The 113,129-nt window shown below is 60.8% G+C and carries 111 protein-coding genes and 4 pseudogenes (1 of these 115 running past the window's edge); 58 read left to right on the top strand and 57 right to left on the bottom strand.

Going from position 1 to position 113,129, the window contains the following annotated elements; translation table 11 throughout:
* From C3Y91_RS33105 to C3Y91_RS33060, 10 genes are all read left to right on the top strand, one after another.
* Nucleotides 1–413 carry the end of a sugar ABC transporter ATP-binding protein gene (locus C3Y91_RS33105; RefSeq protein ID WP_024320282.1) on the top strand. Its footprint begins 1,084 nt before the window's first position, so only the last 413 of its 1,497 coding nucleotides appear in the window; its start codon lies beyond the left edge, outside the window; the stop codon is at nt 411–413.
* A gap of 18 nt (nt 414–431) precedes the next feature.
* On the top strand, nt 432–1,472 hold the full coding sequence (locus C3Y91_RS33100) for an ABC transporter permease (RefSeq protein WP_017968678.1): 1,041 nt from the start codon (nt 432–434) through the stop codon (nt 1,470–1,472).
* Nucleotides 1,473–1,523: 51 nt separating this feature from the next.
* On the top strand, nt 1,524–2,621 hold the full coding sequence (locus C3Y91_RS33095) for an ABC transporter substrate-binding protein (protein ID WP_027688675.1): 1,098 nt from the start codon (nt 1,524–1,526) through the stop codon (nt 2,619–2,621).
* A 95-nt stretch (nt 2,622–2,716) separates the two neighbouring features.
* Nucleotides 2,717–3,055: a hypothetical protein gene (locus tag C3Y91_RS33090; RefSeq protein WP_130773249.1), complete on the top strand. Its 339-nt coding sequence runs from the start codon at nt 2,717–2,719 to the stop codon at nt 3,053–3,055.
* Between the two features lie 305 nt (nt 3,056–3,360).
* Entirely contained in the window at nt 3,361–4,386 is a 1,026-nt protein-coding gene (locus C3Y91_RS33085; RefSeq protein WP_130693645.1) for an ABC transporter substrate-binding protein, read from the top strand.
* A 34-nt stretch (nt 4,387–4,420) separates the two neighbouring features.
* On the top strand, nt 4,421–5,335 hold the full coding sequence (locus C3Y91_RS33080; protein ID WP_027688672.1) for an ABC transporter permease: 915 nt from the start codon (nt 4,421–4,423) through the stop codon (nt 5,333–5,335).
* Nucleotides 5,311–6,060 (top strand): ABC transporter ATP-binding protein, encoded by a 750-nt coding sequence (locus C3Y91_RS33075; RefSeq protein ID WP_168576297.1) that lies wholly within the window; start codon nt 5,311–5,313, stop codon nt 6,058–6,060. Before C3Y91_RS33080 ends, C3Y91_RS33075 begins: the two co-directional genes overlap by 25 nt.
* 37 nt (nt 6,061–6,097) lie before the next feature.
* Nucleotides 6,098–7,471 carry an LLM class flavin-dependent oxidoreductase gene (locus tag C3Y91_RS33070; protein ID WP_131589047.1) on the top strand — a complete coding sequence of 458 codons (1,374 nt, stop codon included), beginning with the start codon at nt 6,098–6,100 and terminating at the stop codon, nt 7,469–7,471.
* Nucleotides 7,472–7,529: 58 nt separating this feature from the next.
* Nucleotides 7,530–8,600, top strand: a complete 1,071-nt coding sequence (locus C3Y91_RS33065) for an LLM class flavin-dependent oxidoreductase (protein ID WP_130827282.1) — start codon at nt 7,530–7,532, stop codon at nt 8,598–8,600.
* A gap of 531 nt (nt 8,601–9,131) precedes the next feature.
* Nucleotides 9,132–11,093 (top strand): HAMP domain-containing methyl-accepting chemotaxis protein, encoded by a 1,962-nt coding sequence (locus tag C3Y91_RS33060; RefSeq protein ID WP_168576296.1) that lies wholly within the window; start codon nt 9,132–9,134, stop codon nt 11,091–11,093.
* A 147-nt stretch (nt 11,094–11,240) separates the two neighbouring features.
* On the opposite strand, the gene mctP is transcribed toward C3Y91_RS33060, so the two are convergent.
* From mctP to C3Y91_RS33035, 5 genes are all read right to left on the bottom strand, one after another.
* Nucleotides 11,241–12,716, bottom strand: a complete 1,476-nt coding sequence (gene mctP, locus C3Y91_RS33055) for a monocarboxylate uptake permease MctP (RefSeq protein ID WP_168576295.1) — start codon at nt 12,714–12,716, stop codon at nt 11,241–11,243.
* Nucleotides 12,706–12,903, bottom strand: a complete 198-nt coding sequence (locus C3Y91_RS33050; RefSeq protein WP_018070686.1) for a DUF3311 domain-containing protein — start codon at nt 12,901–12,903, stop codon at nt 12,706–12,708. The genes mctP and C3Y91_RS33050 overlap by 11 nt, the downstream gene beginning before the upstream one ends.
* Before the next feature lie 272 nt (nt 12,904–13,175).
* On the bottom strand, nt 13,176–13,820 hold the full coding sequence (gene mctR / locus C3Y91_RS33045; protein WP_018070685.1) for a two-component system response regulator MctR: 645 nt from the start codon (nt 13,818–13,820) through the stop codon (nt 13,176–13,178).
* Nucleotides 13,817–15,202: a two-component system sensor histidine kinase MctS gene (mctS, locus tag C3Y91_RS33040; RefSeq protein ID WP_168576294.1), complete on the bottom strand. Its 1,386-nt coding sequence runs from the start codon at nt 15,200–15,202 to the stop codon at nt 13,817–13,819. Before mctS ends, mctR begins: the two co-directional genes overlap by 4 nt.
* 123 nt (nt 15,203–15,325) lie before the next feature.
* Nucleotides 15,326–15,790 carry an Lrp/AsnC family transcriptional regulator gene (locus tag C3Y91_RS33035; RefSeq protein WP_003555489.1) on the bottom strand — a complete coding sequence of 155 codons (465 nt, stop codon included), beginning with the start codon at nt 15,788–15,790 and terminating at the stop codon, nt 15,326–15,328.
* Nucleotides 15,791–15,953: 163 nt separating this feature from the next.
* Here C3Y91_RS33035 and C3Y91_RS33030 point away from each other — a divergent pair, with 163 nt between their 5' ends.
* From C3Y91_RS33030 to C3Y91_RS33010, 5 genes are all read left to right on the top strand, one after another.
* Nucleotides 15,954–16,733 (top strand): ABC transporter ATP-binding protein, encoded by a 780-nt coding sequence (locus tag C3Y91_RS33030; protein WP_130665979.1) that lies wholly within the window; start codon nt 15,954–15,956, stop codon nt 16,731–16,733.
* A gap of 52 nt (nt 16,734–16,785) precedes the next feature.
* The gene (locus C3Y91_RS33025; protein ID WP_018070682.1) at nt 16,786–17,559 is read left to right on the top strand and encodes a transporter substrate-binding domain-containing protein; all 774 of its coding nucleotides are present in this window, start codon (nt 16,786–16,788) and stop codon (nt 17,557–17,559) included.
* Between the two features lie 12 nt (nt 17,560–17,571).
* Nucleotides 17,572–18,297, top strand: coding sequence for an ABC transporter permease (locus tag C3Y91_RS33020; protein ID WP_018070681.1), 726 nt, complete (start codon nt 17,572–17,574; stop codon nt 18,295–18,297).
* A 12-nt stretch (nt 18,298–18,309) separates the two neighbouring features.
* Complete coding sequence (locus C3Y91_RS33015) at nt 18,310–18,999, top strand: ABC transporter permease (protein WP_018070680.1); 690 nt, start codon at nt 18,310–18,312, stop codon at nt 18,997–18,999.
* Between the two features lie 120 nt (nt 19,000–19,119).
* Nucleotides 19,120–20,028: a homocysteine S-methyltransferase family protein gene (locus tag C3Y91_RS33010; protein WP_130769960.1), complete on the top strand. Its 909-nt coding sequence runs from the start codon at nt 19,120–19,122 to the stop codon at nt 20,026–20,028.
* A 35-nt stretch (nt 20,029–20,063) separates the two neighbouring features.
* Here the strand turns inward: C3Y91_RS33010 and C3Y91_RS33005 are convergent, their stop codons facing one another.
* A complete protein-coding gene (locus C3Y91_RS33005) occupies nt 20,064–20,495 on the bottom strand; it encodes a MarR family winged helix-turn-helix transcriptional regulator (RefSeq protein ID WP_130769959.1) in 432 nt (143 codons plus the stop codon).
* Between the two features lie 199 nt (nt 20,496–20,694).
* On the opposite strand from C3Y91_RS33005, the gene C3Y91_RS33000 reads away from it, so the two are divergent.
* Nucleotides 20,695–22,509, top strand: a complete 1,815-nt coding sequence (locus C3Y91_RS33000) for a chloride channel protein (RefSeq protein WP_018070677.1) — start codon at nt 20,695–20,697, stop codon at nt 22,507–22,509.
* Between the two features lie 92 nt (nt 22,510–22,601).
* Here C3Y91_RS33000 and C3Y91_RS32995 read toward each other — a convergent pair whose 3' ends face one another.
* The 5 genes from C3Y91_RS32995 to C3Y91_RS32975 all read right to left on the bottom strand — a co-directional run bounded on the left by C3Y91_RS32995 (nt 22,602) and on the right by C3Y91_RS32975 (nt 27,810).
* Nucleotides 22,602–23,372, bottom strand: a complete 771-nt coding sequence (locus C3Y91_RS32995; RefSeq protein WP_018070676.1) for an ABC transporter ATP-binding protein — start codon at nt 23,370–23,372, stop codon at nt 22,602–22,604.
* Nucleotides 23,373–23,381: 9 nt separating this feature from the next.
* The gene (locus C3Y91_RS32990; RefSeq protein ID WP_130662901.1) at nt 23,382–24,365 is read right to left on the bottom strand and encodes an ABC transporter substrate-binding protein; all 984 of its coding nucleotides are present in this window, start codon (nt 24,363–24,365) and stop codon (nt 23,382–23,384) included.
* A 40-nt stretch (nt 24,366–24,405) separates the two neighbouring features.
* Complete coding sequence (locus C3Y91_RS32985) at nt 24,406–25,257, bottom strand: ABC transporter permease (protein ID WP_130662900.1); 852 nt, start codon at nt 25,255–25,257, stop codon at nt 24,406–24,408.
* A 10-nt stretch (nt 25,258–25,267) separates the two neighbouring features.
* Complete coding sequence (locus C3Y91_RS32980) at nt 25,268–26,620, bottom strand: LLM class flavin-dependent oxidoreductase (RefSeq protein WP_130769958.1); 1,353 nt, start codon at nt 26,618–26,620, stop codon at nt 25,268–25,270.
* A gap of 410 nt (nt 26,621–27,030) precedes the next feature.
* On the bottom strand, nt 27,031–27,810 hold the full coding sequence (locus C3Y91_RS32975; protein ID WP_018496327.1) for an IclR family transcriptional regulator: 780 nt from the start codon (nt 27,808–27,810) through the stop codon (nt 27,031–27,033).
* Between the two features lie 217 nt (nt 27,811–28,027).
* On the opposite strand from C3Y91_RS32975, the gene C3Y91_RS32970 reads away from it, so the two are divergent.
* From C3Y91_RS32970 to C3Y91_RS32935, 8 genes are read left to right on the top strand one after another with little or no spacing between them, the layout of a single operon-like run.
* Nucleotides 28,028–29,101 (top strand): ABC transporter substrate-binding protein, encoded by a 1,074-nt coding sequence (locus C3Y91_RS32970; protein WP_130769957.1) that lies wholly within the window; start codon nt 28,028–28,030, stop codon nt 29,099–29,101.
* Between the two features lie 34 nt (nt 29,102–29,135).
* Nucleotides 29,136–30,650, top strand: coding sequence for a sugar ABC transporter ATP-binding protein (locus C3Y91_RS32965; RefSeq protein WP_168576293.1), 1,515 nt, complete (start codon nt 29,136–29,138; stop codon nt 30,648–30,650).
* On the top strand, nt 30,647–31,609 hold the full coding sequence (locus C3Y91_RS32960; protein WP_130769955.1) for an ABC transporter permease: 963 nt from the start codon (nt 30,647–30,649) through the stop codon (nt 31,607–31,609). Before C3Y91_RS32965 ends, C3Y91_RS32960 begins: the two co-directional genes overlap by 4 nt.
* Entirely contained in the window at nt 31,606–32,547 is a 942-nt protein-coding gene (locus tag C3Y91_RS32955) for an ABC transporter permease (protein ID WP_130687207.1), read from the top strand. Before C3Y91_RS32960 ends, C3Y91_RS32955 begins: the two co-directional genes overlap by 4 nt.
* Nucleotides 32,544–33,500 (top strand): amidohydrolase family protein, encoded by a 957-nt coding sequence (locus C3Y91_RS32950; RefSeq protein ID WP_130680678.1) that lies wholly within the window; start codon nt 32,544–32,546, stop codon nt 33,498–33,500. Before C3Y91_RS32955 ends, C3Y91_RS32950 begins: the two co-directional genes overlap by 4 nt.
* Nucleotides 33,493–34,803 carry an alanine racemase gene (locus tag C3Y91_RS32945; RefSeq protein ID WP_168576292.1) on the top strand — a complete coding sequence of 437 codons (1,311 nt, stop codon included), beginning with the start codon at nt 33,493–33,495 and terminating at the stop codon, nt 34,801–34,803. The genes C3Y91_RS32950 and C3Y91_RS32945 overlap by 8 nt, the downstream gene beginning before the upstream one ends.
* Before the next feature lie 36 nt (nt 34,804–34,839).
* Nucleotides 34,840–35,184 carry a RidA family protein gene (locus C3Y91_RS32940; RefSeq protein ID WP_024320306.1) on the top strand — a complete coding sequence of 115 codons (345 nt, stop codon included), beginning with the start codon at nt 34,840–34,842 and terminating at the stop codon, nt 35,182–35,184.
* 31 nt (nt 35,185–35,215) lie between these two features.
* Nucleotides 35,216–36,229: a succinylglutamate desuccinylase/aspartoacylase family protein gene (locus C3Y91_RS32935; RefSeq protein WP_168576291.1), complete on the top strand. Its 1,014-nt coding sequence runs from the start codon at nt 35,216–35,218 to the stop codon at nt 36,227–36,229.
* A gap of 15 nt (nt 36,230–36,244) precedes the next feature.
* On the opposite strand, the gene C3Y91_RS32930 is transcribed toward C3Y91_RS32935, so the two are convergent.
* The 9 genes from C3Y91_RS32930 to C3Y91_RS32890 all read right to left on the bottom strand — a co-directional run bounded on the left by C3Y91_RS32930 (nt 36,245) and on the right by C3Y91_RS32890 (nt 47,659).
* Nucleotides 36,245–37,429: a hypothetical protein gene (locus tag C3Y91_RS32930; RefSeq protein WP_168576290.1), complete on the bottom strand. Its 1,185-nt coding sequence runs from the start codon at nt 37,427–37,429 to the stop codon at nt 36,245–36,247.
* Between the two features lie 127 nt (nt 37,430–37,556).
* Nucleotides 37,557–39,392 carry a 3D-(3,5/4)-trihydroxycyclohexane-1,2-dione acylhydrolase (decyclizing) gene (iolD, locus tag C3Y91_RS32925; RefSeq protein ID WP_168576289.1) on the bottom strand — a complete coding sequence of 612 codons (1,836 nt, stop codon included), beginning with the start codon at nt 39,390–39,392 and terminating at the stop codon, nt 37,557–37,559.
* A complete protein-coding gene (locus C3Y91_RS32920; protein WP_168576288.1) occupies nt 39,389–41,302 on the bottom strand; it encodes a bifunctional 5-dehydro-2-deoxygluconokinase/5-dehydro-2-deoxyphosphogluconate aldolase in 1,914 nt (637 codons plus the stop codon). Before C3Y91_RS32920 ends, iolD begins: the two co-directional genes overlap by 4 nt.
* A 121-nt stretch (nt 41,303–41,423) precedes the next feature.
* Nucleotides 41,424–42,365 carry a sugar phosphate isomerase/epimerase family protein gene (locus C3Y91_RS32915; RefSeq protein WP_168576287.1) on the bottom strand — a complete coding sequence of 314 codons (942 nt, stop codon included), beginning with the start codon at nt 42,363–42,365 and terminating at the stop codon, nt 41,424–41,426.
* A gap of 97 nt (nt 42,366–42,462) precedes the next feature.
* Nucleotides 42,463–43,635 (bottom strand): Gfo/Idh/MocA family protein, encoded by a 1,173-nt coding sequence (locus C3Y91_RS32910; RefSeq protein ID WP_168576286.1) that lies wholly within the window; start codon nt 43,633–43,635, stop codon nt 42,463–42,465.
* A gap of 118 nt (nt 43,636–43,753) precedes the next feature.
* Nucleotides 43,754–44,659, bottom strand: a complete 906-nt coding sequence (locus C3Y91_RS32905) for a sugar phosphate isomerase/epimerase family protein (RefSeq protein ID WP_047612241.1) — start codon at nt 44,657–44,659, stop codon at nt 43,754–43,756.
* A gap of 92 nt (nt 44,660–44,751) precedes the next feature.
* Nucleotides 44,752–45,564: an ATP-binding cassette domain-containing protein gene (locus C3Y91_RS32900; RefSeq protein ID WP_018449063.1), complete on the bottom strand. Its 813-nt coding sequence runs from the start codon at nt 45,562–45,564 to the stop codon at nt 44,752–44,754.
* Nucleotides 45,565–45,574: 10 nt separating this feature from the next.
* Nucleotides 45,575–46,573 (bottom strand): ABC transporter permease, encoded by a 999-nt coding sequence (locus tag C3Y91_RS32895; protein ID WP_130721209.1) that lies wholly within the window; start codon nt 46,571–46,573, stop codon nt 45,575–45,577.
* A 111-nt stretch (nt 46,574–46,684) separates the two neighbouring features.
* Nucleotides 46,685–47,659 (bottom strand): substrate-binding domain-containing protein, encoded by a 975-nt coding sequence (locus tag C3Y91_RS32890; protein WP_130722791.1) that lies wholly within the window; start codon nt 47,657–47,659, stop codon nt 46,685–46,687.
* A 166-nt stretch (nt 47,660–47,825) separates the two neighbouring features.
* Between C3Y91_RS32890 and C3Y91_RS32885 the strand changes: the two genes are divergently transcribed.
* Nucleotides 47,826–48,860, top strand: coding sequence for a LacI family DNA-binding transcriptional regulator (locus C3Y91_RS32885; RefSeq protein WP_024320317.1), 1,035 nt, complete (start codon nt 47,826–47,828; stop codon nt 48,858–48,860).
* An 84-nt stretch (nt 48,861–48,944) separates the two neighbouring features.
* Here C3Y91_RS32885 and C3Y91_RS32880 read toward each other — a convergent pair whose 3' ends face one another.
* The 6 genes from C3Y91_RS32880 to C3Y91_RS32855 all read right to left on the bottom strand — a co-directional run bounded on the left by C3Y91_RS32880 (nt 48,945) and on the right by C3Y91_RS32855 (nt 53,595).
* Nucleotides 48,945–49,619, bottom strand: a complete 675-nt coding sequence (locus C3Y91_RS32880) for a 4-carboxy-4-hydroxy-2-oxoadipate aldolase/oxaloacetate decarboxylase (RefSeq protein WP_011654448.1) — start codon at nt 49,617–49,619, stop codon at nt 48,945–48,947.
* A gap of 84 nt (nt 49,620–49,703) precedes the next feature.
* Nucleotides 49,704–50,540, bottom strand: coding sequence for an ABC transporter substrate-binding protein (locus C3Y91_RS32875; RefSeq protein ID WP_168576285.1), 837 nt, complete (start codon nt 50,538–50,540; stop codon nt 49,704–49,706).
* Between the two features lie 31 nt (nt 50,541–50,571).
* Complete coding sequence (locus C3Y91_RS32870; RefSeq protein ID WP_027688639.1) at nt 50,572–51,336, bottom strand: amino acid ABC transporter ATP-binding protein; 765 nt, start codon at nt 51,334–51,336, stop codon at nt 50,572–50,574.
* Nucleotides 51,333–52,091: an amino acid ABC transporter permease gene (locus tag C3Y91_RS32865; protein ID WP_003538412.1), complete on the bottom strand. Its 759-nt coding sequence runs from the start codon at nt 52,089–52,091 to the stop codon at nt 51,333–51,335. Before C3Y91_RS32865 ends, C3Y91_RS32870 begins: the two co-directional genes overlap by 4 nt.
* Complete coding sequence (locus tag C3Y91_RS32860; protein WP_027688637.1) at nt 52,088–52,795, bottom strand: amino acid ABC transporter permease; 708 nt, start codon at nt 52,793–52,795, stop codon at nt 52,088–52,090. The genes C3Y91_RS32865 and C3Y91_RS32860 overlap by 4 nt, the downstream gene beginning before the upstream one ends.
* Nucleotides 52,792–53,595 (bottom strand): SDR family oxidoreductase, encoded by an 804-nt coding sequence (locus C3Y91_RS32855; protein ID WP_027688636.1) that lies wholly within the window; start codon nt 53,593–53,595, stop codon nt 52,792–52,794. Before C3Y91_RS32855 ends, C3Y91_RS32860 begins: the two co-directional genes overlap by 4 nt.
* A 203-nt stretch (nt 53,596–53,798) precedes the next feature.
* On the opposite strand from C3Y91_RS32855, the gene nac reads away from it, so the two are divergent.
* Nucleotides 53,799–54,758, top strand: coding sequence for a nitrogen assimilation transcriptional regulator NAC (gene nac, locus C3Y91_RS32850; protein ID WP_027688635.1), 960 nt, complete (start codon nt 53,799–53,801; stop codon nt 54,756–54,758).
* Between the two features lie 94 nt (nt 54,759–54,852).
* On the opposite strand, the gene C3Y91_RS32845 is transcribed toward nac, so the two are convergent.
* The 7 genes from C3Y91_RS32845 to C3Y91_RS32815 all read right to left on the bottom strand — a co-directional run bounded on the left by C3Y91_RS32845 (nt 54,853) and on the right by C3Y91_RS32815 (nt 60,862).
* Nucleotides 54,853–56,055 carry a pyridoxal phosphate-dependent aminotransferase gene (locus tag C3Y91_RS32845; protein ID WP_168576284.1) on the bottom strand — a complete coding sequence of 401 codons (1,203 nt, stop codon included), beginning with the start codon at nt 56,053–56,055 and terminating at the stop codon, nt 54,853–54,855.
* A 61-nt stretch (nt 56,056–56,116) separates the two neighbouring features.
* The gene (locus tag C3Y91_RS32840) at nt 56,117–56,884 is read right to left on the bottom strand and encodes a 5-oxoprolinase subunit PxpA (protein WP_168576283.1); all 768 of its coding nucleotides are present in this window, start codon (nt 56,882–56,884) and stop codon (nt 56,117–56,119) included.
* Nucleotides 56,885–56,921: 37 nt separating this feature from the next.
* Complete coding sequence (locus C3Y91_RS32835) at nt 56,922–57,917, bottom strand: 5-oxoprolinase subunit C family protein (protein ID WP_027688633.1); 996 nt, start codon at nt 57,915–57,917, stop codon at nt 56,922–56,924.
* Nucleotides 57,914–58,621, bottom strand: a complete 708-nt coding sequence (gene pxpB / locus C3Y91_RS32830; protein ID WP_018070661.1) for a 5-oxoprolinase subunit PxpB — start codon at nt 58,619–58,621, stop codon at nt 57,914–57,916. The genes C3Y91_RS32835 and pxpB overlap by 4 nt, the downstream gene beginning before the upstream one ends.
* A complete protein-coding gene (locus C3Y91_RS32825; RefSeq protein ID WP_027688632.1) occupies nt 58,618–59,040 on the bottom strand; it encodes an acetyl-CoA carboxylase biotin carboxyl carrier protein in 423 nt (140 codons plus the stop codon). Before C3Y91_RS32825 ends, pxpB begins: the two co-directional genes overlap by 4 nt.
* On the bottom strand, nt 59,037–60,422 hold the full coding sequence (gene accC, locus C3Y91_RS32820) for an acetyl-CoA carboxylase biotin carboxylase subunit (protein ID WP_130665966.1): 1,386 nt from the start codon (nt 60,420–60,422) through the stop codon (nt 59,037–59,039). The genes C3Y91_RS32825 and accC overlap by 4 nt, the downstream gene beginning before the upstream one ends.
* Nucleotides 60,422–60,862, bottom strand: a complete 441-nt coding sequence (locus tag C3Y91_RS32815; protein ID WP_027688630.1) for an acetyl-CoA carboxylase biotin carboxyl carrier protein — start codon at nt 60,860–60,862, stop codon at nt 60,422–60,424. Before C3Y91_RS32815 ends, accC begins: the two co-directional genes overlap by 1 nt.
* A gap of 510 nt (nt 60,863–61,372) precedes the next feature.
* Between C3Y91_RS32815 and C3Y91_RS32810 the strand changes: the two genes are divergently transcribed.
* The 6 genes from C3Y91_RS32810 (at nt 61,373) to C3Y91_RS32785 (ending at nt 65,356) form a co-directional block, all read left to right on the top strand.
* Nucleotides 61,373–61,834 (top strand): mobile mystery protein A, encoded by a 462-nt coding sequence (locus tag C3Y91_RS32810; protein WP_018070657.1) that lies wholly within the window; start codon nt 61,373–61,375, stop codon nt 61,832–61,834.
* A complete protein-coding gene (locus C3Y91_RS32805; RefSeq protein ID WP_027688629.1) occupies nt 61,831–62,427 on the top strand; it encodes a mobile mystery protein B in 597 nt (198 codons plus the stop codon). Before C3Y91_RS32810 ends, C3Y91_RS32805 begins: the two co-directional genes overlap by 4 nt.
* Before the next feature lie 318 nt (nt 62,428–62,745).
* Nucleotides 62,746–63,627, top strand: a complete 882-nt coding sequence (locus C3Y91_RS32800) for an NmrA family NAD(P)-binding protein (protein WP_018070655.1) — start codon at nt 62,746–62,748, stop codon at nt 63,625–63,627.
* 24 nt (nt 63,628–63,651) lie between these two features.
* On the top strand, nt 63,652–64,026 hold the full coding sequence (locus C3Y91_RS32795; protein WP_131589028.1) for a hypothetical protein: 375 nt from the start codon (nt 63,652–63,654) through the stop codon (nt 64,024–64,026).
* Nucleotides 64,027–64,093: 67 nt separating this feature from the next.
* Nucleotides 64,094–64,810, top strand: coding sequence for an SDR family oxidoreductase (locus C3Y91_RS32790; RefSeq protein ID WP_130662885.1), 717 nt, complete (start codon nt 64,094–64,096; stop codon nt 64,808–64,810).
* Nucleotides 64,811–64,873: 63 nt separating this feature from the next.
* Entirely contained in the window at nt 64,874–65,356 is a 483-nt protein-coding gene (locus C3Y91_RS32785) for a MarR family winged helix-turn-helix transcriptional regulator (protein WP_246780253.1), read from the top strand.
* A 363-nt stretch (nt 65,357–65,719) separates the two neighbouring features.
* Here C3Y91_RS32785 and C3Y91_RS32780 read toward each other — a convergent pair whose 3' ends face one another.
* The 5 genes from C3Y91_RS32780 to C3Y91_RS32760 form a co-directional block, all read right to left on the bottom strand.
* On the bottom strand, nt 65,720–66,052 hold the full coding sequence (locus C3Y91_RS32780) for a hypothetical protein (RefSeq protein ID WP_027688624.1): 333 nt from the start codon (nt 66,050–66,052) through the stop codon (nt 65,720–65,722).
* A 32-nt stretch (nt 66,053–66,084) separates the two neighbouring features.
* Entirely contained in the window at nt 66,085–66,675 is a 591-nt protein-coding gene (locus C3Y91_RS32775) for a hypothetical protein (protein WP_018070650.1), read from the bottom strand.
* Between the two features lie 8 nt (nt 66,676–66,683).
* Nucleotides 66,684–68,015: a gluzincin family metallopeptidase gene (locus C3Y91_RS32770; protein WP_130764500.1), complete on the bottom strand. Its 1,332-nt coding sequence runs from the start codon at nt 68,013–68,015 to the stop codon at nt 66,684–66,686.
* Nucleotides 68,016–68,128: 113 nt separating this feature from the next.
* Complete coding sequence (locus C3Y91_RS32765) at nt 68,129–70,003, bottom strand: adenylate/guanylate cyclase domain-containing protein (RefSeq protein ID WP_130764501.1); 1,875 nt, start codon at nt 70,001–70,003, stop codon at nt 68,129–68,131.
* A gap of 201 nt (nt 70,004–70,204) precedes the next feature.
* Entirely contained in the window at nt 70,205–71,275 is a 1,071-nt protein-coding gene (locus C3Y91_RS32760) for a LacI family DNA-binding transcriptional regulator (protein ID WP_024320331.1), read from the bottom strand.
* Between the two features lie 222 nt (nt 71,276–71,497).
* On the opposite strand from C3Y91_RS32760, the gene C3Y91_RS32755 reads away from it, so the two are divergent.
* From C3Y91_RS32755 to ppk2, 9 genes are all read left to right on the top strand, one after another.
* Complete coding sequence (locus tag C3Y91_RS32755; protein WP_168576282.1) at nt 71,498–72,448, top strand: sugar phosphate isomerase/epimerase family protein; 951 nt, start codon at nt 71,498–71,500, stop codon at nt 72,446–72,448.
* A 59-nt stretch (nt 72,449–72,507) separates the two neighbouring features.
* Complete coding sequence (locus C3Y91_RS32750; protein WP_168576281.1) at nt 72,508–73,740, top strand: ABC transporter substrate-binding protein; 1,233 nt, start codon at nt 72,508–72,510, stop codon at nt 73,738–73,740.
* 102 nt (nt 73,741–73,842) lie between these two features.
* Nucleotides 73,843–74,730 carry a carbohydrate ABC transporter permease gene (locus tag C3Y91_RS32745; RefSeq protein ID WP_024320334.1) on the top strand — a complete coding sequence of 296 codons (888 nt, stop codon included), beginning with the start codon at nt 73,843–73,845 and terminating at the stop codon, nt 74,728–74,730.
* Nucleotides 74,730–75,614: a carbohydrate ABC transporter permease gene (locus tag C3Y91_RS32740; RefSeq protein ID WP_025398247.1), complete on the top strand. Its 885-nt coding sequence runs from the start codon at nt 74,730–74,732 to the stop codon at nt 75,612–75,614. Before C3Y91_RS32745 ends, C3Y91_RS32740 begins: the two co-directional genes overlap by 1 nt.
* 7 nt (nt 75,615–75,621) lie before the next feature.
* Nucleotides 75,622–76,704: an ABC transporter ATP-binding protein gene (locus C3Y91_RS32735; protein WP_130662882.1), complete on the top strand. Its 1,083-nt coding sequence runs from the start codon at nt 75,622–75,624 to the stop codon at nt 76,702–76,704.
* 83 nt (nt 76,705–76,787) lie between these two features.
* Nucleotides 76,788–78,440 (top strand): GMC oxidoreductase, encoded by a 1,653-nt coding sequence (locus C3Y91_RS32730; protein ID WP_168576280.1) that lies wholly within the window; start codon nt 76,788–76,790, stop codon nt 78,438–78,440.
* A 281-nt stretch (nt 78,441–78,721) separates the two neighbouring features.
* Complete coding sequence (locus C3Y91_RS32725; protein ID WP_131590440.1) at nt 78,722–79,111, top strand: nuclear transport factor 2 family protein; 390 nt, start codon at nt 78,722–78,724, stop codon at nt 79,109–79,111.
* Between the two features lie 72 nt (nt 79,112–79,183).
* Nucleotides 79,184–80,017, top strand: coding sequence for a helix-turn-helix domain-containing protein (locus C3Y91_RS32720; RefSeq protein ID WP_130676302.1), 834 nt, complete (start codon nt 79,184–79,186; stop codon nt 80,015–80,017).
* A 102-nt stretch (nt 80,018–80,119) separates the two neighbouring features.
* A complete protein-coding gene (gene ppk2, locus C3Y91_RS32715; RefSeq protein ID WP_018070638.1) occupies nt 80,120–81,034 on the top strand; it encodes a polyphosphate kinase 2 in 915 nt (304 codons plus the stop codon).
* A gap of 99 nt (nt 81,035–81,133) precedes the next feature.
* Here the strand turns inward: ppk2 and C3Y91_RS32710 are convergent, their stop codons facing one another.
* Complete coding sequence (locus C3Y91_RS32710) at nt 81,134–82,009, bottom strand: aldo/keto reductase family oxidoreductase (protein WP_130692139.1); 876 nt, start codon at nt 82,007–82,009, stop codon at nt 81,134–81,136.
* Between the two features lie 133 nt (nt 82,010–82,142).
* On the opposite strand from C3Y91_RS32710, the gene C3Y91_RS32705 reads away from it, so the two are divergent.
* Nucleotides 82,143–83,054, top strand: a complete 912-nt coding sequence (locus C3Y91_RS32705; RefSeq protein WP_130689134.1) for a LysR family transcriptional regulator — start codon at nt 82,143–82,145, stop codon at nt 83,052–83,054.
* A gap of 42 nt (nt 83,055–83,096) precedes the next feature.
* Here the strand turns inward: C3Y91_RS32705 and C3Y91_RS32700 are convergent, their stop codons facing one another.
* The 5 genes from C3Y91_RS32700 to C3Y91_RS32680 all read right to left on the bottom strand — a co-directional run bounded on the left by C3Y91_RS32700 (nt 83,097) and on the right by C3Y91_RS32680 (nt 84,915).
* On the bottom strand, nt 83,097–83,576 hold the full coding sequence (locus tag C3Y91_RS32700) for a pyridoxamine 5'-phosphate oxidase family protein (protein WP_018070635.1): 480 nt from the start codon (nt 83,574–83,576) through the stop codon (nt 83,097–83,099).
* A gap of 66 nt (nt 83,577–83,642) precedes the next feature.
* Nucleotides 83,643–84,209, bottom strand: a complete 567-nt coding sequence (locus C3Y91_RS32695; protein ID WP_425523626.1) for an alpha-ketoglutarate-dependent dioxygenase AlkB — start codon at nt 84,207–84,209, stop codon at nt 83,643–83,645.
* Between the two features lie 24 nt (nt 84,210–84,233).
* Nucleotides 84,234–84,428: a hypothetical protein gene (locus C3Y91_RS32690; RefSeq protein WP_018070633.1), complete on the bottom strand. Its 195-nt coding sequence runs from the start codon at nt 84,426–84,428 to the stop codon at nt 84,234–84,236.
* A gap of 60 nt (nt 84,429–84,488) precedes the next feature.
* Entirely contained in the window at nt 84,489–84,725 is a 237-nt protein-coding gene (rpsU, locus tag C3Y91_RS32685; protein ID WP_018070632.1) for a 30S ribosomal protein S21, read from the bottom strand.
* 37 nt (nt 84,726–84,762) lie between these two features.
* Nucleotides 84,763–84,915, bottom strand: a complete 153-nt coding sequence (locus C3Y91_RS32680) for a hypothetical protein (protein ID WP_165410353.1) — start codon at nt 84,913–84,915, stop codon at nt 84,763–84,765.
* 451 nt (nt 84,916–85,366) lie between these two features.
* Between C3Y91_RS32680 and rapA2 the strand changes: the two genes are divergently transcribed.
* Nucleotides 85,367–86,080, top strand: a complete 714-nt coding sequence (gene rapA2, locus C3Y91_RS32675; protein ID WP_131590437.1) for a calcium-binding lectin RapA2 — start codon at nt 85,367–85,369, stop codon at nt 86,078–86,080.
* 164 nt (nt 86,081–86,244) lie between these two features.
* On the top strand, nt 86,245–86,433 hold the full coding sequence (locus C3Y91_RS32670; protein ID WP_075223808.1) for a hypothetical protein: 189 nt from the start codon (nt 86,245–86,247) through the stop codon (nt 86,431–86,433).
* A gap of 57 nt (nt 86,434–86,490) precedes the next feature.
* Here C3Y91_RS32670 and tkt read toward each other — a convergent pair whose 3' ends face one another.
* Nucleotides 86,491–88,527: a transketolase gene (gene tkt / locus C3Y91_RS32665; protein ID WP_075223809.1), complete on the bottom strand. Its 2,037-nt coding sequence runs from the start codon at nt 88,525–88,527 to the stop codon at nt 86,491–86,493.
* A 279-nt stretch (nt 88,528–88,806) separates the two neighbouring features.
* Here tkt and C3Y91_RS32660 point away from each other — a divergent pair, with 279 nt between their 5' ends.
* On the top strand, nt 88,807–90,099 hold the full coding sequence (locus tag C3Y91_RS32660) for a LuxR C-terminal-related transcriptional regulator (RefSeq protein ID WP_168576278.1): 1,293 nt from the start codon (nt 88,807–88,809) through the stop codon (nt 90,097–90,099).
* 459 nt (nt 90,100–90,558) lie between these two features.
* Here C3Y91_RS32660 and C3Y91_RS32655 read toward each other — a convergent pair whose 3' ends face one another.
* Nucleotides 90,559–91,965, bottom strand: coding sequence for an ATP-binding protein (locus C3Y91_RS32655; protein ID WP_130704042.1), 1,407 nt, complete (start codon nt 91,963–91,965; stop codon nt 90,559–90,561).
* A gap of 107 nt (nt 91,966–92,072) precedes the next feature.
* Between C3Y91_RS32655 and C3Y91_RS32650 the strand changes: the two are divergent.
* Nucleotides 92,073–92,753, top strand: a pseudogene (locus C3Y91_RS32650) (sensor histidine kinase); the annotation flags it as partial.
* A 74-nt stretch (nt 92,754–92,827) separates the two neighbouring features.
* Here the strand turns inward: C3Y91_RS32650 and C3Y91_RS32645 are convergent.
* The gene (locus tag C3Y91_RS32645) at nt 92,828–93,427 is read right to left on the bottom strand and encodes a TetR/AcrR family transcriptional regulator (RefSeq protein ID WP_130746268.1); all 600 of its coding nucleotides are present in this window, start codon (nt 93,425–93,427) and stop codon (nt 92,828–92,830) included.
* A gap of 120 nt (nt 93,428–93,547) precedes the next feature.
* Here C3Y91_RS32645 and C3Y91_RS32640 point away from each other — a divergent pair, with 120 nt between their 5' ends.
* Nucleotides 93,548–93,976 (top strand): hypothetical protein, encoded by a 429-nt coding sequence (locus C3Y91_RS32640; protein WP_018070623.1) that lies wholly within the window; start codon nt 93,548–93,550, stop codon nt 93,974–93,976.
* Nucleotides 93,977–94,071: 95 nt separating this feature from the next.
* Nucleotides 94,072–94,512, top strand: coding sequence for a VOC family protein (locus C3Y91_RS32635; protein WP_018070622.1), 441 nt, complete (start codon nt 94,072–94,074; stop codon nt 94,510–94,512).
* 182 nt (nt 94,513–94,694) lie between these two features.
* On the opposite strand, the gene C3Y91_RS32630 is transcribed toward C3Y91_RS32635, so the two are convergent.
* From C3Y91_RS32630 to otsB, 7 genes are all read right to left on the bottom strand, one after another.
* Nucleotides 94,695–95,459 carry an SDR family NAD(P)-dependent oxidoreductase gene (locus C3Y91_RS32630; protein WP_130698809.1) on the bottom strand — a complete coding sequence of 255 codons (765 nt, stop codon included), beginning with the start codon at nt 95,457–95,459 and terminating at the stop codon, nt 94,695–94,697.
* 55 nt (nt 95,460–95,514) lie between these two features.
* Nucleotides 95,515–96,243 (bottom strand): SDR family oxidoreductase, encoded by a 729-nt coding sequence (locus C3Y91_RS32625; protein ID WP_018070620.1) that lies wholly within the window; start codon nt 96,241–96,243, stop codon nt 95,515–95,517.
* A 26-nt stretch (nt 96,244–96,269) separates the two neighbouring features.
* Nucleotides 96,270–97,529: a sugar ABC transporter permease gene (locus C3Y91_RS32620; protein WP_168576277.1), complete on the bottom strand. Its 1,260-nt coding sequence runs from the start codon at nt 97,527–97,529 to the stop codon at nt 96,270–96,272.
* Entirely contained in the window at nt 97,526–98,347 is an 822-nt protein-coding gene (locus C3Y91_RS32615) for an ATP-binding cassette domain-containing protein (protein ID WP_018070618.1), read from the bottom strand. The genes C3Y91_RS32620 and C3Y91_RS32615 overlap by 4 nt, the downstream gene beginning before the upstream one ends.
* 72 nt (nt 98,348–98,419) lie before the next feature.
* Entirely contained in the window at nt 98,420–99,493 is a 1,074-nt protein-coding gene (locus tag C3Y91_RS32610) for an ABC transporter substrate-binding protein (RefSeq protein WP_018070617.1), read from the bottom strand.
* A 221-nt stretch (nt 99,494–99,714) separates the two neighbouring features.
* Nucleotides 99,715–100,599: a helix-turn-helix domain-containing protein gene (locus tag C3Y91_RS32605; protein ID WP_018070616.1), complete on the bottom strand. Its 885-nt coding sequence runs from the start codon at nt 100,597–100,599 to the stop codon at nt 99,715–99,717.
* Nucleotides 100,600–100,799: 200 nt separating this feature from the next.
* Complete coding sequence (gene otsB, locus C3Y91_RS32600) at nt 100,800–101,579, bottom strand: trehalose-phosphatase (RefSeq protein ID WP_018070615.1); 780 nt, start codon at nt 101,577–101,579, stop codon at nt 100,800–100,802.
* 124 nt (nt 101,580–101,703) lie between these two features.
* Here otsB and C3Y91_RS32595 point away from each other — a divergent pair, with 124 nt between their 5' ends.
* From C3Y91_RS32595 to repC, 7 genes and pseudogenes are all read left to right on the top strand, one after another.
* Entirely contained in the window at nt 101,704–102,789 is a 1,086-nt protein-coding gene (locus C3Y91_RS32595) for an ROK family protein (protein WP_027688603.1), read from the top strand.
* Between the two features lie 294 nt (nt 102,790–103,083).
* Nucleotides 103,084–103,241, top strand: a pseudogene (locus tag C3Y91_RS38280) (IS66 family transposase); the annotation flags it as partial.
* A 391-nt stretch (nt 103,242–103,632) separates the two neighbouring features.
* On the top strand, nt 103,633–104,004 hold the full coding sequence (locus C3Y91_RS32585; protein WP_130662871.1) for a nuclear transport factor 2 family protein: 372 nt from the start codon (nt 103,633–103,635) through the stop codon (nt 104,002–104,004).
* A gap of 589 nt (nt 104,005–104,593) precedes the next feature.
* Entirely contained in the window at nt 104,594–104,770 is a 177-nt protein-coding gene (locus C3Y91_RS32580) for a hypothetical protein (RefSeq protein WP_165406694.1), read from the top strand.
* A gap of 240 nt (nt 104,771–105,010) precedes the next feature.
* Nucleotides 105,011–106,228, top strand: coding sequence for a plasmid partitioning protein RepA (gene repA, locus C3Y91_RS32575; RefSeq protein ID WP_018071682.1), 1,218 nt, complete (start codon nt 105,011–105,013; stop codon nt 106,226–106,228).
* Entirely contained in the window at nt 106,225–107,214 is a 990-nt protein-coding gene (gene repB / locus C3Y91_RS32570; RefSeq protein ID WP_168576276.1) for a plasmid partitioning protein RepB, read from the top strand. The genes repA and repB overlap by 4 nt, the downstream gene beginning before the upstream one ends.
* A 199-nt stretch (nt 107,215–107,413) precedes the next feature.
* Nucleotides 107,414–108,721: a plasmid replication protein RepC gene (gene repC / locus C3Y91_RS32565; protein ID WP_168576275.1), complete on the top strand. Its 1,308-nt coding sequence runs from the start codon at nt 107,414–107,416 to the stop codon at nt 108,719–108,721.
* A 171-nt stretch (nt 108,722–108,892) separates the two neighbouring features.
* Here the strand turns inward: repC and C3Y91_RS32560 are convergent.
* The 3 genes and pseudogenes from C3Y91_RS32560 to C3Y91_RS32550 form a co-directional block, all read right to left on the bottom strand.
* Nucleotides 108,893–109,570 (bottom strand): annotated as a pseudogene (locus C3Y91_RS32560) (tyrosine-type recombinase/integrase); the annotation flags it as partial.
* Nucleotides 109,554–109,667 (bottom strand): annotated as a pseudogene (locus C3Y91_RS32555) (type II toxin-antitoxin system VapC family toxin); the annotation flags it as partial. The pseudogenes C3Y91_RS32555 and C3Y91_RS32560, both read right to left, overlap by 17 nt.
* Nucleotides 109,664–109,954, bottom strand: a complete 291-nt coding sequence (locus C3Y91_RS32550; RefSeq protein ID WP_168576274.1) for a prevent-host-death protein — start codon at nt 109,952–109,954, stop codon at nt 109,664–109,666. The pseudogene C3Y91_RS32555 and the gene C3Y91_RS32550, both read right to left, overlap by 4 nt.
* Nucleotides 109,955–110,135: 181 nt before the next feature.
* Between C3Y91_RS32550 and C3Y91_RS32545 the strand changes: the two genes are divergently transcribed.
* From C3Y91_RS32545 to C3Y91_RS32535, 3 genes are all read left to right on the top strand, one after another.
* Nucleotides 110,136–111,266: an RHE_PE00001 family protein gene (locus tag C3Y91_RS32545; RefSeq protein WP_168576318.1), complete on the top strand. Its 1,131-nt coding sequence runs from the start codon at nt 110,136–110,138 to the stop codon at nt 111,264–111,266.
* Between the two features lie 98 nt (nt 111,267–111,364).
* A complete protein-coding gene (locus tag C3Y91_RS32540; RefSeq protein ID WP_130815751.1) occupies nt 111,365–111,784 on the top strand; it encodes a hypothetical protein in 420 nt (139 codons plus the stop codon).
* A 621-nt stretch (nt 111,785–112,405) separates the two neighbouring features.
* On the top strand, nt 112,406–113,129 hold a 724-nt coding region (locus C3Y91_RS32535), incomplete at its 3' end, for a DNA adenine methylase (protein WP_168576273.1).

Raw genomic sequence — 113,129 nt, 5'->3', positions numbered from 1 at the left:
GGCTTTTGTCCTTCCTGTCGCCGCGCGGCGAAGCCGATCTTGCTCATAAGATCGGTCATTCCGTCGGCCTGCGGCCAAACGACCCGGATCTGCCGGTAGAGGCCTTGTCGGGTGGCAATCAGCAGAAAGTGGTCGTCGGCCGCTGGCTGGCGACCGGCCGCAAGCTGCTGGTCGCAGAAGATCCGACCGCCGGCGTCGATATCGGAGCGCGTGCGGAGATCTACCGTCTGATCACCCAGGCGCTCGAGGCCGGCCTCGCGGTTGTCGTGGTGTCGACGGACTTCGAGGAAATCGCCCATATCTGCCACCGCGCGCTGGTTTTCTCGCGCGGCAAAATCGTCAGCGAACTGACTGGAAGCGCTCTGACAACGGAGGCGGTCATCACGGCCGCATCCGCATCGGAAGCCGCTTGAGCCACCGGGAGAACAGCCATGCAATCCATTGAATCCACGGCGCTGGAGCCGACCAAGAGCGAAATGGCAGGTCTGTCCACAGGACAGAAGATCGGACGCCTGATCCCGGTCTACGGGCTGGTGATCCTGACCGTCGGCCTGATCGTCATCTTCTCGATCCTTCTGCCCGATACCTTCCCGACCCTGTTGAACGTCCGCTCGATCGTGTCCGACAAGGCAATCATTGCGCTTCTGTCGTTGGCTGCGATGATCCCGATGGCATCGGGCCGCATCGATCTGACCGTCGGCTATGGCATCGTGCTCTGGCACATTCTTGCCATCAGCCTGCAGACGGCCTACGGCCTGCCCTGGCCTGTCGCGGTCGTCATCGTTCTGGCGCTTGGCGTTCTCACCGGCTTCATTAACGGCCTGCTGGTCGAGGTTGCGAAGATCGACAGCTTCATCGCGACGCTCGGCACCGGAACGGTTCTATACGCGCTTGCGCTTTGGCACACCGGCGGGCGGCAGGTGGTCGGCGTCCTGCCGGAGGGATTCTATGCGCTGAACGGCACCATGCTGTTCGGCCTGCCGATCACGGGCTTCTACGTGCTCCTGATCGCAATCTGCATGTGGATCGTGCTCGAATACCTGCCGATCGGCCGCTATCTCTACGCCATCGGCGCCAATCCGAAGGCGGCCGCACTCAATGGCATTCCGGTCCGCAAATTCGTGATCGGCGCATTCGTCACCTCGGGGCTGCTTGCGGCTCTGACCGGGGTCCTTCTCGCCTCGAAGCTGCGTATCGGCCAGGCAAGCGTCGGCCTCGAATATCTCCTGCCGGCGCTTGTCGGCGCGTTCCTCGGATCGACGACGATCAAGCCGGGACGGGTGAACGTCTGGGGCACCTTGATCGGCGTCATCATCCTGGCGGTCGGAATATCAGGAATTCAGCAATTCGGCGGGTCGTTCTTCGTCGAACCGCTGTTCAACGGCGTGACCCTGCTGATTGCCATCGGCATAGCAGGCTACGCCCAGCGCAAGCGCGGAGCTGTGAGGAGGATCACACCCGCATCCAAATGAGGATGCCGGCTCATCCCGGCATTTCACAACAAACAAAATGGAGGAGTGAACATGAAGCGCAGAACATTATTGCAGGCAACGGTCGCAACCGTCGCCGTTATGCTGAGCATGCCGGCATTGGCCGATTCAATGGCCGATGCCAAGGCCGTGGTCGAAAAGTATGCTTCCAAGGTGAGCGCCTGGGATGGCCCGACGAGCGGCCCCAAGGGCGCCACTGGAAAGAACATCGTCATTCTCGCCGCCGACATGAAAAATGGCGGCATCCTCGGCGTGGTCAATGGCGTTCAGGAAGCGGCAGGCGCGCTCGGCTGGACGGTGAAGGCGCTTGACGGCGCCGGTTCGATCGGCGGGCGCACCGCGGCTTTCGGCCAGGCTATGGCGCTGAAGCCGGATGGCATCATCATCAACGGCTTTGACGCGGTCGAACAGAAGCCGGCGATGGAAGCGGCCAAGGCTGCCGGAATTCCGATGGTTTCCTGGCACGCCGCCTCGGCCGTTGGTCCGGTTCCAGAAGTCGGTGTCTTCGCAAACGTGACCACCGATGCGATGGAAGTGTCGAAGTCCGCGGCGGATTGGGCCTTTGCCGATGCAGGCGGCAAGCCGGGTGTCATCATCTTTACCGACTCCACCTATGCGATCGCGATTGCCAAGGCCGATCGCATGAAGAAGGAGATCGAGGATCTCGGCGGCACGGTGCTCGAATATGTCGACACGCCGATCGCCGAAACCTCTCAGCGCATGCCGCAGCTCACCACATCGCTTCTGCAGAAGTATGGCGCGAAGTGGACGCATTCGCTGGCGATCAACGACCTTTATTACGACTTCATGGGACCTTCGCTCGCCTCGGCCGGCATTGCAGGTGATGGAAAACCGGTGAACGTCGCAGCCGGCGACGGTTCGGAGAGCGCCTATCAGCGTATCCGCGCCAAGCAGTTCCAGGCCGTCACGGTGGCCGAGCCGCTCAACCTCCAGGGCTGGCAGCTCGTCGACGAATTGAACCGCGCCTTTGCGAAAGCTCCATGGTCCGGCTACGTGTCGCCGCTGCATGTGGTGACCAGCCAGAACGTCGAGTTTGACGGTGGACCGAAGAACAGCTTTGATCCCGACAACGGCTATCGCGATCAATACAAGAAAATCTGGGGCAAATAACCCTTCCAGTCAGGGCGTATCGACCGATACGCCCTGATATTCCGACAACACACCACCATCGATCCAGCTCCGGCGAGTTTTGGAAAAGAGAACCTATGATCATTCGTTATGCTTTGTTTGAAGGCGAAATCCATCCCGGCAGAGAAGCGGAATTTCGCGAATTCGTGCGGCAGCGGCTCGTCCCTCTCTGGACGAAATTTCCGGGCGCCGAGGAAATCCGGGTGCTCGACGGGATGGAGCGCGACGAAGGCGCCCCGATCTATGCCATGGCGCTCGCCATTCGCTATCCCGATATGGATGCGGTGAAGGCAGCACTTCTCTCCGACGTGCGGTCAGAGAGCCGAGAGGTCACCGGCGAACTCCTGCAGCTCTTTACGGGCAAGGTGCATCACCACGTATTCTCGGCCAACGAATACGCGCCGCATGTTGCCTGACATCAGGCGAGCCGGACGTTCACACGGTTCGGGCGCCTGAAAGGGCGTCAGTTGAGCTAAGACGCTTAAGCGCCCGCGGACGAACGTCCCAGGCGCTTTTTTCATGCCTGCCAAACGCGACCATCCTGCGAAGGCGCCGGATGCGACCGTTCCGGTTGCCCGACTTTTGAGGACAATTTTTCCTCAGCGCCACTTTCATTAAACTAAATAGTCTATCGATTTAGTGGATTATATTCCATCTTACCGTGCATCGCTCCTGCAATCAGCAATCCGAAACGGGAAGATCGACGATGACGTTGGCTAAGATGACATTGGCAAAGACATTCAAAATTGCGTTGTTCAGTCTGCTTGGTCTCGGTGCCATTCATGGTCCGGCGGTAGCCCAGACAGACGCCCCCCTGCTTTCCAAAGTGCCGCCAGGCACGGTGCTGACGATCGGCGATCCGGTCACGCAGAAAGCTCTCGAAGTGTCCGGCCTCGGCAAGGAGCTCAGTTTTGAAGTCAAATGGGCCAATATCAGCGGCGGGCCGCAGACGTCGGAAGCTTTCCGCGCTCATGCGCTCGATGTCGGGTCGGTGGCCGAGATCCCCTCGATCTTCGCCAACTGGAACAATCTGCCCGTTCGCAACATCGCCTATCGCGAACGCCGTGACCCGATTGCCAATCCCATCTACCGCTTCGGCATCGCACCGGGCGCGACCGTCAAGACGCTGGCGGATTTCCGCGGCAAACGCATCGCCTTCAGCCCGGGACAGGCCCAGGGCACACTCGTTCTGCGTGCCCTCCATGCCGCAGGCTTGAAGAGCAGCGACGTCACTCTGGTGGAACTGCCAAGCACCAGCGATGTCTATCCGAAGGCATTGGCGAGCAGGCAGGTCGACATCGCGCCGCTCGGCGGCGTCTACATCAGGCGCTACATCACCCAATACGGACCTGATGGCGCGACCCTCGTGGAGCATGGCCTGCGGGATGATCCGAGCCATCTTTATGCGCCGCAATGGGTTCTGGATGATCCCGCCAAGGCGGCAGCTCTCGCCGAATATGTCGGGCTGTGGGCGCGCGCTACCGAATGGGTGAACCGCAACCCGGACCTCTGGATCAAGGAATATTACGTTGGTCAGCAGGGGCTGAGCCAGGAGGACGGGGAATATCTCGTCAAGCTGACTGGCGAACAGATCGTTCCCGCCGATTGGAGCGAAGTGAAGAAGCGCCACCAGGAAACCATCGACCTGCTGGCAGACGAGCTCGGCTACAAACCCCTCAATGTGGAGCAGATTTTCGACAATCGCTTCGAAAAGCTCGGCGCCGCGGCTTTGGCCAAGAGCCAGTAACGTTCGACACCCCTTCGGAGAGGAGATCTGAAGCATGGCAACCACTTGGGATGCAGATGAGGCGAAACTATCCCTGACAACAAGCGGGAGAGTTCATGGAGGCTCACGCGCGACAAAGCTGGCCGGCCCGGCTAGCTCTGCTGGCCTGACTGGCTCCGCCGGCCCACGGGCCCGGCGCAGGCTGGGTCCCGGACCCGCGATCCCTTTCGGGTTGCAGATCGGGCCGGTATTGCTTGTCCTGACCTGGGTCGTCGGTTCGGCATTGGGATGGATCGACCCGCGCATCCTGTCGGCGCCGTGGACTGTCATCGAGGCTTTCGTAAGGCTCATAGAGCAGGGTCGCCTGCAGGACAATTTCGTGACGTCAGCGACACGCGCCCTGCTCGGGCTTGGCATCGGATTGCTGATCGGCACGATCCTGGCGGTGATCGCCGGTCTTTCCCGGATCGGCGAAGCTCTGATCGACGGGCCGGTCCAGATCAAGCGCGCGATACCGACGCTGGCCCTGATCCCCTTGCTGATCCTGTGGTTCGGCATCGGCGAGAGCATGAAGGTTACGACCATCGCGCTGGCCGTCATCGTGCCGATTTATATCCACACCCACAACGCGCTCCGCAGCATCGACAGCCGTTATGTCGAACTGGCCGAGACGCTGCGGATGAGCCAGAAGGACTTCATCCTTCAAGTCGTGCTGCCGGGCGCCCTGCCGGGTTTCCTTCTGGGCCTGCGGTTTGCCGTCACCCTCTGCTGGGTTTCTCTCGTCGTGGTCGAGCAGATCAACGCCACCAGCGGGCTCGGATACATGATCGATCTTGCCCGAAATTACGGGCAGACCGACGTCATTCTCGTCGGCCTGGTGGTCTATGTGCTGCTCGGACTCGTCTCGGACGGTCTCGTCCGCCTGCTTGAACGGAGGGTTCTCTCATGGCGCCGCACCCTGGCAAACTGAAGCCCACAACCAAGGCCGTCCACGTGCGAAACCTCGCACGCCGGTTTGCGACGAAGACGATCCTCGACGGCGTCGATCTCGATATCGAGGAAGGCGAGTTCGTCGCCCTGCTTGGCCGCAGCGGCTCCGGCAAAAGCACGTTCCTCAGGGCTCTTGCCGGTCTCGATCATGGTGTCGAGGGAACCGGCACCCTCGAGACGCCGGAGAGCCTTTCGGTGGTTTTCCAGGACGCCCGCCTGCTGCCCTGGCGCACCGTCATCCAGAACGTCACGCTTGGCCTACATGGACCTTCCGGCCAGGAAGCCGGACGGAAGGCTTTGGCGGAGGTAGGACTTGCAGGCCGGGAAACGGCCTGGCCGAACCAGCTTTCGGGTGGCGAGCAGCAGAGGGTCGCTCTTGCCCGTTCGCTGGTGCGCGAACCAGCCCTGCTTCTCGCCGATGAGCCGTTCGGCGCGCTCGACGCGCTGACCCGGCTGAAAATGCACGATCTGCTGCGGGAGTTGTGTGCAAGACACCGTCCCGCCGTGCTGCTCGTCACCCATGACGTCGACGAGGCGATTTCGCTGGCCGACCGCATACTGGTTCTCGACGAAGGCCGCCTCATCGAGGATCTCAGGATCGATCTGCCGACGCCGCGCGATCACGGCGATCCGCGTTTTGCGCAATTCCGAATCCATCTTCTCAGCCGGCTCGGGGTCGAGCTTCCGGGCCGCAAGGCCGCCTGACATCAGCAACAGTGCAATTTGATCTGGGGATAAGCCAATGAGCACATCGAAACGGCAAATGCGGCTTGGCGCGTTCATCATGGCGACGGGCCATCATATCGCCGCCTGGCGCCATCCGGAGGCGCAGGCCGATGCCGGCCTCAATATCGATCACTACCGCGAGCTCGCCCAGACCGCCGAACGCGGCAAATTCGATCTCGTCTTCGTCGCCGACAGTCCGGCGGGATGGGACCGCGCCAAGGACCCGGAGGCGCTTCGCCGCACCGCCCAGGGCGCACATTTCGAGCCCCTGACCCTTTGGGCTGCCCTCTCCCAGGTGACCAAACATATCGGCTTCGTCGCCACGGCATCGACGACCTATGAGGACCCCTACCTGCTGGCCCGCAGGTTCGCCTCGCTCGACTATATCTCCAAGGGTCGTGCCGCATGGAACGTCGTCACGACAGGTGCGGATGTTTCGAAGAATTTCTCAATCGCAGGCCATCCCGCCCATGCTGATCGTTATGAGCGGGCCGAGGAATTCGTCGACCTGGTGAAGGGCCTATGGGATTCTTACGAAGACGATGCCTTCATTCGCGACAAGGAAAGCGGGGTCTATCTCGATCCCGACAAGGTGCATCTCGTCGATCACAAGGGCAAGTTCTTCTCGGTGGCCGGTCCGCTCAACGTCGGCCGTCCGGTTCAGGGCTATCCTGTCATCGTGCAGGCCGGCGCATCCGAACCCGGGCGCGAACTTGCCGCCCGCACGGCCGAGATGATCTTTACCGCCAACCAGACCTTCGAGGATGCGCAGGAATTCTATTCCGACGTCAAAGGGCGGCTCGCCCGCTACGGACGCCGGCCGGACGAACTGCTGATCAGTCCCGGCATATTCCCGGTTCTCGGCGGGACCGAAGCGGAAGCCCAGGCGAACTACGACCATATCCAATCGCTGGTTCATCCCTCCATCGCCTGGAATATCCTTGCCCGCCACTACAAGGGTGTCGATCTTTCCGGCTACTCGCTGGATGATCCCGCCCCTCCCCTGCCTGATAATACCGAACTCAACAAAAGCCGCCTCAAGCTGGTTTCCGACCTGGTATCGCGCAACAATCTGACGCTGCGCCAGTTCTATCTGGCGGTCGCCACTGCTCGCGGCCATCGGACGGTTGTGGGAACACCCGAGCAGATCGCTGATGCGATGCAGAGCTGGTTCGAGAACGGTGCTGCCGACGCGTTCAACATCATGCCGCCGATCCTGCCCACCGCCTTGACCGATTTCGTCGATCAGGTCGTCCCGATCCTGCGCAAGCGCGGCCTGTTCCGGCACGAATACGAAGGCACGACGCTGCGGGAGAACCTGGGCCTTCAGCGCCCGCCGAATGGCTTTGTGGTTCACGCGGAGCAGCAGCAGGTGCAGGCCGCCATATGATTTCCCAGGGGGCTTCCCCTGGTTTCCTTGTTCCAACCACACAGAACCGCAGCATCGCATGAGCAATAATTCCGAATTTCTCTGGTATATTCCCAACGACGTCAAAGCCGGCCATCGCGGCGATTCCGCCGTCGAGAACCACAACAGCCTGGATACGCTGACCAGCCACGCAAAGGCGCTGGAGGAACATGGCTGGAAGGGCGCGCTCATCGGCACCGGTTGGGGCCGCCCCGACACGTTTACCGTCGCAACTTCGCTCGCCGCCCGGACGACCACCTTCGAACCGCTCATTGCGATCCGTCCAGGCTATTGGCGACCGGCGAATTTCGCTTCCGCGGCAGCGACGCTGGACCATCTGACCGGCGGCCGCGTGCGGATCAACATCGTGTCGGGCAAGGACAACCTTCCTGCCTACGGCGACAGCGAGGGCGATCAGGCGCACCGCTACGGTCGCACCAAGGAGTTCATGCGGCTGGTCCGAAGATTATGGACCGAAGACAATGTCACCTCGGCGGGCGAGAACTTCCGGGTTGCCCACTCCACCGTGGTGCCACGCATCCAGGTCCGCGGCGACCGCCGGCACCCCAAATTCTATTTTGGCGGCGCTTCGGAGGCGGCCGAGCGGGTGGCCGCCACCGAGGCCGATGTCCAGCTTTTCTGGGGCGAGCCGCTCGACGGTGTCGGCGAACGGATCGCGCGGCTCAAGGCGTTGAGCAGAGAACTGGACCGCGACCTCCCGCCGCTGGAATTCGGCCTGCGGATAACGACGCTGGTCCGCGACACCACCGAACAGGCCTGGACTGACGCCGAGGCGAAGGTCGCCGAGATGGCCAGAAGCAAGGGCACCGGCTGGCATGATCACCAGCGCGCGCTCGCCGTCGGCCAGCAGCGGTTGCTCGATCTGCATGAGCGCGGCGACGTCCTCGACGACAACCTCTATACCGCGCCGGGCAAGTTCGGAGGCGGCGGAGCCGGCACCACCTGGCTGGTCGGTTCGGCTGAAGACGTCGCCCGTTCGCTGCGCAAATATCAGGATCTCGGCATCACCCACTTCGTGCTGTCCGACACGCCCTATCTCTCCGAAATCAAGCGGCAGGGCGATCAGCTTCTTCCGCTGCTACGCGGCTGAAGCCGGAAGCGCCAACGCTCCGGCACCGCAGCTGCAATTCATGCCGATTGCCGAGACCTTTCGGCAAATCACTACCCCGGTGCCAGGACGGCGTCGCGTAGTCGCAGGCAAGCCGCAAAGCCTTGTTGCGCAGGGGAGTCCGAGGATTTCGCAACTACCGGGAGAGCGCTCGTCAAATTGTCCATCCGAAAAGCGCAAATGCTATCCAAATAGAGCGCTATAGCCATGCTCTGCCGGCTCCGTTTACACTCTCTAAAATATATTCCTCTAATTTTTTTTAGATATCGGGACGACGTTCTTTGAGGGCCGTCACCTCCGCCATGATGGCGGGCCAGGCACCCGAATTTCGCATCAAAATCGGCTTTTATTGCTTTGACGGATGTCCCGTATCTCAAGCGCGATTCCGGGCACAGGGGTGCCTGTCGGATGCACTCGGAGACACCGAGGCTCTGCATTTGAATGAGACATGACAAGCAATCCTGGCTGCCGAGACATCCTTCCAACAAACCTCACCGCGAGGGGAGAGTGCATATGAAGAATATCATGAGTTTCGGGGTTGTGGCGCGCCTGGCGCTTGGCTTCAGCGTTCTCCTTTTGCTGATGGTCGGCCTGACCATCTATTCGACGGAAAAAGTTGCGCAGATCAACGATAAGCTTGGAACCATCAACGACGTCAACAGCGTGAAGCAGCGGTTTGCCATCAACTATCGCGGCAGCGTGCATGATCGGGCAATCGCCATCCGCGACGTCACTCTGGTGACGTCTGCCGATGAACGGAAGACCGCCGAGGCATTGATCGAGAAGCTGGCCGCCTCCTACGCCGAGAATGAAAAGCGCATGGCGGATATGGTTGCCTCTCCGGCCGGTGCGACGGAACAGGAAAAGACCGTTCTCGGTGAGATTGCAGACATCCAGGCGAAGACCAATCCTCTGGTCGCCCAGATTATTGCACTGCAGGAGAAGGGCGATGGCGAAGCCGCTCGCAAGATCCTGCTCGAACAGGCGCGACCGGCTTTCGTTGCCTGGCTTGGCGCCATCAACAAATTCATCGACTATCAGGAAGCGCTGAACAAATCGATTGGCGGCGAGGTTCGCAGCACGGCAAGCGGCTTCAAGCCATTGGCCCTGACCGCGCTTGGCATTGCGGCTGTTCTTTCACTCGTTGCCGCCGGTGTGACCGCACGCACGATCGTCGGCCCGCTGGCAAAACTTCAGCTTTCGCTGAAGGCGATGGCGGACGGCAATCTCAATGGCGATCGCCGCCTCGAAGCGCGAGGCGATGAGATCGGCAAGCTCGCACGGGCCGTGGCCGGGCTGCGCGACGCAATTTCGGCAAAGGCCGAACGGGAAGCCGACGCCGAGGCGAAGAGAGCCGTGTCGGAGCGGCATCGGCTCGAGCAGGATGCCGATGAACGCCGCACCCTTGCCGAGCAGACGGACCAGGCTGTCGGTCAGCTTGGCGATGCATTGCAGGCGCTGGCTGACGGCGACCTTACACAGCAGATCGGCACTCCGTTCATTCCGTCTCTGGAAAAGCTCCGCGCCGACTTCAATTCTGCGGTCGAAAAGCTCCGTGCCGCCATGCAGAAGGTTGCCCAGAACGCCAGCGCCATCGCCGCCGGTGCACAGGAAATCCGCTCGGCCTCGGACGATCTCGCCAAGCGGACCGAACAGCAGGCAGCCTCGGTGGAGGAAACCGCCGCTGCCCTGGAAGAGATTACGACCACCGTTGCCGACTCGAGCAACAAGGCTCAGGAAGCCGGCCAGCTCGTCCGCAAGACGAAGGATAGTGCCGAGCGGTCGGGCAGCGTCGTTCGGGATGCGGTCGATGCCATGGGCAAGATCGAATCCTCCGCCACCGAAATCGGCAGCATCATCGGCGTCATCGATGAAATCGCCTTCCAGACCAACCTGCTGGCGCTCAATGCCGGCGTCGAAGCCGCCCGTGCCGGTGAGGCAGGCAAGGGCTTTGCCGTTGTCGCTCAGGAAGTGCGCGAGCTGGCGCAACGCTCCGCCAAGGCGGCAAAAGAAATCAAGGAACTGATCAACGCTTCGAACGGCCACGTCAAAAGCGGCGTGGCCCTGGTTGGCGAGACCGGAAGGGCGCTGAAAGAGATTGCCGAGCAGGTACAGCAGGTCGACGGCAATGTGGGGGCCATCGTCGGCGCTTCGCAAGAGCAGGCGACGGGGCTGAAAGAGATCAATACGGCTGTCAACAAGATGGATCAGGGGACGCAGCAGAACGCCGCCATGGTGGAAGAAGCCACAGCGGCCGCCCACAAGCTCGCCAAGGAAGCCGACGCGCTGTTCCAGCTGCTGGGCCAGTTCAACATTGGCGGAACGGTGGCACCGAAGCGCGTAGCGCAGCCCGCTGCCGCGGCGCCCCGTGCTCAACCGGCGCCCTCGCCTGCGCGCCAGATGATTGCCAAGGTGGGTAAGTCGTTCCAGACGAATGGGAATGCAGCATTGGCCGGCGACTGGGAAGAGTTTTAAGTCGCCCTGATCTTTCTCCAGCTTATGCTGGAACGCCAAAGCGGCATAATTTTGCGAAGGGCAGCGTTTGCTGCCCTTGGCATTTTTGGATCAAGAAGGTGAGCATGATATTGTCCGAAAACCGCTCACACTTTTCGACATCATGCTCTAGGCCCGGACCGGAGCCTTGGCCGGAAGCAGGGCGTTGACCAGGACGGCAACGGCGATGTTGGCCGCAAGCGCCAGCAGTCCCGTGTAGACGGTGAAGGGTTCACCGCCGAGGCTGATCAGATGCAGAGGCTTCCAGCCGGCATCCCAGACGAGGAAAGTACCGCCGCAGAAGCCGACGAACCAGCCGGCAAGCAGGCCGGGTGCACGGAACCAGTTGGTATAGAGGCCGAAGACCAGCGCCGGAAGCGTCTGCAGGATCCAGATCCCGCCGAGCAGCTGCAGGTCGAGTGCGAATTGCGTCGGCAGGAAGATGATGACGAGAAGCGCACCGATCTTCACGACGAGCGAGGTGATCTTTGCGACCTTCGCTTCGCCCGCATCGCTGACGTCAGGATCGACATAGGCTTTCCAGAAATTGCGGGTGAAGAGATTGGCGGCGCCGATGCTCATCACTGCCGCCGGCACCAGCGCACCGATGGCGATCGCCGCAAAGGCGAAGCCGGAGAACCAGCCCGAAAACAGCGTCTTGAACAGCGTGGGAACGACGTCATTGGCACTGTCGAGCTTCAGGTTGGCGGCATGCCCCATATAGCCGAGCAGCGCCAGAAGGCCGAGCAGCAGCGTATAGGCGGGCAACATGATCGCATTCTTGCGGATCGTCTTGCCGCTGTTGGAGGCAAAGATGCCCGTCAGCGTATGCGGATACATGAAGGCCGCGAGCGCCGAACCCAAGGCGAGCGTGGCATAGGCGACATACTGATTGCCCCCGAGCAGCAGGTTGCCGGAACCCTTGGCCTGGAAGGCCGCATCGGCCGAGGCAAAGACATTGGCGTAGCCTCCGAGTTTCGACGGGATCAGTGCGACGGCCGCGATCACGACGATATAGATCATGATGTCCTTGACGAAGGCGATCAGGGCGGGCGCGCGCAGGCCCGCGGAGTAGGTGTAGAGCGCCAGCACGATGAAGGCGATCGCCAGCGGCAGTTCACCATGCAGCCCGAGCGCCTTCAGCACCGCCGTCATGCCGACGAGCTGGAGGGCAATATAGGGCATGGTGGCGATGACGCCTGTTGCCGCGACGGCGAGTTCGAGACCGCGCGATCCGTATTGACCGTGGACGACGTCGCCAGCCGTCACATAGCCGAAATCCTTGGCGCGTTTCCACAGAACGGGCATCACCATGAAGACGAAGGGATAAACGACGATGGTGTAGGGCAGCGCAAAGAAGCCGTAGGCTCCCACGGTATAGACCAGCGCCGGGACGGCGATCACGGTGTAGGCGGTATAGAAATCGCCGCCGACGAGGAACCAGGTGATCCAGGTGCCGAAATTGCGTCCGCCCAGGCCCCATTCGTCTATACTCGCCAGCGTTTCCGGCTTACGCCAACGAGAGGCAACGAAGCCCATGACGGTGACGAGCACGAAAAAGAAGATGAAGACGGCAAGCGCCGTGCCGTTGATGTCAGTCGTCATGGCGAGTGCTCCGATAGGCGATCCAGGTCAGCGCTGCGGTGATCGGCACCCAGAGAAGCTGATACCAATAGAAGAAGGGAAAGCCGAAAAGAGATGGCTCGCGGACATTGTAAAATGGCGGCCAGAGCAGACCTATGTAGGGAATGACAAGCAGCCAGAGCGCTGCCTTGCTACGTGGTTTTTCCATGTCGGAATACCTTTCAGGCGCCGCGGGCGGCGGTCGCCATGTTCCAGTTGTCGGCGTGGAAGGCAGGTCTGTCAGCCGGCGGCCGCGGCAGGCCCGGCACGGGTCGCTCGAGGTTTTCCGACCGATCGGAAGCTGATGTAACGCATGTGAATTCCTCCCAACGGCTGGCACTTGGCCAGCCGTGGATGGAGTCCTATGGCGCCGGTTTTAAGCTCGCAAGATCGAGGCGGCACTGAAATGCCGAGGCCTACCCAGAACTGGGTAGACGCGATTTATCCGACTTTCGAGACGATGCCGTGATCGAGCGCATAGCGGATGAGGCCCGCTGTGGTGGCAATACCGAGCTTCTTCTTGAGGTTCTTGCGATGGGTTTCCGCCGTGGCGGAGGTGATCCCGAGCGTTTCGGCGATCTCCTTGTTGCTTCTGCCGGCAACGATCAGCCCGAGAATGTCGCGTTCGCGCGGTGTCAGGGGATCGCTTCCCTCCTCTGCGCGTTCGCCCATCAGCGCGTCGAAGACACCGGACGAGAAATATGTCCCCCCACCCGCCACGGTCTCGATCGCCGAGACGATCTCGTCCGTCGAAACGTCCTTCAGGATGTAACCGGCAGCGCCATGCATGACCGAGGAGGAAATATACTCGCGGCTGTCATGCATGGAGAGCATCACGACCCGCGCCTGGGGAAGTTCGTTCCTGAACAATTCGATCGCATCGATGCCGCTCAGCTTCGGCATGTTGATGTCCATCAGCACGACCTGCGGCAGGACTTGCCGGCCGATCTCCAGCCCCGCTTGGGCGAGCCCCGCCGTGCCGGCAACTTCGATATGGTCGAATGTTTCGAGCACGGCCTTCAACCCGTCCAGCACCAGCGGATGGTTGTCGATCAAGAGCACCCTGATTTTCGGGCGTTCCGTCATGCAGCTTCTGCCTGCCGATCGGCGGGACGACTAGCCGATTTCGGCAGCATCGCCGTCAGCGTCGTGCCGGCCTCGCTGCTGTTGATCAGCAGCAGGCCGCGGAAGTGGGCCATTCGCTCCTGCATGTTGCGCAGGCCGAGACCTGATCTGCCGGACACACCGTCCTTGATGCCGTCGAAGCCACTGCCGTTGTCGGTGACGGTCATGCGGGCGCGGCCGTTATCGCTCCAGAGCTTGACCGCAAGCTTGGAGGCGCCCGCGTGGCGTTCGACATTATTGAACGCTTCCTGTGCGACACGATAAAGCGCGGTATTGGCTTCGGCCTTCAGCGTGTCGATGAAGCCTGAGGCGTCGATCTTCGTCTCGATCCCCGTCCGCTCGGCAAAATGATAGCAGAGTGCCTCCAGCGCGGCCGTCAGGCCGAGGTCGTCGAGCACGCGCGGGCGCAGATCGTGCGACAGCCGTCTGATTTCCTTGATGGCGCCGTTCAGCGCCTCGACACCGCGGTCGATGGTGACAGCCGCATCGTCGACATTGGTCCTGACCTTGCGGCCGGCAAGGTCCATCGCATAGCGCACGCCGACGAGATTTTGGGAAATGCCGTCGTGCAACTCGCGGGCTAGCCGCGCGCGCTCTTCTTCCTGCGTATCGATGACCCGCTGTGTCAGCTGCTTGAGCCGGCTGTCGGCCATGCGGCGCTCGTGGAACGTCAGCAGCATGCAGGTCGTGAAAACGACAAGCACCGAAGGCACGGCGATCAGCGCGACGATGATGAAGGTCCGTTTTATGTTGGCGCGCATCCCGGCGTTGGCGGCAGCACTTTGGGCAAAGACGTCATCCAGGTAAACGCCGGTGCCGACGACCCAGTGCCATTTGTCGAGACTGACGACGAAGGAGAGCTTGTCGGCGATCTGTCCGGTCGATGGTTTCTGCCATTTGTACTGATGCAGGCCCCCGCCCGCTCTTGCCGTGGCGATCAATTCGGCAATGACCTTGTCGCCATCCGGATCGGTGAGGTCGAGCCAATTGTGCCCATGGCGGAAACTCTGGCGCGGATGGACGATGTTGTTGCCGTCGTAATCGTAAACGAAGAAATATCCGTCCTTGCCGTAGTCGAGCGAGGTCAGGATCGCCGCCACCTGCTGCTTGGCGGCTTCATCGTCGGGACCGGCATTGTCATAGATCGTCTGGATGGCGGACAGGGCAAGGTTGGTCAGGTTGAGGATCTCGGCTTCCTTGGTCTTCAGCATGTTCTGTTCGAACGTGTCGATGCTGTTCTTGGCGAGGTTTGCCGATTGCCAGGTGATGAAGGTGGTGATCGCAAGGATCGAAATGACGAGTGGAACGATCGCCAATGCGATGATCTGGTGTCGTAACGTCAACGATCATTCCTCCCGAGAATTTGCGCCGGGAATTATGCCCTTTGTCAAATGCGAGTCCAGCGGCTTGTCGGCGTCCCGATCCGTGGCAGCCGGAACCAATGCCGGCGGGGCATCGCGTGCGCGCTAGTCCAGGGGCACGAACAGGCCGAGCTTGACGTCCCGCAACACGACATTCGTGTGCATGCGGCGGATCTGCGGATTGTCAGCCATGATCAAGGCAGCGATATCGTCATAATGCTCGACGTCGCGGGCGGTGACGATCGCGATCAGATCGACCGCGCCTGTGACGTAATAGACCTGCTGGATGTGATCCTGCTTCTCCGCCCAGAGGCGGAACTTCGCCAGCGCGTCGTAATTGTCCCGCTCGATCTCCATCCCGACGATGAACACCATTGCTGTGCCCGTCGCCTTGCGGTCGACGACGGCTACCTCCGCCTTGATGATCCCTTCCTCGCGCAGTCGCTTCAACCGCCTCTGCACGGCCGAGACCGACAGTCCGATCCGTTCGGCGATCGTTTCGGCTTTCAGCTGGCAGTCGCGCTGAACGATATCGAGAATGTCACGGTCAAAACGATCGAGTTGTTCCATTGTCCAATCCTGGTTCTCGCCGCAGCAATTCACGCATTCTGCCGTACTTGCCGCACGAGGAAGATTATTTTGCATAAAATATGCAGAATAGATGAAAACTGCGCGAAAAAACCGCGTTATTTTATCATTATCCTTCGCAAGCTCAATTCAGCCGGAACCATGCATGCCAGATCAACCCTTTCCTGCTCTTCGTGTCGAAGATCTTCATAAAAGCTTCGGCTCGCAAGAGGTTCTCAAGGGTATTTCGGCGCAAGCCCACAAGTCGGACGTGATTTCGATCATCGGCTCGTCGGGCTCCGGCAAGAGCACCTTTCTCAGATGCATCAATTTCCTGGAAACGCCGGATCGTGGCCGCATTGCCGTGAACGGCGAGGAGATTGCGCTGAAGATGGGGCGGGACGGCCGGTTGCAGCCGCGCAGCTGGCGGCAGATCGAACGGATACGCACTGGGCTCGGGATGGTCTTCCAGAGTTTCAATCTCTGGGCCCATCGTACGGTGCTGGAAAATGTCATCGAGGCGCCGGTGCACGTCATGGGCATGTCGCGACGCGAGGCCATCGAAAAAGCCGAGGCCCTGCTCCACAAGGTCGGGCTGTTCGACAAGCGCGATGCCTATCCCGCTTTCCTCTCCGGCGGTCAGCAGCAACGCGCGGCGATTGCGAGAGCGCTGTGCGTCGATCCTGATGTCATGCTGTTCGACGAACCGACTTCGGCGCTCGATCCGGAGCTGGTCGGCGAGGTCCTGAAAGTCATCCGCGATCTCGCGGAAGAAGGCCGGACCATGCTGATCGTCACGCATGAAATGCGCTTCGCCCGGGATGTCTCCAGCCGTGTTCTCTTCCTGCATCAGGGACGGATCGAGGAAGAAGGCCCGCCGGAGCAGATATTCGGCGCGCCTGTCAGCGCCCGCTGCCGGGAGTTCACCGGCCTCAGCGCCCACTGATGCATTTCGAGCTCTCAACGACAACACAACACAAACCAGGAGAATCCTGCGAATGAAACTGCTTCCCACGCTTTTCGCCGGTGCGGCACTCGTGCTTTCCGCCGTCACCGCACAGGCCGAAGTCCGCTTCGGCGTCATGAACGAATCCTATCCGCCCTTCTTCGCCAAGGACGCCTCGGGCCAATGGCAGGGATGGGAAATCGACCTGATGAATGCCGTATGCGAAGAGATGAAGGAGAAATGCTCGATCGTCGAGATTTCCTGGGATGGTCTCATTCCGGCTCTCCAGAGCAAGAAGTTCGACGTGATCTGGTCATCGATGTCGAACACCGCGGAACGCTCGAAGGTGATCGACTTCACCGACAAATATTACAACACGCCGAGCACCTTGATCGGCCCCAAGGACCAGAAGCCGGGCGCCACCGCCGAGGACGTGAAGGGCAAGACCATCGGCATCCAGGTGTCGACGATCCAGTCGGAATATTACAAGAAGTATTTCGCCGCCGCTGCCGAGGAAAAGACCTACCAGACGCTCGATGAGGCGTTCCAGGATCTCGCCTCCGGCCGTATCGACTATGTCTTCGGCGATTCACTGGCGCTCGACGCGTTCCTGAAAAGCGATGGCGGCAAGGATTGCTGCGCCAAGATGGGCGACGTCGCCGACGACAAGGAGATTCTCGGCGCCGGCGTTTCGGGCGGCCTGCGCAAGGAAGACACGGAGCTGAAAGCCAAGCTGAACACGGCGATCGCTGCCGTCCGTGCCAGTGGCCAGTACGACACCATCAACAAGAAATACTTCGATTTCGACATCTACGGCGCGAAGTAAGCAGTCCGAACGATGGCGACCGCGCAACAGGGTATTCTGGACCTGCTGTCTCCCTATCCTCCGGGATGGGGCGGCGTTCTTTTGGCAGGTGCAGTCTCAACGGTCGCCATCTCGGCTTGCGCCTTCGCGATCGGCCTGCTGCTCGGCACCGGCGGCGCGCTTGGAAAGCTTTCGGGCAACCGCATGCTGCGCCTGCTGCTCGATCTCTATACCACGCTGATCCGCGCCGTTCCCGAGCTGATCCTGATCGTCGGGCTCTATTATGCCGGCACCGACGGCCTCAACCGGCTGCTCGCCGCGTTGGAGCTGCCGCCGGTCAATGTGAACGGCTTCGTCGCGGCCGTCGCCGTGCTGGGCTTCGTGCAGGGTGCCTACATGACGGAGGTGCTGCGCGGCGCGATCCTTGCCATTCCCGTCGGCCAGATCGAGGCCGCCAAGGCCTTCGGCATGGGACCGGTGCTGAGGTTCCGCCGCGTCCTGCTGCCGGCGCTCCTTCCGAACGCGCTGCCGGGTCTTGCCAATCTGTGGATGTCGGTCACCAAGGACAGCGCGCTGGTGGCGGTCGTCGGCTACCAGGAACTGGCGCTCGCCACCCGTCTTGCCGGGGCAAGCACCAAGCATTACTTCGTCTTTTTCCTTGCTTCGGCCCTTCTCTATCTCGCCATCACGCTTGTTTCCAACGTCGTCTTCAAACTGATCGAGGGACGGGTACGGCGGGGACAGCCGCGCCTTGCCTGAAGAAAGCGCCCCATGAGTTTCACCTGGATCTCTTCCTATTGGCCGCTGCTTCTGACCGGCGCCTGGCAGACCGTTTGCCTGCTGGTGATCTCCGTGGTGTTCGGCTTCGCCCTCGCCATAGGCCTCGCGTTTGCGCAGGTCAGCGGCGGCAGGCTGACGCGGCTCCTGGCGCGGAGTTACTGCACCTTCTTTCGCGGCACGCCGCTGCTGATACAGCTGTGGCTTCTCTACTATGGGGTTGGCTCGCTGCTGCCCATGGTCCCCGGCATCCGCCAGAGCCTGTTCTGGCCGATCCTGCGCGAGGGCTTCTTCTTCGCCGCCGTCAGTTTTACGCTGAACTATGCAGCCTATGAGGCAGAGGTGTTGCGCGGCGCGCTGCTTGCCGTTCCCAAGGGCGAGCTCGAAGCGGGCCGGGCCTTCGGCCTGTCGCCCTGGATGTTGACCCGCCGGATCTGGCTGCCGCGCGCCATTCGCATCGCCCTGCCGACGATTGCAGGAGAGATCGTCATGCAGCTCAAGGCGACGCCGCTCGCCTTTACGGTGACGGTGATGGATCTCTACGCCGTGGCAAACAAGGTTCGGCAGGACACGCTGCTCGTCTATGAACCGCTGCTGGTCGTCACCCTCTTCTATCTCGCCTTGACCGCAGTGATCGCCCACGTCTTTCGAGGTCTCGAAGCGCAGGTGCCGGTTCGCCGCTAGGCCGACGGGAAAGGACTGGCCCATGAATTCCCTGGCGCACGAACCACGTGCACCCCGCCTACCTTGTTATGAAAAGCCCGGCGCCGCTGACGGCGCGACAGCCTGAATGGAGACCTCTTGATGAGCACGACGCGAATTCTCGATGGCGGCATGAGCCGCGAACTGCTGCGGCTGGGTGCCGAGCTGAAACAACCGGAATGGTCGGCATTGGCGCTGATCAACGCGCCGGATATCGTCCGTAGGGTACATCAGGAATTCATCGCCGCCGGCTCTGAGGTCGTTACGACAAACAGCTACGCGCTCGTGCCCTTTCACATCGGCGAGGACCGGTTCTGGAAGGAGGGGGCGGCGCTGATCCGTCTCGCCGGTCGCTTGGCGCGCGAGGCGGCCGACGCCACCACGGATCGGAAGGTGCTGGTTGCAGGTTCGCTGCCGCCGATCTTCGGCTCATACGAGCCGCAGAACTTTCAGCCTTGGCGGGTGCAGGATTATCTCGAGGTGCTTGTCGAAAACCTTTCTCCCTTCGTCGATATATGGCTCGGCGAGACGTTGAGCCTGATCGCCGAGGCAGAGGCTGTCCGCAAGGCGGTGGCGACGTCAGGCAAGCCGTTCTGGGTGTCCTTCACATTGGCCGATGACGAGGCAGCCATAAGGGGCGGCGAACCAAAGCTCCGCTCCGGCGAAAAGGTCGAGGATGCGGCATCCTGGGCGGTTTCATCGGGCGCCGAAGCCCTCCTGTTTAATTGCAGCAAGCCCGAAGTCATGCAGGCGGCGGTAGAGACGGCAGCGCGTGTCTTCCGAAAGATGGATGCTTCCATCGAAATCGGCGTCTACGCCAATGCCTTCGAAGGGGAGCAAGGCGACGCAGCCGCCAATGAAGGCCTGCACGAGACCCGCGACGATCTGAATGACGACGCCTATTCGCGCTATGCCTGCTCCTGGGCCGAAGCCGGCGCGACGATCATCGGCGGCTGTTGCGGCATCGGTGCCGCCCATATCCATCGACTCAAGAAGACGCTTTTGGGTTAAAGCGGCACGTCGGGAACTCGGCTATTTCGCAATGGTCATTTGGCGTTCGACGCCGTCTTCTGGAGTTCGAGGAGAAGCTCGATCAATTTCGGGGCCATCTCCCTTATTTCCGAAAGGTGGACGGCGCTCAGTCGCGTCAGAAGCTCATCCGCCTTATCAGTGAGCAGAATGGTCTGGCGGCGCCTGTCGGCCGGATCGGTATGACGTTCGACCAGTCCCGCATCCGAGAGCCGCCCGACAAGTTCGGTCGCCGTATGCGGCGCGATAATCAGCCGCTCGGCCAGCATGCCGATGGTCATGGCATCGCCCCGTTGTCCCCTGATCGCCAAAAGGGCCTGATGCTGCTGCGCGGGCAGTCCCTCCGACTGGGCGGCCGAAGCGCTGAAGTCCATGAATTGGCGAAGCGCAAATCGGAGATCGGCGAGAGCCTCGTAGTCCTTCTGTCTCAGCGGCGCGGTCTTCTTCAAAGCTCTTCTCCTCTGCCGCAACGGCTGCCAGGGTCAGGAGCCATTCCGCCATCTCGAATAGATGGGCACCCGACAGCCGGTCAAGGGAGGCATCCCATGAGACATTTTCGCCTTCATGCTTTCACCCATTGATTTATATCGTATCACGATATATTGACGCGCCTCAAGCGTATCCATTTCCGGCGTAGCAGAGGCTTCCATGGCGCAGCATCCACCAAACAACCGGCCGCACGATTTCACCGGCGGCCTTTCCCGGCGCGAGGCCGGCGACTTCACCACCGACCGGCGGGTCCTCCTCCTGGTCGGCATGTCCATCATTGTCGGCACCGCCGGCGCATTTGCTGCCTGGTGTCTCGTCAGCCTCATCGCGCTGGTGACGAATGTCATCTGGTTCGGTGAGATCGGCATCCAGCCCGCCTCTCTGGCTGCCGTTCCGCGTTCGCTGTGGGTGGTGCTGGTTCCGCCGCTCGGCGGTCTCGTCATCGGACTGATGGCCCGCTTCGGATCGGAAAAGATCCGCGGCCACGGCATCCCCGAGGCCATCGAGGCCATCCTGATCGGCGGCAGCCGGATGTCGCCGAAGGTCGCGGTCCTGAAGCCGCTGTCATCGGCAATCTCCATCGGAACCGGCGGCCCGTTCGGCGCCGAGGGGCCGATCATCATGACCGGCGGTGCGATCGGATCGCTTTTCGCACAATTCTTTCACATGAGTGCGGCCGAGCGGAAGACGCTGCTTGTCGCCGGCGCGGCTGCAGGCATGACGGCCATCTTCGGTTCGCCGATCGCTGCGGTCATGCTGGCGGTCGAACTGCTGTTGTTCGAATGGAAGCCGCGCAGCTTCATTCCCGTCGCCGTTGCCGCCTGCGTGTCGATCTGCTGGCGTCCGCTGCTGTTCGGCACTGGCCCACTGTTCCCGACCCATTTCCAGGTGATCTTGCCCTGGTGGGGGATTTTCGCCTGCGCGGCGATGGGCATCATCTCAGGTCTGCAATCGGGATTGCTGACGACGCTGCTCTATCGGATCGAGGACCTGTTCGAGGCCCTGCCGATCCACTGGATGTGGTGGCCGATGCTTGGCGGTCTCGTCATCGGTCTCGGCGGCCTGATCGAACCGCGGGCAATGGGCGTCGGTTACGACATCATCGATGGCTTGCTCAACAACCGGCTGCTCGCCCCGGCTGTCATGTCGATCCTGCTGGTGAAGACCGTCATCTGGTTGTTTGCCCTGTCGTCGGGCACTTCGGGCGGCGTGCTTGCGCCGCTTCTCATCTTCGGCGGTGCTCTCGGATGGCTGGTCGGCCTTGTCATGCCGGGCAACGATCCCGGCTTCTGGGCGCTGCTCGGAATGGCGGCGATGATGGGTGGAACCATGCGCGCGCCGCTGACGGGCACTTTCTTTGCGATGGAGATCACCGGCGACGTCAGCACGCTCGTTCCGCTGCTTGCCGCAACCGTGGTGGCCTATGCCGTCACCGTCCTGCTGCTGCGCCGCTCGATCCTCACGGAGAAGATCGCCCGCCGCGGTCAGCACATCACCCGCGAATATGGCGTCGACCCGTTCGAACTATCCCGAGCAAGGGAGATCATGATCAGCGATGTCGACACCCTTCCCGTCGCCATGACGGTGGGAGAAGCGTGCGATTTCTTCGCCTCTCAGCAGAAAACGCACCGGATCTATCCGGTGGTCGATGCGACAGGCAGGCTGGCCGGCGTCGTATCGAGAGCCGACGCTCTGCTCTGGCAGGGGAATCCGGACCTCGCCAGTCAGACGCTCGCGGAAAACGTGACGGATGATTCCGTTCCGGTGGGGCATCCTGACGATACGGTCGCATTCATCGCCGATCTGATGCTGTCGACGGGCGACGGACGCATTCCGATCGTCGATCCGGCCTCAGGGAAATTGTGCGGCCTGATCGCACGTAAGGATCTGCTGCGGCTGCGCAGTTCCTACAGGTCGGCCGAGCTGGATCGGCGCCCGTATCTCACCGCCGGAGCGAAGAGCAAGTCGCGATAGCGGTCCGCGGGCGTCCTCCGCATCGCGACTCCTATTGCCGCGCGGCCCGCATGGATCAGGTCTCATGCGGCGCGCGCTGACGCTTGAAGACTTCAGTGCAGTCCGAACAGGTTCAGCAACTCTTCGCGGTGTCGAACGAATTCCGGTGCGCTGCGGTCGCGGGGACGGGGCAGGTCGATTTCGATCAGGCGCGGCTCGCCGCCCTTTTCCCGCGGCAGGATGAGGATCCGGTCGGCCAGGTAGATCGCTTCCTCGAGATCGTGGGTGACGAGGATGGTCGTCACATCCTCATCGCGCCAGATCCGTGCGAGTTCCTGCTGCATGCCGATCTTGGTCATCGCGTCGAGCGCGCCGAGCGGTTCGTCGAGCAGCAGGATCTCGGGCTGGACGGCCAGAGCCCGGGCGATGCCGACGCGCTGGGCCATGCCGCCGGAGAGCTGGCGGGGATAGGCCGCCTCGAATTGCTGCAGGCCGACGAGCTTGACATAATGGCGCGCCCGCCCCCTCGCCTGCTCACGCGACAGACCGCTTGTTTCCAGCCCGAAGGCGACATTGTCGAGCACGGTCAGCCAGGGCAGAAGGCGCGGTTCCTGGAAGATGACGGCGCGTTCTGTGCCCACACCGCGTATCGCCTGGCCATCGACGAGGACCTCGCCGGTATCGGAATCCTCAAGGCCGGCCAGAACTCTGAGCAAGGTCGTCTTGCCCGAGCCGCTGGCGCCGACGATGGCGAGGCTTTCGCCGGAGCGGACGTGGAGGTTGATATCCCTGAGAACCTGCAGCGGTGCCCCGTTCAACCTGTAGGATTTGGAAAGGTGACGGATCGTCACCTCCCCGCGACGCGTGTCCTCGGCGATGCTCATCACCATTCCTCAGTTGCTTGCCGGCTTGGCGTCGGCGGTCAAGAGGATGTCCTTGGCCGCCAGCTGGCCTTGCTTCAGCTTGCCTTCGCGAACCAGCACGTCGATCCAGAACTGGATATCGCGCTCGACCGGCAAACCGCCGGCGCGCACGCCATAGCCGCGGAAGTACTGTGCGATATCAGCATTCTCACCCCGCTCACCGAGCGCCTTGGCCAGGATCTTCTTGGTTTCTTCCGGATGCTCGCGGGCGTAGTCGAGAGCGCGAGCCGACTGCTCCACGAAAATCTTCGCAGCTTCAGGATGCTCGCGAGCGAAATCACGGCGCAGGACTACGAAGCCCCCGGCGATGTCTCCAAGCACATCGGTATCGTCGAAAATCGGACGCAGGCCGCCATTCTTCAGCGCAGCCCCCTCGAAGGTCGTCTGCCAGTAGCCGAAGGCGGCAATATCGACCTGCTTGGAGCGCAGCACCTGCTCGAGCTGCGGCCCGGGAACGACAAGCTGATTGGCTGCGTCCGCCGGCAGGCCGACGGAATGCAAGGCTTCGCGGATGGTATAGTCGAGATGGGCGCCGAGCGTATTGACGGCGATGCTCTTGCCGGCAATGTCCTTGATATTTTTGATCGGGCTGTCTTCGAGCACGTAGAAGGTCGACTGGACCTCGTCATTGATGCCATTTGAGGGATAGGCGGCGACAAAATCGTTGCCGCCGATGATCGAATTCAGGACGGCGGAAGTTGCGGCGCTGCCGATCTCGACATCACCCGATGCCAGAGCGATCAGCGAGGCCGGGCCGCCCTGGGCGTAGCCGACATTTTCCAGCGTGATGCCCGTTCCGTCGAAATAGCCGAGTTCGGCGGCGAGTTCATGGGCGGCAAGACCACCCTGGCTGGCGAGATAGCGCAGCTTAACCGTATCGGTGGCTGCGGCCGGCGTGGCAAGGCCGAGAGCGATTATTGCCGGTAGGAGGAGGTTGCGGGGATGGAACGTCATGTGGTGGGTCCTTTCGGAAGCGGAAAATCGGTGAAGCAGATCAGCGGCTCGGCTGAGACCAGCGGCAGAGACGGCGCTGCAGCAAAACGAGCAAGGCATTGGCGGCAAGCCCCAGGAAGGCGAGCAGAAGGATCGCCGCAAACATCAGCGGGATCTGGAAATTGTACTGGGCGTTCATCACCTGGAAGCCGATGCCCTTGTTGGCGCCGATCATCTCGGCGGCAATCAACAGGAGAAGTGCCGTCGTTGCCGAGAGACGCAGGCCGACGAAGATTGCCGGCACCGACGCCGGCAGGATGACGCGGCGGAAGATGGTCAGCGGTCCGGCGCCATAGGTCCGCGCCATCTCGATGAGCTTCTTGTCCACTTCCTTGACGCCGCCGATCGTGGCGAGCAGCACCGGAAACAGTGTGGCCCAGAAGATCACGAAGATCTTGGATGTTTCGCCGAGGCCGAGCAGCAGGATGAAGACCGGATAGAGCGCCAGCGCCGAGGTCTGGCGAAAGAGCTGCAGGATCGGGTCGAGCGCCTGTTCGACCGCACGAATCTGGCCCATGAACAGGCCGAGCGGAATGCCGATCACGACGGCAAAGGCGAAGGCGGTTCCGGATCGCTGCAGACTGATGGCGATGTCATCCAGCAGCGCGCCGTTGGCCAGATTGGTCCAAAGAGCGGACAGGATGACGTCCAAAGGCGGGAAGATGGCGGGATTGACCCAGCCCCTGGTGCTCGACACCTGCCAGAACACGAGGAAGCCGATGAGAAGGCCGTAGCGCGGCAAAAGCGATGCGAGCACCCCGCGCAGCTGCGACGCGAAAATGGAAATATTGCTTTCGCTGCTTTTCAGGCGGCCGAAGCTTCTCGGAAGTACCTGGTTGATTTCATAGGACATCGACCGCTCCTCACTCTGCTGCCTGGAGAGCTGCGTGTCCTGCAGCCCATCGATTGCTCGGGAAAGGCAGGCCGAGGTTTTCGCGAAGCGTCTTGCCCTCATAGGCCGTCCGGAACAGGCCGCGACGCTGCAGTTCCGGGATGACCAGATCGACGAAATCGTCGAGCGCCGTCGGCAGCCAGGGCGGCAGAATGTTGAAGCCGTCGGCAGCTTCGTTCTCGAACCACTTCTGCAGCGTATCGGCGATCTGTTCGGGCGTTCCGACGATGGTGTAGTGACCGCGGGCAGACGCGATCCACTGATAGAGTTGGCGAATGGTGAAGTTGTTTTCATCGGCGATCTGACGGATGAGGGCCTGGCGGCTCTTCATGCCTTCCGTCGGCGGCGCCGGCGGAAGCGGGCCGTCGAGGTCATAACCGTGCAGGTCGAGCGTGCCACCGGTCAGACCATTGAGGAGGCCGATCCCGTCCTCTTCGACGATGAGCGAGGTCAGACGGTCGTATTTCTCCCGCGCCTCCGCCTCGGTCCTGCCGACGAAAGCGGATACGCCGGGCATGACGAGGATGTGATCGGGGTTTCGGCCGAGACCGCGGGCACGTGCCTTGATATCCCGATAGAACTCCTGGGCGGTTTCGATATGCTGATGGGCGGTGAAGATGACTTCGGCCGTTGCTGCGGCGAGCCCACGTCCATCTTCGGATTGCCCGGCCTGGACGATGACGGGATGCCCCTGGGGTGATCGCGAAACGTTGAGCGGACCGCGCACGCTGAAATGTTCGCCGCGATGGTCGGTGTCGTGCAGCTTCGACGGGTCGAAGAACACGCCGGAGTCCTTGTCCCGGATGAATGCGTCGTCTTCGAAGCTTTCCCAGAGTTTGCGGACAACGTCGACGTGCTCGGCAGCGCGGCGATATCGGTCTGCATGCGGAAGCTGCGTATCGCGGTTGAAGTTCTGCGCCGTCAGGTCGCCCGTGGTGGTCACGACATTCCAGCCGGCGCGGCCCTCCGAGATCAGATCCAGCGAGGCGAACTTGCGGGCGGTTGTGTAAGGCTCCTCGTAGGTGGTCGAGGACGTGGCGATAAAGCCGAGATGGGTGGTGAAGGGCGCAAGGGCGGAGAACAGCGTCACAGGTTCGAAGCCGGCGACGCGGGCATTGCCGCCTTCGCGTGCTCCACCGAAACCGACAGCCAGTCCGTCGGCCAGGAAATAGGCATCGAAGAGCCCGCGCTCTGCCGTCAAGGCGAGACGTTTGTGAAACTCGAAACTGGTCGCGCCGTCGGCCGGCTGGTCGGGATGCCGCCATGAGGCAACATGCTGTCCGCCGCCGGGAAGAAATGCCCCAAGTCTGATTTTCCGTGTCATTTCGTGTCCTCTCCGTTTGCCGTCAACAGCTCGGCCTTCCCCAAGGCCAAGTATAAAATTGGCTGTTGGACTGCTAAAATACGTTCTCTATTAATTTTATAGAGAAACTTAATTTCATAGTTTCGGCGGAAGAGTGAATAGATTTCCCGGATTGGCGTGAAATCGGAAATCAACGATCGGGGCGGCTACTCCGGGGCATGCGAGCGCAGGCCGGCAGGCGGGATCTGCAGGCGTGGCGAAGAGCCCGGCTGGGACGACAATAGGAATTGGTTTTCTTAGTGTCCTAGGCTCGCTGCAGCACCGCCGGAGCGAGCATGACCCGATTTGACGAGGATGCAACGGAATGCCGGCTTACGACAAGCGTCCGTGCCATCGGACATCAATGCCTTGATGTGCTCAGGGCATCAGCCTCATTTTGGCCGGGTCGGGGCATGGTCGAGGCCGGCGGCGGCCTTCTTCAGGCAGTCGAGGTAGCGGTCGCGGTTGGCAATGCCATCGTCACGCGGGGTGACGAGGCAGAGCGTTGCGGCGGCATGGCCTTCCTCGCCCCGCACCGGTACGGCAAAACAGTGGGTGAAGCTGTCGACGATGCTGTTGAAGGTGAAGAGACCTTCACGTTCGGCCTGGCGCACTTCGGCGATGAAGGTTTGCGGCTCGAGCCATTCGCCGTTCGGCAGGCGGAAATCCTGCGGCGGAATGAAGTTCAGGATCTCCTGATCCGACAGATGCGCGACGAGCAGGCGGCCCGACGCCGTCCACGGGATCGGCACCGACTGCCCGACATCCGTCGAAATGCGGAAGGGGCGCGCGCCTTCGCGCATGCGAACGACGGTGTATCTGTTTCCATCCAGCATGCAGAACTGCGCCGTCTCCCGCGTCTCGTCGGCAAGCTGTTCCAGCGTCGCCTCGCATTCGCGGGTAAAGTCGAAATGGTTCTCATAGGCTGCGCCGAGGAAATACAGCTTGCGGCCGAGATAGACACGCCCCTCGCCGCCGGTGAATTCCAGGATGCCATTCTGCAGCAGCAGGTTGACGAGCTCGTAAACCGACGAGCGCGGCGCGCCGATCTGCGCGGCGATTTCATTCGGCTTCAGGGCCTGCCGTTTCTGGCGCAGGAAATCGAGGATCTCGAAGGCGCGGTCGAGCCCTCGGGCGCGTTTGCCGGCTGCTTCGTCCTGAACTGCATCCATTGCTGTCGATCCTTTTTTGTCCGGCCAAGCTTTTCAAGCCGTCTGCCGCATCTGTCAATCGATCCCGTCATTCCCAGTGAATGAAATTTTTGCACCCCTCTTGCGAGGTGAAAAAATCGGCATAAGATCGCCTCGTCCGGTATATAGATCACATGTACATTATATTGGACATAGATGGCAAGCGGTCAACGCTGCCGCACACAAAAAGGGGAACGACATGAAGAATTTTGAAAACGGCATTTCCGCTTCACTGCGCCGCCACCTTCTCGCCGGCGCTGCCGCCGCTGCGGCACTCCTCGTCTTTTCGGCCGGCACGGCCTCGGCCGGCGCCAATTGCATCAAGGGTGACAGGAAGGCGCCCTATAGGATCGGCTGGGCGAACATCTATTCGGTGCCGACCTGGATGAAGCAGACCGAAGGCACCATCACGGCTGAAGTGAAGGAGCTGAAGAAGGCGGGCCTTGTGAAGGACCTGATGATCACGGACGCGCAGGGCAACGCCCAGACGCAGATCCAGCATATCCAGTCGATGATCGACGCCAATGTCGACGCCATCGTCGTGATCGCCGGCTCCTCCAACGCGCTTGACCGCGTCATATCAGATGCCTGCGACAAGGGCATCGCCGTCGTGAATTTCGACAGCCTTGTCAACACCGACAAGGTGACGGCGAAGATCAACACCGATTCCAACGAATGGGGCGCGACCGCTGCCAAGTGGATGGTCAGCCAGCTCGGCGGCAAGGGCAAGATCATCATCATGAACGGCCCGGCCGGCATTTCGGTGAGCGACGACCGCCGCAAGGGCGCCCAGCCGGTCCTCGATGCCAATCCCGGCCTCCAGGTGATCACCGAGACGAACACGGAATATAACGTCGCCCCGGCACAGGAAGCGATGACCAGCCTACTCTTTGCCAATCCCGAAATCGACGGCGTGCTGTCGCTCGGCGGCGCGCTATCGGCCGGCTCGGTGCTGGCCTTCGAGCGCCAGGGCCGCGACCAGGTGCCGACGACAGGCGAAAACGCAAGGCAGTTCCTGGAGCTCTGGAAGGAGAAGGGACTGAAGGGCTGGGCCACCATGCAGCCCAACTGGCTCGGCGCGCTTTCCGTTTACACTGCTGTGCAGGCGCTGGAAGGCAAGGACGTTCCGGCCTTCGTCAAGGTGCCGCTGCCTGTCATCGACGACAGCACGATCGGCAGCTACCTCGCACGGGCCGACAAGTTCCCGGCTGACGGCTATATCTACTCGGACTACGACAAGGCGCTCTTCGACAAGCTGCTTGCCGCCAAGTAATCCGCCCAAGTAACTCGGGTTGAGGAAAGCCGTCATGACGGAAGAAAGACCCCTGCTGGAAGCCCGGCAGGTGTTGAGGGGATTTTTCGGCAATCCCGTTTTGAAGGGCGTCGACATCGCCCTTCTGCCGGGCAGGGTTCACGCCCTGCTCGGCGAAAACGGCGCCGGCAAGTCCACGCTGATCAACCTCCTGTCCGGTGCTCTCCAGCCGGACGGCGGTTCCATCCTCGTCGACGGCAAGCCGGTCGAACGCTTCAGCCCGGCGGCTGCGCGCTCGGCGGGTATTGCCGTCGTTCAGCAGGAGCTGAGCCTCACGGCCAGTCTCTCGATTGCCGAAAACATCGGGCTCGGCGCATTTCCGCGCCGGTTCGGTCTCATCGATTACAGAGCGCTCCATCGCGGCGTTCGACACGTTTGCGACATGGTGGGGCTTACCGAGCCGCTCGACATGCCGGTCGCCGACCTCGCGCTCGGCCGCCGTCAGATGGTGGAGATCGCCAAGGCGCTATTCCGCAAGCCGCGTGTGCTGATCCTGGACGAACCGACTTCGTCGCTTTCCGCGCACGAAGCCGGCATCCTTGCCCGCCTGATCGAGACGCTCAAGGACCGCGGCACGGCACTTCTCTATATTTCACACCGCCTCAACGAGGTGCAGGCGCTCTGCTCGCACGTCACGGTGCTGAAGGACGGCCTGGTCACCGCCGACCAGTCGTTGTCCGGCATCGACGGCGAAGGGCTGGTGCGCCTGATGGTCGGCCGCGAGACTGGAGACCTGTTCCCGCCGCGCTCCGTCACCGCACCCGGGGCGATGCGCATCAGCATCGAAGGCTTTTCCGCCGGCATGGTGCGTGACGTCAGCTTCTCCGCCCGCGCCGGCGAGATCGTCGGCATCGGCGGGCTCGTGGGGCAAGGGCAGGAAGACTTGCTGCTCGGCCTCTACGGCGCGATTGCAGCCTCCGCCGCTCGGGCGGAGGTATCCGGCAAACCCGCCCTGCCCGCCCATGTCGGCGAGGCGAATGCCGCCGGCATCGTCTATGTCCCGGCCGACCGAAAGCATGAGGGGCTGGTGCTGCCCCATTCCATCGCCTCCAATCTCATCCTGCCCTCGCTCGGACGGCTCGCCCGCAAAGGGCTGCGCGACCGGCCGGCGGAAACCGGCCTGGTCGCCGATCTGGCGCGCCGGCTGACGATCAAGGGCGATACGGCCCGCCCGGTGCAGGCGCTTTCCGGCGGCAACCAGCAGAAGGTGGCGCTCGCCAAATGGCTGCCGCTCGATCCCTCCGTTCTGCTCCTCAACGATCCGACGCGCGGCGTCGACATCGAGACCAAGCGGGAAATCTACCTGATGCTCCGCGCCTTCGCCGCCGAGGGGCGGCTCGTCATTCTGGCTAGCTCCGATACGCCGGAGCTCGTGCATCTCTGCGACCGTGTCGTGGTTCTGCGCGAGGGGCGCATCGCGGCCGTGCTGTCGCAAGATGAAATCAGCGAAGGAGCGATCGTCGGCGCAGCCATGGGCATCACGGCCACGACGCAGGGAGAGGCGGCATGAGCACAAGTTCGTCATCCCGGCTCTACGGCGCGATCCAGCTTCGCCGCAACCGCGGCCTTGCCGGCCTCTATCTGGTTGTCGCCGCCTTTCTCATTCTCTACGCGCTGCTCTTTCCTGGCATCCTCTCGATCGGCGGCTTCTCCAAATTCACGCAGAACTGGTTCCCGCTCGCGCTCGTCACCATGGCGCAGGCGCTGCTCATGCTGAACGGCGGCATCACGCTGGCGATCGGCCCGCTCGTCAGTCTTGGAGCGGTGATCGCCGCGACGACGATGGAAGGAGCGCTCGGCGTGCCGGGAGGCATTGTTGCGGTCTCGCTTGCCGGTCTTTCGATCGGTGCCGTCATCGGCGCCATCGTGACCTATCTGAGGCTGCCTGCAATCATCGTCACGCTTGCCGGCTCCTTCATCATCGGCGGGGTCGCACTCATCCTGCTGCCGCGGCCGGGTGGGTTCATTCCCGATTGGCTGTCGACGGTATTGGCCGGCCACACGCCCGTCGCCTTCCTGCTGCTCATTGTGATCCTCGTACTCTGGAAGGCCTTTCTCGCAACGCCGCTCGGCCTCGGCATCTATGCGGCTGGCGACAATCCGGTCGGCGCGTTCCGCTCCGGCGTCCCGGTCGAACGGGTGAAGGTCGCAGCCTTCGCCCTGTCCGGTCTTCTCGCAGCCCTGACCGGTCTCTTCGTCGCCGCCCAGACCGGGTCGGGTGATCCTGTTATCGGCACGCCCTTCACGCTGAACTCGATCGCCGCTGCCGTGCTCGGCGGCGTGGGTTTCCTTGGTGGCAAGGGCACGATGCGTGGCGCGATCTGCGGCAGCCTGCTGCTCTCGGTGATGATAAACGTCATGTTCTTCCTGGGCTTTCCGCCGGTCGCCCAATATGTCGCTCAGGGGTTGATCATCGTCGGCGCAGTCGCCGTTCCGGAACTTCTTGGGGCTTGGAGGGCAAGGCGATGAACATCATCAGGTCCGTGTTCCGCAATCCATCGCTGCTGACCTTCCTTCTGGTCGCGCTCGTCTGGATCGCCGCCAGCGTCTCGCTGCGTGGTTTCGGCGCCTATGGCCACCTGCGCTACCTGCTCGAACTCGCCGCGGTGATCGGCATTGCCGCTGCCGGCCAGACGCTCGTCATCTTGATGGGCGGCATCGATCTCTCCGTCGGCGCGGTCATCACCGTCACGGCGATCCTGCTGCCGCTGATTTCGCCCACCTGGGACCCGACTGGCCTCGCCGGCATCGCGGCGGCCCTTGCCATCGCCACCGGCATCGGCCTGATGAACGGCGCCGGTGCTGCCTATCTTCGCGTGCCGCCGATCATCATGACGCTTGCCATGGCGACCTTCCTGCAGGGCCTGCTCGTCATCGTCGCCGGCGGCAGCGCGGTCACCGTCAGCAACCCGGCGGTCATTCTGCTCGGGCAGGCGCGGCCGTTCGGCATTCCCTCGGGCATCATTCTGTGGCTCGTCGTCTCGATCGTCGTCCTGCTGCTCGTCCACCGCATGCCGATCGGCGCGCGTTTCCTGGCGCTTGGGGCGAACCCGCTGGCGGCCCGGCTTTCCGGCGTCAGCGTCACGCGCAACACGCTGATCGTCCATACGCTGTCGGGCTTTTTCGCAGGGCTCGCCGGCATTCTCGTACTCGGCATGAACCGGCAAGGTTATGTCGGCATCGGCGACCCCTATCTTCTGACCTCGATCGCCGCCGTCGTGCTCGGCGGCACCTCGATCCTCGGCGGCCGCGGCACCTATGCCGGGACCATTCCGGGCGCAATCCTGCTCGTCACGACGACGGCGCTGATCACGGTCGTCAACGCCTCGCCCGGCTGGCGCTCGATCATGTTCGGCACGCTGATCCTTGCCCTTCTGCTCGTTTCCGGCCGCGAGGCGCGCCGATGACGGAGCGCTACGAGGGGCCGGTGATCGACCCGCATCACCACCTCTGGGACCTCAGCCTGCAACGCCATCCCTGGCTGCAGAAGGCCGGAACTTCCGGCGAGGAGATGGTTTTCGGAAGCCTCGCGCCGATCCTGCGCGACTATGGCATCGACGATTATCGCGCCGATGCTGCCCGCCAGAACGTGGTTGCAACGGTGCATGTGGAAGCCGGCTGGTCCGTTGCCTACCCATTGGAAGAGAGCCGCTGGCTGGATGGCCTCGACCGCAGCTCTGGCGTGGCGCACCGTTATATCGCGCGCGTGCCTCTCGATGGGCCGGACGCTATGCGCCTGCTCGAGGCGGAAGCGGCAAACCCGAATGTCGTCGGCATCCGTGATATTTTGAGCTGGCATCCGGACGCGGCGAAGAGTTTTGCTTCGCGCCCGAACCGCATGGGCGATCCCACCTGGCGGGCGGGGCTTGTCCATGCCACCCGGCTCGGGCTGGTCTTCGACCTGATGCTTTATCCCTGGCAGATGCATGAGGCGCTCGAACTGGCGCGCGCTTTTCCGGAAACGCTTTTCGTGCTTAACCACGGCGGTAGCCCGGCTGACCGGACGGAGGACGGCATGGCGCTCTGGCGCCGCGGCCTGCGGGCGCTCGGCAACGAGCCGAATCTGCGCCTGAAGATCTCCGACCTTGTCGCCTACGACAACGCGTGGACGCTCGAAAGCCTGCGGCCGGTGATCGAGCATTGCCTCGAGTGTTTCGGTCCGGCGCGCGCCATGTTCGCGAGCGACTTTCCGGTCGCGGGCCTGCATGCTTCTTTCGACGAGGTCTACCAGGTTTTCCGCACGGTCGCCGCGCAGCTGTCTTACGACGAGCAGCGCGCCCTGTTCTTTGCCACCGCCAACGACACCTATCGGCTCGGCATCGCCGATCCGGCCGACGCCCGGAGGGGCTGCGATGTCTGACCTTCATATCACAACGGAAAATGTGCTGATCGACGAGCGGGTGCTCGGCTTTCCGCCGGGCAATCCGCCGCTCCCGCTTGATGCCATCGGCAAGCAGGGATGGAAGCCCTATGATGGCAGGATGGCCCTGCCGCTGATCTCGCTCGACCGGCAGGCTTTCTCCGGCAATGTCGAACTGATGATGGCCTATGTGAAGAGCCACGGCGCCGAGATCGCGCCGCACGCCAAGACACCGATGTCGACGGCGCTGGCGGAGGCACTTCTGGCGGCAGGCGCCTGGGGCACGACGGTCGCCGATATCCGCCAGGCCGCCGTCCTGCTCAAGGCGGGACAACGCCGGCTGATCCTCGCCAACGAAATCGGCGGGGCCGCCGCTGCCTGCCGGCTCGCGGCCCTGCTTGGCCACTATCCCGATGCCGAACTCCACATCTTCGTGGATTCGACAGCGCTCGTCGATGCTCTCCGTACCGCATGGCAGGAGCGTGCCGATCTGCCGCCCCTCGGCCTGCTGGTGGAGTTCGGCGCCGGCCGCGCCGGTGCCCGCGGCGTCGACGCCGCCGAGGCCATTCTCGAGGCGATCCTTGCCGCGGAGACGCCGGCCTTCCGGCTGACCGGCATTGCCGCCTATGAGGGGGCGGCGGCGACCGCCGATGCGCAAGAGACGATGCGTCGCATCGACGCGCTGATGGCTGTGACATCAGATTTCCTGCCGAAGCTGCGCGCCCGCGTAGGCAAGGAGCGGCCGCTCCTCGTCACGGCCGGCGGTTCGGTCTTTTTCGACCTTGTGATTGCCAGGCTTTCAGCCGCCGTTGCGGCCGATCCCGCCTGCCGGCTGGTGCTGCGCAGCGGCGCGATCTTCTTCCACGATCACGGCATCTACGAGCGCGGCCTTGCCGGCCTCGATGCACGCGGCGGTTTCCGCATCGGCGGCGAGATGGTTTCGGCGGCCGCAGCTTTCCGTCCGGCGCTGCGGGTCTGGGCCGAGGTCCTGTCGCGGCCGGAGGCGCGGCTTGCGATCTGCGGCATGGGCATGCGCGACGTGGCGATGGACCAGGGCCTGCCGCGGCCGTTGGTGCTCTATCGTAATGGGGCCTATTTTGCCGATCTCGAAAGCGCTGAAGTGTTTCGCCTCAACGATCAGCACGCCTTCGTGGCCCTTACCGACGGCAGCGACGTCGCGGTCGGCGACGTCATCGAGTGCGGCATCTCGCATCCCTGCACCTGCCTTGACCGGCATACCATCCTTTACGGCCTCGATCCGGACCATTCGGTGACAACGGCCTATCTGACCAGCTTCGGCTGACCTCTCCCTCCAAAAGCAAGAAAAGGAAAACCCGCCATGATCCAGCGTTATCAGAAAGGTTCGCGTATGAGCCAAGCCGTCAGCTACGGCGGTCTCGTCTATATTGCCGGCCAGGTCGCGGAAAATCGCAAGGCTGATATCGAGGATCAGACCCGCGACGTGCTCGGCAAGATCGACGCCCTCTTGAAGGAAGCCGGTATCGACCGCTCACGCCTCATCGCCGTCAACGTCTTCCTGCCGGCGATCGTTGATTTCGAGGCGATGAACAGCGTCTATGATGACTGGATCGATATCGAAAACCCGCCGGCCCGCGCCTGCACCGAAGCACGTCTGGCCGATCCCGATCTGCGCGTCGAAATGACCGCGATCGCCGCCCTTTGACGGCATCGCAACCGTCCGCACTGGAGGCATCATGCATAGCGGTCTCGTCAATCCGATCGACTTTTCGCGCGAGGGCCGGCAGGCCGGTCACCTCGCCATTCCCTATTCGATCGACCGGTCGCCCTATTATCAGATCCGCATTCCGGTCCTTCGCCTGAGGAATGGCGAGGGGCCGTCTTTGCTGCTGATGGCCGGCAATCATGGCGACGAGTATGAGGGTGAACTCCAGCTGGGCCGCCTGATGCGGCTGCTGGATATCGCCGAAATCCGCGGCGCCGTCACCATCCTGCCGATGGCGAACCTGCCGGCGGTGATGGCGGCCAAGCGCTGCTCGCCCTTCGACGGCGGCAATCTCAATCGGGCGTTTCCCGGCGATCCCAGCGGGTCGCCGACGGCGCGGATGGCGCATTTCCTCGAACATGAACTTTTTCCGCGCCATGACGTCGTGCTCGATCTGCATTCGGGCGGCACCTCCATGGCGCATCTTCCCTGCACGCTGATCGAGCGGCAGACCGATGCCACCCGCTTCGAACGGTCCGTTTCACTGATGCGCGCCATGGGTGCGGCGCATGCCTTCATCGCCGATAACGGGCCGACGGCGCCGACATCGATGGGGGCTGCGGCAAGGGCCGGAACCGTCGGTCTTTCCGGCGAATTCGGCGGCGGCGGCACCGTGACGCCTGCGACCATGGCCTTCACGGCGGCGGCGATCGATCGGCTGCTCGTCACACTCGGCATCGTGAAGCGTCCGGTCCTGTCGCGCGCGCCGCTCACCGAGCCCGGGCCGTTGCAGCTGCTTTCACTATCTAGGCACAGCCAGGGCATCTATGCGAACCGCAGAGGCTGGTTCGAGCCGGCTACAGCCCTCGGCGCCATCGTTGCCGCCGGCGAGCTTGCCGGATGGTATCATGATTTGGAACGCCTGGAGCAGCCGGAGGAAGAGCTGCGCTTTGCCGAGAGCGGCATTGTCATTTCCCACAGGCTGCATTGCGACAGCCAGGCCGGCGACTGCCTGATCCAGGTCGCCGAACCCATCGCGTCCTGAGGAGCGCTGATCTGCTCAAGCGATTGCGTCGATCGCTGCCTTGACCCAGTCGAGACGCTTTGCCGGTATCAGGCCGTAATTGTAGAAGTTCACGCCGTCAGCGCCGGCATTGACGGCGGCCTTGGCGCGTGCGGCGAGCACCGCCGGCCCGCTGACCTCAGGATAGAAGACGCGCAGGCCCACCCCGAGGAACTTGCCCGGTCCGATTGCCGCCCGGCCGGTCCGGATGACATCGCCGACGGCATCCGGCTCCATGTCGTAGCAGCAGAGGATCGCCCCGTCGCAGAGCTTGCCGGCGGCTGCCAGATCGACGCCGCCGAGCCAACCGTCCTTCAGGTCGATGAGCACGATGCGTGTCGCCGGATCGGCGACCGCCTTGATCTCGCCGATCAGGCTGGTCACCGGTTCGCTGCGCCAAGTGAGATAGGCACAGAGATCAGGATGATCGCGAAAGGCATCGATGCCGGCGGCCGGGAAGTCGGGGAATTGCCGTTCCGGGACAGCTCGTTCGCAGAGTTCCGCGATGAAGCGCGCGACCGTTCCGCGCGCGCCTTCGACCGGCACGCCGGACTTTATGGCGCGCGCCGTGCAATGGTCGCAGAAGCAGAGCGACAGCAGGAAATCGTCTTCGGCGTTGAGCCCGACACCGTCTTTCTCGTGATGGTATTCATGCGCGAATCCCATGAAGTTCGGGCTCTCGAGTTCCACCATATCGGGCCGGTAGTTGGTCGTGATGTCGCGAACAAGGGTGACGGCATAGTCCCGCGCCGCCGGGCTGGAAGGGCAGAGATTGTAATAGTTGGGATTGCCGAAGGCGTTCCGCGTCACATGATCGGGATGCAGCATGCCGAGACGGGTATTGTGCAGGCAGACCGTCCAGCAGGAGACCTTGAGACCCGTCGTGTCGCGCGCCCGGACGAGTGCTTCCAGCATGTCGCCGCGCTCAGTGACATTCCCAGCCATCAGCGGCCGGATCAGCTTATCCCGCCACAGGCTCTCATCCGGCCGGAAGTAGACGGTCCCGTCCTCGGGGAAATAGGCCTTCTGCTGCGGGCTCCGCGGCTGCAGGAACCGGCCGGCGTGATAGGAAGTCGCCAGGCTGACCGTCGTCAGGCCCGCACGGCCGCGAAGCTCGGCGGCAAAGGCGTCGAGCCCCTGGTCCTGAATGTCCCAGGGGTAGGTCCACATGGAAAGATGCATGGCGTGCTCCCGTCAAATCTGTCCATTTTATAGAACACGTGTCCATAATAGTGTCCAGACTGATCTTTGCGCGCAGGTGTCCGCCGTGTCGCCGGAGCATCCAGGCTGAGAGCCAAGTTCCAGTCTTTCAATCAAACACGCGTTGATTGGCGGCATTCTCGTTGTAACGCGCGCGGGCCTGCTCGAGCCGCTCCGGGCCGCCGACCTGCGGGACGGCAACGTCCCACCAATGGCCACCTGCGTCGGTCCCGGGACCCGCATCGGTGTCGATCACCAGAACGCTCGGAATGTTGCGTTCCCGCGCCGCCACGATGCGTGTCTCCAGCTCGGCGGTGGACCCAATCTTTTCGGCATGGGCGCCCATCGAGGCGGCATGCGCAACAAAATCGATCTCGGGCTGTATGTCGACATTGCAGTCCTTGTACATGTTGTTGAATTCGGCGCCGCCGCACTCGATCTGAAGACGGTTGATGCAGCCGTAACCGCGGTTGTCGGTCAACACCACGGTGAACGGCACCCGCCGCATGACGGCGGTGGCGAGTTCCGAATTGGCCATCATGTAGGAGCCGTCGCCGACGAAGCAGATGACGTCCTTGTCGGGGCGTGCGAGCTTGATGCCCATGGCGCCCGCCACTTCGTAACCCATGCAGGAGAAACCATATTCCATGTGGTATCCGCCCTTGGCAGATTGCCACAGCACCTGCAGTGCGCCCGGCATGGTGCCGGCCGCGCACATGACCACGGAGTTTTCCTTCGCCACCCGCTGCACGGCGCCGATGACTTGCGCATCGGTGGGCAGGTTTCCAGGCCCATCCGTTTCCGGCGCCGCCGTCACACGCTCGACCGTTTTGTGCCAGTCGGTCCTGCTCCCGGCATCGACGCCGGCCCCGCGATACGCCTCAAGCGCGGTGGACAGGCGCGCCAGCGTGACCTTGGCATCGCCGACACAGGGCAATGCCGAATGCTTGGTTGCGTCATATCCGGCAAGGTTGATCGAAGCGAGCCGGCGCGAGGGATTGCGGAAGAGCGTCCAGCTGCCTGTGGTGAAATCCTGGAAGCGCGTGCCGATGCCGAGCACGAGGTCCGCCTCGGCGCAAAGCGCATTGGCCGACGCCGATCCGGTCACACCAGGTGATCCGAAATTCAGCGGGTGCTCCCAGCTGTTGGCGCCCTTCCCGGCTTGCGTTTCGACAAACGGGATATGGTGCTTTTCCGCGAATGCGGCAAGCTCGGCCTCGGCCTCAGAATAGATAACGCCGCCACCGGAAATGATGACTGGCTTGCGCGCAGCCCGGATGGCATCGGCGAGATCTGCGACCTCTCGCGGATCCGGTTCGGGTCGGCGGATGCGCCACACCTTCGGTTCGAAAAATGCCTGAGGGTAGTCGTAGAGCTCTGCTTGCACATCCTGGCAGAAGGCGAGCGTAACGGGGCCGCAGCTGCCGGGATCGGTCATGACGGCCAGGGCGCGCGGCAAGCAAGTCAGGAGATGCTCGGGACGGGCGATCCGGTCGAAATAGGCTGAGACCGGCCGGAAGCAGTCATTGGCGCTGACGGTTCCGTCATTCATATCCTCGATCTGCTGCAACACCGGCTCGGGGCGGCGATTGGCGAACACGTCGCCGGGTAAGAAAAGCACCGGTAATCTGTTGACATGGGCAAGTGCGCAAGCCGTGATCATATTGGTGGCGCCCGGGCCGATCGACGATGTCACGGCCTGGGCGCGCCGGCGCTTCAGTGTCTTCGCATAAGCGATTGCCGCATGCGCCATGGTCTGTTCGTTCTGGCCGCGCCATGTGGGAAGGGCGTCGCCAATCCCATGCAGCGCCTCTCCGATGCCGGCGACGTTGCCGTGACCGAAGATCGCCCAGACGCCTTCGATGAAGCGTTCGCCATCCTCGGTCATCTGGACCGAGAGCCATTTCATCATGGCCTGCGCGGCTGTCATTCGTACCGTTGTCATTCTGCTGCCTCCTGCACGCGCGCCCGCGCGCCGTCCCAGACCGTGCAAAGCCGGGAATATCGTTTCGCCATCTCTTCGACGGCCTCTTCATCACTGATCGAGCCCTCGAACCAGCCGCGGGCGACGGAGCCGAAGATTGTCCGGCCGACGGCAAATCCCTTGACGAGCGGGAAGCGCGCGGCAACTTCGAAGCTCGCCTTCAATACGTCCTCCGGCGCATCCAGGCCGAGGACCACGATCCCTCTGGTATGACGATCGTTTTCCTCGATGGCGGCACAGACCTGCGTCCAAGCTTCGGGCTCGTCCATCGGTTCGAGCTTCCACCAGTCGGGATAAATACCTTCGGCATAGAAGCGGCGGATCAGCGTCGCGGTCGTGTCCGTGGTGATGCTTGCGACCTTGGAAGGGATGACCTCGAGCAGGAATTCCAACTTGTTGCGGCGCGAGGCCACGTAAAGTCGCCGTACTTCCGCCAGTTGCCGGGCCCAGGTCGCCTCGTCGTCATCAGGGTGGCAGAAGCAGAGCACCTTGACGACGTTCGCGCGCGCCCATTCCGAAAGCCCGCCGCAATCGGGACCAAGCGACGGCTCCAGCCTAAGCGGCCGAGACCCTGGCCACTCGCAGGGTCTGCCGATCCAAAGGCCGGTCCCGGAGGCGGCGTGGAGCGCGCGCCGGCCAATTCGGTCGTCGCAGAGGATTCCATAACCGGAACGCCCGTTCTGTACTTTCAGGGCCGCTTCAAGGCAAAGCTCCTTGAAGGCGCCACCCTTCGACGGCGTGTAGCCCGCCATGCTTTCGAGCTGCATCCGGTGATCGAAGGCGAAGACTCGCATCTCGGACCAGACGCCATGCCGGTTGGTCGACCAGTGTATCTGCTCCAGCGCTGGATCATTGCGCAGGTCGGGGCGCGTCATGCCGCGCTCGAGGAAGAAATTCAGCTCCTGACGTGACGGATAGGCCGGCGTGCAGCCGTGACGGGAGACTGCAAAAGCGCCGCAGGCATTGGCGTATCTAAGCGCGGTCGGCCAATCCTCGCCATCAAGCCAGCCTTTCAGCAGCCCAGCGAAAAAGCCGTCTCCGGCGCCGAGAACGTTGAAGACTTCGACCGGGAAACCCTCGCCCGAAATGCCCTCGTCCAGATTGTCCGGTATTGCATCTTCGAATGCGACCGCCCCTTTGGCGCCGCGTTTGCAGACGAGCGTCGCCGCAGTCACGGCGCGCACGGCCCGCAGTGCCGCTACGGTATCGGTCGTCCCGCCGGCGATGTGGAATTCTTCCTCCGTCCCGACAATCAAATCGAACAGATGAAGCGTCGCCAGGAGCTTTTCGGTCACCTGCCCGCTTGCCACATAGCGGCTTTCTCCCTCGCCATGGCCGGCCACTCCCCAAAGGTTTGGACGATAGTCGATGTCGAGAGCCGTCCTGGCGCCATGCTTGCGGGCAAAGCCGAGCGCCTTGAGCACGGCTGCTTCCGTGCGCGGATGGGAGAGGTGCGTTCCCGTCACCAGCACCGAACGGGCGCTGGAAACGAAAGCCTCATCGATATCCTGCTCGCAAAGCGCCATGTCGGCACAGTTTTCCCGATAGAATATCAGCGGGAAACGTTCCTCGTCCCGGATCCCGAGAATGACGAGTGCCGTCAGCCGCTCGGGATCGGTCACGACGCCTCTGCCGTCAACGCCATGCCGGGCAAGCTCCTCGCGAATGAACCGGCCCATATGCTCATCGCCAACCCGGGAGATCAGTGCCGACTTGAGGCCCAGTCGCGCCGTGCCGCAGGCAATGTTGGTCGGACTGCCGCCGATATATTTTTCGAAGGATCCCATATCCTCCAGCCGTCCTCCGACCTGCGCCCCATAGAGGTCGACGCCGGCGCGCCCGATCGTGATCACGTCCAATGTCTTGGTCATGTCGGTTTCCTCGCAATAGTATTGAATTCGGTCATGGTGATCGGGTTGGGCATCGTCGGCCTCTTCACAAGAAACGACCAATGCAAGGGAGCGCGGGCGAACGACCGCCCGCGCCTGTCCATCAGCGGCTGATCGTTGCCTGCAGCGCATCGATGGAGGATTGGATGCCGCCCTCGGTCGACATGGTGAAGTCTTCCATCTCGAGGCTGACCCAATCGTTGTAGCCGACCATCCGCACCACGGAGAAGAACTCCTTCCACCATTGCAGGTCATGGCCGGCGCCGACGGCGACATAGTTCCAGCTGCGGTTGGCGACGTCGGTTACGTCCTTGAGCTCGAGCAAGCCGTTGACGTCGGCGAGGCCCCGTTCGATGCGGGTATCCTTGCCATGGCAATGATGGATGGCATCACCCAAAGCACGGGCGGAGGCGATCGGGTCGGCGCCCATCCACATCAGATGCGACGGGTCGAGGTTCATACCTACTTTCGGACCGACTTCGTTGCGCAGGCGGAAGAGGGTCTCGGGGTTCCATACGAGCATGGCCGAGAAGTTTTCCAGCGCGTATTTTTCGACGCCGACTTCATCGGCGAGCTTGACCAGGCCGTGCCAGAGCGGGAGGGCTCGATCTTCCCACTGATATCGGTCGCGCTCAGGCATCTCGTTCGGCCAGCTCTTGGTGTAGACGAGCCAGTTCGGCACCGTGTCGCCGGGGGCGGCTTCGGGCAGGCCGGACATGGTGACGATCTTCTTCACGCCGATTTCGCCGGCGAGCCGGATGGTGTCTTCCATTTCCTTGCGGTGGCGCTTGCCCATGTCACCCGGATCGAGCGGGTTTGCCGAGCAATTCAGCGCGGCGATTTCCAGGCCGCGGGCTTCGATTTCCTTCAGCTTGGTCTTGAGCAGGCCCCCGTCGGCCAGCAGCTCGTCCGCACGGAAGTGCGGCCCGCGCGACCAGCCGCCGCCGGTCATCTCGATACCCTCGACACCAAGTTTGACGCATTTGTCGAGCATGTCCGTGAAGGAGAGGTCGCCCATCACGTCGGTGCAGATCGATAGTTTCATATCATTGTCTTTCTAAAAGAGAGTGCCGGGCTAAAAGAGGGTGTCGGGGACGCGCCTGGGAGGAGGATGGAGGAGATCCGACGCGCCCCCTGATCGATCACTCGAACTCGACCCAGGCCGAACCTGCGTCTGCCGAGCGGACGCAGTTTTCCAGCCAGCGCACACCTTCGGTGCCGGCTTCGATGCCGGGATAATGATGGCCCTTGAGGAATGCCTCGTCGCCGCGGCGTTTTGCGTCGATCGCCTTCGCGATCCAGAGGTAGATGTTCGCCCAGCTGTCGCCGAGGCCTTCGGTGTGCAGCGCGCCCATGCGATCGTAGGCGAGGCTTTCCTCTTCGAGGTAGGGCATGCCGTGATGCAAGGTGCGGTTCGGTTCACCCTGTACCTCGTAAATCAGCTGGTCGGGGTGGGAATCGGACCATTCGACGGAGGCCTTGGAGCCGACGAAACGGTAGCGCTGCGAACCCATATTCCCGGCATTCACCGAGGATACCCAGAGACGGCCGCGGGCGCCGTTGTCGTAATGCATGAGAACGGTCGCGTGGTCTTCCAGCGGCGCACGGGTCGGAATGAAGGCCTTGCGGTCGCAGAGCAGCTTTTCGATCTTCATTTGCGGCAGCACCACTTCGGAGAGATAGTAGAGGTGCGTGCCGATATCGCCCAGAACGAAGGTCGGGCCAGCCGTCTTGGGATTGGTGCGCCATTTCAAGGCTTCGCCGGCGCCGACATCGTCGCCCGCGTTAAAGCCGTGGGTATATTGCATGTCGACGATACGGATATCGCCGAGCATGCCCTTCTTGACCATCGCCGCCATCTGGTGAACCAGCGGATGGCCGGTGAAGCCGTAGGTGACACCGACGATCAGGCCCTTCTCTTTCGCCAGCCTGGCGACCTCGTCGCATTCGGCGACGGTGAAGAACAGCGGCTTTTCGCAGATCACGTGAAGATCGGCTTCGAGGCACGCCTTGGTGATCTCGTAATGGGTGAAGTTCGGCGTGGCGATCGAGACGACCTCGACGCCGTCCTCACGCCCGGCCTCCTTGGCGATCAGTTCCTTATAGTCGCCATAGCACCTGTCCGCAGTAACGCCGATCTGCGTGCCGAAGTCGCGTCCACGCTCGGCGTCGAGATCGAAGGCTCCGCAGATGAGCCGGTAGGTGCCGTCCCGCTGGGCGCCGGTTCTATGCTTGTAGCCCACCTGCCCGGTGCGGCCGCCGCCGACCATGCCCCAACGCAGGGGGCGCTCGATGGATCTTTCTCCGTTGATCATCTTCTGTCCTTCCAGGAATGATGTCTGTGATGTTTGAGCGTTCCGGGCAGAACCCCGGTCGCGGTCGCTTGCGCCAATCGCCTGGCTGCATGGCGAACCGCTAGAGGGGCATCGCGCGTTATTTCGCGGTCCAATATTTGTCGACAAAGCGCTGCATTTCGGCGCGCATGAACTTGCCGGAGTGGTCGGCCTTGTCCTCCCAGGCGAAGACGCATGCGGTCATGATGCCGTCGAACCCGATCTCCGCCAGCGTGCTGAAGAAGTCTTCCCAGGGAACCTCGCCCTGGCCGATGTTCAGGTGCTGATGCACCCTGGCCTGCGTGCCCGGAGGGTTGAGGATGTAGCGGAGCCCCGAAGAGGCCTTGTGATTGAAAGTGTCGCCGACATGGACATGGGCGAGCACGTCCTTTGCTTCCCGGAGCATCGCCTTGGTATCATCGCCGAAGTAGAAGGTATGCGGCGCGCAATAGAGGAACTTGACGTTCTTCGAGTTGACCGTCCTGATGATATCGAGCGCCGGCTGCAAGGTTTCGCACCAATCCTCGGGATGCGGTTCGACGTGCAGGTTGATGCCTTCCTTTTCAAAGATCGGCACCAATTCTTCCATCGAGCGCCACCAGGCGTCTTCGCAGGCCTCGATCATGGAACCGGTATGGCAGCAGTAGCACGAACCCTTGTCCGGATGGGGCCCGCGGCCGAATTCCGAGTTCATCGTGTCGACGCCGAGTTCGACACTGATCTCGATGGCGCGCTTCCAGTGCTTGACGGCAGCTTGCCGCTCGTTTTCATCGTTCGAGGCCCACCGGTACATCGGCAGGATCGAGGCAATGCCGACATTTGCATCGGAAAGCGCTTTCTTGAATGCCTTGGCGCGGGCCGGAAACACGCGCGGCGCCTTGAACCACTCGAGAAAATCAGCCCGCGGGCTGAGCTCTATCCACTCGTATCCGAGTTCAGCCACTTTCGAGGGCAATTCTTCGAGTGAGAGGTGGCGATGCATAAAGGGGTCGATTGCAATCTTCATGGCTGTTACCCGTCCGATGATTGTGCTGGGCCATCCCGCCGGGGTAGGCGAGCTCTTTAGAGTTTCTGGAGTTCATCCGCGGCGACGGTCGATCAGACCGGTGGGGGATGTCCGCTATGCGCTGTCGAGTACGCTTCGATTTCGGCTTCGAGTTCGGCCATGGCCTCGCCTCCTGCCATCAGGTCGGTAATCTCTTCGCGCGTCTTTTCACCCTTGCGGAAGTCGGCCGCCTTCGCACCCTTGATGAGCACCGCGAAGTGGTCTCCCACCGTCATGGCGTGAATGACGTTGTGAGTGATGAAAATGACGGCGAGGCCGCGACGGCGCGCTTCCAGGACGATACGCAGCACATGCGCCGCCTCCTTGACGCCGAGAGCGGCGGTCGGCTCGTCGAGGATCAGCACCCGGGCGCCGAAGTGGACGGCTCGGGCGATTGCCAGGGATTGCCGCTCCCCGCCCGACAGGCCGCCGATCAGGCGATCGCCATCGTCGATGCGGGTAATGCCGAACTCGCGCACGGCCTTGACCGCGATTTCATTTGCGGCTTTGCGGTCGTAGATTTTGAACGGGCCGAAGCCCTTGGTCAGCTCCCGCCCCACGAAGAACGAACGGCCGATGCTCATCAGCGGAAAGGTGCCGCCGAACTGATGAACCGTTGCAATGCCGAGGTCTGCGGCTTCGCGCGGATTCTGGAAGACGATCGGCCGGCCTTCGAACTTCACCGCGCCGCTCGTCGGCTTGTAGACACCGGCAAAGGTCTTGATCAGGGTGGACTTTCCCGCACCGTTGTCACCCAGCAGGCAAAGCACTTCACCGGGATGGACGCTCAATGTGATGTCGTAGAGCACATCGATCGGGCCGAAGGACTTGTTGACGTTTTCAAGTTCAAGAATTGGGCCAGCCATGTCTCAGCTCTCACTTCTTCTTCTTGGGTGAATAGGTCAGCGCCATCTGGCGGAACGTATTGTTCATGAGGACGGCCACGAGCAGCATCACGCCGATGATCAGGCTCGACCAATTGCGGTCGAAGGTCGTGAAATAGATGCCTTGGTTGACGACGGCGAAGGTGATCGTGCCGAAGAAGATCCCGATCACCGACCCGAACCCTCCGGTCAGCAGCACACCTCCGACGACGACCGAGATGATCGAGTTGAAGATGAACGTCATTCCGCCCGAAACCTGCGCGGAATTGAACAGGATGGCCTGACACATGCCGACGAAGGACGCGCTCATCGCCGAGAGGACGAAGAGGACCATCGTCAGACGGGTCGTCGGAATGCCGGCGTTGCGGGCACTGACCTTGTCTCCGCCCATCGCGAAAATCCAGTTCCCGTAAGGCGAGAAGTGAATGAAGAAGATGAAGATCGCGGTGATGGCCACCCACCACAGAATGATCACCTGAAACGACCCGGCCAGGAACTGCCCGAAAAGGAACTTTGCCCAGGGGTCGGCCGTCAGCGCCACGCTCGTGGTGCCGGTGACGAGAACCGAGGTGCCAAGCATCAGGCCCTGTACAGCAAAGAGGGTGCCGAGCGTTACGATCAGCGAAGGCACGGCCGTGTGCACGACGAGGTAGCCGTTGACCAGCCCGACGATGAGGCCGAAGGCAAGCGCACCGAGCATTCCGACCCACATGGGAAGATCGTAGTAGCCCGACAGGACCGCAACCGTCATGGAGCCGGCGGGGATCATCGCGCCAATCGAAATGTCGAGATCGCCTGCGATCATCAAAAGTCCGATGGGAAGAGCGATAATGCCGAGATTAGCGGCGACGTTGAGCCAGCTTGCGGCGCCGGCGGGCTCCAGGAACTTGGTGCTGCCGAATACGACGAAGAACACGAGGACGCCGACAAGTCCGAGGAATGCACCCGCCTCGGGACGGCGCAACAGGTTGCCGAATGAAAGATTGTTCATATGCCTACCCCAGTTTGGGCGTGAATCTCCAGGCGCGCGGACGCGGTTGTCCGCACGCTCGATAAACTTCGACCCGCGGATATCCCGCGGGCCGGAGCCCGTTTCGAACGATCAGCGAGCGCCTTCCTTGACGCCGGCCAGGGTGGCGTCGATGTTCGACGCATCGACAATGCCCGGGCCGGTCAGCACCGGTGCGGTCGGCAGGTTGGTGCCGTAGTCGATATGCGCGGCGAGAAGCGAAACCCCCAGCAGCGACTGCAGGTAAGGCTGCTGGTCGATTGCAAAGGTCTGCGAACCGTCCTTGATGCGGGCAAGCCCCGAGGCGTTCAGGTCGAAGGTGCCATGCGCAACCTTGCCGACTTTGTTCGCCTGAGCGATCCCGCTTGCAGCCGCATCAGCGTCGGAAGCCCCAACATTGAGGACGCCGTCGATGGTGTCGTCCTGGAGCAGTGTCGCCTTGACGGCTTCGGCGATTGCCGTCTGATCACCGAAGCTGGTCGCCGGCAAGGGCAGCTGCTTGCCGGCACCGCCCTTTCCGGTAATGCCGTCGATGACACCCTTGCAACGGGCCTCCTGGTTTGCCGCACCCGGGAGCGTGTTGACGCAAATGACATTTTTCGCACCCTTGGATGCGAAATATTCGCCGCCTGCCTTGCCGGCCGTGTATTCATCAGAGCCGACATAGTTGATCGCGCCAAGCTCGCGCGCTTTGTCGATGTTGCCGGCATTCATCAGGATAACTTTGATGCCCGCGGCGACGGCAGCCTTGATGGCCTCGTCTTCTGCCTCGGGCACCCAGTCGGGCACCACGATACCGGTCACGCCCTGGCTGATGGCCGTGCGGACGAGCTGGGCGGCGTCAGGCCCGAGATTGTCGTAGGTCTGCAGCTGCAGATAGCTGACGGAGCCGCCATTCTTCTCGACGACGAGCCGGGCGTCATCGACGCCCTTCTTGATACGGCTCCAGAATTCGTCGTCGGTCTTGCCGCCGACGACAGCAATATTCGCGGCCATGACAGAAGAAGCGCCAAGAACCAAAACAGCGCCAGCCAGCAGCCCGCGTACGGCGCGCATTGAAAAACTCATGTGATTTCCTCCCAAAAAGGCGGTCGAGAGTAACAATTCCTCAAAGCAAGGCTCCCAACTCGCTGGAATATTTGTATCAACGGATCGCTGAAAATGGAATGCCTATTGCGTTTTGATGAAATTAATGTATCATTTCATTTCATCCAAAAATGGAATGAAATATATCATGAAGAGGCCAACCATTGCCGACCTTGCCCAGGCGTCCGGCGTCAGCATCGCCACGGTCAACCGCATCCTCGGAGGTACCGGCGCAGTGCGTGCGGAAACCATCGAGAGGGTGCAAAATGCCGCGGAAGAGATTGGATTTTATGGCCGTGGCGTGATCGAGGACCGCAGGCAGCGGCTCCTGCCGAATTATCGTTTCGGCTTCCTTCTCCAGCAGTCGAGCCGTGAGCTCTACCGGCTGTTCGGCTCCAAGATCACCGAGGCGGCCGCGAGACGCCAGCACGAGAAAGTCGTGGCTGTGGTCGATTTCGTCGATGTCCTCGAGCCACAAAATATTGCAGATCGTCTCGAAGCGCTTGGCAAACGCTGTGATGCAGTTGCTGTCATTGCGGGTGACCACCCGTTGATCGGGCAGACCATCCAATCGCTCAGGGAGAGGGGGAAGCCGGTTGTTGCCTATATAACCGATCAGTCCGCCCGGGATCGCGCCGGCTTCGTCGGCACCGACAATTGGAAACTCGGGCGGACCGCCGCATGGTTTCTGGCTCAGACCACGCCGATGCCCGGCCGGATCGCCGTATTCATCGGCAATCATCGTTATCAGTGCCAGGATGTCTCCGATGCGAGCTTTCGATCCTATATGCGCGAGCACGCGCCCCATCTTCAGGTTGACGACAGCAGACCGACACATGAGGAGCCGCAGGAAGCCTACCGGATCGTCAGCCAGCTGCTTTCCGAACTCGATGACCTCAGAGGCATTTTCATTGTCGGAGGGGGGATTTCCGGCGTGCTGCGTGCTCTTCGCGAGGCACCCGTCGAAAAGCGGGATAAGGTCAGGGTCGTCTGCCGCGACATCGGCCCGGAAACGCGCAAGGGCTTGACGGAAGGCCTGATCATGGCGGCATTGTGCCATCCGCTGGATCAGATATCGGACGAATTGATCGCGACGATGATCGCCGCGCTGGAACACCGCGACAGCACAACAATCCTTCAGCGCGTGGTTCCCTTTGAAACGATTACGCCCGAAAGCGTTTGAACCGTCCGGTTTGCATAGGGCGGCTGGCCGGAAAGGCCAGCCGCCCTATAAAGTGGCAGGGCTGACAGCTATTGCGGTGTCGCGTCAGATGTCGACGACGAGGCCCTTGGCTTTCAGCACCGGTTCGAGATTGCTGACCTCGATGACCGATTTGCCCTGCTTATATGCCGCGATATAGCCGGCCTCGGCATCTTCGCGGGTCTGTGACAGCCTGGCGACTTCCTGCGCTTCCTGGCGACGCACGACCACCAGGCCGTCGGCATCACCGGCGATGATGTCGCCGGGATGGATGATTTCGCCGCCGACGATGATCGTGTCGTTCACCGCCGCAATGGTTTCCTTCACCGTCCCCTTGATGCAGACGCTGAGCGAGAAGACCGGGAAACCGAGTTCTCTCAGTTGAAGCGTGTCGCGCACGCCGGTGTCGGTCACGAGACCGCCGATGCCCTTTGCAAGGCAGGCATTGGCAAGCACATCGCCGAAGGATCCGGCCTCTTCGTATTCGCCCGCCGATACGACGATGATATCGCCCGGCTTTGCGTAGTTGATGGCGAGTTGCAGCATGATGTTGTCACGCGGCGCGCATTTCACCGTGAAGGCCGGACCGCACAGTTTCATGCGGTAGTCGACGGGCTTGAGGCGGGAGGAAAGGGCTCCGCGGCGCCCTTGGGCTTCGTGGATCGTCGCGGGCGAAAATTTGGAAACGGCGTCGATATCGGCTTTGCTTGGCCGTTCGGCAATATCTTTAATATGGATCACGGATACCTCCCATTTTTGGCCGACGGCGGGCGTGTCCCGCCGTCTGATTTCGTTTGGATATCGTCATTGGAAGACGCCGAGGTCTTAAGGGATCGGGTCGAACTTCAGTTCCGAGAGCGATACGACCTTGTCGGTGCGCGTCATCTTGTATTCGGTATTCGGGCCGAGCCACTTGTCCCAGATGTTGTTGATCTCGCCCGATGTGTCGAGCTTGCGAAGGATCTCATTGATCTTGGCGGTCAGCGCCGGCTGATCCTTGGCCATGCCGATGCCGATCGGCTGGTACAGCATCGGCTCCTCGATCATCCGCATTTCCTTGCCCTTGCTCTTCGATTCATTGACGAACTTGGTCGTCGTCATGGTGTTGGCCACCATGCCGCGCGCCTTGCCCTGCTGGACGGCGAGATAGGCCGAGGCGGTATCCTGGAAGGTCAGTGGGTCGGATTTGTTGAGCTTGATCGACATCTCGGAGGTCGAACCTTTGGTCGAAGCGATGCGCTGGCCCGCATAATCGGCCTTCTTCTTGCCGGCATCATCCGCCGGCACGATCAGCATTTCCTTGGCGAGATAATAGGGATCGCTGAACTGGATCTGCTCGGCGCGGCTCAGAGTATAGGCAAGGTTGGCAACGGTGATGTCGACGCGGCCGAGCTTGACCTCGGGCACGCGGGCCTCGACCGAAACCGGCTTGATTTCAGCCTTGACGCCCAGTTCCTTGGCGATGGCGCCGCAGAGATCGACGTCGAAACCGGCCATTTCGCGGGTCTTCGGATCGGGCGAGGCAAAGGGAGGAACGTCAGCGAAAGTCGCGCAACGCAGGGTTTTCGCTGAGATGATGTTGTCGAGCTGATCGGCTTTTGCGGGCACGGCGGCCGCCATGCCGGCAAATGCGACGGTGAGGGTTAGGCATTTCCAGTTCATTGCTGTTCTCCTTTGTTTTTGGTGGTTGGTATCAATGCCTGAGATCAGCGAGGAAACGCTGCGCACGGGGATGGCTCGGATTGTTGAAGAATTCCTCGGGGGTCGCCATTTCGAGGATCTGGCCGGCATCGATGAACCAGACCCGATCCGCGACGTCGCGCGCGAAACCCATTTCGTGGGTGACGCAGAGCATGGTCATGCCTTCCGACGCCAGGCTCTTCATGACGGCCAGCACTTCGCCGACCATTTCAGGATCGAGCGCGCTGGTCGGCTCGTCGAACAGCATCACCGGCGGTTCCATGGCAAGGGCGCGGGCGATTGCCACCCGCTGCTGCTGGCCGCCCGAGAGTTGACCGGGATAGGCCCGCGCCTTGTCGGCGAGACCAACCCGATCGAGAAGCTTGAGGGCCTTGTCCTCGGCAACATCCGGCGCCACGCCTTTCACCCGGATCGGCGACATCGACACGTTTTCGACCACCGAAAGGTGCGGAAACAGGTTGAAGTTCTGGAATACGAAGCCGATCCGGCTGCGCAGCGCATTGAGTTCTTTTGCCCGCATGGCGGCGTGAATGTTTTGCCCGTCGAGCGTGATCGATCCGCTGTTGATCTCCTCAAGGCGATTGATCGTGCGGATCAGCGTCGATTTTCCTGAACCGGACGGTCCGCAGATGACCACGACCTCGCCTCGCGAGACCTGCGCATCGATGTCCTTCAGGACCGGATAGTCGCCGTAGCTCTTGCAGACCTGCGAAAGCCGGATCGTCTGCAATTCCTGTGCTGAAACTGACATGGTCATAGCTGCTCCGATATGATTTTCGATGGCGCGACCAAGGCAGCGGCAGGAAGGTTGGAAAGTCCCGCACGCCGTCGCGTGATGCTCCGCTCGAGGCGATTTGCGAAGTAGGTGAGCGTCCAGCAGATGGCGAAGTAGACGATCGCGAGGATGAGGAAGACCTGGAAAGGCTGCGTCAGGAGCTGGTTGTTGACCTGGCTTGCGGCAAAGGTCAGGTCCGGCACGTTGATCACGTAGCCGAGCGTCGTGTCCTTGATCGTCGAGACGAAGGTGGAGATGATGCTCGGGATCATGTTGTAGAGTGCCTGCGGCAGGATGATGAAGCGCATCGCACCGATATAGCTGTGGCCAAGCGCACGCCCCGCGTCCATCTGGCCCGGTCCGAGCGCAACGATGCCGGCACGCACGACTTCGCTCAGGAACGCGCTTTGATAGACCACGAGCGTCGTCAGCATCGTGACAAAGCTCGGCACATCGGCGCCGGTCAGCAGCGGAACGAGGAAATAGCTCCACAGGATGAGCATCAAGAGCGGCACGCCCCTGGTGAAATAGACGAGCGCCGTGACCGGCCAGCGCAGCAGCGGCGACCTGGAGAGCCGCGCCAGTGCGAAGAGGATGCTGACCGGAAAAGCGAGAGCGATGCTGAGCGCTGAAAGGATCAGCGTGTTGGCGAGCCCGCCAAGCGGCCCGTTCGGATATTGGCCGATCAGCAGCAGCAGCCAGTAGTCTTGGACGATGGCGATCATGTCGTGGATCATGCCCGCGCACTCCTGGCAGGATCCGTGCGCATCGAAAGATAGGCGCCGATGCTCATGATCACGAGCGAGAAGAAGAGGTAGAGAACCGTGCCGATCAGGTAGATCTCGAAGGTCCGGAAGCTGAGGTTCTCGATTTCCTTGACGGCATGCGTCAGTTCCGAGGCTCCGATGACGACGGCGAGACTGCTGTTCTTGAACAGGGAAACGCTGTGATTGATGAGCGGCGGCAGGGCGTTGCGCACGCCTTGCGGCATGATGACGAAACGCATCGCCGAGACATAGCCGTGGCCAAGCGCGCGGGCTGCCTGCATTTGGCCCGGGCTAACCGAGCGCACGCCCGAGCGAAGATCTTCGCTGAAATAGGCCGCCTGGCAGAGCCCGAGCCCGATCACCGCGAAGATGGCCTCGGCATTATGGACGGCCAGCCATTCGGCTACTCCGCTTGGCATCAGGGTGAAAATCCCGAAGTACCACAGCATCAGCTGAACCAGGGTGGGGACGTTCCGGTGGTAGGAGACGTAAGCGGCGACTAACGGATCGCCGAAGCGAAAGGGCGACAAACGCAAAGCCAGCAGCACAAGTGCCAGCGCCATCGCCATAGTCCAGGAGCCGGCATAGATGATGAATGTCATCTCGATGCCATGCAGCAGCATGGCGGTATATTCCGGATTTCCGAGGATTGCCGAAAGGTCGAAACCGCTCACGGGTTTGGCTCCCCGGATTGATCCGTCTTCGCCGCAGCGGATTGATCCGGCTTCGCCGTAGGTTGGGGCTTTGCCGTCTGCAGGCCGCCCATGACCTGCAGCGTCGGCGTAATCTCCATATGTCCGATATTGACCGCGACGGGGGCTGCTATGGCGAAGGCAATCGCGTCGGCGATATCGGCCGCCTGCGGCAGTTCGAAACCGTCGATGAACCGTTCGCGGATGCTGGGGTCATCGCCGTGGACATGATTGAAAATGTCAGTGGCGACCCGGCCGGGGCAGATTTCCGTGACCCGTACCCGCTTGCCGAAAGCGTCGATGCGCAGCTGGTTGGACAGCATGCTCACCCCGGCCTTGGTGGCGTGATAGGATGAATTTCCGCCGAAATTGTAGGCGCCGGCGATCGATGAGATATTGATGATATGTCCGCGGTCGCGCGCCACCATGCCGGGCACGACCATGCGGCAGATGTGCAGGACCGCTCGGAGATTGACGTCGACGAGGAGATCGATATCGCCCTCGTCGGCTTCCAGGAATTTCTTCGGCCGGTCGACGCCGGCATTGTTGACGAGAATATCGAACTCCACTCGACGGGTGAGCTCGGCCATTGCCTGACGGTCGGTCACATCGATGACGTGGGCGATGCAGCCCGTTCGCGCGGCCAGCTGCTGCAACGCTTCGGCGCTACGGGCAACCGCATGGACCTCGATGTTCTCCCGGCGGAACCGCTCCACCACGGCTGCGCCGATACCGGAGGATGCGCCGGTCACCAGTGCGGTCTTGTAGTCGGAGAATGGCATTGTCGTTCCCTTGTTGTTGATCGAGACAGTAGCGAAGGTTAAACCCCTTGCCTAAGACCGATTATCTCTGGAGCAATAAGCAACGGTTATGGAGCCGGCGCAGGCTGCTGAAGAAAAGACAGAGCTGATGCCGGGCATCACCTCGCGGCGTCCGTGCCTCAGGCAGTCCCCGGTTCTGGCGACGGCGTCGCGTTGCAAAAGCAATGCGCGTCTGCAAACATGTGAGCCGCGCAGATCAGAACGGTACCCCGATCCTCATGGACATCAGACGCCTCAAATCTTTCATCGTGATCGTCGACAGCGGCAGCATCACGCGAGCGGCGGACCTTCTGCACATCGCCCAGCCGGCCCTCAGCCAGCAGCTTGCGGGACTGGAGGAACATTTCGGCCAGAAGCTGCTGATCCGCAGCCAGCAGGGCGTCAGCATGACCGATGCGGGACATGCGGTGTATCGCCATGCGCAGATTATCCTTCGGCAGATGGAGCAGGCGCAAGCGGATGCGTCGGCAGCCGGGAATTCGCTTGCCGGGCGTGTGTCCGTCGGCCTCGTGCCCTTCAGCAGTGCGGCCACGCTGTCGGTCGACCTCCTGGCGGAGACCCGAAAACGGCATCCCGGTATTCTGCTGCACCTGACCGAAAGCGTCGGCCAGACCTATAGCCAGATGATCATGAACGGCCGGCTGGAGATGGCGCTTCTCCATGGAACCGGACCGATCAAGGGTGTCCGGTTCGAGCCGCTCCTCAGCGAAGAGTTTTTCCTTGTCGCGCATCGGGACTTTGCGATCGAAGCGGATGCGAAACCCGTTCCGGTCAATGCCCTCGACGGGATGCCGCTGCTGTTGCCGCCGGCCTATAATTTCGTCCGCCGCGCGGTCGATACCGCCTTCACCCGCACCCGCACCAATTTGAAAGTCGTGGCGGAAGTCGAAATCGTCCGCACGCTGGCCCGTGCGGTGGGCAGCGGCCTCGGCGCGACGATCATGCCGAAAGCCATCGCCGACCGCATCGTATCGGAGTCGAGCGAGCCGCTGATCTGCCGGCTCGTCTCGCCGCGGATCGAAGAAACCCTGTCGCTATGCGTTTCCGACCAGAATCCCTTGTCGGAACCGGCCCTTGCCGTCCGCGACATCCTCCTCGAGCTGACGGCGCGGTTGAAAAGCTAGAGCATGATGCCGAAAAGTGTGAGCGGTTTTCGGACGACATCATGCTCCATTTCTTCGCTTTAGATCTGAATTCCGATCTAAAGCGCGTCGGCGATCAGCGCATATCCCTGCAGAATTGAGCTATGCGCGCGCAGCCTTCGCCGAGTTTCTCCATGCTGGTCGCGTAGGAAATGCGAAAGAAGGGGCTCATTCCGTAAGCCGCCCCTTGCACGGTCGCGACATGATGCTCTTCCACCAGCGCCATGACGAAATCGACATCGGTCTCGATCTTTCGTCCGCCCTTGCTGGTCTTGCCGATCAGCCCGGACATGTTGGGATAGATGTAGAAGGCGCCTTCGGGCCTGTGGCAGCGCAGTCCGTCCACTTCCGACAATCTGTCGAGGACGAAGTCGCGTCTTTCCTTGTAGATCGCCGCACGCTCCTTCAGGAGATCCTGAGGCCCGTCCAGCGCCGCGGTCGCCGCAGCCTGGGTCAGCGTCGCGATGCCGCCGCCATTCTGGCCGTTGACGTTGCTGACGGCGGAGATCAGCTCTTTCGGCCCGGCGCAAAAGCCAAGCCGCCAGCCTGTCATTGCGTAAGCCTTGGAGACGCCGTTCATCGTCAGGACGCGCTCATAGAGCCTGGGCTCGACTTCGGCGATCGTGCAGAACTGGAAGTCGTCATAGACCAGGTGTTCATAGATATCGTCGGTCATGATCCAGACATTGGGATGACGCAGCATGACCTCGGCAATGGCAGCCATCTCCGCCCGGGAGCAGGCTGCCCCGGTCGGATTGTTCGGGAAATTCAGGAAGAGCCATTTGGTGCGCGGCGTGATCGCCGCCTCCAGATCCTCGGGACGCAGCTTGAAGCCGGTCTGCTCGTGGCAGGGGACGGCGACCGGGACGCCGCCGGCGAATTTGACGATATCCGCATAGCTGACCCAGGAGGGCGTCGGAATGACGACCTCGTCGCCCGGATTGCAGGTTGCCAGCATGGCATTGAAGATCACCTGCTTGCCGCCGCCCGAGACGACGATCTGGCTGGCCTCGTAGTCGAGATTATTGTCCCGTTTGAACTTCCTGATGATGGCGGATTTGAGCGCCGGCGTACCATCCATCGGGGGATATTTCGTATCGCCAGCAAGAGCTGCCGCATGAGCCGCCTCGATCGCGTGCGCCGGAGTGGGGAAATCCGGCTCGCCAGACGAGAGGCTGACGACTTTGATCCCGTTGGCGGCCAGTTCCCTGGCGCGCTGGGTCATGGCGGCGGATGCGGATATGGAGACGTTTTTCAGGCGGTCTGATACAGCGGACATCAAGCTGGTCCTTCGATGAGGGATTGGAACGGGAGACCGCCCGCAGGCGATCAGGATTGTATCAATCGGCGAGTTCGGCGGCAGACGCGAGTGCAGCACCCGTGGCTTCGATCTCGCCGCGCACGATGCCGGCAAGCTCCAAGGCGCCGGGTGTGTCGCTATGGACGAGAATGGAGCGGGCCGGCATTGCGATCACCGCTCCGTCGATCGTCTCGACGGTTCCTTCGAGCAGGAATTGCCGTACGCGGGCACGCACCGCGGCTTCGTCCTTGATGACGGCGCCAGCGAGGCCGCGCGCGACAAGTCTGCCGCCAGCGTCATAGGCCCGGTCGGCAAGGAAAAGCGCCAGCGTCTTCAACCGCGCGCGTCTGGCCGCGTGCTGAATCTCGCTGCCATGGGTCACGAAGACGACGAGACCGGCATCGACGGTGGCGATCGCGTCCATCATCAGGTCGGCCAGCACAGGATCGCGGTTGACCATATTGCCCATGGCCGCGTGGAAGCTGATATGGGAGACAGTGACACCCTCGGCTTTGGCGATCGCCATCAGGGCGCCGAGTTGATAGAGCATCTGCTGGCGAAGCTCATCTGGCGAAAACGCTATTTCGCGCCGGCCGAACCCCAGCCGGTCGGGCAAGCCCGGATGGGCGCCGATTCCGACGCCGTTCAGTTTCGCAAGCCGGACCATACGCCCCATGATCTCGGGGTCGCCGCCATGGAAACCGCAGGCGATGTTGGCCGACGAGACGAGTTTCATCATCGCTTCGTCGTCGCACAGCCGGTAGGGACCAAATCCTTCGCCCATGTCGGAATTCAGATCGATCTTCATCAGTTCCTCCTTTTGACGGCCTCTTGGGCGACACGCATTAGGCCATCGCCTTCAAGGCGCGCTTGACCATCCGGGATGTCTGCCTGACGTCGTCGACATAGCGGGCGATGGCCTGTTCCACCGCGCGCGCCTCCGCATGCGTCGAGCGAACGAAGTTCAGGCGGGCGCCGATGCGGGCTTGGCCGAGCCGCCAGAGATCGCATTCGATCACGCCGGCGATCTTCGGATATCCGCCGGCAGTGTTGGCATCGCTCATCTGCACGATCGGTTCGCCGCCGGGCGGAACCTGGATCACGCCGGGCACGACGCCGTGGGAGCGCATCTCGATGGACGCCGTCGGCTTGATCGGCTCGCCTGATAAGCGGTAGCCCGTCCGGTCGCTTCGGGAGGAAATCCTCCAGATCCGGCTCCAGAAAGCTTCGCCATCGCCTGCGAAAAGATCGTGCTCACCGGCCGGCAAGGCGCGGATCGGCAGCGTGCCGTCGACAGCAGCCGGGAAGACATCGCGCAGTGCCACGGCCGGTTCGACGACGGCAAGACCCGAGGCTGGCAGCATGGCGATTTCGGCGTCTTCGCCGACCGCGATCCGATCGGCCTTCGCCAGAGGCCGGCCGGCATTGCCCCCGAAGCTGCCGCGAAGCGACGTGCTTCGCGAACCCATGACAACGGGAATATCCAGCCCGCCTCCGACCGAAATATAGGAGCGCGCCAGCCGTGGAGGCTGTTTCAGTTCGAGAACCTGTCCGGGCTCCGCGATGTAAGCGCACCAGGCAAGCAGTTCCATTCCGCTAAGATGAGGATTGCCGTCGGCGCCGGTCACGGCAAAGACCACGCGTCGCTCGAAACGCAGGCTGAACGGGAAGGTCTGCACCTCTATCGCGGCGGCATTTTCATCATTGCCGACGAGAATGTTGCCGATGCGGACCGCAAGCGGATCCATCGCACCGCTTGCCGATACGCCGATATCGCGATAGCCGGGGCGGCCAAGGTCCTGCACCGTGTTGAACGGACCGCTTTCCAAGATCTCGATCATAGCTCGATCCTCGCCGGCAGGAACCGCACCGTATCTCCAGGCGCCATCATGGCGGGTCTCGATGAGGCGGGGTCGAACATCTCAAGTGCCGCGAAGCCGATGGAATTCCAGCCATTCGGACCTGTGAGCATGGCGACGCCGGTCTGCATGCCGCCGATGGTGACGCAGCCCTTCGGCATTTTCAGCGAGGGCACGGTCTTTCGCGGCATGTAGATGCGCGGATCGAGACCATGCAGATAGCCGAAGCCGGGAGCGCTGCCCAAGGCGAAGACACGGTAGGTCGCTTCATGATGGATGCGGACGACCTCGCGGTCGCTCAAACCCGAGAGATTACAAAGGGCCGGAAGATCCGTCGCATATTCGCCGCCATAATCGACGGGGATCTCGATGGTCTTGCCGTTGAGATCTATGCTGCGCGCATTCTCCCATGCCTCCAGCAGCCGGGCGACCACCGCATCCGGATCTTCGGGCGTCTCCTTGAAGATCACCAGCAGGTTGGTCATGCCCGGAATGTTTTCGGCAAGGTCCGGCCAGCCTTTCACGCTCTGGGACAGAGCCCAGATCCGCCGCTGCGCGACGAGATCGAAGTCGCCGGGCGCCTCGAGCAGGAAGGATCTGGCGCCGATCGAGGAAACCCGCGCCCGGCTTTTGGTGGCCGGAACGATCTCGCGTTGCGATGCATGTCTGTTCGTCGTGGCGATCATGATGGGAGCTCGATTTCGAACAGAGGATCGCCAAAGCCGACCAGCGCTCCGGGCTCGGCGAGCAGCCTGATCAAAACACCGGAACGGCCGGCGCGAAAGGGAAGCAGGATATGCCCTACCCCGACGAACCCGACGATATCTGCATCGGATACGGAGCGCGGCAGTTTTTGCGGTACAGCGGACGCCGGATGATCGAGGCAGAAGCGGCCCGCCATTGGCGCCTTCACGACAGCCGATGTCAAACCGGGAGCACGGAGCGTCGCGTCGGTCGAGCTGATCCGGGCGCCGCCTTTTTCGGCGACGACGATGCGAAGCTGTCCGCCCGGCCGGGAGATTTCGAGACCGTCCACACCGGCGGCCGTCAGCGCTTCGGTGAGGAATGCGATGGTTGCCGGATCGCTGAAATCGATCGCGCTCATGCCGCCCTCCGCAGCTTCAGCCATTGTTCGAGATAATGAATGTCCGTCTCGCCCTGCGCGAATGCGCCGTCCTCAAACAGGGCGCGCAGGAAGGGGATATTGGTGGAAATCCCCTCGACTTCCGTGCCGGCAAGCGCCTCGCGCATTCTTGCCATCGCTTCCGCCCGCGTCGGCGCATGGACGATCAGTTTGGCGATCAGCGAATCGTAATAGGGCGAGACCTTGTAGCCGGCATGAATATGCGTATCGACGCGGATGCCCGGCCCCGTGGGCAAAGCCAGATGGGTGACGACACCCGCCGAGGGCAGGAAGCTATTCGGGTCCTCGGCGTTGATGCGGCATTCGAAGGAATGGCCTTCGCATGTCACGTCGCCTTGGTTGAGATCAAGAACGTGGCCCTGAGCTGCCTTTATCTGCGCCTGGACGATATCGACACCGCTCGTCATCTCGGTGACGGGATGTTCGACCTGAAGTCGCGTATTCATCTCGATGAAATAGAAAGCACCGTCCTCGTAGAGGAATTCGAAGGTTCCGACACCCCGGTAGCCGATTTGAAGGCAGGCCTGCACGCAGGCCATGCCGACCGGCTGGATGATATCGGGCACAATTCCCGCCGCCGGCGCCTCCTCAACCACTTTCTGATGGCGGCGCTGCATCGAGCAATCCCGGTGCCCCAGCCACACGGCATTGCCGTGATCGTCGCAAATGACCTGTATCTCGATGTGGCGCGGATGCTCTAAGAATTTCTCCATGTAGAGCGAAGGTGAGCCGAAGGCCTTGCGGGCCTCTTCCCGCGTCAGCGCAATTGCTTCATGCAGCACGTCGGCCTTTGGCACGACGCGCATGCCGCGTCCGCCGCCGCCGCCGGCTGCCTTGATGATGACGGGATATCCGATTTCGAGCGCTATGCGCTCGATCGTGGCGGGGTCGTCGGGCAGCGCGGTATCCGGACCGGGAACGCAGGGGACGCCGGCTGCCATCATCGCCCGCTTTGCAGAGATCTTGTCGCCCATGGTCGCAATCGAGGACGAGGTCGGACCGATGAAGGTCAATCCCGCCTTTTCAGCGGCGTCGGCGAAGGCGGCGTTTTCCGATAGAAAGCCGTAACCCGGATGGATGGCGCCGGCGCCGGCCAGACGCGCCGCCAGAAGGATGGCATCCTGATTGAGATAGCTCTTGGCAGCACTCGACGGGCCGATGCAGAGAAGGCTGTCTGCGGTGCTGCCGTAGGGCGCTTCCCTGTCAGCCTCGGAGCAGATGGCGACCGTCTTCAGACCGAGCTCGCGGCAGGCGCGCTGGATCCGGACTGCGATTTCGCCGCGATTGGCGATCAGGACGGTATCGAAGCGGCCTGCCGCAGACTGTTCAGGCGTTTCCAGCATCATGCAATCTCCGCGAGCAGATCGCCGGTCTCGACCTCGCCATCGTCGATTTCGGTGAGATGCGTGATGCGCCCCGACCGCGGCGCAGCGATCGTGTTGAAGACCTTCATCGCCTCGATGATGAAAAGCGTCTGCCCCTCTTCCACCTCGTCACCGATCGTGACGAATGGTAGCTCCCCGGGCGCCGGGGTCCGATGCAGAACGCCGAAGACCGGCGCCTTCACCGCATAGGTTTTCTCATGCCTCGAAGGCGTATCGGTGCCAGCATCATTGCCAAGGCTTGTCGTCGATCCTGCCTCTTGCTGGGGCTCGGCAGCAGCCTCCTGACCCTGCGACGCGCGGAAGATCCGAACCGTCACGTCCTTCTCCGTCACCGTCAGCTCGGTAATGTTCGATCGTCCGACAAAGTCGATCAGCGTCTTGATCTTCGAGAGGTCCATATGCGTGCTCGGAATTTCAAATTCCACCGCGCATAGCTGAAGTTTCAGATCGCCCGGCGTTGTCATTTTCGTAGCACGACGCGCCGACTGATGGGGTCAGACGAAGTTTTGATGGAGCGTGACCTGCGCCCATGGAAACATATCACCGAACGCTCGCGAATTTCCCTCGACGGCAGTAGCGGCCACCGAATTCCGCTGGCGTGACCGACGTTGCCAACCGGCATGACGAGACCAAGGTATTCCTCCCCCAACCATTCCTCTTTCTCCAGACCGGAAATTGCGTCAGGGGACGAAGGGAAGGCCTCCAACACGGCCAATTCCCGCCACTATCCCACTCGAGCAAAACGATATCCGACAGACTCCAGCCTGATTTTAGATAATCGATTCCCAGATTACAGCATGATACTTAGATCCTGTAATCATATTGTAGACTGAGTCATGTGGATTGATAATCAGACTGTATGCTGATATTTATTGTCTCATGATCAGCTTACCGTCTGAGGGCAATGGATGAAGAGTGACAGTCGAAAGAGGGGGCGCCTGCGCCTTGATGAACGACTTCGAGCGCTCCACCCGATCGACCGGTTCAGGGCGCCGCCGAAGGGATGGGTGCGCGCACTACGCGACGCACTCGGAATGACGGGCGCGCAACTCGGCGCACGCATTGGCGTGCGACCTCAAACTGTTGAAGCCATCGAGAAGTCGGAAGCCGCAGGCACGATCCAACTCAATACCTTACGTCGCGCAGCTGAGGCGCTGGATTGCACTCTCGTCTACGCCCTCGTTCCAAACAGTTCACTTGAGACTGTCATCGAGGGGCGCGCAAGGAAGATCGCAACACGTGAGCTTCAGCGTGTCGCGCATACAATGCGGCTCGAAGCTCAGGACACAGATGAAGCAGACTTCGAATCCCGCGTCCAGACATACATTCGCGACAGGCTCTCCGAGCGCGACCTCTGGAACGAGACATGACGGACCTGTTTCAGGAGCCTGAGGACGCAACACCCCTTGAACCGCAAGAGCGACAGGGACTGCTTCAGACATGGATCACGCACCGCCGAGATCTCAACGAGGCGGAGCAGGAAAACATCGTCGAGGGTGCGGCCTGGGCGCGCGGTCGCCGGCGCGTATCGCTTGAGCGAATGCTCAGCGAGGACTTCATGCGAACACTGCACAAGCGGATGTTTGGCGACGTCTGGGAATGGGCCGGCACTTTCCGAACGACGGAGCGCAACATCGGCGTCCAAGCCTACCGCATCGGAGTGGAGCTCGCGAGCCTGTTAAGCGACGTCGGCTATTGGGTTGAGCATGAGGCATTTCCGTCGGATGAAATTGCGATCAGGTTTCACCATCGCCTGGTCGCGATCAACCCGTTTCCAAACGGAAATGGCCGTCACGCTCGCTTGGCGGCCGATCTTCTGATCGAACGCCTTGGCGGCGAGCGTTTCAGTTGGGGCGGCAGAACTCTGGCCGATGTCGGTGAACTGCGCACTCGCTACGTCGTGGCCCTTCGCGCAGCAGACAACCATGATATCGCGCCGCTGCTAGAATTCGCGCGCACCTGAGAAGCGGCGTATCGTTCGCCTTGATGGTATCTGAACCGTCGACCATTCACGCCACACGACGCTTTTCGAACGAGATCAGCGGATCACTGCGTATAATGCGGTCGCCCTTTCGCTTGCCAAGTCGTGGCCAGCTTTTCACTCGGCAATCGTTGCTTCAGGAAACGTCCACTTGCCTTCGGTGCTGCCGGCTTGGCGATCGGTCAGGCGTTGCAGGCACGCTTCAGAATATCGCGGCTGGAAGTCATGCTTGACAATGAAAGCATATGCTCCTATCTGCTAGCGATTACGAGCATATGCTCTCATTAAGGAGATATGGCAATGAGCAAGACAGATATCCTGGTCAGTGGGGCAACCGGACGGACCGGCGGCGCTGCTATCGACGAGCTTCTTCAACTAGGCAAAAAGGTCCGAGCCTATGTTCGCTCGGACGACGACCGCGCGAAAGCACTGCGGAAGCGCGGCGTCGAAATCGCGGTTGGCGATTTCACTGACATCGACGACATTCGTGCGGCGATGGAGGGTATTCGATCTGCATACTTTCTTCACCCAATCGCGCCCGGAATTCTTAGTGCAGCTGCCTACTTCGCGCAGGCGGCGAAGGAAGCGGGCGTCTCCGCGATTGTAAACATGTCGCAGATCTCGGCACGTCGAGAATCCACCAGCCACGCAGCGCAGGATCATTGGATTTCGGAGCGCGTCTTCGACTGGTCAGGCGTCCCAACCACGCATCTGCGTCCAACCTTCTTTGCCGATTGGCTCGTCTATCCGCATTTTGCAAGGGAGATCTGGGCGGCCAAGAAAATCGAATTCCCTTTCGAGAACGGCCGCCATGCACCGATTAGCTCGGATGACCAGGGGCGTGTGATCGCCCATCTGCTGGCAAAGCCGGAAGGCCATGAAGGCGAGATTTATACTCTTCACGGCCCCGTCGAAATGAACCACACAGAGATCGCCGCAGCAATGAGTGATGTTCTGGGAGCCAAGATCGAATACGCGCCGGCCTCGATCGAAGCCTTTAAAGACAAGATGGAGACGCTCTACAAGTTTCCGCCCTTCCTCGTGCAGCACCTAGTCGAAGTCGCTCAGAACTACCGCGAGGGCGTCTTTTCCGGCACCAACGACGTCGTCGAGCGCGTGACCGGAACCCCTGCCCTCTCCGTACCGGAATTCATCGAAAAGAACCGTGACGCCTTCCAGTGAAGGCGAAAGCCAGGAGTAACGGCTATGTCGAGCACTCACCAAGAACGCCATCCATTCCTCGACGACCTGACCGCAGAAGCGGAACTGATCAGTTCCGTGCTGCGTGGACCGGTGATCGGTCGGGAAGAAATCCGGCGTGTCGTAGATGCCGTCGGCACTTTCTACGTCGATCAAACCCCGACCTTTATGGAGATCGTCGGTTCGCGGACGTTTCTGGAATATGAAGCGCTATTGTCCAGCGGCGAACGCCTGAATGCGACCGTCATCATCGATCGCCACCCGGATGGCTCCATACCGCGCGTAAGCGTCCGTATGGCCCCGGTCCATGCCGTTGTTTCGCTCGCCGACCACCTCAAAGGCGCGCTATCCGGTCAGTTGCCCAAGCAACTTTTCCTCTGAATCCAACAGCTCATTTGGCCTCCGCCGGAGTAGCGGATCGGCCACTAACCTAACAAGGAGACGTGTCATGGAAATCAACAACGAAACGATCTTCATTACAGGTGCCAATCGCGGCCTAGGTCTGGCCTTCGCACGCGAGGCCGTCCGGCGCGGAGCAAAGAAGGTCTACGCAGGCATGCGCAACACAAAAGGCTTCGACGAACCCGGTGTCGTGCCAATCCGCATCGACGTCACCGATCCGACCTCGGTCGCCGCCGCAGCCGAGGCTGCAGCAGATACAACGATTCTGATCAACAATGCAGGTATTGCCGCCCTGATCGACAATCCCTTGGCGGTCGATTTCGAGGCTCAATCGAAGGCGTTGTTTGACACCAACTACTATGGCGTGGCGCGCGTCACACAGGCGTTCGAGCCTGGCCTTTCCAAAGTGCCCCGTGCCGCCATTATCAACGTCCTTTCTGATATCGTATGGCTGCCACGGCCCTATCTGACACCATATGCCGCGTCGAAGGCCGCCGCCTGGAGCTATACGAACCAGTTACGGTTCCACCTTGCGGGCCGCAGCATCCAGGTGCTCGCTCTTCACGTCGGCTTCCTGGACACGGATTTGACGAACGGTATCGACGTGCCGAAGACCAGCCCGGTGGACGTGGCAATAGAGACCTATGACGCACTGTCCGCCGGAAAGAGCGAGGTCATGGCCGACAAGGGCACGGTTCTGTTAAAGAGCACCTTGGCGGACGAGGTTCCCGGCTACATCACACCCCCGCCGGGATTGTTCTGAATAGCCGGCGCGATGGCAATAAAGGATGGCGTCTTCCGCGGGCTGTGTGAAGACGCCCGGAGAATGGATTTGAAAGGGACGGAAATGTTGTCGGCAAATCAGCCTCTGGGAATCGACCAGTGCAATTGCAACGCCATGCGTAAGGCGAGCCGCCAGATCACCCGCCTCTATGACGCTCACCTCGAACCGGTCGGGCTGCGCATCACCCAGTTCCTGATCCTCGCCGCTCTGGCTGAGGCTGAAAGCGCGACCGTCATTGCGCTCGCCGAGCGCCTCGATGTTGAACGCACGGCAATGGGGAAGATGGTCGGTTTCTTGGAGAGAGACGGCTTTGTCTCCATGAAGCCCTCGCCGACCGATGGCCGCTACCGGGTCATCGAACTGACGCTTGAAGGCCGTCTCCTGCACGAAAGGGCATCGCCCCTCTGGCTTGCGGCCCAGCAAGAGTTTGCGAACCTTAACGGTGCAGCAAACGCAGCCTCACTTCGAACTGAGCTGAACGGGATCGTAGTCGGCAAACACCGTGCGATGTCTTCGGGCGATTGACGCAGGTCTCACCCGGTCTTCGGAACGGGGCTGTTCCTGCGTGAACGGTAGACGACACAACGCTCTTGATCGGCCTCGAACCCGCGACCGCACTCGTGTCTCGCTCGACGCTTCCGCAAATCACTTATAATTTTTACCGGCGAGATGAAATGAATCCACGGAACAGCAAAGTGCTTTCGAAAGCGCCCCGTCCGGGATGATCTACACTTTACCGCGGCGCTTCTCCGTCGCAGGTCGATCGGCTGCGGCGAACGACGCGGCCAGGGCAGCGGGTTGGGGGTATGCATCGAGACGCCGACGCAGCAGGCAGTGGCCGGCGACGTCGGAGACCGTCAGCCCGCTATGGACGTGATCTCCCGAAATTTAGACGACTTTGAATCCTTCTCGAGCGTCTTGAAATTTACCGTTCAGTTTTATGGCGACCCACAACACTCTCCCCATCGGAGCGCCAATCTCCGGCCGGGCAATTACCTTCAAAAACTCATCTGTACTCGTAGTATGCCCTTCAATAGATACTTTGACTTCTGAAACTTTATCGCCGCCATATTCATCGGTAGATATGTATACTTTGATCTTTTTTTTACTAAAGCCATGACCTATGAGCCTAAAAGGCGTATCAACACGCAACGGAGCAGCCACGTCGTCCGGGTTCAAACTATCAATTTTAACTTCAACTTCAGGTTTATCGTCGGACATGTTAGCCTCCCTGGTCCGTCCCTATCTGTAGATTAATCACCATCGCCCGATCTGCGCGGTATGAATCCGCCTGATCTTGACATCACCCCGCCGGAGCGGGACAAGGCGCCGCCTGATCTGGACAATCCGCCGCTCGCCGTTCCTCTGGGATCAGCCGAAACCTCAGCCGAGAGCAGGATTTGTTCAAAGGTTCCCGTTTCGGCATCGAGTCTCATCGAGAGATCGCCCTTGTCATAGACCCAAACCCTCATATCCTTGGCGAGAGCTCCAATTTGGGACCCGAGGCCGGTTCGGGCACTTGAACCAGGGGACCGAGACAATCTGTCGTACGCGATAGCATTCGGAGGCGGATCGTCGGGATCCGCGCCGGAGCCGTGGACAACGAAGATTGCTGGCCGAGCGAGTTCAATGAAAGCTCCCTCGAAAGAGAAGGCATAGATGCGCGCCAGAGCCGCGTCGTCCGCACCCAGCTGGCGCCTCAGAAAATTGTTCTTTCCTGATTTAGGTACGCCCAGAGGCTTGTAAACACTGCCTCTAAGAATCAGATCACTAAGTTGGCGCCCGAACAGATATACCGCTGATACGCCGAGTAATGTTTCATCGTCTGCCACGTCCCCCTCCATCCACCTGACTATTGACCGTTCATTGATCTCGACAGCAAAACTTTCTCGCGATAGTTCATCTTCGGAAGCTCTAGATAATCTATCGGCAGTAACGTCCGCGCAGAGAGGACATGGCTGCGATGCTCGCCGCCTTTCACGTGCGCGCCGGCGTGCAACTCGCCGATCGCCCGTTGCCCGAAGTTTCTGCTGATGATTCTTGCGAATTGGCCGCCACTTTCATTCCGATCAATCGTAAGCATCGTCCTCGCGACATCGCCGTAGTCCAGAAAGTCGGGAGCAAGAGCCCACAGGGTTTCCGCCAGATACGTCCCGACGATATCGCGTGCGTCGAGCAGTGCTTCGACAAAACCATCTGGGTTGCGCGCGAAAGCGCGGTCGAAAGCACGCTGCACGGGAGCCTCGGCAGCCGGATCGAACTCGGCAATATCTGCGAGATCCTCAACGGCAGGCGAGATCAAGCCGCGCGCCACCAGGCTCTCATGAAAGATGTCGACGAGGATGTCGAATATCGCGCCGGTGAGTGGTTGCGAGAGCTCATGCTCGTCCTTCCACCCACGAGCGAACTCGGCCATCGTCCTTTTGTTGTTTGCCGACCGTATCTGCCGATGCGGCGAAAATTCCGAAAAGCGAGCAAGGCGATTTGCGCGGTAGAGGTTACCGCGCGTCTCCGCGAGAACATTGTCGATCACGGACGGAAAATGCATGGCCGCGATCAGCGACACGCAGTCGGAGAAGGCCTCCTGGAAGCCAAGATATTCGGGGTACTCGGTTCCCGGGCGCGGCACGCCCAGTACGCTGAAGATGATCGCGTGCCCCACCTCGTGAGCGATGACATCGAAATCCAGGCTGAAGGGAAGGACGTGCCCGTCATTCTCGAACTGGCTCCCAACTTCGAGGAATCCATAGCCGTACTGCGCGTTGTCCCATCGCGGCAGGATCGAGATTTCCAGACGGTCATAATGATCGCGAAAATGCCAGGTGAGCGGCTGGCCGAGATAGCGTTCCCACACATCCAGGGTGAATCGCACGCAACCAAAAACATGCGCGGCTTCGAAGCCAGCCATCGAAGGTCGAAGATAGTCGAAATTGCCGCACTCGTCGGGGGTGGCCGGCTCGAGGATTTTGCCGGTCCAGGGCGGCAGATACATGTACGGCGTTCCGAGCGGCCCGCGGTTCACACCGTAAGGACCGGTCTTGCCGACCGGCTCCACAACAAACATGCGATTGTCGGCCGGACCAGCTGTCAGGCTACCCAGCCGAGACGATACTTCAACAATCTCAGGACTAGACCGAGCATCTTCAAATGGAGGCTGTACAAAAAGTCTAAACCGGGTGCCCATTCGCACTCCCCTCAAAAGACTTTTATGATTGCCATTTTAAGTTGACATTCGGCGCTCGCAGGAATTTTAGCAAGTAATAAAATAGAATTAGAAACAGCCAGATGTTCTTGGCGTTATTCAGACAGCTCAACCAAACTCGAATAGCGCGGGTGATTGCGTATGGAGTCGAGATCGGAATCGTTCTTGAACCACAGCCGCATCTCGATGCCGACTTGAGGCATCCAGACCTCAAGCAAATCTATCGCTCTGTCGATTTCGCCAAGCAGTGCATAGGTGCAGGCGGCATTGTACTGGATGTTTATGTCGTTGGGATCCGTCGCCAGCGCGCGCGCCAACCATTCCAGCGCCATGTCGCGGACCCCGAGAAAGGCCAGCGCCGTCGCTCCCAAGCAGGCAACATTGGCATTTTCCGGATGGAGCCGCAGTTCCTCCTCCGCCCTTTTCAACGCGATCCGCGCATAACTGCTGGCCTTGTCTATTTGCCCGAGCGAACGAAAGACGTTCACGAGCATGATCGGCGCACCATAATCGGCAGGCTTAATTTCCATTGCGCGCTGAAAGTGCGTAGCCGCCAGTTCGAACTGACCGTCGGTGACGCAAAATTCGGCATAGTACCGATTCGCCTCGTGGCAATCGGCGTCGAGCGACAAAGCCTCTTCGAATGCGCAAACCGCCTCAGTGCGATTGCCGGCGACGGCCAACGCAAACCCCCTGGCCGCGTGTGCCTCTGCCAGGTTGGGATCGATAGCGAGTGCCATCGCCGTGTTGGCGAGAATGTCCTCCACCGGAATCTCCGTGCCGAATTGAGACCGCAGACGTGAATCGCAAACCGCGATGCCGGCATAGGCTCGGGCATAGCCGGGATCCAATTCGATGGCTCTGGCGAAGCTCTGTCTGGCCATCAGATGGTTTGAGCGCGAGGCAATATGGTAGTATTCGCGGCCCCTGAGGTAGTGCGTATAAGCTTCCACGCTCTCTGTCGGCGCCTGCTCGATTGCCTTCTTTTCCTCCGGGAGCAGCTTGACCTTTAGTTGATCGACGATCGCCTTGGTAATCTCGTCCTGCACTTCGAAGATGTCGGTGAGGTCGCGGTCGTAACGCGCGGCCCACATGTGGCCGTCGCTCGCTGCGTCGATCAATTCAGCATTGATCCTCATATGGTTGCCGGCCTTGCGGACGCTGCCCTCTACCACATAAGCAACCCCGAGTTCCCTGGCGATGCGCTGCAGGTTCTCGCTGCGGCCTTTCCATGTGAAGACAGTGTTGCGGCTTAGTACAAACAGGCCTGAAACATTCGATAGGTCAGTGATGATGTCCTCGGTGATGCCGTCGCTGAAAAACTCCTGGGCGGGATCGTTGCTGATGTTGGCAAATGGCAGGATGGCAACCGATGGCTTGTTGGTGGGTGCCTGCGTGTGGCCGCTTGCGGCAAGCGGTACCTCCTCGCCGGAGCCGACATTGCCCCAATCGGCAAAATAGACATGGACCGGACGGGAAATGTTCTTGACGGTCTTGGCGCCCTGGTCTGCGAAATTGAGATCGAGCTTGTTTCCGACTTCGTGGCGCACAGCCGCCGAACAGGCAATGCCGCCAGGATCTGCAAGGGCTTGCAGCCGGACCGCCACATTAATGCCGTCCCCATGAAAGTCATCCGCATCGAAGATGATATCGCCCAGGTTCAAGCCTATTCGAAACGCAAAGTGCCGGTCCGCTGGAATCCCAATGTTGCGCTCCAGCATACCGCGCTGGATTTCGACTGCGCATCGTGCAGCACTGAGCACGCTGCCGAACTCGACCAGGAAACCGTCGCCCATCACCTTGATTATACGCCCGCCGTGGCTCGCGACAGCGGGATCGAAAAGCTCGCGGCGATGCTGACGAAGGGCATCAAGCGTCTCCTCTTCGTTTGCCTCCAGGAGACGGCTGTAGCCCACCACATCGGCAGCCAGGATAGCCGCCAATCGGCGCTCGACAAGCTCTGCGCACATGCCCGTCTCCCCAACGTGCTGGTGGCAATATTACTCAATTCTAGAAGCTGGCCGATCATGTTGCCGGACGATTGTATTACTGACAACTAAAATATCCCTCTGCCGCCGAACCGACAGTTATATCTTCCAGATTTGGCCATCTGGCATCTGCGCCTTCGACTAATAGGCCCGGCCCCCCGGCATTCGCCGCGGCCGGCTCCGTCAGCTCTTCGGAGCGGCGATGCTCTCCCTCGGGATAAGGCTGCTGCGGATGACGGTGCGCACCGCCGCCGCATTCTCTCTCTGGCCAATGGCGTCGAGCAGGAGATCCACCGCTGCGCGCCCCATCTCTTCCACCGGCTGCTTGATCGTCGAGAGCGGCGGCGAGCAGAATTCGCAGACCGGGGAGCCGTCGAAGGAGACGACGGACAGATCACCGGGAATGCTTACACCTCTCCGCTGGACACGGCTGACAAACGAAATGGCCATGTCGTCGCTGGTTGCGATGACGGCCGTCGGCTTTTCGGTCAATTTGGCGAAATCGTCCGCTGCCTGGACGCCGATGTCGAAGCCGTGCTGATAATCGAGATGGCCGCCCGAGCGACGCACCGAGCCCTCCGACAATCCTGCCGCCTCGAGCGCCTCGAGCACGCCGCCATAACGCTCGACATCGTGGTAATTGCCTTCAGGCCCCGCAAGATAGAAGAACCGTCGATGACCCAATCGGATCAGTTCGGCGGTGACGTCGCGCACGGCCTCGCGGTCGTTCGTAATCACGCTCTGCAGGCCGGCATCGCTCATGTCGAGCAGCATCGACACGATCGGCAGACCGGAATTTGCCAGCGAGCGCCCGTCGACCTCCGGGAGCTTCGACGACAGGATGATGGCGCCGCGCACGCTCCCGCCAAAGGCGAGGTCGAGAATATGCCGTTCGGAAATCTCGTCGCGATCGAGGTTGGCGATCATCAGGTTGTAGCCGCCCTGGATCAGCGACTTGTTGATGCTCTGCAGCACCTGCGGAATGATCTGGGAAGCGCCATAGTAGAGCGATCCCGGCAGGATGATCATGATGATGTTGGATTTGCCGACCCTGAGGCCGCGCGCCATGGCGTTCGGCGTGTAGCCCAGCTGCCTGGCAGCGGCATTGATCTTGGCGCGCGTCTTCTCGTTGACCCGTCCGGGATTGGCGAGCGCCCGGCTGACTGTTGATATCGCAACGCCGGCGAGCCGTGCGACATCGGCCATCAATGCACCCGATGGCTCCTCTCCTACCACATCCTTGTTTTTATTCATGTTTATTTCGGTCTCCCGGATGCTTCGATTTGCAACTCTAAGGCAGGCGCCGATTTATAGCAAACGTTTGCCAAAAACCGCTTGCTTAAAAAACCGGCTTGGCTATTATCTAGTCATGGCAAACGATTGCCATTTCTTAATGCGTTGAAAATCCATGGCTTATTGGATGCGGAACGGCTCTTCCGCACGCGGGTAGGTCATGCCTCGATAAATGGACAGGTTATGGCTACTGACAGGCTGCGCTTCGGCGTCGATCTCGTGACATTCTTCCATCCCGGCTTCTGGGGCGTCGACAGCCATGATGCGATCGTCGGCTATGCCCGCGCTGAACCGCGTGCCTTCTGGGACAAGATACTCGACAGCGTCCAGGCCTCCGGGGTCACCGGCGTCGAGCTGACCTTCTCTCCCTTCAACTGGCAGGACGCCATCAAGACCTACGGTTCCGTCGACGCCTTCGCAGCCGAGCTGGCTAGACGGGGCCTGACGCTGTGCAGCGGCTTCTTCGCGGAACTGGAGGCGGCCGGCGATTTCGCTGAGCCCGAGGCCCAGCGCGCGCTGATCGACAAGGCGGAACGATATGCCGATTTCCTGAAAGCCTGCGGCAGCGACATCATGGTGATCGGCGCCCCCTTGCGCCAGACACTCGGCGCCCAGCCAGTGCAATTCTACGATTTCGACCGCGCCAAGGTGATCGCCGATTTCCTGAACCGGCTCGGTGCAACACTCCATTCCAGGGGCGTGCGGCTTGCGCTGCACACCGAGGCGCACTCGATCTTTGCCGCCGCGCGCGATGTCGATCTGATGATGCTGCTCACCGATCCGGCCTATGTACACATGTGCCCGGACACGGCCCATATCATCGTTGCCGGCTCCGATCCAATCCAGCTCGTCGATCGCCATCACGAGCGCATGATCATCGCTCATTGGAAGGATGCAATCGGCCCCATGCCCTCAGACACGCCGATCGACAAGCACATCCATGAACGCCACCAGCCCTATTTCTGCAGCTTCGGCCTCGGACGGGTCGATTGGCCGGCCTGGATCCGGCTGCTGCGCGACCGGGCCTATGAAGGCTGGGCGATCCTCGAACTCGATGCCGCGCCCGATCCCGTCCGCGACATCGCCAACGGGCTCACGCTCGTCCGGCAGGCGCTCCTGCCGATCTATCGCTGACAGTCATCCCTAAGACAACAAAACGCCCCGCAAAGAGGGCATTTTCAAGAGGTGGAACAATGAAGAACATGATGAAGCTTTTACTTGCCGGCGCAGCAATCGTCGGCCTATCCGCCTCGGCCCATGCCGAGGATAAGCCGACGATCGAAATCATGTCGTCCTGGACGTCGGGCGGCGAAGCAGCTGCCCTCAACGTTATCAAGACCGAGTTCGAAAAGCGCGGCGGCGTCTGGAAGGATTCCTCGATCGCCGGTTTCGGCGCGGCCGATGCCGCCTTCCAGAACCGTATTGTCGCCGGTGACGCGCCGGGCGCCAAGCAGGGCGTCATCGGTCTCGCTGCGGCAGATTTCATCAACCAGGGCCTGTTCAATCCGATCGACGACGTGGCCGCCGCCGGCAAATGGGCCGATGCTCTGCCGAAATCGATCCACGACCTCATCACCTATGACGGCAAGGTCTATCTCTCGCCGACCGGCGCCCATGGTGAAAGCTGGATCTTCTATTCGAAGGAAGCCTTCGAGAAGGCCGGCATTTCGCAAGAGCCCAAGACCTGGGACGAGCTCTTTGGCGATCTCGACAAGATGAAGGCTGCCGGCATCGTTCCGGTCGCCTGGGGCGGCCAGCCCTGGCAGCAGACCAAGGTCTTCAACATGATCCTGCTCTCGCAGGTCGGGATCGACGGCTTCCTGAAGATCTATGTCGACAAGGACAAGAGCCAGGCCTCCGTCGAAGGTGTGAAGAAGACCCTTGAGATCCTCGGCAAGCTGCGCGGTTACGTCGATGCGGGTGCTGCCGGGCGCAACTGGAACGACGCGACCGCCATGCTGATCACAGCCAAGGCCGGCGTGCAGTTCATGGGCGATTGGGCCAAGGGCGAATTCACCGTTGCCGGCAAGGAGCCGGGCAAGGATTATGGCTGCATGATCGTGCCGGAGTCGAAGGGCATGGTTTACATCGCCGACGCCCTCTGGTTCCCAAAGACCGGCAATGCCGAGACCGACAAGGCGCAGAAACTTCTCGCCGAAGTCGTCATGGACCCGGCCGTCCAGGTCGAATTTGCGCTCAAGAAGGGTTCGGTTCCGATGCGCTCCGACGTCGACAAGTCGAAACTGGACGTCTGCGCCCAGAAGGGTGTCGAGCTGATGGCTGCGGGTGCGATCGTACCGGATCAGGCGATCGTGCTGACGCCCCAGCAAGTTGGCGCGCTCGACGACTTCGTCGACGAATACTGGAGCGGCGGCTCGAATGATACGGCCTCCGCGGCCGAAAATTTCTTCGCCATCTTCGAGTAGGATAGCGCCTGTGGCGTCGGCCTGATGTCGACGCCACAGCTGCCGGCCGCCGCCTCGCGCGGCGGTGCGAGCCCTGCTTTCCACCCGCCAACGAGCTGGCCGATGTCCATCAAACGCAAGCCCAATTTATCCGCGACCATCGCCCTTTTGCCGACATGGTTCGTCGCCGTCGTGGTCTTCATCGGCACCATGGCCTGGTCGATCCGCCTGTCCTTCACCAATTCCACGCTTTTTCCGTCCTCGACCTATGTCGGCTTGGCGCAGTATTCGAAGCTCTTCTCTTCCGCCAAGTGGCTGGCATCGCTGCAAAACGTGTTGATCTTCGGTGTCCTTTACGTCGCAGGCTGTTTGCTGCTCGGCTTCCTGCTGGCCGCGGCGCTCGACCGCAAGATCCGCTTCGAAAGCGCCTTTAGGACCCTATTCCTCTATCCCTACGCCATGTCCTTCGTGGTGACCGGGCTGATCTGGCAATGGATGCTCAATCCGACGCTCGGCATCCAGGCAAGCGTGCGTTCGCTCGGTTGGGAAAGCTTCGTCCTCGACTGGGTGGTCAATCGCGACATGGCGATCTATGCGCTGGTGCTTGCCGGCGTGTGGCAGGGCGCGGGGCTCGTCATGGTCATTGCGCTTGCCGGCATGCGTGGCATCGAAGGCGAGCAATGGAAGGCGGCGCGGATCGACGGCATTCCCGTCTGGCGCATCTATGTCTCGATCATCCTGCCCCAGCTCGGGCCGGCGCTGGCCGCGGCCGGCATGCTGCTCGCCATGGGCGTGATCAAGACCTACGACATCGTCGTCGCCATGACCAATGGCGGCCCCGGCAATGCGACCGAGGTGCCGGCGAAATTCATCATGGACAATCTGTTCGGGCGCCAGAACCTCGGCCTCGCCACAGCAGGTGCGACGGTGCTTGTCCTCGGAGTGATCATCGCAGTCGCCCCGTTCCGCTACATCATGCACATGCGTGACAAAGCAAAGGGGGCTGCGTGATGGCCCGTCCTCATCCGAACGGCCCGAAGCCGGCGCAGATCACCGCCGGGCGCATCGGTCTCTATGCCTTCCTTGTCGTCGCCGCACTTTTCTTCCTTCTGCCGCTCTACACCATGGTCGTCACCTCGCTGAAATCCATGGACGAAATCCGGCTCGGGCAGATCTTTGCCCTGCCGGCCACGCTCGATTTCTCTGCCTGGGCTACCGCCTGGTCGGGCGCCTGCATGGGAACCGTCTGCGTCGGCATTCGCAGCGGCTTCTGGAATTCGGTGGCGATCACCCTCCCCTCGGTCGCGCTCTCGGTCTTCATCGGCGCCGTCAACGGCTATGCGCTGTCGCTCTGGCGGCCGCGCGGGGCAAACCTGCTCTTCGGCCTGCTGATGGCCGGCGGCCTGATCCCCTACCAGATCTTCCTCTATCCGATGGTCCGGGCGATGGCGAATATCGATCTCTATAATTCACTCGCCGGCATCATTCTCGTGCATGTCATCTTCGGCCTGCCGCTGGTGACGCTGCTCTTCCGCAACTATTTCGTCAGCGTGCCGGAGGAGCTGTGCAAGGCGGCGCGCGTCGACGGCGCGGGCTTCTGGCGTATCTTTTTCGAGATCATGCTGCCGATTGCCGTGCCGATGGTCGTGGTGGTCTCGATGCTGCAGTTCACCGGCATCTGGAACGACTTCCTGCTTGGTCTCGTCTTTGCCGGGCGCGACAACCTGCCAATGACCGTGCAGCTCAACAATATCGTCAACACCACGATGGGCGAGCGGACCTACAACGTGAACATGGCGGCGACGATCCTCACCGCCATCGTTCCGCTTGCCATCTATTTCCTGTCCGGCCGCTGGTTCGTGCGCGGCATCGCGGCCGGCGCAGTCAAGGGGTAACGCTTCCATGCAATCTGCCGTCTCCGTCAAGGATCTGAAGATCGCCTATGGTGACCATACGGTGATCGAGAAGATGTCGATCGATATCGCGCCGCGAGAGTTCCTGGTGCTGCTCGGCCCTTCCGGCTGCGGCAAGTCCACGCTTCTGAACGCCATTGCCGGTCTCCAGGACATCACATCAGGCGAGGTCTGGATCTCAGGCAAGAACGTCAGCTGGGAGGAGCCGAAGGACCGCGGCATCGGCATGGTCTTCCAGTCCTACGCGCTCTATCCGCGTATGTCGGTCCGCAAGAACCTCTCCTTCGGACTTCGCGTCGCCGGCCTGCCGAAGGCCGAGATCGAGGCCCGTGTCGCCCGCACCGCGGCGCTCCTCCAGCTCGACAAGCTGCTCGACCGGCGTCCTGCCGAGCTTTCCGGCGGTCAGCGCCAGCGCGTCGCCATCGGCCGGGCGCTGGTACGCGAAGTGGATGTCTTCCTGTTCGACGAGCCACTGTCGAACCTCGACGCCAAGCTGCGCAACGAATTGCGCGTCGAGATCAAGAAGCTGCACCAGCGCCTCGGCAACACCATGATCTACGTCACCCACGACCAGGTCGAGGCCCTGACGCTGGCCGACCGCATCGCCATCATGCGCGATGGCGTCATCCAGCAACTCGCCTCGCCGGCTGAAATCTACCGCCGTCCGGCCAATCTCTTCGTTGCCGGCTTCATCGGCGCTCCGGCGATGAATTTCGCCGAGGGTCGGATCGAGCGCGGCAACGGCGCGCTGGTTTTCCAGAGCAAGGAGCTCGCTGTCGATCTCTCCGCTTATTCCTTTCGAGCGGACGCAGCGGAAGGACCGGCAATGCTCGGCTTTCGCCCGGAACACCTTGTGCTCGATGGGGCCACGAGCGGCCTGCCCACCATTCCGGGCCGCGTTGCCGTCGTCGAGCCGATGGGTTCGGACGCCGTCGTCTGGTTCGACTGGGCAGACCAGAGCCTCTCGCTCCGGCTCATGGGCGATGTCACCCTGCAGCCCGGCGATGCCGTGGCTCCCGGGCTCGATATCGCCAAGGCATCCCTCTTCGGCGCTGACGGATCGCGGCTGTGACGCGCCATCCCTTTGTTTTCCCGCAATTCCGGACGCCCTTCGCGCCGTTTTGAGGATTGCTCCAGGACAGGATTTGAAAAGACATGTCTGAGATCGTCTATGATGCGCTGGTGATCGGCTCCGGCGCGGCGGGTTCCTTTGCGGTAAAGGAACTGACAGCACAGGGATTATCGGTGCTGCTGCTCGAGGCCGGCCCCGCCGTCGGACCGAAGGATTTCGATCCCGCGCGCAAGAAGGCGCCGGCAAGCAGCATCAATATCTGGGAGCGCGCGCGGGCCACGCTCAAGGGCCAGCCGATCCAGGCGCGCGCAGCCTTTTTCACCGAGCGCTTCAGCCATTTCTTCGTCAACGACCGCAAGAACCCCTATACGACGCCGAAGGGCGAACCCTTCCTCTGGATCCGTGGCCGCCAAGGCGGCGGGCGGCTCCACAGTTTCGGCCGGGTGCTGCTGCGCTGGACCGACGACGATTTCAAGATCCGCTCACGCGCCGGAAAGGGCGTGGACTGGCCGGTCTCCTATGACGAGCTGGTGCCTTTCTACGACGAGGTCGAGGCCTATCTCGGGCTCTACGGCAACAAGGATAACGTGGCCACCCTGCCGGACGGCATCTATGCGAAGCCGGCAAGCCTGACGCCCGCCGAACAGATCTTCAAGCAGGCGGTTGAAAACCGCTGGCCGGAAAGGCACGTCGTCTCCTGGCGTTACATCGCGCCTGACGCCGATCGGATGCCGCGACCGCTGCGAGAAGCAAAGGCGACCGGCCAGTTGACTATCCGCTACGACGCCGTCGTTCGCCGCATCACCACGGATAAGAAGACCGGCCGCGCCACCGGCGCGGAATACATCGATCGCAACACGGGCGCGGTATCGACGGCTCGCGCTGTAACGGTGGTGCTTTCGGCCTCGCCGATTGAGAGCGTGCGGCTGCTTTTGAATTCGGCTTCGGCGAAACATCCAGATGGGCTCGGCAACAGCTCGGGCGCTCTCGGTCGCTATTTCATGGACCAGCTGCCGTGCCTCGCCTTCGGCTCCTTTTCGAAGGCGAAGGGTTGGGCACCCGACGAATCCGCGCCGACCGACCCCTTTTACAATCCGTCGGGCGGGGTCTTCATTCCCCGCTTCGGAGAGGGCGACGCCGCCCGCGGCGATTTCGACTATCAGGGAAGCGTCGGCCGCGCGCCGGTCTCCGGGGACAGAGATGCACGTCTCGCCTTCTTCGGCTTCGGCCGCATGCTGCCCTATGCCGACAACCGCATCACGCTCGATGTCAGGCGTAGGGATGCCTGGAACATTCCCGTGCCGCATATCCGCTGCGTCATGCAAGAGGAGGAGCAGACACTGCTCAAAAGGCAGGAGGAGACGCTGATCGCCATGATCAGGGAGATTGGCGGCGACCTCGAATTCATCGGCTCGCCCACCGGCCTCAAGGAAATGGGCAAGGGCGCCTTTCCCGAAGCCGATGCCTTCAGCCGCTTCATGTTCCGCAAATGGTTCCGCAAGACCATGTGCATGGGCGCCGCAATCCATGAGACGGGCGGCGCGCGCATGGGCGAAAACCGGCAAGCTTCTGTGCTCAATCCCTACAACCAGGTCTGGGATGCCCCGAACCTCATCGTCACCGACGCCAGCGCCTTCCCCGGCAGCGGCATCGCCGGCACCACGCTCACCGTCATGGCCCTGACGATCCGCGCCTGCCGGAACCTTGTCGACCAGTACCGGACGGGACAGCTATAGGCGCAAAGTCGAAGTGTCCTGTTTCTGCAAAGTTGGAATGTCACTCTCCCGGCGTTTGATTGGCTGGGAGACGTGCGGATGCGCCTTCTTTGCCGAGGATTTTAAGGACCGTTCTCACCCCGCTCATTACACCGGATGTAATTGAGGGCATTCCCTGTCCCGCGATATTAGTGAACGGCCTTCCTGCAGGAGGAACATTCCCTTCAACAGAAGCGGCCGACCAACGCGATGTCGACGGCTAAGCTGCCGTCGACAGTACGAGGCGGCCGAGGAGAACGACGATGACGACCATGAATTTTACCAAACGAGAACCCCCTGAATGGCTGTTGGCATTCTGGAAGGAGATCGATGACAAGACCTTCGGCGAAGGCTTCGACTGCTTGGCGCAGGATGCTACCTGCAATCTGGGCGTCGCCGACTGGAAGGGGCGAGAGACCATTCGCACGAATCTGCGCGCCTTCATCGACACGGGTTTCTCAGCGCTTCACGACGTAACGGAATATTGGGACGGTGGCTCGCTCAAGATCTTCCGCGGGACTGTCACCATGACGCCCGACGACGAGGCTCAACCGGTTGTCAAACCGGTGATGAACCACTTCTTCTATATGGATGAACGAGAGCCGGCCAAGGTTGGCCGCTGGTACGGATCGGTCGGCCCGGTTGCCTTCTGACCGACATCGTCGCTGACGGGAGCGTTATTGCCCCCGCCAGCCATCAGCTGCACACATGGAGATCGCTAAAAGATGAGCTCGACGCACGGCCATTCAGGCGCAATACCGAACGAGCTTGGCATCCAGTTGCGCGCCTGGCGCGACACGCGGGGCAAGAGCCAGCTGGATCTCTCACTCGACACCGGCATATCGCAGCGTCAGATCAGCTTCATCGAGAGTGGCCGAAGCACGCCCGGCCGCCACAATCTGCTGCATCTGGCCGATGCCCTTGATGTGCCGTTCCGGGAGCGCAATACGCTGCTGCTTGCCGCCGGCTATGCTCCGATTTACGCCGAAGGCGGCATCGACGACCTTGAAATGAAAAGTGTCAGGGATGCGCTGAAGCGTATGCTTGTTCAGCATGAACCGTTTCCGGCAGTGGTGATGGATCGCTATTGGAACGTGGTGATGACGAACGACGCGACGCAGCGCTTCTTCAACAGTTTCATCGACATGGCGGCACGGGAAAAACCGCGCAATCTGCTGCACCTGATATTCGATCCGGCCGGTTTGCGGCCCTTCATTCCAAATTGGGAGGAAACGGCAAAAAGTCTGATGGCGCGGGTGTTCAGGGAGTCCGTGGGCCGCGTCATCGATAAGCGCACCAAGGCGCTGATCGACGCGCTCCTCGCCTATCCGGATGTGGACAGTGCCTGGAAGGTCTCGACGACAGCCGACAGCACACCGGTCATTCCATTGTCGTTCATCAAGGACGGGCAGGTTCTGAGTTTCTTCTCACTGGTGACCACGGTTGGCACCGCACAGACGATAACGACCCAGGAAATGAGGATCGAGTGCATGTTCCCGTTGGATGATGGCACGGAGGTGGAATACGCTAAGCTGATGAAGCAGGCCGGCATGCGTTAATCCCGGATCGGGACGTGGCTGTTCCGGCTTTGGGTTAGCCGAACCGTCACACAAACTTCGCAGTGACATGCTCCTGTCGAAATCAGCAGGAAGGAAAAGGCCATGACTCAAACACCCCAGGACCAGCTCAGCCGTATTAAGGCCGAAATCGCCGACAGCTTCGATGAAGAGCTGGAAATGCAGATGGAGGAAGATCGGCTGGACGATCTGGTCGCCGAAGGAATGTCGGAACCAGCGGAGCAGACGATCGAACGAAAGATCTACTTCCGGGAGCTTTTCCGGCTGCAGCATGAACTGGTGCGGTTGCAGGATTGGGTTCAGCATAAGAAGCTGAAGGTGGTGGTGCTGTTCGAAGGCCGGGATTCGGCCGGCAAGGGTGGCGCGATCAAGCGCGTGACCCAGCGGCTCAATCCGCGCGTTTGCCGGACGGTCGCACTGCCCGCCCCCACCGAGCGGGAACGTCATCAATGGTATTTCCAGCGTTATGTCCCGCACCTTCCGACCGCCGGCGAAATGGTGCTCTTTGACCGAAGCTGGTACAATCGCGCCGGAGTCGAGCGCGTCATGGGATTCTGCACCGAGGAAGAACTCGAGGAGTTCTTCCGCTCGGTGCCTGAATTCGAACGGATGCTCGTCCGCTCCGGAATCGTGCTGATCAAGTACTGGTTTTCGATCACCGACGAGGAGCAGGAATTCCGCTTCAAGATGCGCATCCACGATCCGCTGAAGCAATGGAAGCTCTCACCGATGGATATGGAAAGCCGTGTCCATTGGGAAGAATACACCAAAGCCAAGGAAGAAATGCTGGCGCGGACGCACACGGAGGACGCACCCTGGTGGGTGGTACAGGCTGTGGACAAGAAACGCGCGCGTTTGAACTGCATTGCCCATCTTCTCGATCAGATCCCTTACGAGGATGTTCCGAAACCTGAGATCCAGTTGCCGGACCGCATCCGTCACGCTGATTACAACAGGGCGCCGGTTCCGCCTGAAATGCTCGTGCCGGAGCGCTATTGACGGCGTAGCCGCAAAGGCGGCCCTAAATCGGAATCGATTTAGGGGTTGCTACGCTACGCCACGGAAGAGCGTGGCGTAGCGTTGGATCGCCGGCGACCTTCAGGCGGCGACGTCAGCCATGCGGTTCAATTCCGACACGGCGTCATCCGGCAGCACGAGCCCGGCGGCGGCGAGGTTCTCCCTGAGATGGCCGACGGACGACGTGCCGGGGATCAGCAGGATGTTTTTCGCGCGACGCAGCAGCCAGGCGAGTGCCACCTGCATAGGCGTGGCATTGAGGCGTGCGGCGACATCGGACAGGGTGGACGACTGCAGCGGGCTGAACCCGCCGAGCGGGAAGAATGGCACATAGGCAATGCCGTCGCGCGCGAGATCGTCGATCAGGGCATCGTCGGCCCGATGCGCCAGATTGTACTGGTTCTGCACGCAGACGATCTCGGTGATCCCACGCCCTTCGGTGATCTGCTTGGATGTGACGTTGCTCAGCCCGACGTGACGCACCAGGCCTTGCCGCTGAAGATCGGCCAGCACCGTCAGCGGCGCTTCGATCGACCCTTCGGCCGGGCCGTGCACGTCGAACATGATCCTCAGATTGACGACATCGAGCACGTCGAGGCCGAGATTGCGGAGGTTGTCGTGTACTGCCTCCGTCAGCTCTTCGCGCGAGAAGGCCGGAATCCAGGATCCGTCCGCGCCGCGCCGGGCGCCGATCTTGGTGACGATGACGAGATCGTCGCGATAGGGATGCAGCGCTTCACGGATGATCTGGTTGGTGACGTGCGGGCCATAGAAGTCGCTGGTGTCGATGTGGTTTACGCCGCTCGTGACCGCCTCTCGCAGCACGGCCAAGGCCGCGCCATGATCTTTGGGCGGGCCAAACACGCCGGGCCCGGCAAGCTGCATGGCGCCATAGCCGAGCCGTTTCACGCTGCGGCCGCCGAGGTTGAACGTGCCGGACTGATCGGTAGTGGACATAACCTAATTCCTTTCAAGAGATGACGCCAAGATAGGCCCAAGAGATAAGCGCAAGAGATAAGCCCAAGATAAGCATTGTCGGCACGTGTGAAAATTGGCTACAATCCGCACGGGCTGTGCGGAGTGGCGAACAGTGAAAGCAGATCTGGGTGATCTCAATGCCTTCGTTGCCGTGGCGCGTGCCGGGGGTTTTCGCGAGGGCGCGCGCGTAAGCGGCAGCAGCGCCTCCTTCCTCAGTGAAGCGGTGCGTCGCCTGGAGGCCCAGCTCGGCGTCAGGCTCCTCAACCGGACGACCCGCAGCGTCGTCCCGACCGAAGCGGGCAAGGGCTTGCTGGAGCGGCTCGGCCCTGCTTTGAGCGAGGTGGAGTCTGCCCTCGACGTCGTCAACGGTTTTCGCGACAGGCCGGCCGGTGCGTTGCGCCTCAATGTGCCGGTCAGCGCGGCGCGGCTGGTGCTGCCTGCCATCGTTCCACCGTTCCTCGCCGCCTATCCCGATATTCGGCTGGAGGTGGTCACCGACGAGAGCTTTGTCGACGTGATCGCGGCCGGCTGCGACGCCGGCATCCGCTATGACGAGCGGCTGGAGCAGGATATGATCGCAATACCGATCGGCCCACGCGTCCAGCGCTTTGCCACTGCCGCCTCCCCCGATTACCTCGATCGCCGTGGCCGGCCGCAACATCCGAGCGAGCTGCTCGGCCATGCCTGTCTGTTGGGTCGCTTTTCGAGCGGTGCGATGACGGCGCCGTGGGAATTCGAGCGCGATGGCGAGATCGTGCGGGTCGATCCGACGGGCCCGCTGATCGTGCGGGTCGGCGGTGCGACCGACCTGGCCGTCGATGCAGCGATATCGGGAACAGGGATCGTCTGCCTCTTCGAGGACTGGTTGCGCCCGCATATCGACAGCGGCGCGCTCGAGCCCATCCTCCAACCGTGGTGGCAGCGCTTCTCTGGGCCGTTTCTCTATTATCCTGGACGCCGGCTGGTGCCGGCGCCGCTGAGGGCATTCATCGATTTCGTCAAGGCATCAGCCAATCAGGCTTGATGTTCTGCGGCCAGAAGGACCGTCGTTGAGCGCTTCCATGCGTCAAAGCTTGACCTCGGCATTGTCGCCCATATCAGGTTTGCTGTTCGAGACCGCGGCGGCGGCCATCTTGATATAGCTGATGATGGTGCCCGGGCTGTCCCAATATTCGGCCGAAGACGGGGTCATCTTGAGGATGCGGATGGAAGGATCGTCGGGGCTGTCCCACCACGCCTTTGCCGGCGTCGCCCATAATTCCCTGATCTTCTCCCGGTCGTTCTGCACCTCGGCCGTCCCCGATACGGAAACATATTTCTGTCCCTTGGTGTCGGCAAAGGCCAGACACACGTTTGGCCAGCGGGCGATCTCATCGTCCTTGTGACTGCTGACATCCGTCAGAAAATAGATCGCATTCTCGAGCTGCGCGGTATAGGCGGACATCGGGCGGGCTTTGAGATCGTCGCCGTTACGGGTCGTCAGCATGCAAAACCCGATCTTGTCGATCAACTCCCATACCCGCGTCGCATCGTCATGCTCTGCCATCGTCATCTCCATCTGTGCAAAAGACGAAGTAACCATCTGCCGAGGCCGATGTTCCCAATGGGCGGTCTATTCAGCCAATTCCCTGAAGGTGATCGAATAACGCAGGCGGTCGACGGGCGGGATGGAATGTTCCCAGAGCGTTCTTGAAGCGCCAGCCATGAGATAGGCCGAGCCGGGTTCAAGGACGAGCGATCGCCGCTGCCATTTGGCACCGTCAAGCCGCCTGAGCCTGAAGGTGCAAGACGAGAGCAAGGAGACACCGACGACCCGGCCGAAGACGAATTTGTCCTTGTGCCAGCCGATCGGAGCACCCGGGCCATACTCAGTGACCAGCGCCTGCACGAGCGCATCGGGCTCGACGCCGGCGAAGCGCGCCACCACTTCGCGAATGGAAAGCAGCACCGACGGCATCGCATCGGCTCTTCTGACACGCTGGCTGTCGAAGTCGTATTTCCAGCCGAAGGAAACCGTCCTGCGCTTGCCCTCAAACCCATGAAAGTCGAAGGCTTTGAAGGCAAGGGTCGGCATTGCCTCAAGAACCATGCGCTGAAGATCCGGGGAAACGATCTCAGCAGAATATCGGAACCCCTCAGGGAGCGTCCGGTTCGCCGCACGAAAGAGATCCTCCTGCACGCTGATGCTCACTGCGCTCGTGCCTCAATGGACGCTTGGGGTTTTCATGACCATTGCGAAGTCTTCGGCGACCAGTTCGCTGACGGCGATGAGGATTTCCTCCCGGGAAAAGCCCGATGTCAGAGCGCGGTGGATCAGATCCTGCAGATCCGGGTCCACGACATCGCGGCAATCCTCGAGGCGTTCTTCCGAAACGGTGAGGCTATTGAGTTCGTCCATTGTCTGTCCTTTCGGGCAATGTGCCCACTGAAGTCCGGAAAATCCGGTTGGGAATGGTTGCTAGCGGGCAGTGGTGACCCGCTTCGGGCCGGCAAGCAGGCCTTCACGTTGCATCTTCTTGCGTGCAGCCTTGCGCTGACGGCTGATCGCCTGCGCCTTTTCCCTGACGCGCCGTTCGGACGGCTTCTCATAGGCGCGCCGTTCCTTCATTTCACGGAACAGACCTTCGCGCTGCATTTTCTTTTTCAAGACCCTGAGCGCTTGATCGACATTATTGTCTCTGACGAGTACCTGCATTTCGAGTTCTCCTTGTTTGTGGCGCGACGATCGCCGCTCAGCCGAGCTGCTCGGCGATCAGAGCCCGCAATTCGCGGCGGGTGAGAAGGCAGGGAAACGGCTTCCAGTTCCTGGGAGCACTGCGGACAGCCTCGTCATCGTCACGTGGTTTCGCCGCCGCAACCGCGGCGGCTGTATTTATGTGGTTCAAAAAGAAATCCTTTGCCGATCTCGGCCGGCATCATCGATTGTTGTGGGATTGCCCGTCACGCAGCCATAACCGTGCGCAGGGATGAGCAAGCGCTCAATCATGAGCCAGCAAGGGCTCAGATTTCCGCCTGATCTGGTATTCAAGCAACATAGGTATCGGCGGGCACAATTGCAACGGACAGCCCGGATGGCATGACGCGGGCGTCGCCAATCGCCTTCAGATATACTCTGCACCATCTTATTCAAGTTAGCCGGGTATAGTTTCTGTCGAATTTTCTTCAATTTGGCTTGAAAGTGACATTATTCCGCCGGAATGGAAGCAACGGAGAGATCCGCATCGAAATTAACCTTCTGTTAAATAGACCATTGACTTGTAGTATTAATAGGTTGTTAAAGGAGCCGCTCGCTGAGGTCGAAATTGACCCGCCAATAAACAATTTGAGGAGAGTGCAATGGCTTCGCCAATTCATGCAACTGATGATAGTGCAACATTTAAAGAAACCGACGTTATTTCCGGAAATCTGCTTTCCAACGATTCATCCGACAACGGCCACCTGTTCCTGCGCGCCTTTGATGGCGCAAGCGTTGGCGCCAAGAGCGGCAACAGCCAGGTCACCGAGATCCAGGGCGACTACGGCACCTTCTTCGTCAAGCCCGATGGCAGCTACACCTATGTCCTGAGCGATGCGGCCAAGATCGGCTTCACCAACGGTGAATTGCTCCAGGAGAAGGTCTCGTACAAGATTTCCGATGGCAGCGGTCATACCGATGTCGGCCTGTTCACTCTGAACATCCAGGGCGTAACCCAGGTAAAGCCGATCGCTGTCGACGACCACTACAGCTTCAACGAAGGTAGCGCCATCGGCGGTAACGTTCTGGACAACGACATTGCCGGCGACAACGGCAAGCTCTTCCTTCGTCAGTTCGACGGCACGAACGTCAGCGCCAAGAGCGGCGTCGACGCTGTTACCGACATCGTCGGCGACCATGGCATCTTCCACGTCAAGCCGAATGGCGAATTCACCTACACGCTGACGGAAGACCTGACTGCCGGTCAGAACGTCACGGAAACCGTCCAGTACTACAAGATCTCCGATGGCGAAGGCCACACGGATGTTGGCGTTCTGACGCTCAACATCACGGGCACCGACGCTCATCTCGTTTGATCACTTGCGAGAAATCAGTGAGAGACACCGCCCGCCGCGCAATCGGCGGGCGTTTTCATATATCCGCATGTCATATTCAGCCGGTCTGCAAAGCGGCATAATACTTTTTAGCTAGTTCTTATAAATGCCGGGGCAGCGTAGTCTCGTTGTTCGGAGGACACGCCGTGACCGAACACATCGAACCCAGGCAAATGGAAACAGACGATCTGACGAAAGTCTGGTCCGTGACCGAGTTTTGCGCGCGTCACCGCATAGATACCGGGGAACAAGCGCTGCTGCTCAAACTTTTCGGGCCGTTCGCGACTGCCTCCGAGCTGATCCACAATGCCAAGCGCGCCCCAAGATTTAGATAAGGGGCGCTCGACCTGGTCGCCTGCTTGGGGACCGCCTATGGGCTCCGGTTCGCGACGCTAGGCCTGCTTTCCGGCCACCTCACGTCCGGCACGTATCACTGCGTCTGTGGTGATATCGAACTTCTTGTAAACGTCATCGATTTTGCCGGATGCTCCGAATTCATGCATGCCGACGAATACGCCGTCCAAGCCGAGATAGCGGTCCCAGGAATCCTGCACGGCTGCTTCGACGGCGACCCTGGCTCGGCTGCCGCCCAGCACCGATTTCTTGTAGGCGGCATCCTGCTTCTCGAATAGCAGCCTGCACGGCATCGAAACAACGGCGGTGCGAATACCCTCGTCCTGCAGCACCGAGCGGGCTTCGACCGCCAGATGCAGTTCCGAGCCGGAGGCAAGGATCGTCAGTTGCCGCTCGCCGCCTTCAGCTTCCTGGAGAACGTAGGCTCCCCTTGCCGAGCGGTTCTCGTCGGACGGGTCGCGGCGTAAAAGCGGCATTGGCTGGCGGGACAGAGCAATCAGTGCTGCCTGCCGTGGCGCATCCATGATCGCCTCCCAGCACTCGGCCGTTTCGATCGGATCGCCCGGGCGATAGACAGCGAGCCGGGGAATTGCGCGCAATGCGCTCAGATGTTCGATCGGCTGATGTGTCGGCCCGTCCTCGCCCAATCCGATCGAGTCATGTGTCATCACGAAGATCGAACGCACCTCCATGATCGCCGCGAGCCGGATCGCCGGGCGGCAATAGTCGGAAAATGTCAGGAACGTGCCGCCATAGGGAATAAGCCCTCCATGCAGCGCCAGGCCGTTCATCGTGGCCGCCATGCCATGCTCGCGGACACCATAGTGGAGATAGGATCCGCCATATTCCCCGGGCTTGATCTCGACCTGGTTCTTGGCCTTGGTGTTGTTTGAAGGCGTCAGATCCGCCGAGCCGCCAAGAAGCTCGGGGATCGCATCGAAGAGATGGTTGAGCACGATGCCGCTCGCCTGACGGGTGGCGAGATCCTTTTCGGAACCTGAAAGTTCCTGCTTTGCCGCAGCGATGGCAGCGCGCCAACCGGACGGCAGTTCTCCGTTCATGCGCCGCTCAAAATCGTCTCGCTTGTCCGGCGAAGCGGTCTGGACACGGACCGCCCAGGCCATCCGCGCCGGCCCGCCTTTCGCGCCGATCTTTCGCCAGTCGTTGAGAAGCGCTTCCGGTATTTCGAAGGGAGGCGATGTCCAACCGAGGATCTTGCGGGCCCCGGCGATCTCGTCTTCACCAGGCGCGTCGCTATGGGCCTTCTGCGTTCCCGCCCTGGTCGGGAAACCGAAGCCGATGATGGTTTTGCAGGCAATCATCGACGGCCGATCCGTCACCTTCTGCGCTTCGATGATTGCGGCGCGGATCGCATCGGTATCGTGACCGTCGATTTGCTGGACATGCCAGTTCGCCGCGCGGAAACGCGCCGGATGGTCATCGGATTCAGCAAGGCTGGTCGCACCGTCGATCGAGATCGAGTTGTCGTCCCAGAAGGCGATGAGCTTGCCGAGCTTCAGATGTCCGGCAAGCGATATCGCCTCGTGGCTGATGCCTTCCATCAGGCAGCCGTCACCCAGGAAGACATAGGTGTGGTGATTGACCAGATTGTCGCCGAACGAGGCATTCATGATCCGCTCGCCGAGTGCGAGACCGACAGAATTTGCAATCCCCTGCCCCAGCGGACCGGTCGTCGTTTCGATGCCGGTGGCGTGGCGATATTCGGGGTGACCCGCCGTGCGGCTGTCGATCTGGCGGAAGCGTTTGATCTCTTCGATGGTCATGTCCTTGTAGCCCGTCAGATAGAGCAGGCTATAGAGCAGCATTGAGCCGTGACCGTTGGAAATGACGAAGCGGTCGCGATCGAACCAATAGGGATCGGCGGCATCGAATTTCAGAAACTCGGAAAAAAGCACCGCCGCGATGTCGGCCATGCCCATCGGCATGCCGGGATGACCGCTCTTTGCCTGTTGAACCGCATCCATGGAGAGGAAACGGATGCAGTCGGCGAGATCCCGGAGGTGCTGATCCTTGGGAGCTGGGAATGTCTTCGGAGCTTGTGAGATGTCCGGCATTGGAGAAACTCCTTGGAGTACCTGGATTATGAAGGCAGAGACCGTCTGCCTCGCTATCTCGTTCACCGTGATCGTGAGAGCTCGCCACAGCGAATTTGACGGGTCCAGTTAACCTAGTGCGGAGTTTTCAGTTGTGGATAGCATCCGCGCCAGGAAGGACCGCTTTCCGGGACCTGATCACGCGGCGCTGCCATTATCCTGTTCTGCCAAGGGAGTGCGTCTGGTTGAAAAAACCCTTACAGTGCAGGGCGGAGCGCGCACACGACGTCACCTGATCGGGTGACGCTCGCTGCCTCGCCTCCCCTTAGACATTTATGCAGTGATCGAAATAAAGCATTCGCCGCAATTGGCGAAACCATCATCGTGAAAACGAGAGGCGCTGATATGGATCATGTCGACATCATTGATGCTGTCTATCAGGCCGCAGTCCATTCCGAGCAATGGCCGGACACCCTGTGCTCGATCGTCGATTATGTCGGCGCCGTCGCCGGAAATATTGTCTATCAGGCGCCGGGTGGCCGTGGCAGCTTTCTGATCCCCGGTCGCATGCGTGAAGACTTGAACACGCTCTATCTTCAGAATTACACGGGCAACCCCTATGCCCGCGCATTCGAGAAGGTAAGACCGGGCGAGATTGCGATCGGCAACAGCCTGATCGATGCGGAGGCCGTGCGGCATTCCGCATTTTATGCCGATATCTGCGAGCCGCAGAACATCTTCAATCAACTCTTCCTGCCGCATGCCAGCCTGCACGAGCGCGGAGGCATTGGCGGAGTGGCGCTGTTTCTGTCTCGTCAACAGGACGAGCACGCCGCCGAGGCGGCGGCACGCCTGAAGCTGCTGAGCCCGCATATGGCACGCGCCATCGACCTTTCCTTTCAGATAAACAAGATCAATCGTGCGCCCGAACTGCCGCAACGATTGATCGATGCGATACCGGATGCCGCCGTGCTGATCGACGGGCGAGGCGCAGTCCTCCTCCTGAATGCGGCAGCCGAGACGCTGCTCAGGCAGGCCGACGGCATTTTCCTCAGCCGGTCGGAGAGACCCACGCTTGCCGCCCATATTTCCGAAACGGCTACGCGCCTGGCAAACGCCATCCGCCAGGCTTTGCTGATAGCCCATGGCGAAGACACGCCTTTCGAAGGCGCATTGGCGATCTCCCGGCCATCGGGCTTGCCGCCCTATCTGATGATGATCACGCCGCTTGCGCCCACGGCGATTTCCACGTGGGATGCGACCGACAGCGGAGCACGCGTCCTCATTCATATCGTTGATCCGGAAGCAAAGACGCGGCGGCAAGCGCAACAACTGCAACACATCTTCGGCCTGACCGACGCCGAAACCCGGGTCGCCGCACTGATCGGCAGCGGAATGAACCTGCCTGAGATTGCCCTCGCTCTCGGGATTTCCTCCAACACGGTGAAGACACATGCCGGCCGATGCTTCGGCAAGGCCGGCGTGCGATCTCAGGCAGCGCTCGCCAGGCTGATTGCCTCGATCCCGATTGCCGAAAAAAGAGCGCCGACGTCGACAGGCTCGCACGGGAGAAGCTCGCCGCGAGCGCCGTAAACTACCGGCTATCTTCGCACTCGATATGATTTGTCGAATTTCTCGATGATCCCGCAGCCGGCAATTTTCCTGAATTGCTCCTCACTCCCTGCACAAAATCTGCAATCCGGTCGGGCATCTCTATGCCATGAGCAAGAACGACATCCCGCCCCGCATCACACCGTCCGCTGTGCCGGACCGCCTCCGCAATGACGGATGGTGGCTGAAAGAGACGTGCCGGCCGCAGAGGGCTCCTTCCGAGGAGGTCTCGGTCCTCACAGCCCTGATGTCGGTGGCTCTCGTCAGCGGCAAGCTCATGCCTCGCAGCCTCACCGGCCTGCCTTTGGCGTTTTCCCGTTTCGCGCTCGTCATTCCCTTGCGGCTTGCCGAGGATGTCGGGAAATATGCAGCGTCTTTGGGAAATTGGGGGTGTCCGATACGTCGGCCTACCGTAGGCATCGCCACCCCCAACAGGCAGGCTTACTGGTTAGTTCTAACGAGATCGTTAGGCGTCAGTAGGTGAACCCGCCGTGTTTCATCTTTTGCGAAATCGATTAGGTCGGTCGAAAATCCTGCCTTGCTGAAGAGCAAGAAATGCTTTCCGGCCGTTCCTCTGCCGTATCTCGTTCTCTCGGATCTTTCACGTAGCTGTCTTAGATGCCCCATGTCGATATCGGCGTTTGTCCATTTGCACTCGCCGTAGAAATATTCGCCATTCAGGAGTCTTCCCGCAACGTCGATATCGAAGTCCGAATGTCCCCATATCTGGCCCAGTTCCTTTGCAGGAAGGCCGAGTTTTTCCTGGATATGAATCCTGGCGTACTCGAGCGCGATAGCTTCGAAGGCAATACCCATGTATTCCGAGAAGCCCGGCGCCACCACGTGTCTGTATACCTCCTCTCCAAAGCCACCGCTGATCGCGGTCAGGCTGGGCCGTACAAACCGATGCCAGAATGAGATCAGGCTGTCGTCGAGCCGAAACCTACGATTTCTCACCTTCTCATCCACATCCAACGACTTCGTATTCGATATCAGGTGGAGCGCCACCAGCTTCGCGGCGTACGGTGTAATTTTCTCTACCTTTACGCCCAGTCGGCTCGCGATCTCCGACGTCGTGTTGCAACCGTCGGCGATCGCCGCGAGGACGCTGGAGTAGAAGCCAGGCTCGTGAAGTTCAGTCTGGAGAAGCGTGTTCGGCTCGTCGACAAGAGTTCCAGTCTCGGTCAGCAGCAACTTGACCACGTTGTCCTTCAACGGAACGTCCGGGTTACAGAGTTGAAGATAATGCGGTATTCCCCCGAATATGGCGTAAGTGCTGATGATCGCTTCGGCGTCGTATTTCGGGAAAAAGCGCGCCACATCCGTGAGGGGGAGCTGTTTCATATCCAAGGACAGTGTCTGTCGTCCGTACAGTGGATTCCTTTCCGCCAACAGATCCTGCATCTGGGATATGGATGACCCGCAGAGAATGAGCTTCAGACCGCCATCCGCAGGTGCGCCAGAATCCCAGAATTTCTGCAGGATCGAAGGCAGCGCCGGGTCGCCGTCAAGCAGATATGGAAACTCGTCGATGGTGATCAGCAGGCCCGGATTGTTCCGCGTGTGCTCGGCAATGTAGTAGAAGACACCTTCCCAGCTCGGCAACGATTCAAGCACTGGCAGTGCACCTAAAACGTTTGCGACTTCGATCTTGAACTGCTCGAGGTTCAAAAGAGAGGAGACGCGTGTGGCCTGGAAGTAAATCTCCTTTCGGCTTTTGCCCAATTCGCGAAGAAACCTGGATTTGCCGACACGCCGCCGACCGTAGAGAATGACAAGTGATGGACGCGCGGCATCCAGCTCCTCTTTGAACCGCGCCAGCTCACGACCCCTGCCTAGAAACTTCATATGAAGCGCCCTTCAATTAACATAATTGATTTTATAGTAATTGAAATTATAGTAATCGGAAATAGTGTAATCCCGATATATAAGCGCAATAAGGTAGCATTTGACGCTTCCTCGATCTCGCCGGAAAACTGGTCGATCGCACCGAATATATCAGTTCCTTTGCCGCCCATGTCTCCCACGAGCTGAAATCGCCGCTGACGGCCATCCGGGGAGCCGCAGAGCTTTTACGCGACGATGACGTGGAAAGGCCGATGACGAAGGCTGAGCGTTTGCACTTTCTCGACAACATCGTCGCCGACGCCGTCCGGCTCGATGCATTGCTGCAGCGGCTGAGGGACCTTGCACAAGCGGAATCGTCGGTGGCCGAGGGCAGCAGCAGCGTCGCCGACACCATATCCTCACTGCGCGAAAGATTTCCCGCCCTCAATATTTCCAGCCGAGGGGATACGGACATATCGATTGCTCTTCCTCCCGAGGCCGCCGGTATCGCCTTTGCCAACCTTGCCGAAAACGCCCTTCAGCACGGCGCCACGCTGTTGGAACTCAGAGTATCGGCCGACGCCCGAACAGCCGTCATTCTCGTCTGTGACGACGGCACCGGTATTTCCGAGGCAAATCGCCAACGCATCTTTCAGCCGTTCTTCTCAACCCGCCGCGAGCAGGGCGGTACCGGCATGGGCCTCGGTATCGTCCGCGCCATGCTGAGCTCCCATGGCGGTACGATCCGCCTGCTGCCGACGACCGGCGCCGGTGCCGAGTTCGAAATCACCATCCCGGGACCGAGCTGACGTTCCAGAGACTGATGGGAGCACCGCGCCGAAAGACGATCCCCTGAGCAAGGCAATGTCTTCAAGCGAGTGGATCAGTTTCCAGGCTCTATCGCCGTCAGCGCAGCCTGCGCGATGACATCTGCAATGCGTTTGGACAACGCCGGGTCGGAAGCAGCGCGGGCGAGGGTCACACCGCCACTGAGCATGGCGAGCAGCAAGATCGCCTGATCTTCCCGGCGCCTTTTGGATTGACCGGATATCTCACCCTCCGGCAAGCCGACCGCAACTTCCTCGATGAGACGTTTGAGTTCTGCTGTATAGGCGCTTCGTGTTTCATCGTCTGCGCGCATGACGTCGGGGGAAAGGCTCGGCAGAGCGCAGCTCTCGCCCAGATCGCAGGTTCTTTTATAGCTAAGATAGTAACCGACGAATGTCGTCAGCCAGTCTTTCGGTTGACTGGCCTTTAGCGCCGCAATTCCTTGCCGCAGCTCTTCGAGGCCCGCCAGCACGGCGGTGCGAAAGGCTTCGCCCTTGGACTTGAAATGTCCGTAGAAGGCACCGTTGGTCACGCCTGCCGCCTTGGTCAATGCATCGATGCCTGCGCCGCCATAGCCTTCCTGTCTGAAAACCCGTCCAGCCGCGGCAATGACGCGCGTTCGGGTCTCCTGCTTATGTTCGGCACTGTATCGCATGTATGTCCCTTTTAAGAGCGATCGCTCTTTATGTCTTGCTAAGAGAGTGATCGATGTGTATGCATAAAGAGTGATCGGTATATATCAGAAGCGGTCACGGTTCAAACAGGGAGATATACGATGCCTATCACACTCACCGTGCCTGAAGGCCTGCTTTCGCAACGGGCTCAGGCCCAAGCCTTTGCCGGATTGACGGAGGCAGTGCTCGATGCCGCCGGCTTGACCGGCAATGACTTCATGACAGCCAATATTATCGGTACGATCAACGTGCTGCCGCGGGAGCATGTGCTTGCCGGGGGAGAGCCGATCGATGCAGCCTTCGTCGAGCTCAAGCTGCCTGAGATGGCGCTGGTGAGCGCTGAAGCAAAACAGTGCTTCTTCGAAAAAGCGGCCGATGTGATCGAACAGGCCGCCGAAGGCCGGCTCAAGCGCGAACATATATGGTCGAACATCGTCTACGCGCCTGAAGGGGCCTGGGGTATCGCCGGCCGCAGCTATAACAATGCCGATCTCGTCGGCGCCATCCGGGGTGCGGTTGCCGCCTCGTAACGATCGCGGCGTACGCTCGGAAATCTCAGACTTGATGCAACGCCGGGCCGGCGACACCAAGACCTCACGGTCCGGCGACTTGACGGAGCCAAGCCATGCAGCTTGCCAACTATCTGTTCTTTTCCACCGGTTGCGAAGAGGCGCTTGCTTTCTACACCGAATGCGGGCTTGGCCAGATCACGCAATTGAAGCGCCACGGCGCAGACGGGATGCCCGTTGCCACCGACGCCATGCGGGGCAAGGTGATGCATGCCCGCTTCGAAGGACCCGATGTTCTTTTCTTCGCTTCGGACAATCATGATGCCGAGCCGATGCGAGGCTCCGCCCACATGCTGATCATGGACGACCGCGACAGTACCGACAGCCTCTTCGCACGGCTGGCCGAGGGCGGCAAGATCACGACACCACTCGCCGTCCAGCCATGGGGAAGCTATTACGGCAAGCTCACGGATCGCTTTGGTGTCCAGTGGATGCTCGATTGCCTAGAGCATGATGCCGAAAAGTGTGAGCGGTTTTCGGACGACACCCTGTTCTAGCCTGAGCATGTGCTCTGCGCGAGTGTGAGACGATAACGCCCCGATACCCGCGAAGTGTCGGCGTCTGTGTAGCAATCATTCAGAACATCGCGCGCAGAGGACAATCGGCAGGATGGCAGAGGAGAAACTCGCCCCCAACCAAGCGGCTGCGAGCCACCCTCCCCGAATCCCGTCTTCGCGTTTCAGCGCGTCGTATAACCGCCGTCGATAACCAGCACTTCGCCGGTGACATAACTTGCCGCTGCCGAACAGAGGAACAAGGCGGCACCCGCCACCTCCTCCGGCTGCCCGACGCGTCCCATCGGGGTCATGCTGCGCCAGGTCGGGAACCAGTCGGGATTGTCGATGCCGCCGCGCGACAGATCGGTCTCGATATAGCCGGGGGCGATGGCGTTGACGCGGATGTTTTCAGCGGCAACCTCGCTGGCGAGGCTCTTCGTCATCATGTGGACCGCCGCCTTGGAGGTGTTGTAGGCGACCTGGTTCTGCGGAATGTTGGACACGATCCCCGACATCGAGCCGATATTGAGGATGACGCCGCCGCCCTGGCGCCGCATGGGTGCGAGTGCGGCGCGGCAGGCGCGGAAGACGGCGTCGACATTGACGGTCATGATCTCGCGCCAGATGGCATCGGAGAACTCGCCGCTGTCGCCATGAATGGCGATACCGGCATTGTTGACGAGGATGTCGAGCCGCCCCGCCCGTGAGAGGCTCTCAGTGACGAGTTCGTCGGCAGCACTTTCCTTCATCAGGTCGGCGGCAACGAAATCGCAATCGACGCCGGCCTTGGAGAGCCGGTCTTCCGCCGCTGCATTGCGGGTTCGGCCCGTGATGATGACTTTGGCGCCCGCCTCGCCGAGCGCCTCGGCGATGGCAAGCCCGATGCCGCGCGTGCCGCCGGTCACCAGTGCCACCTGTCCGTTCAGGCGAAATCTGTCGAAGATCATGGCCGTCTCCTCTTGAGTAGGCGTTCCGCGAGTGTTGAAGGCGATCGCACTTTCGTCAGATGTCGGCGCTTTGCGGCAGAATGACAAGATCGCGGATCGTGATGTTGCGTGGGCGCGTCAGCATGAAGAGGACCGCTTCTGCCACTTCGTTCGCCTCCATCAGGCCGCCCGCGGCGAGCGCCTCATCCAGCTTCTCCTGCGGCCAGTCGCTGAGAAGGGCGGTGACCACGGGGCCTGGAGCGACGGCGCCGACGCGCAAGCCATGCTTGGCCACCTGCCGCCTCAGCGTATGGACGAATGCCTGGACCGCATGTTTCGAGGCGGTGTAGATCGGCTCCCAGACGACCGGGATCATGCCGGCAACGGAACTCGTCAGGATGATATCGCCGGTCTTGCGCTCGACCATATGCGGCAGAACGGCATGCACCGAGCGGAAGGCGGCATTGATGTTCAGATTGAGCATCCGGTCCCAGGCATCAGGATCTCCGCCCAGCACTTCGCCGCCGATATAAGAGCCGGCATTGGCATGGAAGATATCGAGCTGGCCGGCTTTTTCCAGAATCTCAGGCATCATCCGTGCGACGCTTTTCGGATCCGTGAGATCAATGACCAAGGGAATGGCGTTTGCGTCGAGTTTCGAGCAGATTTCCTTCAAGGCGTCTTCATTTCGGTCGACCAGCACGACCCGAGCGCCCGCGACAAGCAAAGCCTTGGCGCATTCAAGGCCGATACCCGACGCCGCTCCGGTGACGGCCGCGACTTTTCCAGACAGATCCTGTCCCATTTTCTTCCTCTGGTTTTCTGGTTGGTTTAGGCTCGGCCGTGGGAGATCCGCGATCGGCGTGCCAGCGAGTCGACGATGACGGCGACGGCAAGGACGGCGCCGGTGATCATGTATCGAAGCGACGATGACAGATCGAGAAGCGTCAGCCCGCTGGCAATCGACTGAATGACGATGATGCCGAGAAGGGCTGAATAGGCACTACCTCGCCCGCCGAACAGGCTCGTGCCGCCGATGACCGCCGCGGCGATGGCGTTGAGATTGACGTCGCCGGTGCCGGCCTGCTGACTTGCCGTTGCCAGCCGGGCGGCAGAGAGAACGCCGCCGGTTGCCGCAAGCAGAGCGCACATGACGAAGGCGCTCGTATAGATGCGCGAGACGTTGATGCCCGAGCGGCGCGCTGCTTCCCTGTTGCCGCCGACGGCATGCATCGAGCGCCCCCATTTGGTGCGCGTCAGCGCATAATTCATGGCGGCGGTGAGCCCGACGAAAAGGCCGAACATCCACGGAATGCCGCGCGACTGGTTGAGATAGAATGCGACAGCTTCCAGGGCGAGTGTGATGATGACGGCGCGCAGAAGCAGCCCGCGGGCCGATTTCGCCGACAGTCCGGCCGCCCGCCGGCGCGCCGACGTACGGTAGCTGGCGACGAAGTAGGCAATGCCGGCAAGTGCCACCAGCAGATAGGCGATCGGGTCCGGCATGACCATGATCTGGCCGAAACTCACCAGCCAGGAACCATAGGGAAGATTGATCGAACCGGTCGCTCCGAGGATATAGAGCTGCAGGCCGAGAACCGCGAGCAGCCCGGACAGCGTGGACACGAAACTCGGCATGCCGAAGCGGTTGAAGACAAACGCGTAGAGCGAGCCGATCAGGGCGCCGACAGTCATGGCGGCGAGGACTGCCAGGACCACTGGCCAACCCTGATTGACCCAGAAGACGCCGACCAACGCCGAGGCAAAGCCGCTGACGGAGCCGACGGAAAGGTCGATCTCACCCACCATCAGGATGCAGACGATACCCAGCGAGATGACGCCGACTGTCGAGCAATCGAACAGCATGTTGACGAGGTTGCTGCTGGAGAGAAACACCGGATTGAGCGCCTGGAACACCGTCCAGATGATCGCCAGGCCGACAATGACCGGCAGTGAACCGAGATCGCCGGAGCGGATGCGATCCCAAAAGGCCTGGATCGAGCCGCCGAAACTGTCGTCATGGTGCACTCTCTCATCACGCCGGTCGAGCAGCGCCGGTGCCGCCGGATCATTCTCGATGGTCTTCATCATGGCCTGCCCTCCTCGTTCTGCTGGCTCTGCGCCTGGCGGCGCGACGCGCGGCGGGAGACGGAATTGTTGGATGCACCGGTGATGGCGCTGACGAGCTGCTCGTTGGATGCGTCAGGCGGCATGGTGCCATTGTTGCGGCCGAGGCGAAGGACGACAATGCGATCGGCAACGGCGCGCACATCCTCCATGTTGTGGCTGATCATGATGACAGCGAGGCCGCGCTCCCGCACGCGCTCGATGAGGTCAAGCACTTCAGCGGTCTGGGCAACACCGAGTGCAGCCGTGGGTTCGTCGAGCATGATCAGTTTCGGCTCGAGCAGAAGCGATCGAGCGATCGCCACTGTTTGGCGCTGTCCGCCGGAAAGCGAGGCGACGGGCTCGCGCACACTTGGAATGCGGGCCGAAAGCTCGTTCAAGAGCTGCCAGGCCCGGATCTCCATGGCCACCTCATCGAGCTGATAGGGGCTGAGCTCCTTGCCGAGAAAGATGTTGGCGACGACGTCGAGATTTTCGCAAAGTGCCAAATCCTGGAACACCGTTGCAATGCCGAGCCCGAGAGCAGCACTTGGGCTCGGCAGGTTCACCGGCCTGCCCTCAAACAGGATCGTGCCCGAGCTTGGCTGGTGCACGCCGGCCAGGATCTTGACCAGCGTCGATTTGCCGGCGCCGTTGTCGCCCACCAGCGCCACGACCTCGCCGGCATGCACGTCGAGTTCGATATCGGTGAGCGCCGACACCGCCCCGAAATTCTTCGATATTCCCCGCAGACTGAGCACAGGCTGACGGGAAGGGTCAGGAATATGAGAGGTTTCAGACATCGCCTGGCCTTTCGAAAAAAGCGAAGATCGGAAGCGCGACCGGTGGCCCGGCCGCGCTTTCCCTTGGCTCGATTACTTCGTGATGCCGAGCTTCTTGCAGCCGTCGGCATAGCGGCCGGTGCACAGCTCCTCGGCGGTGTTGATCTTCTTGTCGATGATCTCGGCCTTGAGGTTTTCGGCAGTGACGACCGCAGGTACAAAGAGCTGTGCGGGCGTGTCGTAGAGCGTCATTTCGGCCTTCGGCGTTTCTCCGGCCAGGAGCTTCACGGCGACGTCGGCAGCGGCAGCCGCGACGATTTCGCTGGGCTTCGAGATCGTATTGTACTGATCCCCTGATATGATCAGCTGCAGCGCGGCGATCGTCGCATCATTGCCGGTCACCGGCGGCACGGGATCGACACCCGCCGCCTTGAAGGCTGCGATGGCGCCGCCACCGGTGCCGTCATTGGCGGCGACCACGCCGACGATCTGTTTACCGAAACGGGTGATCTGGCCGCCGGCCCATTGCTGGGCGTTGGCGGGCTGCCAGTTGGGCGTGTCGAATTCGGCAAGCGTCTTGTATCCACCGCTCGCCAGACCCTCGTGAATACCGTCCTTGATCAGCCCGGCAGCCGCATCAGTCGGCGAACCGTTGATCTGCAGGATGCCGCCGCCATCGGTCGGCACGTTCTCAGCCTTCAGATGCTGGACGAGCGATTCCGCAATTGCCTTGCCGATCGCCTTGTTATCGAAGGAGACGTAGAAATCGGCCTTGCCCTTCGGGATAGGACGGTCATAGGCAATGACCTTGACCCCCTGGCTCTGTGCGAGCTGGACGAGCGATGCGGCCGCCGCCGAATCCACCGGGTCCAGCACGATGACCTTGGCGCCTTGCGTGATGGCCGAATTGAACTGTTGCTGCTGTTTTGCAATATCGGCATCGGCGTTCTGATAGAGAACCTTGCACGACGCGCAAAGCTTCTTCATTTCCGCGACGAAGCCTGGGTGATCGTGCTCCTCGTAGCGGGTTGAGCCCTGGTCGGGCATGAGGAATGCCACTGTCGCATCCGCAACGGCCGTTTGCGCAAAGGCGGAAGTACCACCCAGCAAGGACAGGACAAATACCGCGGCGCCTGCCGCTTTTGTTGAGAATTTCATCATTTCCATCTCCTCCCATTGGTAAAATTTGTGTAGGTTCGTGATTGCACTGTCTGCTGTGGCCGTTCGGCTGAATGAACGGTCGCGCCTGTCCCGGTGGTTTGACGTTTTTGAGGACAAGCATCTCCGATCGCGAGCCGCTCATCGCGTGCCCGCGTTCAAGTCAGTGTCAGTTTTCGTTCCTCCTCCTTGTCCTCCCTGGTCGTTTGGACCGTGCTCGTTCGGCTCCTCTAGGCCGCCTTTGCCACGTTGATATTGTCACCCAACAGCCGCCTGAAACGGGAAGGCGTCATGCCCTTTTCCGCGAGAAACTGTCGGTTGAAGTTGGACAGATTGTTGAAGCCGACCTCGAAGCAGATATCGGTGATCGAGGCGTGGTCATCGCTCATCAGGATCTGACAGGCGAGATTGATGCGCAGGCGTTTCACATACTGTACCAGCGACATGCCGGTATGGCGTCGGAACGCGCGCGAAAAGGCGCCGGTCGATTGGTCAGCAATTGCCGCGAGATCAGCTTCGTCGAAGGATTTCGTCAGGTTCTCTCTGATATAGGCGAGCGCCTTGTTGATGCCGGCCGACATGTAGCCCGATGGATCGGGCAGATAGCTGGGGCTGGCGAGAAGCTGGGAATCCTGCGCCCGGCTGAGCAGGCCGACGATCATCATGAAAAGCTCGATACGACGCACACCGTGTGCCTGCTGCACCTCGTTCATCAGGGGAGCTACCTGCCGGCTGGTATCGGCGCCGAAGAGCACGCCGCGCCGCGAGGCTTCAAGAACCGGATCGAAGGACCCGAGTTCGGCCAGGACCTTCATCGTGCCGCTGATGAAATTCTCGCTGAACTGGATGAGCTGGCATCGAAGTGGAATGCTCGATCCTTTCGGGACATCGCTGATCCAGTTATGGGGAAGATTAGGCCCGGCAAGCACAAGGTTGCCCGGTTCGAATTCGCCGATGAAGTCGCCGACGAAATAGCGTCCCGTTGTCGCCACGACGAGATGAAGTTCGTATTCCGGATGAAAATGCCAGCGAACCGTATGGTAGGGATAGCCATGCGCCTTCGTTGCGAAAGATTCGCCGGGCCGGATCTGAATGACTTCCAAGTCAGGTTCCATTGTCTCCTCCTCCGAGGACGGTTCCAGGCCCGCCAGCCAAATTCCCTTTTTGGCTTTATTGTTGAAGGGGAGTGTAATGGGCTCATGTCACGCCCGCCACCACGATTCCCGGCTAAAACCGATACTTTTTTGACAATTGACGCTGCGCAGCCGGCGTAAAGACGACAGCAATCCGCATGTACATCGCCCAACGGCGTGCCTCAGGCCGCCAAGGCGGCAATCACGTTTCTGACCAGCGCAGAAGAGGACAGCCGGCTCGTGGCGCAGCTCGGAGCACCGATCGCGCCGACGCGCACGGAAACGCCACCACGCGCATTGGCGATCGCAAACATCGACTCGTCAGTCAGATCATCGCCGATGGTAATCGGGCAGCGGTTCTTGAACGGGTCGGACTGGAAGAACCGCTCCAGCGCATCGCCCTTGCTCGACCGGGCCGGACGCAGCTCGAATACCATCTTGCCGAGCTGCAATGCCCAGTTCGGCCCGGCGAGCTCGGCATAATGGTGCATGCGGTCTTCGAGCACCTTTTCATATTCGGGCGCCAGCCGGTAATGGGCGGCAACGGCCGCGCCCTTGTCCTCGATCAAGACGCCAGGATAGTGCTCGGCTTCCGCGGTCAGCGCATGCTTCAGTGCCTGAAACTCAGCTGTCGCCTCGACCGTCTGCATTCCTGCGGCGTTCCTGATTTCGGCGCCGTGAAGGCCTGCCGTCGGAAATTCAAAGGGTTTGAACAGCTCGTCTGCATAAGAAAGTGATCGGCCGGTGACCAGCGCCAAGGCGCCGCCGAGCTTGTTCGACAGGCGATGAAGTTGTCCCGGAAGCGCTTCTGGGACCTCGATCGCATCCGGCGTGGGCGCAAGATTGAGCAGCGTCCCGTCGATATCGAGAAACATCGCCCAGTGGTCGGGCTCTTCCAAGACCAGTGAAAGCATTTCCTGAGTAGCGTCGTCGTCCTGCACGGCATTCTCCAAACTCTGCAATCATTGAAGCTAGGTCGCCGGCCGACGAGGACAAGGTGGCCTTTCAGACTCCGGAACATACGGAGGCTAGTCCGCGTTGTATCACGCCGCCCGTTCGAGCACTCGCGCCGTAGAAGGTACATTGATGGCCAAAAGCAGTTCCGAGCCCCGTGATGAGGTCAATGCCCCGTTGGCGCATGGCGCGTTAAACCTGCCATTGGTGACGATCGACGACTACAACAACGAACTGCGTGACAAGGATGGTTTCGTTGGCGACAACGCCAACAAGAAGACTTTCCAGCAGAAGCTCGACGATTGGAGAAAACGCATCCGCAAGGTCGGAGACGACCCGATCGGCAAGACCGCGACAGCGAAGCTTTCCAAGAAGAAGATCGATGCCTTCCTGAAAGGCGACGATATGGAAGCGGCGGCTTTGGTCATGGGGGCGGTGGAGGACTTCGCCCAGGACTTTGCCGACGTGATCGGAAAGTTCCTGAAGGACAAGCGCTGGGTCAAGACGGAACGCATCGTCGTTGGCGGCGGCTTCCGGCAGAGCCGCTTTGGCGAGCTGGCGATCGCCAGGACCATGGTTATTCTCAAGGCGGTCGGCGTCGACGTCGAAGTCGTGCCGATCGTTCACCACCCCGATGAAGCCGGACTGATCGGCTCGGTCCATCTGATGCCGCGCTGGATGTTCAAAGGCCATGAGGCGATCCTGGCAGTCGATATCGGCGGCACGAATGTTCGCGCTGGCGTCGTTAAATTCGGAAAGGACGACGTGCCGAATTTCGCTGATGCGAGCGTCTGGGATTCAGCCATCTGGCGTCATGCGGACGACGAGCCGAGCCGCACGGCCACCATCGAGAAGTTGGCCGCGATGTTGCGCGATCTGATCGGCAAGGCCGAAAAGGCCAATCTCAAGCCGGCGCCTATCATCGGGATCGCATGCCCCGGCATCATCAAAGCCGATGGCTCCATCGAACGTGGTGGACAGAACCTTCCGGGCGGAAACTGGGAAAGCGACAGTTTCAACCTTCCCGCCGCACTGATGAAGGCCATTCCTGAGATCGGCGAGGACAGCACATTCGTGATGATGCACAACGACGCCGTCGTGCAGGGATTGTCGCAGATCCCTTTTATGAACGACGTGTCGAGATGGGCCGTGCTGACCATAGGCACAGGTTTGGGCAACGCTCGTTTCACCAATCGCGAGGGAACGAAGGCGCGATAGGCTCGACCTTTGACCCATGCAGCGCCCGCTGACGGGGCGCGGGCATCGACCGCCGCACCGCCGCACCGCCGCAGGCTCGGCCGGCGCCGGGAAAGATTATGGTAAACCGCAGGTAAACAAGAAGAAATTCGGCAGACGGAAGCGAACGCGCCAATAGGTTCCGCTAGGAAAGAGTTGTTGGTTGCGGAAGACAGGCAGGATCTGGGGTTATCGCACCAGTGGCAAGGTCTGCGACACCAATGCAAAATCCAACCAGCGCTGTTGAGCATAACCGCCGAGACCTGATTCGCCTAGAACACTCTCTTCGCCGGGCATGACGCGGGAGCGGAGAACTGGGCAACCATCGCCTCGCTCATCGAGATGTACAAGCCCAATGCCGCGATCCGCAGGCCTACCTGACCAACACGCTCGCCGCTATCGTCGATGGTCATAGGCAGAGCCAGATCAACTAACTCCTGCCGCGGAATTATCGGGTGTGACATGGCAAGTCACGCCAATGATCGAGGGCGCTCTAAGCGATCATCCGATACCTTACGGAAATTGTGGCCCCTTCAAGTGGAGTTCGCTAGCCTCCATCGCGATGATAACAAAACTGAGACCGAGCGGAAAAGCTGTCAGTGCCAGCCGAACGCGAACACGCTTTGGGAATTCGTGGATAGACTTATAGCGGAGCATATAGGGAGCCATCAGGGCTACCATAATTGCGATGATGCCCACTAGCAGATAGAAAAAAGGTCTTCAAATTGAGGTTTGGCATCTGCCGCACCATTCTCGTTCACGATCTTCTACCAGCCTCGTTGCTGTAGAGAAATGGGCCGTCGATATACGTTTGAAGGAGGGAATATGCTGACCCCTGATCTCCATGCAATCCTTGGCGAACTCAGCGCTCGCGAACCGCTTTTCCATCATCGCGAGCTTGGCACCAGCCGCGGAGACCTTCTCAAAATGACGGCCGATGATTTTTGGGAGATCGGCGCAAGCGGCAAAGCCTACGACCGCGAATTCGTCATAGAGAACCTTTTGGAGTTTTACAAAAAGCCGGAACCTGAAGGCTGGTCATGCTCCGAATTCTCGATCCGCCAGCTTGCTGAAGGCCTCTACCAACTCAACTACATTTTGCAACAGCCGGATCGCCGAACTCGCAGAACGACACTCTGGCGGAAAAACGAAGACGCGTGGCGAATTATCTTCCACCAGGGTACCATCATAACCTGAATAGCCCAAAACCTTCGAGGTTTGACCATAGTGCCGGTTACGGTCATGACGCACCGAGGATGTCGATAACCCTGCTCGCCCTCAACTGCCGGCATGGGGTTGGACGGGTGTCATGGCCTGGCCAAATCGGACCTCTGGGCAAATGAAACCCTACCCCTCCCATGCCATCTGCCCCGACATTCAGCCGACTTAGATCGGCGAGAAAATTCAGGTTAGACGTCCCCTCCCCCGATAGCGCGCAGCAGCTTCGCCTTTAGTAAGGCCCGCCGCCGGCATTTCGGAATTCTGGCGATGACGCATGATCCGAGACAGCGCCGGTTCGCCGGTGTCTGCGCAGATGCGGCCTTTCGTGTGTCGGGCTCGTCTCTGCGGGCCCCTCTTTGATCTCTGCGCACAGAAGTGATCCGGGGCTCTAGCGTCGCTGCCGCATTTTGGGGCGGCGCTTGGAAGATAGAGGCCCTCCCCTCCCCTCCACTTCCTGCTTCGCGTCGGAAAAGATGGTGATAACACCGCTGGCCTGTTCTCGGCGGGTTCAAATTGCGCTTATCTCTGCGCTTTACGCAATCCATGCGCAGACGAAAGATGGATCATGAACTTCAAGGGAATAAGCGCTCCGCTCAATGCTGGTCGTCTCGAACAAATGCTCGGCCTCGCCCCGTCGCGCCGCGATTCTGAAACTCAGGATGGAAGTGACAAGGCTTCTGGCAATGAACCCGTCCGTGGGCTGGAAAACGAAAACTTGTACCGATCGCCCGCTTATAAATGATCAGCGGGCAACGACGCTGAGTCGCGTCGAAAATGTGCCTCGATACTTTAGGACTGGCTTTATGGATTCGGACACGACCGCCATTGTCAGCTGACAATTGAGCTAAGATTCCGGAATTCCACATGATTTTTTCGTCGAATCCGGTTTGTTAACCACTGGATAACCAAGAATTCGCTTGACGGAATCGGCAGACTCACGATCATTTGCGCAAAATGACCCGATTTATCAGGATTTGCGTGAATGCCGACCAAGGCCGCGATTGTTGAGAAAGCCAAGAGAGCGACGCGAGTCTCGATCGACGAGACGATCGCACAGGACTCGACGATGCTCAGCAGCCAATTGCAGGTGCTGTTCGAGCGGTTGTTTTCGCCCGACGCCCGCAAATCGCTAAGGCGGTTCAGCAGCACCGAGACTGCCAAGCTGCTCGGCGTGACCGACAGCTATGTTCGCCACCTCGCCGCCCAGGTGGAAAGCATCAATCCGGAAAAGACTGCCGCCGGTCGACGAGTGTTCTCGCTTGAGGAAATCCATGCAATGCGCCACCATCTCGGGCGCACCAAACCCTCCTATCTGCCGATGCGCCGACCGGGCGACCATCTCCAGGTCATCGCCGTCACCAATTTCAAAGGTGGCTCCGGCAAAACGACGACATCAATCCACCTGGCGCAGTTCCTGGCCCTTCGCGGCTACCGCGTGCTCGCCGTCGATCTCGATCCGCAGGCATCGATGTCGGCGATGCTCGGATATCAGCCCGAATTCGACGTCGGCGAAAATGAGACGCTTTACGGTGCCATCAAATATGACGAAACGCGCCGCGACGTAGCCGACATCGTTCGCCAGACCTATTTTCCGGGGCTCGATCTCATTCCCGGCAATCTCGAACTGCACGAGTTCGAACACGATACCCCAAAGGCGCTCGCCGACACCAACCGCGACGACAAGGACATGTTCTTCATGCGGGTCGGCAATGCGCTGCATTCGCTGGAGCAGAGCTACGATGTCGTCATCATCGATTGCCCGCCGACGCTCGGCTTTCTGACGCTGTCTGCTCTCTGCGCTGCCACCTCGGTTCTCATCACCGTCCATCCGCAGATGCTCGACGTGGCGTCGATGAACCAGTTCCTGACGATGACCTCCGACCTTCTGGCTGTGGTCAAGCAGGCAGGCGGCAATCTCGATTATGATTGGATGCGCTATCTGATCACCCGTTATGAGTCCAATGATGGACCGCAGGCGCAGATCGTCGCCTTCCTGCGCAGTCTGTTCGGCGAGCGCGTGCTGACATCGATGATGGTCAAGTCGACAGCGGTCTCGGATGCGGGCCTGTCGAAGCAGACAATTTACGAGGCTGGGCGCGAGACGATGCATCGCCAGACCTATGACCGCGGCGTTGAATCCGTCGACAGCGTCAATGCCGAGGTCGAGCAACTCATTCGCAGCGCATGGAGCAGGACATGAGCCCAAAAGGACGCGACATCCTGAAGAGCATGGTCGGCGCCGTCGAGCCGACTCGACCGGAGGTGCCAAGCGTGCAACAGCCGCATCGGCCATCGGGAGCTGTCAAGGCGATGAACCTGTCGCTTGGACGGCTGGGAGAGGAAGCAGCCGCCGCCAAGGCGCTACGCGAATCGCTGGCCTCCGGCGACAAGGTGCTGGAGATCGATCCGGCTGCCGTCGAAATGTCCTTCATCCGCGACCGCATCCCGGTCGACAAGGATGCCGAGTTCGAGCGATTGAAGCAGTCCATCCAGGAAAGCGGACAGCAGGTTCCAATTCTGGTGCGGCCGGACCCGGCAAGGGCCGGGCACTACCAGGCCGCCTATGGCCACAGGCGCCTGCGGGCGGCCGCAGAGATCGGGGTTCCTGTTAAGGCCGTTGTACGAAAGCTCACAGATGAAGAGCTGATCCTTGCACAGGGTCAGGAGAACGGCCCCCGTGTCGACTTGAGTTTTATCGAGCGGGCCCTGTTTGCACGCCGCATGGACGAGCATGGCTTCAGCCGTGACATGATTGCCAAGGCGCTGGCGACAGACAAGCCGGAAACGTCAAGGCTCCTGCAGGTGGCTCAGACGATCGATCCCGAGATCATTCTCGCCATCGGGCCGGCCCCCAAGGTCGGACGCCCGCGCTGGTTGGCGTTTGCCGAGAAATTCAGGGAGACGGGCGGGCAGAAAAAGGCGCAGGCTGCCATCAGAGCTGCTGGTTTCGTGACGTTGGATACCAACAGCCGCTTCGATGTCATCTGGAAGGCGGTAGAGGAGAAGAGTGCACCTCAGCGGGCCGAGCAGACGCTCCGGACCCAGGGCGGCGCGCCGCTTGCTTTGGTGGCCCGCTCCGGCAAAACCTTTCGCATCACCGTCAAATCGGCGGCGTTTTCGGAGTTCCTGGCTCAGCGGTTGATAGGCCTCGCCGCCGAGTTTGAAGAGGAAAATGAAGGAAAATGAGGCAATTAGACCGGTTGTCAGCTGACAATTCGGATAGGAGTTAACGCGCAAAAGAAAAAAGCCCCCGAACGTCACCGTCACGGAAGCTTTCCTCGTAGTCCTGAACACCTCCGAGAATCGCACTTCCGAGAATCGCTGTCAAGAGTTTTTGGCGCCGTTTTGGTGAGCGGATTTCTTTTGCCTCGTTGAGGTGGAAGGTATGGAAACCGGAAGTGTAACGACGCCCTTCGGGCGGCGGTCGATGACGCTTGGCATGCTCGCAAGCCAGGTCATGGCCGGGGAGATCAAACCGGATCAGTCGGTCGATAAGTGGAAATTGTTTCGCGCGCTGTGCGAAGCAAAGCCGCTGCTCGGCATTGGCGATCGGGCGCTTGCCGTGCTCAACGCTCTTTTGAGCTTTTATCCGAAGAACGAACTGGCGCAGGGAAACGGTCTGATCGTCTTCCCGTCGAATATCCAGCTTTCGCTCAGAACGCATGGCATGGCCGAACAAACGGTGCGGCGTCACCTCGCCGCGCTCGTCGATGCAGGTCTTCTGCTGCGCAAGGACAGCCCCAACGGCAAGCGTTACGTCCGCAGGGACAGGGCAGGGGAGGTCGACGAGGCGTTCGGCTTCTCGCTGGCGCCATTGCTTGCCCGTGCCGACGAGATCGAACAGCTCGCGGCCTCGGTGATGGCTGAGCGGCTGCATGTCCAGCGTCTGCGTGAACGCATCACTCTTTGCCGCCGTGACATTGCAAAACTGATCGAGGCGGCCGTTGAAGAAGACATCCCTGGGGATTGGCAAGGTCTCTACAGCGAATTTAGGGACCTGATCGAAGGCCTGCCGCGATCGCCGACGACAGCACAGTTTGAACTGTTGCTGGATGAATTGACGGGCCTGCGGACAAATATTCTTAACCAGCTGGAAATTCAGGTTAAATCAACAAAACAGCGCGGCAATGCCGATTATATCGAGCGTCACATACAGAATTCAAACCCCGAATCTACTTCTGAACTTGAACCAAGCTTCGAAACGAAGCAGGGCGCGATCGCTGAGCCAGACAACGACCGAGGGTCCGTGACGGCAGCGAAGGGAAGGGGTGAGACAGGCCACCCCTTCGAGCAGAAGGAGGAAGAGCAAAGTCGACGGCCGGGGGTCCGCAATGATGGTGGCGGACTGAAATCCTTCCCACTCGGCCTGGTTCTGCAAGCCTGCCCGGAAATCCTTGCCTATGGGCCAGATGGCGCGATCCGCAACTGGCGCGATCTGATGGCCGCAGCCGTCATCGTTCGATCGATGCTGGGCGTCAGTCCATCGGCCTACGAAGAGGCCGCCAATGTGATGGGTCCGGAAAACGCCGCGACCGTGATGGCATGCATCCTGGAGCGAGGCGGCCACATTAATTCGGCCGGGGGCTATCTTCGTGGCCTGACGCGGCGAAGCGAAAAGGGCGAATTCGCGATCGGCCCGATGCTGATGGCGCTTCTGCGGGCAAATGCGCCAGCCGGGCGGAAAGTTGGATAGGCCTTGGGCTCCGGGCGGGCGGCGCCGGTAGCTAAGCTCGGGCAAAAGTCTGCAGGCTGCTACCAAAAGCTCTGGCGCGAAAGCCTTCGAAAGGAGTCTTTGGTTTTGCGGATCGTATGGTTGCGAGGTTTCGTTTTCGCAGGTAGCTACCGCCGCAAAGTGGTGCAAGCTTCAGAACAGGCGTGCAGCGGGCCCCTTTCGCCGATCGGCATTATTACAATAGCTGGACGCTGTTGAACTGAGCGGTGGCGGGATTGCTCCATCGCCTCAAGAAGAGGGATTCTCCGGTTAGCAGCCTCGGTCAGATAGCCTGACCGTAGTCCATGCGCTGAAAACTCTCCCGGCTCAAGCCCCGCCATCGCCACCCGCTGTTTGACAATGTCGTTGACCGTCTTCGGATCAAGCGCCCGGCTGCTGACATTGCCCCAGCGATCGATCCCACGAAACCCACTGCTGCTCTCAATCTTGGCTGCCGATATCCAGGCGTGCAGCGCCTCCACGGGTGGTCGGCCCGTGAGATAGACGACCTCGTCATGGCTGGTGCTGGAATTCTTGGGGCGGCAGAGATGGATCGACAGGGAGGGGAGGGGATGTCGCCCTCACGCGTGACTGGCGGCTTGATCGTCAACTGCTCGCTGCGCAAACTGGCCACTTCGCTGCGCCGGCGGCCGCCCGAGGCGAAGGCGACCATCAGGATCCCCGGTCACGCAGGCTGTCACTGGTGCATGTCGCCAGCAGTTTCGCCAGCGGTGGCACTGTCATGGCACGGCGCGCACGGCGAGGCGGATGGCGGACTTCAGGGCAGGGGGAGGTGAACACGTCATCGAGTCCGCGCCACAAGGACGTTGTTGGTCTTGTCCTCGATCAGCGACCGGGCCATGCCGGACAACCGGTCGCTGCCGATTGTCCACCACTAGACGGCGTGGCTGTGGAGCAAAACCTTCATGCCTTGGGCTCGCGGTCGGCTGGGCCGCGCCGCCAGACGGCGACATCGTCATTCCAGTCGCCGGCGTCGATTGCCGCCTGTTCTGGATCGACCTCGTCGAACAGATCGTCCGGCAGGCCGCGCTGGCGCAGCAGGCCGTATGGGCGTTTTCCGTCATCGGCCGGGCCGATGCGGGCATAGATCTCGTTGCCGCTCATGAATGATGATTCTTCGCCCTGGTTGGCAAATTCGAGCGCCGTTGCGAAAGTCTTGCGCGCGTCGCTGATCTTATAGATCGTCTGGACCATCGAGACCTCCGGAATTTTCTGGCGTAAAGCACGATACCATCGCCAAAGCGGCCGTCCAACAGCTGTGTAACGCATGACTTCCGATAAGGGGTACTTATCGATGGTTAGAGCACCGACTTGCAGTCATACGATGTGAAGAACCCTAATAATCATATAGAGTTCGCGTAACAAATCATTTACCATAATTTCAATGGCTTACGATCTCGCGAAAATCAGCATGAGTGCCCTGATGCGGCCGGCTTTCGACGCCGGTGTCGCTCTCACGCGTCTCGACGAACGCACTGCCCGTTCGCCGGTCGGCCAAGGATCGATCGAGCGATCCCATTTCGCCGACGCCTGCGCTTCACTGTGGATCGACGGCGAACTCGTCCATCTGGAAGACCTCGTCCTTCACGACGCCACCCGCGACATCCGCACGCCGACCCACGAACTCACCGTCGCCCGCGATGTCTTGCGCACCCGCCGGCGCATCGCCGCACAGTTACCGGGTTGGGCGCTCTCCGCTGACAGCATCGGCATGCTGAGGAAAACCTCAGAGATTGGGTCGGTCGGCGGTGACGAGGCGACGACAGCTGGAGTTATTCGACCCCCAGCCGCGATCGGTCGGGGAGGGGAGGGGGAAGGTGTCGACGACATCGAAAATCTGCCCGGCATTGACTATGCCGCCATCGATGCGGTCCTTGCTCGCTCGGACGCCGCAATCGCGCAGGCCAGGAAGCCCGGCCGGGCTCCGGCCGATCCGCTGGTCTATGATCTCGACTGGGACGAGGACGAGCGGCTGGAGGAATGGCGCGGCGTGTTGCGGCAGGCCGAAAACTTGCCGGCGATGCTGCAGGCCATCGTCGCCCTCGATGCCTGGAACCAGCTTGCCGTCCTCCAGCACGCGCCGTGGCTTGGCCGGCTGTTCTCCGCAGCGATCCTGCGCCAGGCCGGCGTCACGTCAGGTGCGCATCTTGCCGCCATCAATCTCGGCCTGAAAACCATTGCCGTCGATCGGCGCAGGAACCGCAATCGCGAAACCCGGTTGCTCGCCATCGCCCATGGGTTCTTGGCGGCCGCCGAGATCGGGCTCAAAGAACATGACCGGCTGGCGCTGGCTCGAAGAATGATGGAGCGAAAGCTCGATGGGCGACGGACGTCTTCGAAACTGCCAGAACTGGTCGAGCTGGTGATGGCGAAGCCCCTGGTGTCGGCCAAGATGGTGGCGAAAACGCTCGAGGTGACGCCGCAGGCGGCGCGGCGGATTGTTTTGGAGCTCGGCCTCAGGGAGATGACGGGGAGGGGGAGGTTTCGGGCATGGGGGGTGACCTAGTTTTCTCGCTTGAGTCTAGGATGTTATGGCTCGCTCGCTTGAAGTTCTCCAGGTTCCGAAACAAGTAGCCCAAGGAAGTCAGTAAGGGAAGATTGTTCATGTCAACGATAGAATATCACTACGAGACCATGGGGCGGATACTATCCCATTTGGTCAACGCCGGCCTGTCGCGCGTGGACTTCGAACCCTCCGATGCTATGGACATCATGACCCATCGCATCGGTGACGAAGAAGACGTCGTCAACGCCTTCGCGGATGTGTTGCATTGGATGAAGGATGAGGGCCTCATTCGGGTTAGGAGCGTTCAAGAGTTCGATGGCGGCTACGCATTCAATGGGGTTCAACTATCGTCGAAAGGAATCGCCGCCATCCAGGCTAAGCCTACCGACCCTGAACTCGGTGAGAGTATCGAGAAAAAGGTCGGCGAAAAGGGTGAACTGGACATCTCGGTTTACACCAAGATCGGCTCGTTTGTCGGCGGTTTGATCGGCGGGGCAACGCAGGCGCTTTCAGGCTGATCAGCCACTCTGTTCAGCCTTTGCGACCAGACTGTGGAGCTTGGCTCGATCCTCGCCATCAAGAACGACCGCGTGCACCACGTATTCCGACCGTACCTCGCGGGTCCCGCCCGCACGGAAATTGGCAGCAAGCACCGGAATGCAGGATCGAATCTGCGCAACGGCCAGCCTGTCTTCGTATGTAAACCAGGTGCGTGGTCGGTGTTCTCCGACAGCATGAAACGGGCTATCGCGATTGCGTCTGCGGTCGTATCCCACCCCATGATCTGCCCGTCCATCTCTGCGTAGGCATCCTCCTCCAGCGCCACCGACGAGCCGCATATTCAATCGCGACGCGTAGCAGGCCCAGCGTTTTGAGATCAAAGACAGCGTCTTCGACCGATGATGGGCTGTCCTCGGGGAAGAACGCGCGGGATGGCTGACGTCTGCGCCTGAAGAGCAAGGCAGGGATTCTGCCGCACTCGCCAAGCTCGTCGGCGAGATGAACTACCTGGAAAGGGATAATCTGGCACTTTTCGGTAAACTGTGTTCTAGCGAGAATTGACCTCCGCCTTTGGTTGAAGGCGCAATTCTCACCTGCTATCTATGGTTTGCGAAAGCGTTTTCGAGGTGAAGTTTTCTATGCAGCCGACTACACTCCCTAAAACGAGTCATGGTCCAAGCTTTCTGCGATGGGCAGGAAGTAAGCGGAAGGCACTTAAGCAACTGTCCGCTGCGTATAGCGCCGATAACTTACTTTATGTGGAGCCATTCGCTGGATCAGCGGCGCTTTTCTTCGAAAGAAGTCCAAAAAGCGCCCTGCTCGGAGATCTTAACGGACATCTGATCAACACGATGCGTTACGTGCGCGATAGGCCCACAGAGCTTTATGCTATGGTGATCGCGCTGAGCCGTTCTCCCGATGAGTATTACTGCAAACGAGAGCAGTTCAACTCTCTAAACCCACATGGGTTGGAGGCAGCCGTCCTCTTTGTGTACTTGAACCGCAACTGCTTTAACGGACTTTGGCGTACCAATAGTAGCGGTAAATTTAATGTCCCATATGGCGGTCTTGAAATGGGAAATACGCCGCCGCTTGAATTGTTCCTCAAATGCTCTGCGGCGCTACAAAATGCTAAGCTCCGCCATCAAGACTTCAGACGGACCGTGGCACAAGCTGGTGACGGATGCTTCGTCTACGCGGACCCCCCTTACTTTACGGCTCACGAACGTACTTTCGTCGAGTATGGGCGGCGGTCTTTTGGGAAAAAAGATCTTCAGGACCTGATTGACGGGCTCCAAGCTGCGGAGTGTTGGTTTCCGCGCGGAACTGAGCCGGTTTTTCCACCGAGAATTGAGCCACCTC

Origin of the sequence: Rhizobium ruizarguesonis, from assembly GCF_012349115.1 — a bacterium.
GTDB classification, from domain to species: Bacteria; Pseudomonadota; Alphaproteobacteria; order Rhizobiales; family Rhizobiaceae; genus Rhizobium; species Rhizobium ruizarguesonis.
The sequence above is the reverse complement of the archived record's forward strand: the minus strand, read 5'-3'. Positions and strand labels throughout refer to the sequence as shown.

Bases quoted from the DNA above. Each gene is read 5' to 3' on its own strand.
- C3Y91_RS33100 (WP_017968678.1), top strand. From the start codon at position 432: ATGCAATCCATTGAATCCACGGCGCTGGAGCCGACCAAGAGCGAAATG.
- C3Y91_RS33095 (WP_027688675.1), top strand. From the start codon at position 1,524: ATGAAGCGCAGAACATTATTGCAGGCAACGGTCGCAACCGTCGCCGTT.
- C3Y91_RS33090 (WP_130773249.1), top strand. From the start codon at position 2,717: ATGATCATTCGTTATGCTTTGTTTGAAGGCGAAATCCATCCCGGCAGA.
- C3Y91_RS33085 (WP_130693645.1), top strand. From the start codon at position 3,361: ATGACATTGGCAAAGACATTCAAAATTGCGTTGTTCAGTCTGCTTGGT.
- C3Y91_RS33080 (WP_027688672.1), top strand. From the start codon at position 4,421: ATGGCAACCACTTGGGATGCAGATGAGGCGAAACTATCCCTGACAACA.
- C3Y91_RS33075 (WP_168576297.1), top strand. From the start codon at position 5,311: ATGGCGCCGCACCCTGGCAAACTGAAGCCCACAACCAAGGCCGTCCAC.
- C3Y91_RS33070 (WP_131589047.1), top strand. From the start codon at position 6,098: ATGAGCACATCGAAACGGCAAATGCGGCTTGGCGCGTTCATCATGGCG.
- C3Y91_RS33065 (WP_130827282.1), top strand. From the start codon at position 7,530: ATGAGCAATAATTCCGAATTTCTCTGGTATATTCCCAACGACGTCAAA.
- C3Y91_RS33060 (WP_168576296.1), top strand. From the start codon at position 9,132: ATGAAGAATATCATGAGTTTCGGGGTTGTGGCGCGCCTGGCGCTTGGC.
- mctP (WP_168576295.1), bottom strand. From the start codon at position 12,716: ATGACGACTGACATCAACGGCACGGCGCTTGCCGTCTTCATCTTCTTT.
- C3Y91_RS33050 (WP_018070686.1), bottom strand. From the start codon at position 12,903: ATGGAAAAACCACGTAGCAAGGCAGCGCTCTGGCTGCTTGTCATTCCC.
- mctR (WP_018070685.1), bottom strand. From the start codon at position 13,820: ATGACGGAACGCCCGAAAATCAGGGTGCTCTTGATCGACAACCATCCG.
- C3Y91_RS33035 (WP_003555489.1), bottom strand. From the start codon at position 15,790: ATGGAACAACTCGATCGTTTTGACCGTGACATTCTCGATATCGTTCAG.
- C3Y91_RS33030 (WP_130665979.1), top strand. From the start codon at position 15,954: ATGCCAGATCAACCCTTTCCTGCTCTTCGTGTCGAAGATCTTCATAAA.
- C3Y91_RS33025 (WP_018070682.1), top strand. From the start codon at position 16,786: ATGAAACTGCTTCCCACGCTTTTCGCCGGTGCGGCACTCGTGCTTTCC.
- C3Y91_RS33020 (WP_018070681.1), top strand. From the start codon at position 17,572: ATGGCGACCGCGCAACAGGGTATTCTGGACCTGCTGTCTCCCTATCCT.
- C3Y91_RS33015 (WP_018070680.1), top strand. From the start codon at position 18,310: ATGAGTTTCACCTGGATCTCTTCCTATTGGCCGCTGCTTCTGACCGGC.
- C3Y91_RS33010 (WP_130769960.1), top strand. From the start codon at position 19,120: ATGAGCACGACGCGAATTCTCGATGGCGGCATGAGCCGCGAACTGCTG.
- C3Y91_RS33000 (WP_018070677.1), top strand. From the start codon at position 20,695: ATGGCGCAGCATCCACCAAACAACCGGCCGCACGATTTCACCGGCGGC.
- C3Y91_RS32995 (WP_018070676.1), bottom strand. From the start codon at position 23,372: ATGAGCATCGCCGAGGACACGCGTCGCGGGGAGGTGACGATCCGTCAC.
- C3Y91_RS32990 (WP_130662901.1), bottom strand. From the start codon at position 24,365: ATGACGTTCCATCCCCGCAACCTCCTCCTACCGGCAATAATCGCTCTC.
- C3Y91_RS32985 (WP_130662900.1), bottom strand. From the start codon at position 25,257: ATGTCCTATGAAATCAACCAGGTACTTCCGAGAAGCTTCGGCCGCCTG.
- C3Y91_RS32980 (WP_130769958.1), bottom strand. From the start codon at position 26,620: ATGACACGGAAAATCAGACTTGGGGCATTTCTTCCCGGCGGCGGACAG.
- C3Y91_RS32975 (WP_018496327.1), bottom strand. From the start codon at position 27,810: ATGGATGCAGTTCAGGACGAAGCAGCCGGCAAACGCGCCCGAGGGCTC.
- C3Y91_RS32970 (WP_130769957.1), top strand. From the start codon at position 28,028: ATGAAGAATTTTGAAAACGGCATTTCCGCTTCACTGCGCCGCCACCTT.
- C3Y91_RS32965 (WP_168576293.1), top strand. From the start codon at position 29,136: ATGACGGAAGAAAGACCCCTGCTGGAAGCCCGGCAGGTGTTGAGGGGA.
- C3Y91_RS32960 (WP_130769955.1), top strand. From the start codon at position 30,647: ATGAGCACAAGTTCGTCATCCCGGCTCTACGGCGCGATCCAGCTTCGC.
- C3Y91_RS32955 (WP_130687207.1), top strand. From the start codon at position 31,606: ATGAACATCATCAGGTCCGTGTTCCGCAATCCATCGCTGCTGACCTTC.
- C3Y91_RS32950 (WP_130680678.1), top strand. From the start codon at position 32,544: ATGACGGAGCGCTACGAGGGGCCGGTGATCGACCCGCATCACCACCTC.
- C3Y91_RS32945 (WP_168576292.1), top strand. From the start codon at position 33,493: ATGTCTGACCTTCATATCACAACGGAAAATGTGCTGATCGACGAGCGG.
- C3Y91_RS32940 (WP_024320306.1), top strand. From the start codon at position 34,840: ATGATCCAGCGTTATCAGAAAGGTTCGCGTATGAGCCAAGCCGTCAGC.
- C3Y91_RS32935 (WP_168576291.1), top strand. From the start codon at position 35,216: ATGCATAGCGGTCTCGTCAATCCGATCGACTTTTCGCGCGAGGGCCGG.
- C3Y91_RS32930 (WP_168576290.1), bottom strand. From the start codon at position 37,429: ATGCATCTTTCCATGTGGACCTACCCCTGGGACATTCAGGACCAGGGG.
- iolD (WP_168576289.1), bottom strand. From the start codon at position 39,392: ATGACAACGGTACGAATGACAGCCGCGCAGGCCATGATGAAATGGCTC.
- C3Y91_RS32920 (WP_168576288.1), bottom strand. From the start codon at position 41,302: ATGACCAAGACATTGGACGTGATCACGATCGGGCGCGCCGGCGTCGAC.
- C3Y91_RS32915 (WP_168576287.1), bottom strand. From the start codon at position 42,365: ATGAAACTATCGATCTGCACCGACGTGATGGGCGACCTCTCCTTCACG.
- C3Y91_RS32910 (WP_168576286.1), bottom strand. From the start codon at position 43,635: ATGATCAACGGAGAAAGATCCATCGAGCGCCCCCTGCGTTGGGGCATG.
- C3Y91_RS32905 (WP_047612241.1), bottom strand. From the start codon at position 44,659: ATGAAGATTGCAATCGACCCCTTTATGCATCGCCACCTCTCACTCGAA.
- C3Y91_RS32900 (WP_018449063.1), bottom strand. From the start codon at position 45,564: ATGGCTGGCCCAATTCTTGAACTTGAAAACGTCAACAAGTCCTTCGGC.
- C3Y91_RS32895 (WP_130721209.1), bottom strand. From the start codon at position 46,573: ATGAACAATCTTTCATTCGGCAACCTGTTGCGCCGTCCCGAGGCGGGT.
- C3Y91_RS32890 (WP_130722791.1), bottom strand. From the start codon at position 47,659: ATGAGTTTTTCAATGCGCGCCGTACGCGGGCTGCTGGCTGGCGCTGTT.
- C3Y91_RS32885 (WP_024320317.1), top strand. From the start codon at position 47,826: ATGAAGAGGCCAACCATTGCCGACCTTGCCCAGGCGTCCGGCGTCAGC.
- C3Y91_RS32875 (WP_168576285.1), bottom strand. From the start codon at position 50,540: ATGAACTGGAAATGCCTAACCCTCACCGTCGCATTTGCCGGCATGGCG.
- C3Y91_RS32870 (WP_027688639.1), bottom strand. From the start codon at position 51,336: ATGACCATGTCAGTTTCAGCACAGGAATTGCAGACGATCCGGCTTTCG.
- C3Y91_RS32865 (WP_003538412.1), bottom strand. From the start codon at position 52,091: ATGATCCACGACATGATCGCCATCGTCCAAGACTACTGGCTGCTGCTG.
- C3Y91_RS32855 (WP_027688636.1), bottom strand. From the start codon at position 53,595: ATGCCATTCTCCGACTACAAGACCGCACTGGTGACCGGCGCATCCTCC.
- nac (WP_027688635.1), top strand. From the start codon at position 53,799: ATGCGCGTCTGCAAACATGTGAGCCGCGCAGATCAGAACGGTACCCCG.
- C3Y91_RS32845 (WP_168576284.1), bottom strand. From the start codon at position 56,055: ATGTCCGCTGTATCAGACCGCCTGAAAAACGTCTCCATATCCGCATCC.
- C3Y91_RS32840 (WP_168576283.1), bottom strand. From the start codon at position 56,884: ATGAAGATCGATCTGAATTCCGACATGGGCGAAGGATTTGGTCCCTAC.
- C3Y91_RS32835 (WP_027688633.1), bottom strand. From the start codon at position 57,917: ATGATCGAGATCTTGGAAAGCGGTCCGTTCAACACGGTGCAGGACCTT.
- pxpB (WP_018070661.1), bottom strand. From the start codon at position 58,621: ATGATCGCCACGACGAACAGACATGCATCGCAACGCGAGATCGTTCCG.
- C3Y91_RS32825 (WP_027688632.1), bottom strand. From the start codon at position 59,040: ATGAGCGCGATCGATTTCAGCGATCCGGCAACCATCGCATTCCTCACC.
- accC (WP_130665966.1), bottom strand. From the start codon at position 60,422: ATGCTGGAAACGCCTGAACAGTCTGCGGCAGGCCGCTTCGATACCGTC.
- C3Y91_RS32815 (WP_027688630.1), bottom strand. From the start codon at position 60,862: ATGGACCTCTCGAAGATCAAGACGCTGATCGACTTTGTCGGACGATCG.
- C3Y91_RS32810 (WP_018070657.1), top strand. From the start codon at position 61,373: ATGAAGAGTGACAGTCGAAAGAGGGGGCGCCTGCGCCTTGATGAACGA.
- C3Y91_RS32805 (WP_027688629.1), top strand. From the start codon at position 61,831: ATGACGGACCTGTTTCAGGAGCCTGAGGACGCAACACCCCTTGAACCG.
- C3Y91_RS32800 (WP_018070655.1), top strand. From the start codon at position 62,746: ATGAGCAAGACAGATATCCTGGTCAGTGGGGCAACCGGACGGACCGGC.
- C3Y91_RS32795 (WP_131589028.1), top strand. From the start codon at position 63,652: ATGTCGAGCACTCACCAAGAACGCCATCCATTCCTCGACGACCTGACC.
- C3Y91_RS32790 (WP_130662885.1), top strand. From the start codon at position 64,094: ATGGAAATCAACAACGAAACGATCTTCATTACAGGTGCCAATCGCGGC.
- C3Y91_RS32785 (WP_246780253.1), top strand. From the start codon at position 64,874: ATGGATTTGAAAGGGACGGAAATGTTGTCGGCAAATCAGCCTCTGGGA.
- C3Y91_RS32780 (WP_027688624.1), bottom strand. From the start codon at position 66,052: ATGTCCGACGATAAACCTGAAGTTGAAGTTAAAATTGATAGTTTGAAC.
- C3Y91_RS32775 (WP_018070650.1), bottom strand. From the start codon at position 66,675: ATGGAGGGGGACGTGGCAGACGATGAAACATTACTCGGCGTATCAGCG.
- C3Y91_RS32770 (WP_130764500.1), bottom strand. From the start codon at position 68,015: ATGGGCACCCGGTTTAGACTTTTTGTACAGCCTCCATTTGAAGATGCT.
- C3Y91_RS32765 (WP_130764501.1), bottom strand. From the start codon at position 70,003: ATGTGCGCAGAGCTTGTCGAGCGCCGATTGGCGGCTATCCTGGCTGCC.
- C3Y91_RS32760 (WP_024320331.1), bottom strand. From the start codon at position 71,275: ATGAATAAAAACAAGGATGTGGTAGGAGAGGAGCCATCGGGTGCATTG.
- C3Y91_RS32755 (WP_168576282.1), top strand. From the start codon at position 71,498: ATGGCTACTGACAGGCTGCGCTTCGGCGTCGATCTCGTGACATTCTTC.
- C3Y91_RS32750 (WP_168576281.1), top strand. From the start codon at position 72,508: ATGAAGAACATGATGAAGCTTTTACTTGCCGGCGCAGCAATCGTCGGC.
- C3Y91_RS32745 (WP_024320334.1), top strand. From the start codon at position 73,843: ATGTCCATCAAACGCAAGCCCAATTTATCCGCGACCATCGCCCTTTTG.
- C3Y91_RS32740 (WP_025398247.1), top strand. From the start codon at position 74,730: ATGGCCCGTCCTCATCCGAACGGCCCGAAGCCGGCGCAGATCACCGCC.
- C3Y91_RS32735 (WP_130662882.1), top strand. From the start codon at position 75,622: ATGCAATCTGCCGTCTCCGTCAAGGATCTGAAGATCGCCTATGGTGAC.
- C3Y91_RS32730 (WP_168576280.1), top strand. From the start codon at position 76,788: ATGTCTGAGATCGTCTATGATGCGCTGGTGATCGGCTCCGGCGCGGCG.
- C3Y91_RS32725 (WP_131590440.1), top strand. From the start codon at position 78,722: ATGACGACCATGAATTTTACCAAACGAGAACCCCCTGAATGGCTGTTG.
- C3Y91_RS32720 (WP_130676302.1), top strand. From the start codon at position 79,184: ATGAGCTCGACGCACGGCCATTCAGGCGCAATACCGAACGAGCTTGGC.
- ppk2 (WP_018070638.1), top strand. From the start codon at position 80,120: ATGACTCAAACACCCCAGGACCAGCTCAGCCGTATTAAGGCCGAAATC.
- C3Y91_RS32710 (WP_130692139.1), bottom strand. From the start codon at position 82,009: ATGTCCACTACCGATCAGTCCGGCACGTTCAACCTCGGCGGCCGCAGC.
- C3Y91_RS32700 (WP_018070635.1), bottom strand. From the start codon at position 83,576: ATGGCAGAGCATGACGATGCGACGCGGGTATGGGAGTTGATCGACAAG.
- C3Y91_RS32690 (WP_018070633.1), bottom strand. From the start codon at position 84,428: ATGGACGAACTCAATAGCCTCACCGTTTCGGAAGAACGCCTCGAGGAT.
- rpsU (WP_018070632.1), bottom strand. From the start codon at position 84,725: ATGCAGGTACTCGTCAGAGACAATAATGTCGATCAAGCGCTCAGGGTC.
- rapA2 (WP_131590437.1), top strand. From the start codon at position 85,367: ATGGCTTCGCCAATTCATGCAACTGATGATAGTGCAACATTTAAAGAA.
- tkt (WP_075223809.1), bottom strand. From the start codon at position 88,527: ATGCCGGACATCTCACAAGCTCCGAAGACATTCCCAGCTCCCAAGGAT.
- C3Y91_RS32655 (WP_130704042.1), bottom strand. From the start codon at position 91,965: ATGAAGTTTCTAGGCAGGGGTCGTGAGCTGGCGCGGTTCAAAGAGGAG.
- C3Y91_RS32645 (WP_130746268.1), bottom strand. From the start codon at position 93,427: ATGCGATACAGTGCCGAACATAAGCAGGAGACCCGAACGCGCGTCATT.
- C3Y91_RS32640 (WP_018070623.1), top strand. From the start codon at position 93,548: ATGCCTATCACACTCACCGTGCCTGAAGGCCTGCTTTCGCAACGGGCT.
- C3Y91_RS32635 (WP_018070622.1), top strand. From the start codon at position 94,072: ATGCAGCTTGCCAACTATCTGTTCTTTTCCACCGGTTGCGAAGAGGCG.
- C3Y91_RS32630 (WP_130698809.1), bottom strand. From the start codon at position 95,459: ATGATCTTCGACAGATTTCGCCTGAACGGACAGGTGGCACTGGTGACC.
- C3Y91_RS32625 (WP_018070620.1), bottom strand. From the start codon at position 96,243: ATGGGACAGGATCTGTCTGGAAAAGTCGCGGCCGTCACCGGAGCGGCG.
- C3Y91_RS32620 (WP_168576277.1), bottom strand. From the start codon at position 97,529: ATGATGAAGACCATCGAGAATGATCCGGCGGCACCGGCGCTGCTCGAC.
- C3Y91_RS32615 (WP_018070618.1), bottom strand. From the start codon at position 98,347: ATGTCTGAAACCTCTCATATTCCTGACCCTTCCCGTCAGCCTGTGCTC.
- C3Y91_RS32610 (WP_018070617.1), bottom strand. From the start codon at position 99,493: ATGGAAATGATGAAATTCTCAACAAAAGCGGCAGGCGCCGCGGTATTT.
- C3Y91_RS32605 (WP_018070616.1), bottom strand. From the start codon at position 100,599: ATGGAACCTGACTTGGAAGTCATTCAGATCCGGCCCGGCGAATCTTTC.
- C3Y91_RS32595 (WP_027688603.1), top strand. From the start codon at position 101,704: ATGGCCAAAAGCAGTTCCGAGCCCCGTGATGAGGTCAATGCCCCGTTG.
- C3Y91_RS32585 (WP_130662871.1), top strand. From the start codon at position 103,633: ATGCTGACCCCTGATCTCCATGCAATCCTTGGCGAACTCAGCGCTCGC.
- C3Y91_RS32580 (WP_165406694.1), top strand. From the start codon at position 104,594: ATGAACTTCAAGGGAATAAGCGCTCCGCTCAATGCTGGTCGTCTCGAA.
- repA (WP_018071682.1), top strand. From the start codon at position 105,011: ATGCCGACCAAGGCCGCGATTGTTGAGAAAGCCAAGAGAGCGACGCGA.
- repB (WP_168576276.1), top strand. From the start codon at position 106,225: ATGAGCCCAAAAGGACGCGACATCCTGAAGAGCATGGTCGGCGCCGTC.
- repC (WP_168576275.1), top strand. From the start codon at position 107,414: ATGGAAACCGGAAGTGTAACGACGCCCTTCGGGCGGCGGTCGATGACG.
- C3Y91_RS32550 (WP_168576274.1), bottom strand. From the start codon at position 109,954: ATGGTCCAGACGATCTATAAGATCAGCGACGCGCGCAAGACTTTCGCA.
- C3Y91_RS32540 (WP_130815751.1), top strand. From the start codon at position 111,365: ATGTCAACGATAGAATATCACTACGAGACCATGGGGCGGATACTATCC.